This is a genomic window from Microbacterium meiriae, assembly GCF_025143875.1.
Classification (GTDB): Bacteria; Actinomycetota; Actinomycetes; order Actinomycetales; family Microbacteriaceae; genus Microbacterium; species Microbacterium meiriae.
The window spans coordinates 1-115,054 of record NZ_JAMBDU010000009.1; the positions used below are offsets into that span (position 1 = coordinate 1).

Here is a 115,054-nt window from a genome sequence, read left to right on the forward strand (position 1 = left end):
AAGGTCGGCGTGTACCCGTTCGACCACCCGATCATCGCCGCGCTCCCGCCGCAGGGCGAGTAGGCACGCTCCGTGAGCGTCCGCGACCTCGCCGACTACCCCTGGGACGCCGTGGTCCCCTACCGCGAGCGCGCCGCCCGGTACCCGGACGGTCTCGTCGACCTCTCCGTCGGCTCGCCGGTCGATCCCACGCCGGAGGTCGTCCGTCAGGCCCTCGCCGAGGCGACCGACGCCCACGCATATCCACAGACCGTCGGCACCCCCGCGCTCCGGGAGGCGATCGTCGACTGGTATGCCCGCCGCCGCGGCGTCCCGGACCTCCGGGTCGACAACGTGCTGCCGACGATCGGCTCCAAGGAGCTCGTCGCGCTCCTGCCCACGCTGCTGGGGCTCGGTGCCGGAGACATCGTCGTGCATCCCCGCGTCGCCTACCCGACGTACGAGGTCGGCGCGCGGGTGGCGGGGGCGACGCCCCTGGCGGCCGACGACCCGGCGGAGTGGCCGGAGGGCGCGAAGCTCATCTGGATCAACACCCCCGGCAACCCGGACGGCCGCACGTGGACCGTCGACGAGCTCGCCGTGGCCGTGCAGCGGGCGCGGGAGCTCGGCGCCGTGCTGGCGAGCGACGAGTGCTATGCCGAGCTCGGCTGGGACGGCCCCTGGGCGGACGAGCCCATCCCGTCCGTGCTCGACCCCCGGGTGACCGGCGGCACACGGGCGAACCTCCTCAGCGTCTATTCGTTGAGCAAGCAGTCCAACCTCGCGGGATACCGCGCGGCCTTCGTCGCCGGATGCGCCCGCGTGGTCGGCGAGCTCCTCACCGCGCGCAAGCATCTCGGCCTCATGCCGCCTGCGCCCGTCCAGCAGGCGATGGTCGTCGCCCTCGGTGACGAGGCGCACGTCGTGGCGCAGAAGGAGCTCTACCGTGAGCGGCGCGCCCTGCTGCTCCCCGCCGTCGAGGCGGCCGGCTTCCGCATCGACGGGTCGCAGGCCGGGCTCTATCTCTGGGCGACGGAGGGACGCGACGCCTGGGAGTCGATGGCGCGTCTCGCCGACCTCGGGATCCTCGCCGGACCAGGGCACTTCTACGGAGCGTCGTCCCCCGAGCATGTGCGGCTGTCGCTGACGGCGCCGACGGAACTCGTCGCCGAGGCGGCTCGGCGTCTGCGCGGAGCGGATCTGTAGGAACCCTCCCTGCTGTGCCGATCCCTTTGGCGGTTGTCACAGTAGGCCTGTGTGACGACTAGGCTGTAAAGGCGATTCGGTCGGCACCCGGCCAGGCGCTCAGCGCCCGAGAGATCGCCAGTTCCGGCTTGATCAAGAACTTGCTGACGCCCGCGACGCCGGGGCGATCAGACAGAAGGAGGAGGTCCGCGTGAGCGCTGCGGCAGACCAGACGGCGAAGCTGACGATCGGCGACACCACCGCCGAATTCCCCCTGGTCCGCGGCACCGCGGGCCACGACAGCATCGACTTCTCGACGCTGACCCGTCAGACCGGCCTCACGGGGCTCGACTACGGCTTCGTCAACACGGCCTCCACCAAGTCGGACATCACGTTCATCGACGGTGACAAGGGCATCCTGCGGTACCGCGGCTATCCGATCGAGCAGCTCGCCGGCAGCACCAGCTACCTCGAGGTCGCCTGGCTGCTCATCTACGGAGAGCTGCCGTCCGCCACGGAGCTGGCCGAGTTCGACGAGAAGATCCGTCGGCACACCCTGCTGCACGAAGACCTCAAGCGCTTCTTCTCCGCGCTGCCGCACACCGCGCACCCCATGTCGGTGCTGTCGTCCGCCGTCGCCGCTCTGTCGACGTACTACGAGGGCCAGACCGACCCGCACAACCCCGAGCACGTCGAGCTGAACACCATCCGCATGCTCGCCAAGCTCCCGGTGATCGCCGCCTACGCGCACAAGAAGAGCGTCGGCCAGGCGTTCCTCTACCCGGACAACTCGCTCGGCTTCGTGGAGAACTTCCTGAAGCTGAACTTCGGCGTGAACTCCGAGCCGTACGAGATCAACCCGACCATGGTGAAGGCCCTCGAACTGCTGCTCATCCTGCACGAGGACCACGAGCAGAACGCCTCGACCTCCACCGTCCGTCTCGTCGGCTCGACCGGTGCCAACCAGTTCGCCTCCGTCTCGGCCGGCATCCAGGCCCTGTCCGGACCCCTGCACGGCGGTGCGAACGAGGCCGTCCTCACCATGCTCGGGCAGATCCGCGACTCGGGTCAGAGCGTCTCCCGGTTCGTCGAGCGGGTGAAGAACAAGGAAGAGGGCGTGAAGCTGATGGGCTTCGGGCACCGGGTCTACAAGAACTACGACCCGCGCGCCAAGCTCGTCAAGGAGGCCGCAGACGAGGTGCTGAGCTCGCTCGGCGTCACGGATCCGCTGCTGGACCTCGCGAAGGAGCTCGAGGAGATCGCCCTCGCCGACGACTACTTCCGTGAGCGGCGCCTGTATCCGAACGTCGACTTCTACACCGGCGTGATCTACAAGGCGATGGGATTCCCCACGCGCATGTTCACCGTCCTCTTTGCGATCGGCCGTCTTCCCGGCTGGCTCGCCCAGTGGCGCGAGCTGCAGCTCGACCCGCAGACCAAGATCGGCCGCCCGCAGCAGCTCTACACCGGGTCGCCGGAGCGCGCCTTCCCGACGCGCTGAGCGCTGCGCCGCAGACGCTGAAGGCCCCCTCGCACCGGAGTGCGAGGGGGCCTTCGCTGTTGTCAGGCACGAGCCGGGATCAGCGTCCCTGGGCTCCACGCGTGCCCTGACGGCCCTGGCCGCCCTGACGCTGCGAGCCCGACGCGCCGCCCTGGCCCGCGGCGCGGGGACGACGACGGCGGCGGGACGGCGGGGTGGTCGCGGTGCTTCTCTCGCCACCCGCCGGCCGCTGCTTCGCGGAGCGCTGCTGCTGCGGCTGCGGGGGCGCGGGCCGCACGTGCGGTGCCCGCTCCGGGACGAGCTCGGTGACGGCGTCGGTGGTGAGGTTCTCCAGCGGTGCCGTGATCGCGGCCTTGCGCAGCAGATCCTTCACGTCGCGGCGCTGCTCGGGCAGGACGACGGTGACGACGGTGCCGGCCGCGCCGGCCCGAGCCGTGCGTCCGGAACGGTGCAGGTACGCCTTGTGCTCGACGGGCGGGTCGACATGGACGACGAGGTCGACGTTGTCGACGTGCACACCGCGGGCCGCGACGTCGGTCGCGACGAGGACGCGGACGCCGCCGTCCTCAGGAGCGGCGGAGAAGGCGCCGAGGTTGCGCTCGCGCGCGTTCTGGGACAGGTTGCCGTGCAGGTCGACGGCCGGGATGCCGGCGGCGGTGAGCTGCTTGGCGAGCTTCTTCGCCTGGTGCTTGGTGCGCGTGAAGAGGATGCGGCGGCCCGTGCCGGAGGCGAGGTCGCGCACCAGCACGGTCTTGTTCTCCGGGGAGTCGACGACGAGCACCCGGTGGGTCATCTCGCCGACGGGCACGCTCGCCTCGTCGACCTCGTGGCTGACGGCGTTCGTGAGGAACCGGCGGGCGAGGGTGTCGATGCCGCGGTCCAGCGTCGCGCTGAACAGCAGGCGCTGACCGTCGGCGGGGGTCGCCGAGAGGATGCGGGTGACGCCGGGGAGGAAGCCGAGGTCGGCCATGTGGTCGGCCTCGTCCAGCACGGTGACCTCGATCGCGCTGAGACGCACGATCTGCTGCTTCATGAGGTCTTCCAGACGGCCGGGGCAGGCGACGACGATGTCGACGCCGCCCTGCAGCGCCTGCTCCTGCGGACGCTGGCTGACACCGCCGAACACGGTGGTGACGCGCAGCCCGACGGCCTCGGCCAGGGGGGCGACGGTCGCGGCGATCTGGGTGGCCAGCTCGCGGGTGGGGGCGAGCACGAGGCCGCGCGGCAGGCCGGAGCGGCGCTTGTGGCCGGACGCAGCCAGGCGGGCGACGAGCGGGAGCGCGAAGGCGATGGTCTTGCCGCTGCCCGTGCGTCCGCGGCCGAGGAGGTCACGGCCGGCGAGCGAATCGGGCAGGGTGTCGCGCTGGATGGCGAACGCCTCGGTCTTTCCGGAGGCGGCGAGAACGGTGGCGAGCTCGGCGGGAACGCCGAGATCGAGGAAGGAAGACATGCAGAGAACTCCGTCAGCGCACGAGAACGGCGCGGGATAGTGGGGTGAGGTGGGCGAAGACGCAGCGAGTGCGCGTCCGTTCGCCGTGCGAATGGCCAGTTCGGGCTGGAGAGGGGAGCGCAGGCGCTCGCTTCGGTCCTCGGAGACCCCTAGACGACGACGATGCTGACCGGCCGGCGGCGCGGGCAACGACCCCAGTCTACCAGCGGCGACCGGTCGAAGGCTGCAGGTGCGCTGTCAGGCGTGGAGCGCTTCGTTGAGCGTCACGCCGACACCGGCCCGGCGGACGGCCTCGACGGCGCCCGTGAGGGAGTTGCGACGGAAGAGCAGGCCGTCCTCACCCGAGAGATCGGCGCCCTTGACGGTCTTCCGTCCGCCGTCGGCGGTCGCGGGGCCGTCGGCGAGGACGATCTTCGTGCCGGCGGTGACGTAGAGCCCGGCCTCCACGACGCAGTCGTCGCCGAGGGAGATGCCGATGCCGGCGTTCGCGCCGAGCAGCGTGCGGGCGCCGATCGACACACGGTGCGACCCGCCACCGGAGAGCGTGCCCATGATCGAAGCCCCGCCGCCGATGTCGCTGCCGTCGCCGACCACCACGCCCTGCGAGATACGACCCTCGACCATCGAGGCGCCGAGGGTTCCGGCGTTGAAGTTCACGAAGCCCTCGTGCATGACGGTGGTGCCCGGGGAGAGGTGGGCGCCCAGCCGCACGCGCGAGGCGTCGGCGATGCGCACCCCGGCGGGCTGCACGTAGTCGGTGAGGCGGGGGAACTTGTCCAGACCCTGAATCTGGATCCCGGCGCGCTGGAGCTGCGGGCGCAGGCGCGCCGCATCGGCGGGGAGCAGGGGGCCGGCATTGGTCCAGGCGACGTTCGGCAGATGACCGAAGATGCCGTCCAGGTTGAGGGCGTTCGGCCGCACGAGCAGGTGCGACAGGGCGTGCAGGCGCAGATAGGCGTCCGCCGTGGAGGCCGGAGCCGCGTCCAGATCGATCGTGAGCTCGACGACCGCGATGGTCACGTCACGCCGCTCGTCCTGGCCCGTCTGCGCGTCGAGCGCGGTGCGGGCGGTGGCGACCTCGTCCGCGGACGGCGCGGACGAGCGGACCTCCGGGTACCACGCGTCGAGGACCGTGCCGTCGCTCGCGGTGGTCGTCAGGCCCAGTCCCCAGACAGATCGTGCGTCGCTCATGCCTCCACGGTATCGCGCCGACGACGGTGTCCCGTCCCGCATGACGGGCATCAGTAGGCTGGGGGCATGGTGCTCGATCTGACCGCGTCCTCCGCCGACATCACCCGCGCGATCTGCGATGTCCCGAGCGTCTCCGGCGATGAGAAGACCCTGGCCGACCTGATCGAGGAGGCCGTGTCCGGTCTGCCGCACCTGGAGGTCATCCGCCACGGCAACACGGTGGTCGCCCGCACGGATCTCGGCCGAGCGCAGCGCGTGGCGATCGCCGGGCACATCGACACCGTGCCCCTCAACGACAACCTGCCCACGCGCGACGTCGAGATCGACGGCGTGCCGCATCTGTGGGGAAGGGGCACCGTCGACATGAAAGCCGGGGTTGCGGTGCAGCTCAAGCTCGCCGCCGAGCTCACCGACCCCGCGATCGACGTGACCTGGATGTGGTACGACAACGAGGAGGTCGCGGCCTCCCTGAACGGCCTCGGGCTTCTCGCCGCGGCACGGCCCGACCTGTTCCAGGCCGACTTCGCCATCCTCGGGGAGCCGTCGAACGGACAGGTCGAGGGTGGGTGCAACGGCACGCTGCGGGCGATCGTGCGGACCACGGGCGTCCGCGCGCACAGTGCCAGGGCCTGGATCGGCGAGAACGCGATCCATCGCGCGGCCCCCATCCTCACTCGGCTGTCCGAGTACCGGGCGCGCGAGGTGATGGTCGAGGGACTGCTCTACCGGGAGGGGCTCAGCGCGGTCCGCATCGCAGGCGGGGTCGCGGGCAACGTCATCCCGGACGCCTGCGAGATCGAGGTCAACTACCGCTTCGCGCCGAACAAGTCCGCGGCCGACGCCGAGGCCCACGTCCGGGCGGTCCTCGCCGGATTCGACGTCGAGATCACGGATGCCGCCGAGGGCGCGCGCCCCGGTCTGGACGCCGACATCGCGCGCCGCTTCGTCGCGGCCGTCGGCGCGGAGCCGCAGCCGAAGTACGGGTGGACCGACGTGGCCCGCTTCTCGGCCCTCGGCATCCCGGCCGTGAACTACGGACCCGGCGACCCGCATCTCGCCCATCACGACGAGGAGCGCGTGCCGCTCGCCCAGATCGACGCCGTCGAGCGGGGTCTGCGCGCATGGCTCACGTCGCACTGACGCTCACGCGGCGCTGGGCGCGGATGCCGCTCGCCCTGCGCATCGGCATCGTCTACGTCCTCGCACGGGTCGTGACGACCGGATTCCTCATCGCCGCGGCCTCCCTGTCCACGGTGTTCTCCCGCTTCGGCGACGACGCGGGACTCATCGACTTCGTCCTCGGATGGGATGCGCAGTGGTACTGGCAGGTGGCCGTGCACGGCTATCCCTCGGACCTCCCGCTGACGGACGACGGGCAGGTGGCCGAGAACGCCTGGGCGTTCATGCCGGTGTTCGCGTACGCCGCGAAGGCGTTGGGCTTCGTGCTCGGTTCCTGGGCGGCCGGCGCCCTCGTGCTCTCGCTCGGTGCCGGCTACCTGGCCTGTCTCGCCCTGCATCGGCTGCTCCGCGACCGCGTCGGGAACGCGGCCGCGTTGTGGGCCGTCGTCTTCTTCGCATCCGGTCCGCTCGCCGCCCTGTTCCAGGTCGGATACGCCGAGACGCTCTTCCTGCTGCTGCTGTTCCTCGCCCTGGACGCGACGATCCGGCGGAACTACGCCTGGCTGTACGTGCTGATCCCCGTTCTGGGGTTCACCCGTCCCGGCGTGCTCGCCTTCGCGCTGTACCTCGGCCTGCACGGGATCCTTCGCTGGAGGCACCGCCGCACCGATCCGCTGGGCGCCAGGGAAGTGGTGCACATCGTGGCCCTCGGCGCGCTGGCGACGGCCACCGGATTCGCCTGGCAGCTGATCGCGGGCGTCGTGACCGGCGACCCCGGCGCCTACCTCGCCACGGAGCTCGCGTGGCGTCGGCACTGGATCGTCGGCGGCGTGGAGGGCTTCGTGCCCTTCGAGGGATGGGTGCAGGCGTCGCACTTCTGGTTCGAGCTCTGGGGTCTGCCGTCGGGATGGGGGCCGGTCGCCCTCGTCGTGCTCGTGGTCGCCGCGGCCGCCGCGCTGCTGCTGTCCCCGCAGGTGCGCGCGCTCGGCCCCGACCTCCGTCTCTGGAGCGCGAGCTACCTGCTCTATCTGCTCGCGGTGTTCTTCCCCCAGTCGAGCACCTTCCGCCTCTTGCTGCCGCTCAGCCCGGCGTGGGGAGCGGTCGCGGTACCGCGCTCCCGTGCCTGGCGGCTGGGCGTGCTCGCGCTGTGCCTGCTGGGCCAGTGGGTCTGGATCTATCACGTGTATGCCCTCGGCAGTACGTTCTGGCAGGTGCCCTGACGACGCGGCGACGCGGATTGTGTCCGGTGACGTCCACGGCGCGGCCGCACCCGATAAACTCGTCCCATACCACCGGAGGAAAGGGAGCCACGATGGCAGCGATGAAGCCGAGGACCGGAGACGGACCCATGGAGGCCGTGAAAGAGGGACGACTCATCATCGTGCGTGTTCCGCTCGAAGGAGGAGGCCGCCTGGTCGTCTCCGTGAACGACGCCGAGGCCAAGGAGCTTCACGACGTGCTCGGTGCCGTCGTGGCCCCGGCCTGATCGAATCTGGTCCGCTGCGGCGGAACCGAGAGGGCGATGGATCCGCGGATCCCTCGCCCTCTTCGCGTGAGCGGCGTCCGATCAGGCGCGGTCGTCGAGGCGGATCAGCTGCAGCAGACCCTCGCCCGCGGGGGAGACGGTCGCCAGCACCGCCGACGACTCCTGGGTCTCCTGCACGAGCGACCGGTAGGCGGATGTGATGTCGTCGCGCTGGACGGGGTCGGCCACGCGGCCCCCGGCGAGGATGCGGGGCACGAGCACCAGGCCGCCCGTGCGGGCGAGGCGGAGGCCGTGCGAGACGTACTCGATGACGTTCTCGGGGTCGGCGTCCACGAAGACGATGTCGTACGACGCCTCGTTCATCCGGGGGAGCACGTCGATCGCGCGACCGGCGATGAACCGGGCACGAGTGGCGGGCACCTTCGCGTCCGCGAACGCCTGGCGGGCGGCGGCGAGGTGCTCGGGCTCGTTGTCGATCGAGGTCAGCACCGCGGTCGGCGCGCCGCGCAGCAGCCAGAGTCCGGAGACGCCGGCGCCGGTGCCGATCTCGACGATGGAGCGGGCGGTGCCTGCGGCGGCGAGCACGGCGATCTGCGAGCCGACGACCGCGCTGATCGGGGAAGCCCCCAGCTCCAGGGCGTGGGCGCGAGCGCGGGCGATGGTCTCCGGCTCGACGATGGACTCCCGAAGGAAGCGCGCGTTGGCGTCGTGCTCGCTCATGACCTGCCTCTCCTGCGTGCATGGCTGATGTGTCCAGGGTATTCGCTCACCGCGCGCAGAGCCTGCAGGCGCGGCGGTAGCCTGGTCACATGACGTTCGGCCTCACCTTCGAGAAGCTGCTGCTCATCGGCCTGATCGCCGTGCTGATCATCGGCCCCGAGCGTCTGCCGCGTGCCGCGGAGGGCTTCGCGCGCATCGTGCGCAAGGCCGGTGAATACCTCCGCGACACGAAGTCCCGCGTGCGCGAGGAGATGGGTCCGGAGCTCGACGACGTGGACTGGCGCAAGCTCGACCCGCGGCAGTACGACCCTCGGCGCATCATCCGCGACGCGCTCCTGGAGGAGCCGGAGCCCGCGACCCCCGCGCAGGCCACGGCGACGATCGCGGAGCCGGTGGCCCCGCGCACCGCGCCGCCGACCTTCAGCGCGGAGAACCATCCGCCGTTCGACACCGAGGCGACCTGAGCCGCCCGGGTCACGAGATCCGCGTCCGCAGCGTCGCCAACTCTTCGTCGCTGAAGAGGGAACGCGGAATGGCGGTGGCGACGGAGGCATCGCGGACTTTGAAGATCACCGCGTCCCGGCCGACGCGCAGGCTCTGGAACGTGCGGTAGGGGATCTCGGAACGGCGGCGATCGCTGCCCAGCCGCAGACGATCCTCGTCGAGCGCGACCCACACCACGCTCTCCACCGGCATTGCGGCGCGCACGGCCCGACGGGCGCTCGAGGTGGTGAGGATCACCGCATACGCTCCCAGAGCGATGGTCACCGCGGGCATCCAGGCGACGAGCGCGCTCACCTCCTCTCCGGCGGCGAGACGGTCGTTGAGGGTGAGGACGGAGAGCACGAGGCCCGCCGCCAGCGCGACCCACATCACGATCGCGACAGGCCTGGTCAGCGCGTAGACGGCCGCGTCTCTGGCCATCCTCCGCAGAAGCCCTTCATCCACGGTCACGGAGCGATGCGGCATCCGTCCATCCTCCCACGCGCGCTCACCCGATCGACATGGGCAGCGTTCGGCCGGCCAGGCCTCGCCCTCGACGCGCGAGCGCCTCCGCCAGCGCGCGGATCGCCCCCGCGGCGGCATCGTCCGGCGCGGAGGTGACGACCGGAACGCCCTCGTCCCCGCCCTGGCGGAGGGCCGGGCTGAGCGGGATGGAGGCCAGCAGCGGCACCGCAGCGTCGGGCACGGACAGGGCCTCCGCGACAGATGCGCCGCCGCCGGCACCGAACAGATCGACGACGGTGCCGTCGGGGAGGGTGTACGCGGCCATGTTCTCGACCACGCCGATCACGCGCTGTCCGGTCTGGCGTGCCACGAGCCCGCTGCGGATGGCCACGTCGGAGGCCGCCGCCTGGGGTGTGGTGACCACGAGCACCTCGGCGTGGGGGAGGAGCTGCCCGATCGAGATGGCGATGTCCCCGGTGCCAGGGGGCATGTCGATGAGCAGGACGTCGAGGTCGCCGAAGAAGACGTCGGTGAGGAACTGCGAGACCGTGCGGTGCAGCATCGGTCCGCGCCAGGCCACCACGGACCCCCCGTCGCGCAGGAACATCCCGATCGAGATGGTCTTCACCCCGTGGGCCACCGGTGGCAGCATGAGGTCGTCGATGCGCGTCGGCTGCGTGCCGGAGGGGATCCCGAGCAGTCCGGGGATCGAGAAGCCGTGCACGTCCGCATCCACCAGGCCGACGGCGAGGCCCTGGTCGGCGAGGGCGACCGCGAGGTTCGCGGTGACCGTCGACTTGCCGACGCCGCCCTTCCCGCTGGAGACGAGGATCACGCGGGTGAGCGAGTCGGGCCCGAACGGCATGTGCCGCGCCGGGCGGCCGGCGCGGAGCCGTTCGGTGAGGGCCTTGCGCTCGGCAGGCGTCATCACGCCCACCTCGACCGCGACGTCCGTGATGCCGGGGACCGCGGCGGCGGCGCCGCGCACGTCGCGCTCGATGCGGTCGGCGGCGGGGCATCCGACGATCGTCAGCACGATGCCCACATGCGCCACCCCGTCCTCGACCGAGATGTCGCGCACCATGTCGAGGTCGCCGATCGGTCGCCGCAGCTCCGGGTCGGTCACCGCCGCCACTGCGGCTCTGACGTTCTCGGCCGCGGTCATGAGGCGGTGCCGCCCGCGGACTTCTCCTCGGTGTCGCCCAGCTCAGCCAGCAGGGCACGGAGCTCCTGCCGCAGCACGTCGCGGGTGACCACCTGCGCGTTGCGCTCCTCCAGCGACATCCGCAGCGCGACGATCTCGCGGGCCAGGTACTCGGTGTCCGCGAGGTTCCGCTCGGCGCGCTGCCGGTCCTGCTCGATCTGCACGCGGTCGCGGTCGTCCTGGCGGTTCTGCGCGAGGAGGATGAGCGGCGCGGCGTACGACGCCTGCAGCGACAGCATGAGGGTGAGCGCGGTGAAGCCGAGCGCGGCGTCGTCGAAGCGGACCTCGCGCGGCATCAGCGTGTTCCAGCCGATCCAGAGGATGCAGAAGAGACTGAGGATGACGAGGAACGCGGGAGTTCCCATCGCGCGGGCGACCCACTCCGTGAAGCGGCCGAAGCGGTCGCGCGAGGTGGAACGGGGGCGGGTGCTCGTCCGTCCTGGCGCGTCGAGGCGGGCGGCCCGCTCCTTGCGCGCCATCAGTGCGCCTCCGTCACGGGCGGCGCCACGTCGTCGCTGTCGTGGGTGCGCCAGTCGTCCGGCAGCAGGTAGTCGAGGACGTCGTCGATGCTGATCGCGCCGACGAGGCGGTGCGCGGCGTCGATGACCGGCAGCGAGACGAGGTCGTAGCTGGCGAGCATGCGGGCGACCTCGGCCGCGGAGGCGGTGACCGGCACCGGCTCGAGGCTGTCGTCGAGGATGGCGCCGAGACGCTCGTGCGGCGGGTAGCGCAGCATCCGCTGGAAGTGCACGAGCCCGAGCAGGCGGCCGGTGGGGGTCTCGAACGGCGGGAGCGTGACGAACACGGCCGCGGCGAGGGCCGGATGCAGCTCGTGACGGCGGATGAGCGCCAGCGCCTCGGCGACCGTGGCGTCGGCGGAGAGGATGATCGGCTCCGGGGTCATCAGACCGCCCGCCGTGTCCGGGCCGTAGCGCAGGAGCATCCGCACGTCCTCCGCCCTCTCCGGCTCCATCCGCTGGAGCAGCTCCTCCAGCTGGGTGGGTGGGAGCTGGGCCAGCAGGTCGGCGGCGTCGTCCGGCTCCATCTGGTCGAGGATGTCGGCCGCGCGCTCCTCGCCGAGGCGGTCGAGGATGTGCACCTGCTCGTCCTCGGGCATCTCCTCGAGGGCGTCGGCGAGGCGGTCGTCGGAGAGCTCCTCCGCCACCTCGATCATCCGTTGCTGCGGGAGGTCGAGGAGCGTGTTGGCGAGGTCGGCGGCGTGCAGCTCGGAGTAGGAGGCGACGAGCTGCTCGGCGGACTGGGACTCGCCCGGCGCCTGTTCCTCGGTCACCTCGCTCCAGGCGGCGAACGTCGTCGGGCCCTTGGCGAACGGCGACGCGCCGGTCTTCGGGCGACGCAGGAAGAGCTGGCTGATCGCCCACTCGCCGAGGCGGTTGGGCTCGATCGCCACGTCCTCGATCACGGCCGTGCCGCTGCCGTCGGTGAGGCTCACCCGTCGGCCCAGCATCTCGGCGAGGACGCGCACCTCGCCGGCACGCGGGGAGAAGCGGCGGACGTTGATGAGGCCGGTGGTGATGACCTGCCCGGACCGGATGGACGTCACCCGGCCGATCGAGAGGAACACGTGCCGGCGGCCGGGGATCTCCACGACCAGCCCGATGACACGCGGGGCCGCGGTACTTCGATACACGACGACGACATCCCGGACCTTGCCGAGGCGGTCGCCGACGGGATCGAAGACGGCGCACCCTGCCAGGCGCGCGGCGAAAACCCGTTGTGTGCTCACTCGACCAGCGTAGCCCGCGGCGTGCCGGGGCGGCGGCTGCGGCGGTCGCTCGGCCGGCCGCGGGGCACGACGTGGAAGAATAGCCGGATGAGCATGCTGAATCGCCCCGCGAGCGGCACGGACACCGGTGAGATCGTCGCCTCCATGCGCGACTACGAGAGCGCGCAGAAGGCGGTGTCGAAGCTGATCGCCGGAGAGGTCCCCGCGCGCGACATCGCGATCGTCGGGCAGAGCGTGCGGACGGTCGAGCGGGTGACCGGACGGCTCGGCTACGCCGCCGCCGCGCGCTCGGGAGCGATCAACGGGGTGCTCATCGGACTCTTCCTGTCGGCGATCCTCGTCCTGGGCAACCCCGAGGTGCCGATCCAGCTGTTCGTCGGCTTCGTCCTCATCGGCGTCGCGGTGGGCATGCTGCTCAGCCTCATCACCTACGCCATCGTGCGCCGCCGCCGGGACTTCGCGAGCGTGACGCAGTTCGCCGCGGATCACTACGAGGTGACCGTGCAGCCCGGCTCGCTGGCGAAGGCGCGGCAGGTCCTCGGCGCGCAGCGGGTCGCCCCCGTGCGTCCTCCGGTGAACCTGGACGAGCCGCCGAAGTACGGCGAGCGGATCCCGCAGGGCGCTCCGGCTCCCGCTCCTGAGCCTGCTCCGGAGCCCGCTCCCGCTCCCGACCCGGCACCGGCTCCCGCTCCCGAGCCTGCCCCCGATCCTGAGCCGGCACCGTCTCCGGAGCCGGCACCGGCTCCCGAGCCGGGTCTTCCGCCGCGGCCGGCGGACCCGGAGACGGGCACCCCCGGGTCCGTGCGGTGACCACGGGGGCCACCGCCCTGCGCATCGAGGTCGCTCTGCCCGCCGGGGCGATCACGGTGTCCGCCGAGTGGACGCCGGGTACCCGTGACGACGTCGTCCTGATCGCGCACGGGGCGGGGGCCGCGAAGGACCATCCGTTCCTCGTCGGGTTCGACCGCGCACTCGCGGCGCTCGGGTACTCGACTCTGCGCTTCAACTTCCCGTACATCGAGCAGGGGCGTCGCATGCCCGGTTCTGCCGCCCACGCGGTCGCGGCCTGGGGGGCCGCGGTCGCCGAGGCCCGCGCGCGGGCGCCACGATCCGCCGTGTGGGCCACCGGGAAGTCCTACGGCGGCCGCATGGCGTCCATGGCCGTCGCCGAGGGCCTTGCCGTGGACGGCCTCGTCTACCTCGGCTATCCGCTGCATCCGCCGGGCCGCCCGGATAGGCCCCGCATCGCGCACCTGCCATCGATCACCGTCCCGCAGCTCTTCGTGGAGGGCACCGCGGACCCGTTCATCCAGCCGATCGCCCAGCTCGACGAGGCCGTCGCCGGCTGTCAGGACGCGCGGGTGCACTGGATCGAGGGCGGCGGGCACTCCTTCGAGGTGAAGGGGCGGAGGCGTCCGCCGGCGGAGGTCGCTGCGGACCTCGCACCGGTGGTCGACGCCTTCGTCACCGGGCAGCGGGACTGAGCGGGGCCGCCGCCCCGCTCCCGCCCGTCGTCAGCCCTGCAGACGCGCCATCCACGCCTCGACCTCGTCGGCCGTGCGGGGGATGCCCGCGGAGAGATTGACCGGGCCGTCCTCGGTCATCAGGATGTCGTCCTCGATCCGGACGCCGATCCCGCGCAGCTCGGCGGGAACCGTGAGGTCGTCGATCTGGAAGTACAGTCCCGGCTCGATCGTGAAGACCATGCCGGGCGTGAGGATGCCGTCGTAGTACATCTCGCGGCGCGCCTGCGCGCAGTCGTGCACGTCGATGCCGAGATGGTGCGACGTGCCGTGCACCATGTAGCGACGGTGCTGGCCGCCCTTGTCCGCGTCCAGGGCTTCCTCCGCGGTGACGGGGAGGAGGCCCCACTCCGCGGTGCGCTCAGCGATCACGGCCATGGCCGCCGCGTGCACGTCGCGGAAGCGGACGCCGACCTTCGCCGCCGCGAGAGCCGCGTCCGCGGCCTCGCGCACCGTCTCGTAGACCCGGCGCTGCACCTCGGTGAACGTCCCGGACACCGGGAGCGTGCGGGTGATGTCGGCGGTATAGAGGCTGTCGGCCTCCACACCCGCATCGACGAGGATGAGGTCTCCTGGCACGACGGCGCCGTCGTTGCGCGTCCAGTGCAGGTAGCAGGCGTGCGGTCCGGACGCGGCGATCGTGTCATAGCCTTCGCCGTTGCCGTCCTCGCGGGCGCGGCGGTGGAAGACGCCCTCGACGACGCGCTCGCCACGGGCATGTGCCACCGCGGCGGGGAGCTCGCGGATGAGGTCGTCGAAGCCCTGCGCCGTGATCTCCACGGCCCGGCGCATCTCGGCGATCTCGAAGTCGTCCTTGATGAGGCGCAGCTCCGAGACGACACGGGTGAGGGTCTCGTCCTCCTCGAGGACCAGCTCGCCCTCGACCGGGGCGAACTCGTGCAGGTGCGCCGTGGCCAGCTGCAGGTCGGCGGCGACACCGGCGAGCGACGGACGCGGCCCGATCCAGAATTCGCCGACCGTGGCGTCGGCGTAGAACTCCGTCGTGGTGCGGTCGGCGCGCTCGCGGAAGTACAGCGTGACGTCATGCCCGTCGTCGGTCGGCTCGAAGACGAGCACCGAGTCCGGTTCGGCGTCGGACGCCCAGCCGGTGAGGTGCGCGAAGGCGGAGTGCGCGCGGAAGACGTAGTCGGTGTCGTTGCTGCGCTGCTTGAGCGAACCGGCGGGGATCACGAGCCGCTTGCCGGGGAACGCGGCTGAGACGGCAGCGCGGCGGCGCTCGGCGTACGGAGCCTGGGCGCGCGGCGCGGGCAGCGTCTCCGGACGCTCGGCCCACCCGGTGGAGATGGTGTCGAGGAAGCCCTGCGGGAAGGGCTGCTTGCGATTGGTCGAGCTGTTCTCGACGGGGGTTTCGACGGTCTCGTCAGCGATCGTGTCGTTTTCTCCGGTGCTCATCCGTCCAGTCTCTCACCTGGAGGCCGCGCAGCGTGATCAGCCGGCCGGCTCGAGCTGCACGATGAGGGCGCGGTGGTCGCTCCCGCCGGCATCCTCGAGGACGGCAGAGCCGGTGGGGCGCCAGTTGGCGGACGCCATCACGTGATCGATGGGGGCACCGGCGAGGGCGGGGAACGAGCTCGGCCAAGTGCCGGACATCCCGTTGCCGGTCCGGGAGGCGACGTCCCGGCAGTAGCCGATGTCGCCGCCGTCGACGCCGAGGGAGGCCATGTGATCCACGGTGGCGTTGAAGTCTCCGGCGAGGATGAAGTCACCCGCAGGGCACTGGTCGGCGATCCACTGCAGATCGCTCTGCCATTGCTGCATCTCCTCCATGCGCGGCGCGACGGCGTGCACGGCGACGATCGTGGGGCCGTCCCCGTCGATCGGCATGAGCACGGCGCTCGGCACGGATCCGGTGTTGTTGCTTCCGTCCTTGGAGGACTCGATCACGGAGTACTCGCCGAGCTCGGGAGCCACCAGGACCGTGGTCTGCCACGACTGCGGGCCGTCCTCCACGTCCGGGCGGAACTGCACATGGTGCACCCACATCGGATGGCCCTGCTCGCGCAGCATGAGCGCGATCCGCTCGCCGACCTCTTCGGTGGTCTCCGGCAGCGCCACCACGTCGGCCTCCTGCTCGAGGATCTCCTGGGCGATCTGCTCGGCGGAGACGGCCTCACCCGCCGTGTTCCAGGTGAGCACCCGCAGACTCGTGTCCGTCCGCTCAGGCAGGGCCGCCACCCCGAAGCCGCGGGTCGCTCCGATCGCACCCGTCGCCGCAGCACCGAGGAGGGCGACGATCAGGACCGAGGCCGCGAACCCGCGCAGCGGTCGGGCGAGGAGGAGCAGCAGCGCCAGCACCGCGATGACCAGGAACCCGCCGAGCACGAGGCCGCGGGCGGCGACGAGCTGAGCGAATGGGTAGGTCTGCTCGAGGTGGAAGAACTGCGGCCACACCACGATCGCCGACGCGATCGCGAAGAGCACGGTGAGCAGGATCCCCAGGAGACGAAACATCCCCTCCAGCCTAGAAGCGCCGCCTGTGAAGTCCCTGCCTCGCATCGCCGGTCCGTCCACGCGATCCGGGTCCGGTTTCCGCGCCACGCGCGTCGACGCTCGGTACGCTCGGAGGATGCCCGTTCCGCCCGCTGGTCCTGCCGACCTGCACCTGCACTCCAACCACTCCGACGGCACCGAGTCGCCCGCCGAGGTCATGAGGCAGGCGCATCGGCACGGCGTACGGACCGCCGCGCTCACGGACCACGACCGCACCACGGGCTGGACGGAGGCCGGCGACGCCGCCGTCGCGCTCGGCATGACCTTCCTCCCCGGGATGGAGCTGTCAGCCAAACACGAGTGGCGCAGCGTGCACGTGCTCGGCTATCTCTTCGATCCGGAGGATGCGGCGCTGCGGGCGGAGACCGACCGGATCCGGAACGACCGGATCGGACGAGCGGAGCGCATCGTCCGCAACATCGGCCGCGATTACGACCTGCACTGGGATGACGTCCTCGCCCAGACGACGCTCGACGCGACGGTCGGCCGGCCCCACATCGCGGACGCGCTGGTGGCGCGCGGCATCGTACGGGATCGGGGCGAGGCCTTCGACGGCATCCTCCATCCGCGGGAGGGCTACTACGAGCCGCACTACGCCCCGGACCCGCTGACCGCCGTGAGGCTTCTCACCGAGGCGGGCGGCGTGGCGATCATCGCGCACCCTGTGACGGCGGGCCGTGATCGGATGATGCCGGTGCCGTACATCGAGCGTCTGATCGACGCGGGGCTGGCCGGATTCGAGGTGGACCACCGGGAGAACACCGCCGCCGGCAAGCGGCTGCTGCGCGAACTGGCAGCCCGGCACGACCTCATCGTCACCGGGTCCAGCGATTACCACGGCACCGGAAAACCGAACGTGCCGGGGGAGAACACCACCGCGGCGGACATGGTCGCCCGGATCATCGATCGCGCCTCCGGCTCCGGCCCGCGGCGTCCCTGACCCCGGCGGACTGTCGGCGGTCTCCCGGCATTCTGTCGAGGCGGACCGATACGGTCCGAGGCATGCAACGTGCCACCTCCCTGGAGCGCCGCGTCGACGCGATCGCTCGCCGACTCCTCCGTGCGGTGCCGACATCGGGCTTCCGCGCCGGGCTGGCCGAGTTCCTCGTCTTCGTGCTGAAGCAGGCCTGGGCCTGCGTGTTCGGTGCGGCGCTGCTGGTGATGATCGTCGCCGCCCGCCTCTGGTACCCCGACGACGTCGCGCTCGCCCGCAACGACGCGCTGACGATCGCGGCCGTGCTCATCCAGGTGGCCATGCTCGTGTTCCGCCTCGAGAGCGGGCGGGAGCTCTGGGTGATCGTGCTCTTCCACATCACCGGCACGGCGATGGAGCTGTTCAAGACCGACGTCGGTTCCTGGGCGTATGCCGCGGACGGCATCCTCCGCATCGGGGGAGTCCCGCTGTTCAGCGGGTTCATGTACGCGGCGGTCGGCTCCTACATGGTGCGCGTGTACCGGCTGTTCGACCTCGGGTTCACCCGCTACCCGCGCCGGTGGTTGACGGCCGTCCTGGCCGCCGCCATCTACGTCAACTTCTTCACCCACCACTGGTGGTGGGATGCCAGGTGGCTGCTCCTCGCCGGGGTGGTGGTGCTGTGGCTGCCCACCGTCATGCACGCCCGCGTATGGCGCCGCACCATCCGGCTGCCGCTCCTCGCGGTCTTCGCCGGGGTGGCGGTGTTCATCTACCTGGCCGAGAACATCGGCACGTGGGCAGGCGCGTGGGCGTATCCCGACCAGGCGGCGGGGTGGCAGCCCGTGTCCCTGAGCAAGCTCAGCTCCTGGTTCCTGCTGATGATCATCTCGGTGGTGCTCGTCGCCTGGGTCTACCCGCCGCAGGTTCCGGCCGACCTCCTGCACGACGAAGGGCGCCCCACGGCAGACCGTGCGGGCGCCCCTCGGACGACGATGACGCGGGTCAGGCGCCGGTGACGGGTGCCGCCCCGGTGCCGGAGCCGCCGCGACGACGGCGGCGACGGCGGGCGGGGGCGGGCTTGCCGTCGTGGTGCTCCTTGCCGGCGCCGTCGTGGGTGCCGGCACCCTCGGCGCCGCGGTCGGCGGTCTGCGCGGCGGAACCCTCGCCGGACGACCCTTCGGGCGTGCCCTCCGCGAACGTGGAGCCGACAGACGACGAGCCGGTGCGGCGGCGGCGACGGCGGCGCGTGCCGCCCTCTCCGGTGCCCTCTTCGGCGGCGTCCGCGGCGCGCTCCGGACGACGGGTGCGCTCCGTCTTGACCGCTTCCTTCTTCGGCGCGCTCACGAGCCGCCCCTTCGTCCCCTCGGGGATGTCGAGGTCGGTGTACAGGTGCGGGCTCGACGAGTAGGTCTCGACCGGTTCGGGCTGACCGAACTCGAGCGCGCGGTTGATGAGGGCCCACTTGTGCAGGTCCTCCCAGTCCACGAACGTCACCGCGATCCCGGTCTTGCCCGCGCGGCCCGTGCGTCCCGCGCGGTGGAGGTAGGTCTTCTCCTCGTCGGGGATGGTGTGGTTGATGACGTGGGTGACGTCGTCGACGTCGATACCGCGGGCCGCCACGTCCGTCGCCACGAGGACGTCCTTCTTGCCGGCCTTGAACGCGGCCATGGAGCGCTCACGCTGGTCCTGTCCCATGTCGCCGTGGACGCCGCCCACGTTGAAGCCGCGGTCGCTCAGCTCGTCCACCAGACGCTGCGCTGCGCGCTTCGTGCGCGTGAAGATGACCGTCTTCCCCCGGCCCTCGGCCTGCAGGATGCGAGCGATGACCTCGTCCTTGTCCAGCGAGTGGGCGCGGTAGACGAGGTGCTTGATGTTCGCCTGCGTCAGGCCCTCGTCCGGGTCGTTGGCGCGGATGTGGATCGGGTTGGTCATGAACCGCCGTGCCAGCGCGACGATCGGACCGGGCATGGTCGCGGAGAACAGCTGCGTGTGCCGCACCGCGGGGACCTTCTGGAAGATCTTCTCGATGTCGGCGAGGAAGCCGAGGTCGAGCATCTTGTCGGCCTCGTCGAGCACGACCTCGGTCGCGTTCGAGAGGTCGAGGAGGCGCTGGCCGGCGAGGTCGATGAGACGCCCCGGCGTGCCGACGACGATCTGCGCTCCGGCCTTGAGCTGGTCGATCTGCCCTTCGTACGCCTTGCCGCCGTAGATGGCGACGACGCTGGTGGAGCGGTTGCTCGTGAGCAGATCGATGTCCTCGTAGACCTGCACCGCGAGCTCGCGGGTCGGGACGACGATGAGGGCCTTGACCCCGTGCTCCGGATCCTTCCCGAGGCGCTGCACGACCGGGATGCCGAAGCCGAAGGTCTTGCCGGTACCGGTCTTCGCCTGTCCGATGATGTCCTGCCCCGGGAGCCCGAGGGGGATGGTCTGCTCCTGGATCGGGAAGGCATCGACGATGCCCTTCGCGGCCAGTGCGTCGACGATGTCCTGATCGATGCCGAGTTCGGCGAAAGTTGTCACTGTTGTTCAGATGCCTGTCCGGCGACCATGCGCGATCGCCTCGTAAACGGAGCCACGCCGTCTCGTGTGCCACAGGCGCGGGGCCCCGCTCCGACGGCGGGGACACGCCCAGCCTACCGGAGGGGCGGCTCCGGGCAGGGAGGACGTCTTCTGCCGAGTATTGTGAACGACGTGGCCGACTCGGGAGGAACACCTCGTGGTTAAGTGGTTCTGGCAGCGCGACGCCGCGCCGCGACGCACCCTGGCGCTGCGCAGCCGCGGCGAGCAGAGCGATGCGACGCGTGTCGACTTCGCGGAGCTGGCGCCGGAGCTCGACCGATTCCTCGGCCAGGCGGCCTACCTCCAGCTCGGCTACTTCGAGACGCTGACGCGGCTCATCCGCGCGACTCCCGAGCTGGCCGAGAAGGAGTCGCTGTCCCGGGCCGCCGGTGCGGCGCTCACCAAGCACCGGGGCATCGTCGACATCATCGCGGCGCGCGGTCAGGACCCGACGCAGCTCATGCTCCCGTTCCGCGAGCACCTGGACGCGTTCCGGCGCAAGACCATCGGGGCGCGCCCGCGCGAGACCCTGCTCGCGGTCTACATCACGGCGGGCATGCTCGACGACTTCTATCTCGCGCTCGCTTCGAGCTACGGCGAGACGGGGCGGCGGGTCGCGGAGATCCTGCGCGAGGACGACGCGCGCCACGAGATCGTCGCGATCATCCAGGAGACGATCGAGAGCGACGAGGAGTGGCGCTCGCTGCTGTCCATGTGGGCGCGGCGTCTCGTGGGCGACACGATCCTCGTCTGTCGCGCGGCTCTGCGTCCCGAACTCCTCGCCGTGGAGGAGGCCCGCATCGAGCCGGTGTACACCGAGCTGATGGGGGCGCACGCCCGGCGCATGGACGCGATGGGCCTCGCGTCCTAGCTCAGATCCCGAGCGCGGCTCTCCGCTGCTCGTCGCCGCGTCGACGCGCTGCGGTGAGAGCCGCGGCGGCGAGCGCCGCGACCGCGGCGGCTCCGAGGGTGCTCGCCAGCCACAGCCAGACGCTGTCCTCGCCCACGCCGGACCACTGCAGAGCCGTGTAGACGATCGCCGAGACGGCCGTCGCGATCGCCGGGGCGAGTGCGACGCCGCGCCGTTCGCGACCGCCGATCAGGAAGTGCGCGGCGATGCCGAGCACGCAGGCGCCGACGAGGGCGAGGAGGATGTACATGCGCGGGTCAGGCGACGAAGCCCACGCGACGCGACTCCTCGGTGCCCAGCTCGATGTAGGCGAGGTTCGCGGTCGGCACGATGTAGGAGTTGCCCTTCACGTCGGCGAAGCTCAGGTGCGAGGCGCTCTGCTCGAGCGCGGCGGAGACCTGGGTGCGGACCTCGTCCGCCGTGGCAGCGGTGTCGAAGCTCAGCTCGCGGCCGGTGTTGATGATGCCGATGCGGATTTCCACGGGTGCTCCTTGCAGGTCGTCGGACTCGGCCAACTCTATCGCGCACCGAGCGGGGGAGACCGGCGGCGTCGGTCGTTTCGCCCTGAGCGCACAACCCGCGAGGAGGTTCGCCCTCGACGCCGATGTCCGCGCCTCCCGATAGCGTGGAGGGATGATGTCGGATGCCGCGCAGCGAGCCGTGATCACGGCGCCGCCGACCGCGTCGGGCGTCGTGATCGGTGCCCCCGGCACCGGTAAGACGCGCACGCTCGTCGACCGTGTGGTGCAGCTCCTCGAAGTCGAAGGGCTGCGGCCGGAAGAGGTGCTGGCGCTCACGCCGAGCCGACAGGCGGCCACCGCGCTGCGCGACCGGATCGGCGTGCGCATCGGCCAGGCGACGCCGGGACCGCTGGCCCGGTCGCTCGGGTCGTTCGCGTTCCAGCTCGTCCGCGGCGCGATGGTGAGGGAGGGCGCGGAGCCGCCGGCTCTGCTCACCGGCGCCGATCAGGACCGCATCATCGCCGAACTGCTCGCCGGCGATGCCGAGGACGCCCGCATCGCCTGGCCTCCGGCGCTCAGCGAGCCCGTACGCGCCTCGAAGGGCTTCCGCTCCGAACTCCGCGCCTTCCTCGCGGAGTGCACGGAGCTGGGGGCGAGCCCGGCCGAACTGCGCGCCACCGGCGATGCGGTGTGGACGGCGGCGGCCGACTTCGTGGAGGAGTACCGCGCGGTGCTCGATGCCCTACGGGCCGCGCACCGCGACGCCGCCGATCTGCTCAGCGAGGCAGCGGGGATCCTCCGCACGGCTGACAGCGCGACCCTCGGGCCGCTGTCGCCCCTGCGGGTGGTGCTCATCGACGACGCCCAGGAACTGACGCGCGGAGGCATCGGCGTGGTGCAGGCGCTCCTCGACCGGGGCATCGCGGTCCACGCATTCGGCGACCCCGACATCTCCTCCGGTGCCTTCCGCGGAGCCAGCCCCGAGCTTTTCGCGCAACTCGCCGGCGCGCTCACCACCGTGCACGTGCTCGACGGCGCCCACCGTCAGCGCCCGCTGCTGACCGCGTTGACGCGCACGGTGACGCAGGCGATCGGCGTCTCGGGACGCGTCGAGCATCGGCGCGCCCCGGCGCCCACCGCGGGGGACGACAGCGCGGAGGTCTCGACCTTCCTCGCGCCGTCGCCCTACGAGGAGTTCGACCGCATCGCGGGAGTCATGCGCGACTGGCATCTGAGCGCCGGCATCCCGTGGGAGCGGATGGCGGTCATCGCCCACGACACCCGTCAGGTCACAGCCTTGGAGACCGAGCTGGCCGCGCGCGAGATCCCGACGAGGGCCGCCGGGGTGCAGCGCCCGCTCGGGAGCGAGGGGATCGTGCGCGACATCGTCGGCATCGTGCGGCTCGCGCTGACTCCGGACGAGGACCGCACCGTGCAGGCCTGGGAGGAGGCGCTGCGGACGCCGTTCGGCGGAATGGACGCGATCGCGCTCCGTCGGCTGCGCGCGCGGCTCCGCCACCTCGAACTCGGTCAGGGCGGGTCGACTCCCGCGCGCGAGCTGCTGCGCGCGGCGATGTCGGCGCCGGCCACCCTCACGCTCATCGATGCACCGGAGTCGCGGACCGCCGAGCGCTTCGCCGAGACGGTCGCCGGCGTCGCTCGTGCGGCGGCGGAAGGCGAGACGATCCACGACCTCCTGTGGCGCATCTGGGAGCAGGCCAGGGCCGTCGACGGGCGGCGGCTGCAGGTCGCGTGGCGGGAGATCTCGCTGCTGCCGACCGGAGCCGAGACGGCGCGATCGCTGGATGCTCTCGTGGCTCTGTTCGACGCGGCCAAGCGCTTCGTCGAGCGCACACCCGACGAGCGCCCCGAGGTCTTCGTGCGCGACATCCTCGACAGCGAGGTGCCGGAGGACACGCTGTCGTCGCCGGACCGGCCGGGGACGGTCACCCTGCTCACGCCGGCCACCGCGCTCGGCACGGAGTTCGACGCGGTGGTCGTCGCCGGTGTGCAGGACGGCGTCTGGCCCAACGTACGGCTGCGTGGCGGGCTGCTCCAGACCTGGCGGCTCGCCGACGCGCTGACCGCGGCGCGCTCCGGCCTCCCGGCGGAGGTCCCGGGCGTGCTCGACCGGCGTCGGGCGGCGCTCCATGACGAGTTGCGGCTGTTCGTGCGGGCACTCTCGCGGGCGCGCCATCGCCTCCTCATCACCGCGGTGGACGATGACGACCTGTCACCCAGCGCCTTCTTCGGATTCCTTCCCCCTCCGGAGCCGCCGGAGCGTCATGCCTCCGCGGAGCACCCGCTCACGCTGCGCGGGCTGGTCGCGCGGCACCGTCGGGTGCTCACCACGACACACGCCGAACCCGCGAGGCGCGAGGCGGCCGCCCAACTCGCCATCCTCGCCCGGGAGGGCGTGCCGGGAGCGCATCCGCACGACTGGTACGGCGTCACGGCGCCCTCGACGGCGGCGCCGCTGCGCGATCTCGCTGCGAGCGGAGCCCGGGTGTCGCCCTCGGCGGTGGAGTCGTACGAGGAATGCGGGCTCAACTGGGTCGTCTCGGCTCTCGGCGGCGACACCGTCATGCCGCCGACGGCGGGCATCGGCACGATCGTCCACGAGGCGATGGAGCGCGTGCCGGACGGCGACCTCGCGCGCATGCGGGAGATCGTCGAGGAGCATTGGCCGGAGCTCGACTTCGAGACGGCCTGGATCGGGCGCAAGGAGCGTCGTCGCGCCGACCTGTTCGTCGACCGGCTGCACAGCTACCTCGGTGAGGTGACGAGGGACGGCGGGCGCGTCCTCGGCAGCGAGGTGGAGTTCCGATTCGCCGTCGACGTGTCCGGCGAGACCGCCGAGCCGAGCGTCTACCCGGTGGGGGAGGACCGCGGTCACCGCGCCATCGTGCACGGCTACATCGACCGGGTCGAGGCGTATCCGCCCGGCGCGGGCGAACACGGACCGGCGCGCGGCCGCGGCTGGCAGTCGATGGCCGGTGGGCCGGAGGGGACCACGGTGGTCGTCGACCTCAAGACCGGGAAGACCGATCCGGAGGCGGACGGCGGCGTCGTCGACCATGCCCAGCTCGCGGCCTATCAGATCGCTGTGCAGGAGGGGCTCGTGCCCGGTGCCGCGCCCGGTTCGCTCGGGGGCGCGCGTCTGGTGATCGTCTCGAAGACCCTGGCGAAGAGCGACTACCGCGTCGCGCACCAGCACGCCTTGGACGCCGAGGCCCGGTCGCAGTTCCTGCACCGGGTCGCCGAGGTCGCCCGCGGCATGTCGGCGGCGAGCTTCACGGCTCAGGTGGAGGCCCACTGCGCCGACACGCAGCGCCGGGTCCATCCCTGCCGCATCCACACCGTGCCGGCGGTGAGCGCATGACCGCAGGAACCCCGGACGCCGTGCTCTCGGCGACCGACATCGCCGCCGCGCTCGGACTGCCGACCCCGACGGCTGCCCAGCAGCAGGTGATCGAGGCGCCGCTGGAGCCGGCGCTCGTCGTCGCCGGGGCGGGCAGCGGCAAGACGGAGACCATGTCGGCCCGGGTGGTCTGGCTCGTCGCGAACGGGCTCGTCCGCCGGGACGAGGTCCTCGGCCTCACGTTCACCCGCAAGGCGGCGGGGGAGCTCGCGGAGCGCATCGGCGCCCGCCTCGCCGTCGTCGACGAATACGGTCGGCGGGGCCTGCTCCCGCATCTCCCGGAGATCGTCGCCGGAGGGGCACTGCGTCGAGTGGCGGAGGCCGCGCCGGGGCGGCAGCGCGAACTCGTGCGCAGCCATGTTCTCGACGAGCTCGCCCAGCACTACGGCACGGCCGGGGAGCCCGGGGCGCTCCGCACCGCCGACGACCTCCTCATCCGTCCCCGCGTCTCGACCTACAACGCCTTCGCCGACGGCATCGTGCGCGAGCACGCCGCACGCATCGGCCGGGATCCCGATGTGGCGATGCTCAGCCAGGCGGCGTCCTGGATGCTGGCGCGGGAGGTCGTGCTCCGCAGCGATCTGCCGGAGCTGGAGGAGGTCGACTACGCCCTCGGAACAGTCATCGACGCCGTGCAGCGGCTCGCCGGCGCGGCGCTCGACCATCGCGTCGACCTCGCCGAGGCCGAGCGTCTCGCGGCAGCACAGGCCGCGGCGTTCGAGCCCTACCGCTCCCATGCCGATGTCGAGAAGGCGGCGGTCAACCTGCGCACCCTCCCGACTCTGACCAGCCTCGTGCGCGACTACATCGCCGAGAAGGACCGGCGCGGCGTGCTCGACTTCGCCGACCAGGTGTCCGGAGCGTACGACATCGTCGAGTCCGCGCCGGACGTCCGCGCCGAGCTCCGGGAGCAGCACCGGGTCGTGCTGCTCGACGAGTACCAGGACACCTCGGTGATCCAGACGCGCTTCCTCGCGGAGGTGTTCCGCGACACGGCCGTGATGGCCGTCGGCGATCCGCACCAGTCGATCTACGGGTGGCGCGGAGCCAGCGCCGACAACCTTTACGCATTCCCCCGATCCTTCTCGAGCACGGGGGATGTGCGCACCTACAGCCTCATGACGAGCTGGCGCAACGACCGCCGGATCCTCGACGTCGCCAACCGGGTGTTGGAGCCTCTGCAGCGCCCCGGACTCGACGTGCCGCCGCTGGAGCCGCGGCCGGGCGCGGGGGAGGGCACGGTCGCCGTGCGCTACCCGTTCACCGTCGACGACGAGGCCGCCGAGGTCGCGGCCTGGTTCGCCGAACGTCGCGCCGCCCACGAGGAGGCCTCGACCTCCCCGCACACCGGCGCCATCCTGTTCCGGTCCAAACGCCACATGCAGACCTTCGCCGGCGCGCTCGCCGCGCGAGGCATCCCGCACCGCATCCTCGGACTCGGGGGCCTGCTCGCCACGCCCGAGGTCGTCGACGTGGTCTCGACCCTGCGGGTGGTGCACGACCCGACGGCCGGTTCGGCGCTGATCCGGCTCCTGACGGGCCCGCGCTTCGGCGTCGGGGTGGCGGATATGGCGGCGCTGTACGAGCTGGGACGCGCGCTCGCGGAGCGCGACACCGCCCTCATGCCCCTGCCGGAAGAGGTGCGGGCGCGGCTGCGCTCCTCCCGCGGTGCCGACGAGGCCGTCTCCATCGTGGACGCGGTCGACATCGTGCGCGCGGTCCGCGACGACTATCGCCTGCTGGAGGGCATCACCCCGGAGGGCCGCTCCCGGATCCGCGCCGCGGGGGAGATGCTGGAGCGCCTGCGTCGCGCGTCGTCCCAGCCGATCCCGGAACTCATCCGGCTCATCGAGCTGGAGCTGCGATTGGATATCGAGCTCGCCGCCAACGAGACCCGGGGACCCGCGCGGGTCGCAGCCACCCAGCTGCGGGCGTTCGCCGACGAGGTGCGCGCGTTCCTCGCCGCCGACGAGCGCGGCACGATCGGCAGCCTGCTGGCCTGGCTCGACAAGGCGGAGAGCACCGACGAACTCATGCCCCGACCGGAGCCCCCGGAGCCCGGGGTCGTGCAACTGCTCACGATCCACGGGTCGAAGGGCCTGGAGTGGGACGCCGTCGCGGTCGTGCGCCTCGTCGTCGACGAGCTGCCGGGGCGGGTGTCCGACACCTCGGGATGGTTCGGGTTCGGCGTCGTGCCGTTCGCGCTGCGCGGAGACCGCGACGCGCTCCCGCGTTTCGTCTGGGACCCGGAGGAGGCGATGGAGGGCGAGGCCGACCCCGGCAAGCGGCAGAAGCTCGCGCAGGCGTCGCTGTCGGGCGGGGCGACGAAAGCGAACCCCCACGGTGGCGCGCTCAAGCGCTTCAAGGACGCCTACCGGGAGTATCAGCGCCAGGAGGAGCGTCGCCTCGCCTACGTGGCGATCACCCGCGCCAAGAGCGACCTGCTGCTGAGCGGCGCCCACTGGGCGGGTCAGAAGGCGCCGCGCACGCCGAGTCCGTACCTCCTGGAGGCCATCGACGTCCTCGGGCTCGACGCGATCCCTCCGGTCGACCCGGACGAGAACCCGTACGACGGTCCCGGCGCCACGCTGCACTGGCCGCTCGACCCGCTCGGCGGACGGCGCCCCGTGGTGAGCGCCGCGGCGGCGGTCGTCGAGGAGGCCCTCCAGGGCGACACCCTCGAGCCGACCGAGGAGTTGCGCCGGCTCCTCGACGAGCGCGCCGCCCGCCAGCGCGGGACGGACGCGGAGGCACCCACGCGAGTGCCCGCCTCCCGGTTCAAGGACTACGTCACGGACTACACCGGGACTCTGTCCTCGCTCGTGCGCCCGATGCCCGAGCGCCCGTACCGCCAGACCCGTCTGGGGACCCTGTTCCACGCGTGGGTCGAGCAGCGCTCGGAGCTCGTCGGTGTCGGAACCCGGGTGGACGAGGCGCTCTGGGAGGTCGACGAGGACGAGCCCGAGGACGACGGTGCACCGGGTGCTCCGGCATCCGGTGCCGCTGCGGACGCCGCCGACCTCGCCGCACTGCAGGAGACCTTCGAGCGGAGCGAGTGGGGGCCGTTGCAGCCGCTCGCCGTGGAGATCGAGATCGACTTCGCGCTGGGAGCCGGCCTCCCGGGAGTGCGCCCCGACGCGACGGAAGCCCACATCGTCATCTGCAAGCTCGACGCGGTGTACCGACGCGCCGACCGCGGCGGACGTATCGAGATCGTCGACTGGAAGACCGGGCGGGCGCCACGCACACCGCAGGAGCGCGAGGAGCGCATGCTGCAGCTGGCCCTCTACCGGCTCGCGTACCACCGGCGTTTCGGCGTCCCGCTCGAGGAGATCGACGTGGCGCTGTACTACGTGGCCGACGACCTCGTCATCCGCGGGGACCGCGTCTACTCCGAGGAGGAGCTCTTCCAGCGCTGGAGCGCCGCCCGCGCCGCGCGCTGAGCCTCTTCGGAATCGTCGTCGTCCGTCGTGGGGGAGGAGGGGAAGGAAGTATCGACCCGTCCGCTTCCGCGCGTCTCGGCGAACGCGTGCGCGACGCCGGAGAGGTCCTCGGTCTCGATGCTCGCCACGGCGGCACGATGTTCCGCGTCGGACTGCGACGGCGCGCCCGCGGGCTCGCCCGCCTCCGCCACCGACGACACGGTGCGCGCGGCGTCGAGATCCACGTCGTCCGCCTCCGCCGCCCAGAGCTCTTCCGGGTTGTAGGCATCGGTCTGCATCGAGGTGTCCACCTCGGGAGCGGCCGCCACCGGCACGCGGTCGAGCGCGTCCATCGCCGAGTCCACGTCCGAGCGGCGATCACTGGGCACGCCGAGATCGTCGTGGCGCAGGCCGTCGGCGAGAGCCTCCAGCAGCGCGGCCGCGTCCTCCACGATGTCCTCGCGTCGCAGCGCGTCCCCGTGGACGAGCCAGCGGGCGAACTCCAGCTCGGCGAGCAGCCGCGCACGGATCTCGAGACCGGCGTCGGGAGTTCGATCCATCGCACGGGCGTACGCGCCGTGCACGTCGGCCGCGGCGTCGGGCGCGGCCGACAGCCAGGACAGGTCGAGCGCCGGATCGCCGACCGCGAGACCGTGCCAGCCGATCACGCCGGTGACCTCGGGGCCGCGCTCGGGATGATCGTCGAAGAGGAACGACGTGGCCTGCGCGCCGCCGAGCACGACCGTCGACTCGAAGCGCCACAGGTCGTCGTCGGCGACGGCCTCCCGCCACCGCACCGTGAGGCGGGCGGGGACGCGTCCCGTGGCTGCGGCGGTGTCGACGAGCCGTTCCAGCTCGGCGCGGCTCTCCTCCGCACTGCGCATCACGAGTCCGGCACCGCGGACGACCGACGTCGGCAGCGCGTGCACGGCGGCGATCGCGGCCCCCATGGACTCCGCGGCGCCGCGTCCGGCGGGAACCATCGACGCCTCGATCTGGAAGCCGGGGAGCAGTTCGGTCACGAGCGCTCGGCCCTCGCCCACCCTCGTCTCGCCGACGTATCCGGGAGCGCGGAACGGGAGCATGGCGCGCGCGCCGTCGGTGAGGGCGCGGAGCGCGAGGGCTTCGGCCGCCAGCTCGCGCGCGGCGTCATCATCGTCCGCCACGCGGATCGCGAGCTCCCGGCCGTCGGCGAGGGAGGCGACGGCGGAGTCGAAGCGCCCGTCGCCGTTCGCGGTGAGCGCCCGGGTGCCCGTGACCTCCGCGCCGGGAAGTGCGGCCGTCACCGCCGCGGCTAGAGTGAATGGAGAGCGTCCCATGCCCCCAGGGTAGGTCGGCTCAGGGGCGGTCCCGCCTCCGCCACGCCCGTGAGAGAGGGAGTCGATGAGCATTCCGCGCCCGTTCTTCGACCGCGCCGCCGAACTCCGCGAGGAGGAGGGCGTGATCGAGCGTCTCCGCGGCCTCGCGGCCTCGCGCGTCATCGTCGTCCGGGAGGGGCGTGTGCGCGTCGCGGCCTCGGCGCTGCTGCGCGTCTCGGCGGACGACGTCACGGACGGGACATGGGCGCTGCTCGGTCGGGAAGCCGACGGCTCCGCGCTCCTGCTCGCCGCGCTGCCGCCGGAGACCGATGCTCTCGACACGGCGCCGGACGAGATCTGGCTCGGCCTCCGCGACCTCGGCGGGCGCCTGGACGCCGGGGAGTCCGAGGTGCTCGTCGCCGCGGTCGCGCTGGCCGGCTGGCTCCGCGACGCCCCGTTCTGCCCCACCTGCGGCGGAGGGACGGAGCTGCGCAACGCGGGCTGGTCGCGGCGGTGCCTGGTCTGCGGCCGCGAGCACTTCCCGCGGACCGACCCCGCGGTTATCGTCGCCGTCGAGAGCGCGGACGGCGAGCGGTTGCTGCTCGGTGCCAATGCGAACTGGGGCGGTCGCATGTACTCCTGCTTCGCCGGTTTCACAGAGGCGGGCGAATCCCTCGAGGCCACCGTGCACCGGGAGATCGAGGAGGAGTCCGGCGTGCGCCTCTCGACGCTGCGCTACATCTCCTCGCAGGCGTGGCCCTTCCCCCGCTCGCTCATGGTCGGGTTCCGCGCCGCGGTCGAAGACGAAGCCGCGGCCAGACCCGACGGCGAGGAGATCATCGACGTGCGCTGGTTCACGCGGGAGGAGATCGGTTCCGCGCTCGCCGGGGACGGTCCCGTCGGGTTGCCGGGACCCGCCTCGATCGCGCGCGCTCTCATCGTCGACTGGTTCGAGGAGCGCCCGTGAGCGCACTCGATGCCCTCGACGAGCGGCAGCGAGCGGCGGCTTCGGTCCTGCGGGGGCCGGTGGCGGTGCTCGCGGGGGCCGGAACCGGGAAGACCAGGGTCATCACGCACCGCATCGCGCACGGGGTGGACACCGGTGCCTACTCGCCGTCCCGGGTGATGGCGGTGACGTTCACCGCGAAGGCCGCCGGTGAGCTCCGCGGACGCCTCCGTGCGCTGGGCGTCGAAGGCGTCGCCGCCCGCACCTTCCACGCGGCCGCGCTCGCCCAGCTCAACTTCTTCTGGCCCACGCTGGCGGGGGCCCCCGCGCCGTCGATCATCGACAACAAGGTGCGCATGCTCGGTCAGGCCGCCGATGCCCTCCGCCTGCGTCCCCGCACGGCGACCCTGCGCGACATCGCCTCGGAGATCGAGTGGCGGAAGGTGTCGATGATCTCGATCGACCGGTACGCCGAGCTGGGCCGTCCGATCACCGGGATCGACCCCACCCAGCTCGTGGAGCTGATGCGCGGCTACGAGGCGCTGAAGGACGAGCGTCATCAGCTCGACTTCGAGGACGTGCTGCTCGCCTGTGCGGGGATGCTGGAGACCGAGCCACGGGTCGCAGCCGCCGTTCACGAGCAGTACCGGCACTTCACCGTGGACGAGTTCCAGGACGTGTCGCCGCTCCAGAACCGGCTCCTGGAGCTGTGGCTGGGCGATCGGCACGACATCTGCGTGGTGGGCGACGCCAGCCAGACGATCTACTCGTTCGCGGGGGCGGAGCAGCGGTTCCTCCTCGAGTTCGAGCGGCGGCACCCCGACGCGACGGTCATCCGGCTGGAGACGAACTACCGGTCCCAGGCCCCCATCCTGACGGCGGCGAACGCGCTGATGCACGGTCGCCCCGGGGCGCTGGAGCTGGTCCCCGCGCGGGAGCACTTCACCGCCGAGCCGCCGACGGTCACGGCGTACGACTCGGAGTCGGAGGAGGCCGCGGGGATCGCGGCCGGTGTCGCGGCCCGTATCGCCGACGGCGCCTCCCCGTCCGAGATCGCCGTGCTGTATCGGGCCCATGCGCAGTCCGCGGTGCTCCAGCAGGCGCTCGCCGCCGAGGGGATCGCCACCTCGGTGCTCGGCGGCACGCGATTCTTCGCCATGCCGGAGGTACGCCAGGCGATCCTCGCGCTCCGTGCGGCGGCGGTCGCGCCGACCGAGCACGGATTCCTGCCAGGGGTGCGGCGGGTGCTTCGCGAGCTGGGACTCACCGAGGAGCCGCCGGCCGCCGGGGGAGCTCAGCGCGACGGCTGGGAGGCCCGACGGGCCATCCTGCGGCTCGCGGAGGATGCCGGACCGGAAGCGACCCTGCGATCGTTCAGCGACGAGCTCATGGCCCGCGCGAAGGATCAGCACGAGCCGACGATGCGGACGGTGACGCTGTCGACGCTGCATGCGGCCAAGGGCCTCGAATGGCCGCACGTCTACCTCGCGGGGTGGGCGGAGGGGTCGCTGCCCATCTCGTATGCCACGACGTTCGAGGCCGTGGACGAGGAGCGTCGCCTCGCCTACGTGGGGGTCACGCGGGCTGCGCGCACGCTGGAGCTGTCCTGGGCGCGATCGGCGGGGCGCGGCGAACGGGCGCCCTCGCGGTTCCTGGCGGAGATGGGGACGACGGGTCGCGGCACAGGCATTCTGCGCGAAACCGCACCGAACGCCACCCGATCGCGCCGTCCGCGCTGATCCGGGCGATGCGGGCGGCCTCGGGGTCGGCGAGGAGACGCGCAGCGACCGCTCCGGCCGCAGCCACCCTGGCGAGTGTGATGCGTCCGGGGTCGCAGCCGACGAGCTGACCGTGGAGCAGCGGCCAGGCAGGGTCCCGAGCGGTGTCCTCGGCATCCCGGCAGGTCAGACACGGCGTGAGCCCCGGCACGACCAGCGGTCCCACGGTGATGCGCGCCGGCTCGACGGCGATCGGCAGGTGCGGGGAGTCCGTGCGCAGGAACGGCGCGAACTGCACGGCGGCCGCCGCACCGGGAACGAGGACGACGGCGACCACCGTCGATGACGGCGCCGAGGTCGTCGCGAGCGACACGCCTTCGTCGGCGAGCGCCTCGCACAGCCGCCCTTCGGCGCGGGTGTCGGTGAGCCCGAGCGTGGACACCCGGGCGGCGAGCGGGCGGGCGGGCTCGTCCTGCAGTGCCGGGTCGACGATGGCCAGCAGCCGTCTGGCCTCCTCCCGCGGCGCTCCCGCGCGGTGCGCGATGACATCGAAGGCGCTGCGTCGGAACCCTCGGCGCATGCGGCTGAGGAGCCGTTCGACCCAGGGCGCGGACGCCGGGACCCGGATGGCGGGATCGTCGCCGACCTGGAGGGTCATCCCGTCGCGCCAGAGCAGCGGGAATGCGGGGTCGAGACGGGTCAGGGTCGTCGGGGTGAGCGGCACCCCTCGATTCTGCGGAGCATAGTGGAGCCGCAGGCCGATTCGGGGGATCGGTGGAGAAGTCGGCGGTCCGTCCGTGGTCGGGGAGGGAGAGTGATCGTCCGTCCCCGACCCGGATGGCCGGACTCAGACCGGGCGCTCGCCCTCCGGAGTGTCGTCGTCGCCGTCGGTGCGCGGATCCGTCTCGCCGTCCTCGGCGGGCGCCTCCGCGGAGAAGTCGTCGCCGTCCAGCAGGCGGGCGAGCGCCTCATCGAATTCGTCGGCCTCGGGCTGCTCCCCGCGCTCGGCGGCCTGCAGACGCGCGATCAGGGCCGTCGGGTCGTCGATGTCCTCGGCGGTGGGCATGAGGTCCGGGTAGTCCCAGAGGGAGTCCCGGGCGGCGACGCCGACCGCGTCCGTGACCGCCCGCCACATGGCCGAGGCCTCGCGGATGCGTCGCGGTCGGAGCTTGAGCCCGACCAGCGCACCCAGAGCGTCCTCCGCGGGGCCGCCGACGGCACGGCGACGACGGGCCGCCTCGGCGATCCGGCCGCCGTCCGGCAGTCGGGAGGTGGCCTCCGCCGTGACGACGTCGACCCACCCGTCGATCGTCGCGATGAGGTTCTCCAGGCGGGCGAGGGCCTCGCGCTGCGCCTCGGTCTGGGTCGGGAGCAAGGCTCCGCCCTCGATCGCCGCGCGCAGCTCCTCGGGGTTCGAGGGGTCGAGGCGGCTCGCCACGTCCTCCAGGGCATCGACGTCCACCGTCACGCCGCGGGCGAAGTCGGTGATCTGCGCCATCACGTGCAGGTGCAGCCACTTGGCGTGCCGATACAGGCGGGCGTAGGCGAGCTCGCGCGTCGCGACGTAGAGGGCGATCTGGTCTGCCGGGATCTCGAGCCCCTCGCCGAACGCGGTGAGGTTCTGCGGGATCACGGCGGCCGTACCCGCGGGGAGCACCGGGATGCCCACGTCGCCTCCGGAGACGACCTCGAGGGACAGGTTGCCGAGGACCTGACCGAACTGGGCGGCGAACACCGATCCGCCGAGGCCCCGCATCAAGCGTCCCGCGCCCTGCACCACGCCGCGCATCTCCTCGGGCACCTGGGTGTCAAGGGCGGACGTCAGCGCGTCGGCGATGCTCGTCGAGACGGGGCCGGCGATCTCCTTCCACACCGGAAGGGTCCTCTCGACCCACTCGCCGCGGGTCATCGCCACCGGCGGCTCTGCGAGCTCGGAGATGGTGGTCGCCTCGCTCAGCCAGAGACCTGCGAGTGCGAACGAGTCGGCGAGGGAGGAGCGGGAGCCGTCGCCGATGCCCTGACCCTCGCGGTTGGCGATGTGCAGGGCCTGCCGGAGCGAGTTCTCCCAGGGATCACCGCCGAAGGCGCCCTGGAGCTGCGACATGATCGTCTGCATCATCGCCGGGTCGAAGGCGAAGCCGTCCATCCCCTGGAAGGCGCCGCGCAGCGCCTCGGGGTCGATGTCTCCACCGCCCTGGTTCGAGAGCATCCGTCGCAGGAACTCCTGGAAGTCCTCCGGGTTCGGTTCGTTGTCTGCCATGTCGCTCGCCCTCTCAGCACGTCTGAAGCCGTGGCATCTACGCTAGTCACAGGTTTCAGTGCGCGTCCCCGAAGCGGGCAGATCGCTGTACGCCGCTCGCGAACGACGGAGGATTGCTGTGGAACGACCGCGTGCAGGGAAGCTCGGACTCGGGGTCTGGGCGCTGGTGGTCGCGCTCGCCGCGCTCGCCGTCCTCACCTTCCTGCCCTCGCCGTACGTGATCCAGCGTCCGGGCCCCGTGTACGACACCCTCGGTACCGCGAAGAACGCCGACGGCGAGCAGGTCCCGCTCATCAGCGTCGAAGGGACCGAGACGTACGAGACGGGCGGCACGCTCGACCTGACGACCGTCCAGGTCGTCGGCAACAGGGAGCGCACGCCGAGCTGGTTCGAGCTCGCGCTCGCCTGGATGGACGCCTCGCGCGCCGTCGTGCCGCTGGACGCGGTGTTCCCCGAGGGCGTCACGACCGAGCAGCGCGACGAGCGGAACGCGATGCTCATGGTCGACTCACAGCACGAGGCGACGGCCGCTGCGCTGAACGAGCTCGGCTACGACACCGGAGCCGAGGTCGTGGTGGTCGACGCGGTCGAGGGCTCTCCTGCCGACGGCCTGCTCGAGGCGGACGACGTGATCACGGCGATCGACGGCACGCCCGTGACCTCGGCGACCGCGCTGCGCGAGGCCATCCAGGAGGCGGGCGGGGATCCGGTCGCGCTCACGGTGCGCCGCGACGGCGCGGAGCAGACGGTCGAGATCACGCCGGAGGAGCAGACCCAGGACGGCACGACGACGTGGCTGATCGGCATCACGCTGCGCACCGATTACGACTTCGAGGTCGACGTCACGATCCAGCTCGACAACGTCGGCGGCCCCAGCGCGGGCATGATGTTCGCCCTCGGGATCATCGACACCCTGACCCCGGGCGAGCTGAACGGCGGCAAGGAGGTCGCGGGCACCGGGACGATCGACGCCGAGGGGACCGTCGGACCGATCGGCGGCATCCGCCAGAAGCTCTACGGCGCCCGTGACGCCGGCGCGGACTACTTCCTCGCACCGGAGGCGAACTGCGACGAGGTCGTGGGGCATGTGCCGGACGGCCTGCAGGTCATCCGCACCGCGACCCTCGACGAATCCCTCGCGGCGCTCGAGGTCATCGCGGAGGACGGCGACGTCGACGCGCTGCCGACCTGCGACGTTCCCGCCACCTGAGCCCGCGCGGTCGTGACCCCGCCGTGACCGGTGTGACAGCCCGCCCACAGCGAGCGGTGCCTAGGATGGAGGGGTGACCTCGACCCCAGCCCAGCCCCCGGCCACGCCTCGAACCTCCCGACGCATCCTCGGCATCTCCCTGGTGATCATCGCCGCGCTCATCGCGGCGTTCTTCGTCTTCGCGTCGCTCTACACCGAATTCCTCTGGTTCGACCAGGTCGGGTTCACCGGCGTGCTCACCACGCAGTGGATCGCGACGGCGGTGATGTTCGTCATCGGCTTCCTCGGCATGGCGGTTCCGCTGTTCGTCGTCATCCAGCTCGCCTACCGGCTCCGTCCGGTCTACGTGCGGCTGAGCTCCCAGCTCGACCGCTACCAGGAGGTCATCGAGCCGCTGCGCCGCCTCGCGATGTGGGGCATGCCGATCTTCTTCGGCCTCTTCGCCGGATTCGCGGCGGCCGGCAACTGGAAGACCGTGTGGCTGTGGGCCAACGGCGTCGCCACCGGTGAGGTCGACCCGCAGTTCGGCGTCGACACCGGTTTCTACATGTTCGCGATGCCGTTCTACTCGATCCTCCTCGCGTTCGTCTCGGCGGTCCTGCTGCTGAGCCTTCTCGTCACCGCGCTCGTGTCCTACCTCTACGGCTCCGTGCGCATCGGCCAGGGCGAGCTGCGCATCTCGAAGCCGGCCCGCATCCAGCTCGCGGTCATCGCAGGGCTGTACCTGCTCGTGCAGGCGGCGAGCCTGTGGCTGGACCGCTACAAGACCCTCGTCGAACCGGACGACCGGATCACCGGTGCCGCCTACACGGGCGCCAACGCGACCATCCCCGGCCTCGGCATCCTCGCGATCATCGCCGCCGTCGTCGCCATCCTGTTCTTCATCACGGCCGTCATCGGCCGCTGGCGCTTCCCCCTCGCGGCGACCGCGCTGCTGATCGTGGCCTCGCTGGTCATCGGCATCGGCTACCCGTGGGTGGTCACGACCTTCCAGGTGAAGCCGAACCAGAACGCCTATCAGGCCGAGTACTACCAGCGGAACATCGACGGCACGAAGGAGGCCTACGGCGTCGCCGACCTGGAGACCACGGCCTTCGAGGCTGAGACGGACGCCGAGGCCGGTCAGCTCCGCGCCGACGCGGAGACCACGGCGTCGATCCGCATCATGGACCCGAAGGTCATCCCGCCGACGGTCCGCCAGCTCGAGCAGTACCGCGGCTACTACCAGTTCCAGACGACCATGGACGTCGACCGCTACGAGATCGACGGCGTGAAGCAGGACACGGTCGTCTCCGTCCGTGACCTCGACATGTCGGGTCTGGGCGACGGTGACAACTGGAACAACCGCGTCGCGGTCTACACGCACGGCTATGGTCTCGTCGCCGCGGCCGGAAACCAGCGCACGACGGACGGCGAGCCCGTCTTCCTCGAGCGCGGCATCCCGACCTCGGGCTTCCTGTCCGAGCAGGGCGACTTCGAGCCGCGGGTCTACTTCGGCGAGAATTCCCCGGAGTACTCCATCGTGGGCGCCCCCGAGGGGGCCGACCCGGTCGAGATCGACTACCCGCGGGGCAAGGACGGTTCGAGCGAGACGAAGACCACGTTCTCCGGGAACGGCGGACCGAAGATCGGCGACAGCTTCACCAAGCTGCTCTACGCGCTGAAGTTCCAGTCGGAGCAGATCCTCTTCTCCAACCTCGTCAACGACGACTCGCAGATCCTCTACGACCGCGACCCGAAGACCCGCGTGCAGAAGGTCGCGCCGTACCTCGAGCTCGACAGCGACCCGTACCCGAGCGTCGTGGACGGCCGCATCGTCTGGATCGTGGACGGGTACACGACCAGCTCGACGTACCCGTACTCGACGAGCGTGAGCCTGTCCGACGCGATCGCCGACTCGAACGTGCCGACGCCGTCGCTCGCGATCGACGACATCAACTACATCCGCAACTCGGTCAAGGCCACGGTCGATGCCTACGACGGCTCGGTCACGCTGTACGCCTGGGACGAGGAGGACCCGGTCCTGAAGACCTGGCAGAAGGTCTACCCGTCGACCCTCAAGCCGATCAGCGAGATGTCCGGGGAGCTCATGAGCCACGTCCGGTACCCGACCGACCTGTTCAAGGTGCAGCGCGACATCCTCGGCATCTACCACGTCGACAAGGCCGGCTCGTTCGCCCAGCAGGACAACCGCTGGCAGACGCCGAACGACCCGCGCAGCGACGCGATGCTGCAGCCGCCGTACTACCTGACCATGCAGATGCCAGGGCAGGAGGAACCGCGGTTCTCGATGTTCTCGACGTTCATCCCCGCCTCCCAGGGCGCGGGCGGCAGCCGCGACGTGTTGATGGGCTACCTGGCCGTCGACTCGGATGCGGGCGCCGAGAAGGGCGTCAAGGCCGAAGGTTACGGGCAGCTGCGCATGCTGGAGATCGACACCGACACCACGGTGCCCGGTCCCGGCCAGGTGCAGAACACCTACAACTCGGATACGGCCGTGGTGCCGCAGCTCAACCTGCTCCAGCAGGGGGAGTCCGAGGTCATCTACGGCAACCTGCTGACTCTGCCCGTCGGTGGCGGTCTGCTCTACGTCCAGCCGGTCTACGTGCAGTCGTCCGAGGGGACGCAGTTGCCGCGTCTGCAGAAGGTGCTCGTCGCCTTCGGTGACCGGGTGGCCTTCGAGAACACCCTCACCGAGGCGCTGGACACGCTGTTCGGCGGCGACTCCGGCGCGACCGGTGGCGATGACGAGGTCGAACCCACCGACCCGGAGGCGACCGATCCCGACACGGGGGAGACGCCGACCACGCCGACGCCGACGGATGAGCAGGCCGACGCCCTGGCGAAGGCGCAGCAGGCGCTCCTCGACCGCCAGGCGGCCCTCACCGAGGGTGACCTGGAGAAGTTCGGCGAGGCGGACAAGCGGCTCACCGCGGCCGTCGAGAAGCTCCTGGAGCTGGAGGCCGCTGCAGAGTAATCTCGCCACGCACACGAAAGGGCACCCCCACGGGGTGCCCTTTCGCATTCCCCGTCGCTCCCGCGTCTCTGACGCGCGTCCGCCGCATCAGGCGCTCGCGCCGTTTCAGGCGACATCCTGCAGGCGTGCCTGCTGTCGCGCGGGTGCCTGCGTGCGCGCGTGGCGCGCCGGGACAGGCGTTCTCGCGGCAGCAGGCGGGCGCGCGAGGTCAGGCGCCCTCCTGATAGGAAGCCTGATCTGGCGCGAGTGCCTGAGCGGCGGAGGGTTTTGTCCGGGACGAACCGTCGCGCGAGGAGGGGATGGCATGGGAGGGTGGAGGCGAACAGGGAGGTCGCCGTGGCTGAGCGCATCGTTGTAGGAGTGGTGGACACATCGGCGGGACGACGAGCACTGGAGTGGGCCGCGCATCGCGCACGGTCGCGGAAGGCCACTCTGCTCCTCGCGAGCGTCGTCGGGGGAGCGGTCGGTGCCGTCGGGGAGGGCCCTGTGGTGGACGCGGCGATCGCGGCCGCGCGGAGTCTGCTGGAGGAGCACGCGGAGACGCTGAAGGCCCAGGGCCTGGACGTCGACATCGTCGTGCTCCGCGGCGACCCGGTCCGCCAGCTCGTCTCGACCACCGCGGGCGCGAACCTCCTGGTGATCGGAAGCGACTTCCGACCCGATGACGCGGACAGCCCGCGGCGCGGGGCGCACGGGCTGCGCATCGTCGCCGACTCGTCCTGCCCCGTCGTGGTGATCCCGGATATCGAGGCGGGAGACCGCCGCGGTGTCGTCGTCGGAGTGGACGGGTCGCCGATCTCGGAAGCCGCCGTCGCCTTCGCCGCTGCCGAAGCCGACCGCCTCGGCGAGCCCCTCATCGCGGTGACGGTATGGACGCCCGTGCCCCTTCCGCGCGGAGCGAGGTCGTACCCCGAGCAGTACCTCTCCTCCATGCAGGAGCTGGCCGAAGAGACTCTCGCCGTCGCTCTCGCCGGGCTGCGCCAGACGTATCCGGATCTCGAGCTGCAGCCCCGGGTCGAGCGCGGGTACCCGTCCGAGGTCATCAACCGGGCGGCCGCCGCCGCGAGCCTCGCCGTGGTGGGCTCACACGGGCGGGGGGCCGTCGCCCGGTTCCTGCTCGGGTCGATCAGCCACGAGGTCCTCGCGGCGCTCGTCGCGCCCACCGCCGTCGTCCGCTGACCGGCGGGACGGCATCCGCGGCCTAGAGCGGGCTGGTCAGCACCTCGTGAAGCACGCGTCGGCTGTCGTCTCCGCCCGGTCCTGACCCGCCCGAGAGGGTCACCAGCGCTTTCCAGAGCGCCCAGCCGCGAGCCCGTCGCCACGTCGCGTCGTCGAGTCCGACAGCGTCGCGGAACGCGTCACGCGCGTCCCCCTCGAAGTACGTCCACGCCATGACGAGGTCGCAGGCAGGATCGCCGACGCCGCAGGTGCCGAAATCGATGATCGCCGACAGGCTGCCGTCGCTGATGAGGAGGTTCCCGACGGCGACATCGCCGTGGAACCAGACGGGCGAGGACTCCCAGACGCTGCTCGTCGCCACGAGCCAGACGCTCCGGCAGTTCTCCGTGTCCACGGTGTCGTCCAGCCGCTGCAGCGCGGCGTGGACGTCATCGCTGTAGACGCTCGGATGCGAACCGCGCAAGAACGAGTGCCGGCCGGCGGCCTGCCCCGCGTGCACGGGAAGAGACCTCAGGACGCGGAGGAGGCCCCCGAGATCGACGGCGAGGCGGACACGATCGAGCCCCGCGACGCGGTCGACCGTGTCGCCGTCGAGCCACCGGCGGATGGACCACGGAAACGGATAGCCGCGGCCGGGTTCGCCGAGCGCAACGACGGAGGGAACGGCGACCGGGAGCCGTCCGGCGAGGAACTCGAGCGCTCTGCTCTCCTTCTGCACGGCCGTCGCGTAGGACTCGGCAACGGGAAGGCGAACCGACAGATCCTCACCCAGGCGGAAAGTCCTGTTGTCCCACCCCTGACGCGCCACGGCGCGGACGGGCAGGTGCGCCCAGCGGGGGAACTGCTCTTCGACGAGCTCAGCTACCACGGCTGCATCGATGTCGACTGGTCGGCTCACCCCTCGATACTCCCAGAGGTCGGCTCCCGCAACATGCGAAAGGCCCTCTGGCCTGGGATTTCTCCCGGCCAGAGGGCCTTCCATTTGTTGCGGGGACAGGATTTGAACCTGCGACCTCCGGGTTATGAGCCCGGCGAGCTACCGAACTGCTCCACCCCGCGGCACAAGAGATAACTTATCACGGATCCGGGGAGGCGTCGAATCGAGCGCGGCGCCGGCGCGTGCGAGAGGATGGCGTCATGCCTGAGAACGCCGCCGTCCCCGTCGCCGTGTGCCAGTTCGCTCCCACCGATTCGCGCGAGGCCAACAGGGAGCGGATCGCCGAGCTCGCGACGGACGCCGCCCGACTGGGGGCGAAGCTCATCGTGTTCCCGGAGTACTCGAGCTTCTTCGTCGATCCGATGGACGAACGCCTCGCGGCGAATGCGGAGGGTCTCGACGGTGAGTTCGTGACCGGACTGATCGGCCTGGCCTCGGAGCTCGCCGTCGTCATCGTCGCGGGCGTCACGGAGAAGGCCTCGGACGAGGGGCGCGTGCGCAACACGATCGTCGCCGTGCGCGGCGACGGCATCCTCGCGGTCTACCGCAAGCAGCACCTGTACGACGCGTTCGGGCAGAGCGAGTCGGACTGGGTGGAGCCGGGGGAGATCGGCGAGCCCGCGGTCTTCGAGCTCGGAGGTCTGCGCTTCGGGCTGATGACCTGTTACGACCTGCGGTTCCCCGAGCTGTCGCGGCGCCTCGCGGTCGCCGGTGCCGACGCGCTCGTGGTGCCGGCGGAATGGGTGCGCGGGCCGCTCAAGGAGCACCACTGGACCACGCTGCTCGCCGCGCGGGCCATCGAGAACACGGTGTTCGTCATCGCCGCCGACCACCCGGCGCCGATCGGTGTGGGGCACTCGCGCATCGTGGACCCGCAGGGGGTCGTCCGCGCGGGGATCGGGCCCGAGCCGGGGCTGGCCATCGGAGTGGTCGACGGAGCGGCCGTCACCAGGGTCCGGGAGACGAACCCCTCGCTGCGTGCACGACGTTACGCCGTGGTCCCGCGCTGACCGACCTGACTCAGGCGCGCAGACCGGAGAGACGGGCGGCCGCCTCCTCCAGGACATCGACGCGTTTGCACGCCGCGAAGCGGACGAGGCCCGCGTACGCCGGGCGTCGCGCGGGGGACACGAAGGCGGTGAGGGGGATCGCCACGACCCCGGCCCGTTCCGGAAGCGCGCGGCAGAAGGCCGCCGCATCGGCGCCGCCGAGAGCCGTCGCGTCGGCCACCGTGAAGTAGCCGCCCTGTGGGGCATGGACGGTGAAGCCGGCCGCGCGCAGACCGTCGCCGAGGATCGCGTGCTTGCGGGCGAGCAGGGAGGCGGCATCGGCGAAGAACGCATCGTCGAGGCGCAGGCCGACGGCCACGGCGGGCTGGAAAGGCGCGCCGTTGACGTAGGTGAGGTACTGCTTCACCGTCAGCACGGCCGTGATGAGCGCGGCGGGGCCGTGCACCCAGCCGATCTTCCACCCCGTGGTCGAGAAGGTCTTCCCGGCCGAGGAGATGGTCAGCGTCCGCTCCGCAGCGCCGGGCAGCGTGGCGATGGGCACGTGCGGGCCGCGGAAGGTGAGGTGCTCGTAGACCTCGTCGGTGACGATCACGGCATCGTGCTTCTCGGCCAGACGCACGACCTCCCGGCGGACCTCCTCGTCGAAGACCGCTCCCGTGGGGTTGTGCGGGTCGTTGACGAGGACGATCCGCGTCCGATCCGTGACCGCTTCCGCGAGCTGCTGCAGGTCGGGCTGGAAGTCCGGCGCCCGCAGCGGCACGGTCCGGAGCCGAGCGCCCGCGAGCGCGACCGCCGCGGCGTACGAGTCGTAGTAGGGCTCGAAGACGACGACCTCGTCCTCCGGCCCGTCGATGAGCGCGAGCAGGGTGGCCGTCAGCGCCTCGGTCGCCCCGGCCGTCACGATGACCTCGGTGCCCGGGTCGACGGCGAGCCCGTAGAACCGCTGCTGATGCTCGGCGATCGCCTGCAGGAGATCGGGGAAGCCGCGCCCCGGCGGGTACTGGTTGACGCCCTCGGCGATCGCGGCGCGTGCGGCGGCGAGGACCACCTCCGGGCCGTCCTCGTCCGGGAAGCCCTGCCCCAGATTGATGGAGCCGGTTCTGACCGCCGCGGCGGACATCTCTGCGAAGATGGTGGGCGCGACGGTACCGTCCGCGTCGAGCAGGCCGGCACCGGCCGCCGTGCGACGCCATGCGCCGGGGATGACACTCATGAAGAACAGGCTAAGGCCATAGCTGAAACTCAAGCTCGGCATAAGGAACGCACAGGGATGCGGGGCATCCTGGAGGAGCGTTGAAGGAGCACACCATGAACCAGGACAACCCGCAGGACCGCCCGGCACCGGCGTCGGACGACGCCGTGTCGGCCGGACACACCCCCCAGACCCCTCAGACCCCCGAGGCCGCGCCGAGCGCGCCGTCTCCGGCCGCCGACGGCACCCTCACGGGCACCCCGGCCGCTTCCGCCCCGGTCGCCCCGCAGGGCCACCACATGCCGCCGACGTTCGCGTCGCACGCCGCCGGCGCCCCGACCGTGGCACCCGTGCCGCACGGGCTGGCCGCGCCCGGTCCCGCCGCGGCGGGCGTCCCCGGCGCCGCATTCGGCGTCCCGGCGCACGACACCCGGCCGCTCGACGGCACGGTGCCGCCGGCCGAGGGCACCCCGACCGCGACGAAGGAGAAGTCGCGCGGCGGCACCCGCGTCGCGGCGTTCATCGTCGCAGCCGCCCTCGTCGGCGGCGTCGCCGGCTTCGGCGGAGGCGCGTTGCTCACCGGGCTGCAGGACTCCCCGTCCTCCGGCACGGCGCAGGGACCGCAGACCGTCACGGTCAACAACCCCGGCTCGGTCAACGAGACCACCGCGGTCGCGACCGAGGCGCTTCCCTCCGTCGTCACCATCGAGGTGGCCGGGTCGCAGGAGGCCGGCAGCGGCTCCGGCGTCATCATCAGCAAGGACGGCTACGTCCTCACCAACACCCACGTCGTGACCCTCGGCGGCGCGGCGGCTGATCCGACGATCCGCGTCACGACCTCCGACGGCCGCATCTACGAGGCGACCGTGGTCGGCACCGACCCGATCTACGACCTCGCGGTGATCAAGCTCACGGACGCCGAGGGCCTGACTCCGATCGAGTTCGCCGACTCGTCGAAGCTCAACGTCGGCGATACCGCCGTGGCGCTCGGCGCCCCGCTGGGCCTGGCCAACTCGGTCACCACCGGCATCGTGAGCGCGCTGAACCGCAGCATCCAGATCGCCTCCTCCGCGCTGCCCGACTCCTCTTCCGAGGACGCCCCGCAGGAGCAGGCACCGGAGGACGGCCAGGGCGAGGGGCCCTTCCAGTTCGATCTGCCCGGCAACAGCGGGCAGCAGGCCACCGAGTCGATCTCGATCGCCGTGATCCAGACCGACGCGGCGATCAACCACGGCAACTCCGGCGGTGCCCTCGTCAACAGCAAGGGCGAGCTGATCGGCATCAACGTCGCGATCGCGAGCTCGGGCAACTCGGAGGAGTCGGGTTCGATCGGTATCGGCTTCGCCATCCCGTCCAACATCGCCCAGCGCGTCGCCGATGAGATCATCGCCGATGGCGCGGCCACGCACGGCCTCCTGGGTGCCTCGGTCCGCGATGCCTCCGGCGTCGAGGGCGCGACGGTGGCCGGCGCCTACATCGCCGAGGTCACCGACGGGGGCGCCGCCGAGGCCGCCGGTCTCCAGGCCGGTGACGTCGTGACGCGTTTCAACGGCGTCCCGATCACGAGCGCGACCGACCTGACGGCGCAGGTGCGCGCAGCGGCCGCCGACAGCAAGGCCGACGTGACCTACGTCCGCGACGGCAAGGAGAGCGACATCGAGGTGACGCTCGGCACGCTCGCCGGCTGATCCCCACGTCAGAGAAGGACGCCACCTGCGCGATAGGCTCGCCGGGTGGCGTCCTTCTCTTTCGGCACCGGCAACGCGGCCAAGCTGCTCCGGATCCCGCTGTACGCCCTCGGCCGTCTCGGCACCCTTCTCGTGCCGCGCGGTCCGCGCTGGGTCTTCGGGTGCGGTGCCGGCGTCGGGGACGGCGCCCTCGCCCTGCAGCGGTACGCAGCGGAGGCGGGCCATGACACCCTGTGGCTGGCCGGGTCCCCGCGCGAAGCGGCGGACGCCGCGGCCCTCGGTCTGCGGAGCGTGCCACGGGGCGGTCTGCGCGGCTGGTGGGCGACCGCGCGCGCCGGGGTGCTGATCGTGACCCACGGCCTCGGTGACGTGAACCGCTACGGCAACGGCGGTGCGTTCGTGGTGCAGCTCTGGCATGGCATCCCGCTCAAACGCATCGGCCTCGACTCTCCCGCCACGACCCAGGTGCCGGCCGTGCCCGGTGCGCCGGTCCTGCGTCGGCTCGTCGGCTGGATGTACCGGGGTGCCGCGCAGCGCATCCGGGTGCTCCCTGCCGCCTCGCACCGCGCCAGAGCACGCCTCGAGGCCGCGTTCGGGCTGGGCGATGATCGCGTGGTGGTGACCGGGGAGCCGCGCGTCGACGTGCTCTCGAGCGGTTCGCCCGAGGAACGCCGCGCCCATGCACGGGGGCTGCTCGCCGAGGCCGTGGGCGCGATCGGCGACACCGACCGGATCGTCCTCTACGCGCCGACCTGGCGCGACGGCGCTCCCGACCCCTCCGTCCCGACGGCCGAGGAATGGGTGCGGATCATCCGGGTGCTCGAAGACCACGACGCCGTTCTCCTCGTGCGCTCCCACCCCCTCGGCGACGGCAGCTACGCGCCGCCGGTGCCGACGACGCGGGTGCGGGCGCTGCCCAGCACGGTCGTCAGCGATGTGACGCCGGTGCTGCCCGCCGTCGACATCCTCATCACGGACTACTCGTCGCTCGCGTACGACGTGGGGCTCCTCGCCCTGCCGGTCGTCTTCCTCGCACCGGATGTCGCCGAGTACGCCCGCACCCGCGGCTTCTACGGCCGCTTCGAGGAGGTCGCCGCGTCCGGCGTCGCCACGGGCTGGGAAGACGCCCTCGTCCGGCTGGCGTCGCTGCTCGGCGATGCGGCCGCGTTCGACGAGGCCGCCGAGCGTTCCGCTACGCTCAGCGCGGAGATGCACGCGTTCCGTGACGGTCAGAACACTCGTCGGGTATACCGGGCGATCCGTGCGCGGGGGGTCCCCGCGCCGAAGGGAGCAGCATGACGACGGCCCGCATCGATGACACGGCACAGGCGCTGGTCATCGCAGGGACCGGGCAGCGTCCGGAGAGCGCCGAGCTCACCGGACCGCGGGCGCGGGTGAAGGCCCGCCTCACCGGTGGGGGGAAGACCTGGAAGGCGACGTTCGCGCTCCGCGCGTCGCGATGGGGCGGTCCGGAGCTGCCTCTGCCGTCCGGGGAGTACGACCTGCGGATCGACGGCGTCGATCCGGCCGAGCTGCGTCTCGCGCCGGTGCTCCTCCCGGGGGTGCGGATCGCCGTCGACGGTGCCGTCGTCCACGTCGCGGCGCCCGTGGACCCCGTGTACGACACCGCCGAGGGGCGTTCCACGCTCGAGGAGCGCTACGTGGCGCAGGCAGGCGGCACCGAGAACGCCGTGTTCTTCGAGAGCTTCTACGGCCGGAGCGTCGGCTGCAACCCGCGCGCCATCGATCGGGAGCTCGCACGGCGCGCGCCGGGAGTGCGCCGGTATTGGAGCGTCGCCGACCTGTCGGTCGAGGTGCCGGACGGAGCGATCGCCGTGATCGAGGGCAGCCCGGAATGGTGGCACGCCCGCGGGGCCGCGCGCCTGCTCGTCGTGAACGACTGGCTGCGACGGCGCTTCGCGCGGAAGCCCGGGCAGAAGGTGGTGCAGACCTGGCACGGCACGCCCCTCAAGCGCCTGGCGCTGCACCGCCCCGGGTTCGATCCCCGGCGGATGGCGGCGGTGGTCAAGGAGTCCCGGCGGTGGGACGTGCTGCTCGCGCAGAACACGTACGCCGCGCGGATCCTGCGCAAGGCTTATGCGTTCTTCGGGCGGCCGATCTGGGTCGACGGCTATCCGCGCAACGATGCGCTGCGTACCGGGGACCCGGTCGCCGTTCGCGCGGCGCTCGGCATCGGGGCCGACGAGCGCGTCCTCCTCTACGCCCCGACCTGGCGCGACGACCGGGCGGAGATGGTCGACTTCGTCGATCCCGAACTCCTCGCGCGGCAGACGAACGCCGTCGTGCTGGTGCGCGGCCACTCGCGCACGCTGGGCGAGGGCAGGGATCGCGCCGGCGCCCGGGTGATCGATGTGACGGGCTACCCCGAGACGTCGCAGCTCCTGCTCGCCGCCGACGCCCTCGTCACGGACTACTCCTCCGTCATGTTCGACTTCTCGGTGACCGGCAAGCCGATGTACTTCCTCGTGCCCGACCTCGACCACTACCGCGGTCAGCTCCGCGGCTTCTACTTCGATCTGGCGGAGCGGGCGCCGGGGCCCTTGCTCCGTACGCAGGACGAACTCGTGGCCGCGCTGGAGGATGCGGGGCACCGGGAGAGGTACGCCGAGCGCTATGCCGCCTGGCAGCGGCAGTTCAACACCCTCGACGACGGTCGGGCCGCGCAGCGGGTGGTCGACCGGATCCTCGACCTCGGATTCGTCACGCCGTAGTCGTCGGACGTCAGGGCAGGGGGGTGTTCCGCGTGCCGAGCCGGGACGCGTCCACCGTGTCGCCGGCTCCGCGCAGCACGCCGCCGAGGAAGCCGAGACCCCACGAGAGGTGCATCGTGGGCAGCACGAGGAGCGTCCACAGGCGTTGCCGCACGCCGCCCCCGCCGGGAGCGAGGGCCACGCCGACCACGAGCAGCACGTAGAGCGCGAGCGGGACGTAGACCAGGCACGAGGCGATGAGGGAGGCGGTTCCCGACACCGCACCGGACAGCTGCAAGGCCCCGAGGACCACGGCGAGTGCGACGAACAGCAGCAGGACCGGCGGCGCGAAGTAGCGAAGACCGTTGCGACGACCGAAGCGCCGCACCAGCTCCCCTCGCCAGGCGCCGGTCGCGCGGAACTGCCTGGCCAGGCGCGGCCAGCTCTCGCGGGGCCAGTAGGTCACCGACAGCTCGGGGTCGAACCACACGCGGTGCCCGGCCTGGCGGATGCGCAGGTTCAGCTCCCAGTCCTCGCCGCGGCGGATCGTCTCGTCGAACAGACCGACCTCGTCGAGGACGTCCCGACGGATCACGCCGAGGTAGGCGGACTCCGCCTCTCCTTCGACGCGGCCGCCGTGATACGCCCCGCCGCCGAGGCCGACGGGGGAGTTGTACAGCCGGGCGACGGCCTTCTGGAAGGGCGTCCGGCCCTCGGCGTGCATGACGCCGCCGACGTTGGCGGCCCCCGTGTGCTGCAGGGTCTGCAGGGCCCTGGCCGCGTAGCCGGGAGCGAGCTCGGAGTGGGCATCGACCCGGATGACCGTGGGGTAGCGGCTGGCCCGGATCGCGGCGTTGAGGCCGACCGGGATGTGCGCGGCCGGGTTGTCCACGAGACGGATCCGGTCGTCGGCCGCGGCCAGTCGGCGGGCGAGGGCGGTGGTGCCGTCCGATGACGGTCCCAGCGCGAGGATGAGCTCGGCGGGGACGCCGACCTCCTGGGCGAGCACCGACGCGACGGCGTGCTCCAGGTAGGCGCGTTCGTTGAGCACCGGCATCACGAAGGACACCCCGGTGACGGGGGTGGGGGATCCGTTGGCTGGCACACGTCGATCATGTCACGCCGCTCCTGCCGCTCTCTCTCAGGCGGCGTCCGCCTGTCCGGGCCGCCGCGGATGCCGGGACAGGACGAACTATCCTGGAGGGATGGGTGCACTGTCTGACGCGAAGAAGGCCTACCGTCTCCTGCAGCGGGCGCTCGCTTCGCGCTCGGCGGTGCAGCGCGTCCGCCGCCGGCTGGCGGATCAGGTGCCGTACCCGGCCGAGCACTTCCAGGTCGCGGTGTACTTCGCGGACGGCGCCGTGAACATGTACCAGATGCGGCAGTGGTACCGCCCGCTGGCCGCGCTCGCCGAGCGGTGGCCCGTCGTGGTGCTGGCACGCCAGGCGACCGGCGCGGAGAAGCTCCTCGAGGAGGACGGCCCGCCCGTCGCCTTCGTGCCGAAGGTGCGCGATCTCGAGCGCTTCCTGGCCACGCAGGACATCCGCGTGGTGCTGTACGTGAACCAGAACACCCGCAACTTCCAGATGTTCCGGTACGGCCGCCGGTGGCACGTGTTCATCAACCACGGCGAGTCCGACAAGATGTACATGACCACGAATCAGTACAAGGCCTACGACTACGCCTTCGTCGCCGGTCAGGCGGCGAGGGACCGGCTGTCGCGGACGCTGTGGGACTACGACGTGGAGAGCCGGACGATCGAGATCGGACGCCCCCAGGCGGACCATTACTCCGGCTCGCTCCCGTACACACCGGACGACCGTCTCGTCGTGCTGTACGCGCCGACCTGGGAGGGAGACCGGCCCAGCGCGCACTACGGCTCCATCGCCTCGCACGGCGAGCGCCTCGTGGCGCGACTCCTCGCGACGGGGGAGCACCGCGTCATCTACCGTCCGCACCCGCGAAGCGGTGTCGTCGACGAGGCCTACGGGGCGGCGCACCGGCGCATCATCGCGGCCATCGCCGCCGCGAACGCGGCCGATCCGACCGCCCAGCACGTGTACGACGACGGTCCGGAGCTCGGATGGCAGCTGGCCGCCGCCGACGTCGCCGTCGTGGACATCTCGGCCATGGTGTACGACCGCCTCGCGGCGGGAAAGCCGCTCATGATCACGCGACCGGTCGACGAGGAGGCCGCCGTCGACACCACCGGCTACCTCTCGGACTGCGAGTGGCTGTCCGCAGAGGCGGCGGACGACATCGTCGCCGAGGTGGAGCGCGTGCGGCAGGACGAGGCGGCCGTCGCGCGGCTGCAGATGTGGGTGCGCCACTACTTCGGCGACACCACCCCCGGTGTCGCGACGCAGAAGTTCCACGCGGCCGTCGACCGTCTCATGGGGGAGTGGGAGCGGTGGCGCGATCGCGAGATCGGCGCCGTCCGCGGTGACGCGGACGATGACGACGACGAAGCCGACGACGAGGACGTATGAGCGGCGACCTCCCGCGCTCCGCCGCGCTCGCACCGCGTCTCGAGGTGGTCGACGCGGCGGGGTCGACGAACGCCGACCTCCGTGGGCATGCGGACGACGCCCACGGCTGGCCGCACCTCTCGGTCCTCCTGACCCGGCACCAGACCGCCGGACGGGGGCGACTGGATCGCCGGTGGGTGGCCCCGGCGGGGTCGGCGCTCGCGGTGAGCGTCCTCCTCCGCGATCTGCCCGCCGAACCCGCGGCGCGAGGCTGGATCCCGCTCGCCGCCGGAGCGGCCATGACCGAGGCCGTCGCCGCGCAGCTGCCCGCCGCCACCGTCGCCCTCAAGTGGCCGAACGACGTCCTCGTCGACGGCCGCAAGATCTGCGGCATCCTCGCCGAGGCGACCCCGCACGCTGTCATCGTCGGCGCGGGGGTCAACACGTCCATGACCCCGACGCAGCTTCCGGTGCCCACGGCCACCTCGTTCGCGGTGCACGGCGTGGTCGTCGACGAGGACGAGCTGCTCCGCTCCTACCTCTCGGCGCTCGACGGTCACCTGACCGCGCTCACCGCGGCGGACGACGCGATCGCGAGCGGTCTCCATGCGGCGGTCGCCGCACGGTGCGCGACGGTGGGACAGGCCGTGCGGGTCTCGCTCCCCGGCGGCTCCCTGCTCGACGGCACGGCCGTCGGCATCGACGCCGAGGGACGCCTGCGCGTCGAGGCGGAGGGCACCGTGCACGCGGTCTCGGCCGGCGACGTCGTGCACGTCCGCCCCGCGTGAGGCGGGGACACGCCGCCGCACGGACGGTGTTGTCGGCGATCCCGGGCACAATGGGGGTGTGACCCAGCCCGTGACGCTCGGCGGACGCCCGCTGATGCCGCCGCCCGGCACTCCCGCCGAGGAGTTGCTGATCGCGCGCTTCCGTGGCCACGCGCGTCGGCTCTTCTGGTCGGCGCTCGTGCTCATCGCCGTCTTCGGGGCCACCGCCTACTTCTACGGCAACCTGCCGGCCGGCTTCGAGGACTGGATGCTGCTCGCGGCTGCCGGGACCGTCGTCCTCGTCGCCGTCGTGATCCCCTTCATCGTCTGGTACTCCCGGACGACGACGATCACGACCCGTCGCGTCATCGCCGCCCAGGGCCTGGGCGCGCGCAACCGCCGCGAGATGTCGCACGCACGCGGTTACACGATCGGCGTCCGTCGCGGCCCGCTGCAGCGGATGTGGGGCTGCGGGACCATCACGCTCTCGAACGGCGTGGACGCGCCTCTGCGTCTGGTGAACGTGCCGAACGTCACCCTCGTGCACGAGACCCTCGCCGACCAGATCGAGGTCGGTCAGATCCTGGCCCACCGCGACGCCCAGGCGAGCGGCGACGACTTCGCCTGAGCTCGGCCGACGTGCCCGGTCCGTCCGGGGCGTACCTGCGTTCCCCGGGCGCTCGCGCGTGCGGAAGAATGGGCATGACGAATGGAGGCGGCACATGGCGCTGCGCGTGGGCGTGATCGGCGGAGGACAGCTGGCACGGATGATGATCGCTCCGGCGGTCGAGCTCGGTCTCGATCTGCGGGTGCTCGCCGAAGAGGAGGGTATGGCCGCGGGCCTCGCCGCCACAGCGGTGGGTGACTACCGGGACCTCGAGACCGTGCGTGCCTTCGCCGCCGACGTCGACGTCATCACGTTCGACCACGAGCATGTGCCGCAGGACGTGCTCCGCGCTCTCGTCGCCGAGGGCGTCGCCGTGCACCCCGGCCCGGATGCGCTCCAGTTCGCCCAGGACAAGCTCGTCATGCGCTCCCGGCTGGCGGAGCTCGGCGTGCCGCAGCCCGAGTGGGCTCCGGTCCGCTCCGCTGACGACCTGCAGCGCTTCCTCGACGAGCACGACGGTGCCGCGGTGGTCAAGACGCCGCGGGGCGGGTACGACGGCAAGGGTGTGCGGGTGGTGCGCTCGGGCGCCGAAGCGCAGGACTGGCTCGATGCGCTGCAGGGCTCTGACGCCCTGCTCGTCGAGGAGCTCGTCCCCTTCGTCCGCGAGCTCGCCCAGCAGGTCGCACGCCGACCCGGGGGAGAGATGATCCCGTATCCGGTCGTCGAGACGGTGCAGCGCGACGGCGTCTGCGCCGAGGTGATCGCCCCGGCGCCCGCGGCGACCGAGCGTCTCGCCGAGGTCGCTGAGGACATCGGCCGTCGTATCGCGGAGGGCCTGGGCGTGACCGGGATGCTCGCGGTCGAGCTCTTCGAGACGGACGACGAGCGCATCCTCGTGAACGAGCTCGCCATGCGACCGCACAACAGCGGACATTGGAGCCAGGACGGAGCCGTCACCGGACAGTTCGAGCAGCATCTGCGTGCCGTGGCGGATCTGCCACTGGGGAACACCCAGCCCCGCGCGGCCTGGTCGGTCATGGTGAACATCCTCGGCGGCCCGACGGACGGCACTCTCGGAGACCGTTTCGAGGCGGCGATGACCGCGCACCCCGATGCCAAGATCCACACGTACGGCAAGGCGCCGCGGCCCGGCCGCAAGGTGGGGCACGTGAACGTCGCCGGGGACGACCTCGACGACGCGGTGTACGAGGCCAGGGCCGCCGCAGCGGCCTTCGCCTGAGGATTCCCGCGGCGGCACACGGAAAAGACGTGTGCCGCTCGGGGGTTCTCCCAGCGCGAGACCGTAGCCTGATCTGGTGACCGAGCCACTGCACTCCTCCGCCGCTCCTCTGGTCGGCGTCGTCATGGGATCCGACTCCGACTGGCGCGTCATGAGCGACGCGTCCCAAGCGCTCACCGACTTCGGGGTCCCTCACGAGGTCGAGGTGGTCTCTGCCCACCGTACGCCGGACAAGCTCATGTCGTACGCGCGTGAGGCGCGGTCTCGTGGCCTGCGCGTCATCATCGCGGGCGCCGGCGGTGCCGCCCACCTGCCCGGCATGCTCGCGTCGATGACGGCGCTCCCGGTCATCGGCGTCCCCGTGCCGCTCGCGTACCTGGACGGCATGGACTCCCTGCTGTCGATCGTGCAGATGCCCGCGGGTATCCCGGTCGCGACGGTGTCGATCGGCGGCGCGCGCAACGCCGGCCTGCTCGCGGCCCGGATCCTCGCTGCCGCGGACGACGATCTGGCGGACCGCGTCGAGGCCTACGCCGCCGACCTCGAGGCGCAGGTCGAGGAGAAGAACGATCGGCTGAAGGGCTCGCTGTGACCCTTGCGCCCCCGCGCGCGACACGACGTCCGCTCATCGAGACGCGGCCGCTGCGACACCCGGACCCGGCCGATCCGGGCCTCATGTCGAAGCGCGCCTGGTGGCTCGTCGGGCTCAACCTCCTCATCCCGGGCTCCGCGCAGGTGCTCGCGGGCAATCGCCGCCTGGGCAGGTTCGGACTCGGCGTCACGCTGACGACGTGGGTCCTGGCCGTCGTCGCCCTCGCCCTCGCCCTGTTCGCGCGCCCCGTCTTCCTCTGGCTCACGATCGGCGGTGGCTTCGTGTCGGCGGTGCTGCTCACCCTCGTGCAGGTGCTGCTCGTGGGTGTCGTGGTGCTCTGGATCGTCCTCACCTTCGACACGCTCCGGCTCGTCCGTCTGGTCAAGGTCCCCGCGCCGTCGCGCTTCGTCCTCCCGGTCGTCGCCCTCCTCCTGTTGGGGCTGGTCGGCGGCATGACCGGGTACGCGGCCACGGCGGTGGGCTCGGTGCGGGGCAGCGTCGGGGCCATCTTCGGGCAGAGCGGGCCGAGCCTGCCGCCCAGCGACGGCTACTACAACATCCTGCTGCTCGGCGCGGACAGTGGGGACGGTCGCGACTCGATGCGGTTCGACAGCATCTCCGTCGTCTCCGTCAATGCCGAGACCGGCGCGGTCACCATCACCGGCATCCCCCGTGAGCTCCCGCATGCGCCGTTCAGCGACGGCAGCCCGATGCAGGAGCTGTATCCCGACGGCTTCCAGGGACAGGGCTCGTCCACCTGCGGCTGGAACGGCTGGATGAACCATGTGCGCAACGCCGCGGAGGTGTGCCGCGAGGACAAGGGGACCGGGCTCTATCCGGACGCGGAGGCCACGGGCTCGGCACCGGGCATCGAGGCGACCAAGGACGCCGCGGAGGGCGTGCTCGGCATCGAGATCCCGTACTACGTGTTCGTCGACATGCACGGCTTCGCCGACCTCGTGGACGCCCTCGGCGGCGTGGACATCACCGTCACCGAGCGCCTCCCCAAGGGCGGTCCGCCCGAGGGGTGGTCCGGGACCGACGTGAACGAGTGGGCGATCGGGTGGATCGAGCCCGGGCAGCAGCACATGGATGGCGACACCGCGCAGTGGTACGCCCGCTCGCGGTACACGACCAGCGACTGGGACCGCATGAAGCGGCAGCGCGAGCTGCAGGAGGCGATCCTCGCCCAGTTCACGCCGCAGACCGTGCTCACGCGTTTCAACGAGGTGGCTGCCGCGGGCACGGCGCTCATCGACACGGATCTTCCGCAGGGCAAGCTGCCGGAGTTCTTCGATCTCATGCTCAAGGCCAAGGAGCAGCCGGTCCAGACGGTCGAACTGACGCCGGAGAACGGTGTCGACGAGTTCGACCCGAACTACGACTTCATCCACGAGCTCATGCAGCAGAAACTGCATCCGCCGACGGAGACCCCTACCCCCGCCCCGTGAGTCCGCGGGGGACGACGCAGCCCACGGGCGATGTTCCCGGGAACATCGCCCGTGGGCCGTCCGGTGCATGACCGGATTCGCCAGACGACGGTGATCGGAGGGGGAGGGATCACCGTCGTCCAGCCGGCCACCGCACAAGGCGGCGACCTGGCTCAGGCGCGCGTGCGGCGCGCGACTCAGGCGCGCTTGCGGCGCGCGGCTCCGACGGCGACGAGGCCACCACCGGCGACCAGAGCGACTGCGGCGCCGCCGACGATCCACGGCGACACCGATCCGCCGGTGAGGGCGAGCTCCGTGCCGCCTGTGAGCGGCAGCTCGGTCCCGGCGGGAGCAGCGGTGCCGGGGTCGTGGTCGCAGCTGGAAGCGGCGGCGTTCCCGTGCGAGACCGTCACCGTGGCGGTGTATGCCCGAGAACCGGCGAAGTCGAGGGCGTAGGCCCCCTGCCCGTCGGAGGGCGGGCGGAACGTGACCCTCAGGCTGCCGTCGGACGCGGCGGTGTTGCCCGAGATGGCGGCGGCGCCGGCGTTCTGCCCCGAGACAGACACTCCGACGGTCTCCGAGGGCTCGAAGTACCCGGCGCCGAAGGCGACGGTCGAGACCTCACAGGTGTCGATGATCGCGTCGCCCACCTTCGCGCCCGGAGGCGAGGGGTAGGAGTCGCTCGGTGCCGCAGAGGCGACGGTCGGCGCGGCCAAGATGAGCGCGCCAGCGGTAAGGCTGATGGCAGCCAGTTTCTTCAGCATGATTTCTCCCCAGAATTTCACGCGGAATCGCCTCCGGACACACCCCTGCGTCCGACTGCGCGAGATCCTCTGCCCCCACGGCAGGTTCACGGACCCCGGTTATTCCCCAGTGAGATGACAGTACCTCATCCGTCGGCGATTGTCACGAGCCGCACTGCAGGGTGTCGCGGGTCAGCTTCGGACCCACGATCAGCGGGGTGTGCTCGACCTCGGTGAGACGTGCTCCGGCGCCGTCGCCCTGGAACTCCACGGTGATCGTCGTGGAGGCGCCGGGGGCGAGGAGCACCTCGTGCTGCACGACGGAGCGATCGCCGATGGTCGTCGTCTGCACGCCCTCTTCCGAGCCGTCCCGGTCGATGTGCGACGGCAGGGCGCCTTCCGGACCGTAGACGGCGATCAGAGTGCGCACGCTGCCGGCCGGCACGCCGTACACGCCGTCGCCGGTGACGTACGGGGGCAGGGAGGTGGCGGCGTCGGCGGGGGCCGTGTTCGACCACGTGACGCGCACCTGGGTCGTCGGCACCCCTCCGCAGGTGCCCACCGCCGTCGCGATGGACGCGCGGGTGTAATAGTCCATCTTCCCGCCGGTGCCGTCGTTCATCAGGACGCCGACCACCGCGGCGTCCTCGTCATCCTGCGGCATGGCGCCGCCGAGCGCGCTGGCGGCGAGGAGCGACTCCTCCGCCTCATGCGCGCTCCAGATCCGGATGCGGCCTTCGCCGGCGGCGTCGGCGAGCGCGCGGACGAGGGCCTGCGGCTCGGCATGGGACAGCGCAGCCGAGAACAGTCCGCCGGCGGCCTGAGCGAAGATCGCGTCCTGAGCCGCGGGATCGGGGATCGCTGCGTAGATCTCGGAGAGGAGCAGGTCAGTCACGGTCTCCGCGGTCGCCGTGAACGGCCCGAAGGACAGGTCTCCGGTGGCCCGCATGAGGTGCGCGGCCACCACGGCGTCCACCGCGATCACCCCGTCGACCTTTCCCCCGTACCGCCCTTCCCACCGGGCGGCGATGGTCTGCCCGGCCTCCCGGAAATCGGGGATGCTGGTGATGTTCTGCAGATAGCGGCCGGGGCGGTCCTCGAAGAGCGCGACGGTGCTGTCGCTGAGCGGGAGCGCCGTGTCCAGTGGGGGGAAGTCGCGCGTCGACGCCTGCCGCTGCAGCGTGACCTTGCCGTTCTCCGCGCGCAGGAGCGCGATCGATCCGATGATGCCGCCCGACGACCGCAGCTCGGCGTTGTTCTGCATCGCGAGCACGTAGGTGCGCGGGCCCTCACCGCCGAGCATGGTCGGCAGCAGGACCGAGGCGCCGTGCAGCGCCCCGACCGCCGTCGCGGCCTGGGTGACGGCCCCGCGCATCTCCCGGACGGCGTCGGCCAGAGGGGGGAGGGTGGCGTCGGCATCGATGCGCCGCGCCCGCTCCTCCGCGGCAGCCAAGGCCGAGCTCGCGGTGCCGAGTGGCTTCTCGACGGTCGCGAAAGGGGCGAGGTCGATCGCCCCGCCCGAGAAGCCGAGGCTCGTGATGTCGACGTCGGCGGCGACGTCGAGCAGCGGACCGAGCGCGTCCGTGGAGACGTCGTCGGCGATCTCGGCGACATCGCTCACCGCGCGGAAGTTGGGCCCGATCCAGGGCAGCACCCCGAAGGCCTGCCAGACCGGGTCCCCGGTCAGCGACCGGGCCGACTCCGCGTTGCGGGAGATGCGGTCGGCGATCGGGGCCGCCCCGTCGAGATCTCCGTCGGCGATGGACTGCTTGAGCTGACTGGTCGCCTTCGCGATCTGCTGCAGGTTGTCGACCGCGCCGATGCCGCGCACCGTGACCCAGCCCAGTGCGAGGACGAGGAGCACGAGGACGAGGCCGACGGTCCACCCGACCCATCGGCGGCGGACGGGAAGGCGACCATCGCTCACCCTGGCATTCAAGCACGGCGAAGCTGCCGGGCGCGCTCCCGATGCTGTGGGAACGCTGAGTAGCGGTGCGGACAGGTGATGCGCTCCCGGGGTCGTCGGCATCCCGCGGCTAGCCTGATCGCATGGGTGCTCGACTGCGTGTTGTTCTGGATCAGCTCGTGCACGTCGTCGACCCCGATCAGGCGGCGGCATCGCGAGATCTCGCCGCCGGGCTCGTCCAGACGGCGCCGCCGAACTGCACGGTCGATGCGATCGTGCCCTCGGGGGCAGAGGTGCCGCTCCGCGGGATCGGAGAAGTGCGCACGCTCGCGGTCGGACGGCGCGAGCTCGCCGCGTCCTGGCAACTCGGCATCGCCCCTGGCGTCGGCGGCGGCCTCATCCACGCGCCGACGCTGCTCGCCCCACTGGTCCGCCACGACCGGGTGCACGACAACGATCAGACCACCGTCACGCTGTGGGACCTGCGGGCCTGGGAGGCGCCGTCTCAGCTGTCGCGCGGCGCCGTCGCCTGGCAACGAGGCATGCTCCGACGTGCCGTGAAACACGCAGATGCCGTGGTCGTTCCGTCCCACTCCATGGCGGAGCGCCTGTCCGGTCTCGCGAAGCTCGGTGACCGCATCCGCGTGATCGCCGGCGCGCCACCTCAGGACCTCCGGCGTCCCGCGGACGTCGCCTCGCGTCGGGACGACCTCGGTGTCCCCGCGGACTACCTCGTCCTCTCCGGGCCGGAGGACGCGCTGGCCGCCGGTTTCCGCGGCGCCGTCGCGGCGAACCTCGACGCCGTGGTGATCGGAGCGGCCGAGGGGGCGGAACCGCGAATCGCCGAGATCGCCGCCGCCGCCGGGCTGCCCGAGCGGCGCGCGCACATCCGGGGGACGCTCGAGGTCTCGGATCGCGCCGCCGTCGTCGCCGGGGCGCGCGTCTTCGTGTCGACCGATGCCGTCTCCGGATGGCCGTGGCGTGCCGTGGAGGCGATGTCGCTCGGCGTCCCCGTGGTCGCCGTGGAGTCCGGGTGTCATCACGACGTCCTCGCCGACGGGGGAGCGGTGGTCAGCGAGAGTGCTCTGCCGGAGGCCGTGGAGGACGCGGCGACGACAGGGAGGGAGCGCCTGCGCGTGCTCGCCGCCGACCGGTCGCGGGCGTTCTCCTGGGCGAGTTCGGCGGAGCGCGTGTGGAGTCTGCACGCGGACCTCTGATCACCTGAACGCCAGCTTCGCATCGGCGCGACACGCCGAGAGCTGATCGCATTTCTGTGGCAACAGTGGCATCATCCCGCAACTTCCGTCACACTGGTCACATGTCTCGACGTGCCCCACGCTCTCGAAACACCACGAAGGTCACCCGCCTTCTCACCTGTTTCCTCGCTGCCTCCGCCCTGGTGATCGGCACGGTGGTCCCCGCCACCGCCGCCTCCGCCGCGACCTCCGTCGCACCGACCGTCGCGCGTACCGCCGCCGATCCCGCGCAGACCGGGCTGGCCAAGACCACTCTGGTCGGGTTCACGCCGGGCAACATCATCAGCGACGCCGTGTTCACCAACAAGAGCACGATGACCGAAGCGCAGATCCAGACCTTCTTCAACAGCAAGGTCTCCCGCTGCCTCGGCGGACGGGACGAGAACAACGAGCCGATCGTCTGTCTCAAGGACTTCCGCATGAACACGGTCACCCGTCCGGGGGACCAGTACTGCAGCGGATACTCCGGTGCTGCGAACGAGTCCGCTGCGCGCATCATCTACCGCGTGGCCCAGGCCTGCAATATCAATCCGCAGGTGCTCATCGTCATGCTCCAGAAGGAGCAGGGGCTCGTGACCCACACCTGGCCGAGCGCCTGGCGGTACCGGATCGCGCTCGGGCAGGGCTGCCCGGACACCGCGCCGTGCGACCCGAACTACATCGGCTTCTTCCACCAGATCTACGGCGCCGCGCGCCAGATGCAGATCTACATGGAGGGCAAGTGGTTCCAGTGGTACGCGCCGGGGCGCACCTGGAACATCCTCTACAACCCGAACAGCTCCTGCGGATCCTCGCCGGTCTACGTCGCGAACAAGGCGACGTCCGCGCTGTACTACTACACGCCGTACCAGCCGAACGCCGCAGCGCTGCGGGCCGGCTACGGAAAGGGTGACGGGTGCTCCGCGTACGGCAACCGGAACTTCTACAACTACTTCACGGACTGGTTCGGCTCGACCCAGAAGCCGGTGGTGGACCCGCTCGGCGACATCCGTCGCCTGCACACCTCGCTCGGCGGGGCGACCGGCGTTCTCGGCGCCGCGAAGACGACTCCGGCCTGTACGGCAACGACCGCGCGGTGCACCGTGACGTACGTCAACGGCATCATCACCTGGACGAAGGCGCTCGGCGCGCGACAGGTCTACGGTGAGGTGTATAAGGAGTACACGGCTCAGGGCGGTCTCGGGGGAAAGCTCGGATACCCGAAGACCACGCCCACGGCCGTCACGGACCCGAACGGCAACGGGACCGCGCAGCAGTTCGACGCCGGGTGGGTTCATTCGTCGGTGGCGGGGACGTTCGCGTCGTCGAACACGATCATGACCGCGTACAGCAAGGCGGGATGGCTGCGTGGAAAGCTCGGGTGGCCGGCGGGTGTGGAGACGTGCTCGGCGACGTCGTGTGTGCAGGCGTTCCAGGGCGGCTCGATCGGTTATCAGAAGGGGAAGGCGGCGGTTCCGCTGGTGGGCGTCGAGGCGGACGCGATCGATGTGGTGTTCGCGGCGCAGGGCGGCAGCTCGGGGGCGCTGGGTGCGCCGGTCGGGCAGTTGACGGTGGTGTCGGATCCGCAGGGCAATGGTCTCGTCCGTCAGTTCGCGAACGGGTGGATTCACGCGTCGGCGGCCGGGGCGTTCGTGACGTCGAACGCGTCGATGAAGGAGTACAGCGCGTCGGGGTGGCTGCGGGGGAAGCTGGGATGGCCCACGAGTGCGGAGTCCAAGGTGACGGATCCGAACGGCGACGGGGTCGCGCAGAGCTTCCGGGGTGGGTGGATCCACTCTTCTGCAAAGGGTGCGTTCGCGACCTCGACGCGGATGATGTCGGGGTACAGCAAGGCCGGTTGGGTGAGGGGTTCGCTCGGATGGCCGGTGAGCGCTGAGGTGTGCACGGGCGCTTCGTGTACCCAGGCGTTCGCCGGGGGTGTCCTCTCGTTCACGGGCACCGCTGAGCCGACGAGTGCGGTGGGTGTCTCGGCCGCGGCCATCGCGAAGGTTCGCGCTGATCCGGCCAGCAGTCCGGTCGCGCTCGGCGGAGCTGTCGATCCCGTACCTTCGCTCGTGGCGGACCCGAACGGTGGCGGTATGGCGCAGAAGTTCTCCGGTGGGTGGGTTCATTCGTCGGTGGCGGGGACGTTCGCGTCGTCGAATACGATCATGACCGCGTACAGCAAGGCGGGATGGTTGCGTGGAAAGCTCGGGTGGCCGGCGGGTGTGGAGACGTGCTCGGCGACCTCGTGTGTGCAGGCGTTCCAGGGCGGCTCGATCGGTTATCAGAAGGGGAAGGCGGCGGTTCCGCTGGTGGGCGTCGAGGCGGACGCGATCGATGTGGTGTTCGCGGCGCAGGGCGGCAGCTCGGGGGCGCTGGGTGCGCCGGTCGGGCAGTTGACGGTGGTGTCGGATCCGCAGGGCAATGGTCTCGTCCGTCAGTTCGCGAACGGGTGGATTCACGCGTCGGCGGCCGGGGCGTTCGTGACGTCGAACGCGTCGATGAAGGAGTACAGCGCGTCGGGGTGGCTGCGGGGGAAGCTGGGATGGCCCACGAGTGCGGAGTCCAAGGTGACGGATCCGAACGGCGACGGGGTCGCGCAGAGCTTCCGGGGTGGGTGGATCCACTCTTCTGCAAAGGGTGCGTTCGCGACCTCGACGCGGATGATGTCGGGGTACAGCAAGGCCGGTTGGGTGAGGGGTTCGCTCGGATGGCCGGTGAGCGCTGAGGTGTGCACGGGCGCTTCGTGTACCCAGGCGTTCGCCGGGGGTGTCCTCTCGTTCACGGGCACCGCTGAGCCGACGAGTGCGGTGGGTGTCTCGGCCGCGGCCATCGCGAAGGTTCGCGCTGATCCGGCCAGCAGTCCGGTCGCGCTCGGCGGAGCTGTCGATCCCGTACCTTCGCTCGTGGCGGACCCGAACGGTGGCGGTATGGCGCAGAAGTTCTCCGGTGGGTGGGTCCATTCGTCGGTGGCGGGGACGTTCGCGTCGTCGAACACGATCATGACCGCGTACAGCAAGGCGGGATGGTTGCGTGGAAAGCTCGGGTGGCCGGCGGGTGTGGAGACGTGCTCGGCGACGTCGTGTGTGCAGGCGTTCCAGGGCGGCTCGATCAGCTATGTGAAAGGCAAGGCGGCGACGGTCGCCTATCGCTGAGGCGCGGCCGTCGCCTCGGGCAGTTCGCGGGGATCGGATAGACTCGAACGCATGAAGGTACTGCTCACAGGAGCTGACGGATTCATCGGATCGCACCTCGCGGAGCAGCTCGTCAGAGATGGTCACGACGTCCGAGCCCTGGTGCTGTACAACTCGTTCGACTCGCGCGGTTGGCTCGATGGCATCGCGGACGAGGTCGCCCAAGAGATCGAGTTCCTGCCTGGTGACGTCCGTGATCCTGCGCTGATGATGTCGGCGGTGAGTGACCGTGATGCGGTCCTGCACCTCGCCGCGCTCATCGCCATCCCCTACTCGTACGCGGCTCCTGACCTGTATGTGCAGACGAACATCCAGGGCACGCTCAACCTGCTCAATGCAGCGCGTGCCGCCGACGTGAGCCGCTTCATCCACACGTCGACCAGCGAGGTCTACGGCACCGCCCGGTACGTGCCGATGGATGAGGGGCACCCGCTGCAGGGGCAGTCGCCGTACTCCGCATCCAAAATCGCGGCGGACCAGATGGTGAACGCGTACCACTCGTCGTTCGGGCTCCCCGCGGTGACGATCCGCCCGTTCAACACCTTCGGGCCGCGGCAGTCCGCCCGCGCCGTGATCCCCACGATCATCAGCCAGCTCGCCGCCGGCAAGCGGGAGGTCCAGCTCGGGGCACTCACTCCGACCCGCGACTTCACCTATGTCCCGGACACGGTCGCCGGATTCACGACGGCGCTGACCAGCACCGCCGGCGTCGGAGAGGTGATCAACCTCGGTGTCGGCTTCGAGGTATCCATCGGGCAGACGTTCGATCTCATCGCCGAGGTGATGGGCGTCGATGCTGTGGCCACCGAGGATCCCGCGCGGCTGCGCCCGGCGAACTCGGAGGTGGAGCGGCTTTTCTCCGACAACGCGAAGGCGCGCGAGATCCTGGGGTGGGCGCCCCGGTACGACGGTGTGGACGGCTTCCGCGAGGGCCTGCGCGCCACCGCCGAGTGGTTCACCGACCCGGGCAACCTGGCGCGCTACCGCACCGACGCGTACGTCGTATGATCACCCCCGCAGATTTCGTCCGCACGATCCGCCGCGTGGTGGGCGATGAGCCTTTCGTCGGCCTGCACGTCCCCGACATCACCGAGGTCGAGAAGGTACGGGTGCAGGAATGCCTCGACTCGACCTTCGTCTCGAGTGTCGGCGCTTTCGTGACCGAGTTCGAGCGGGGCATCGCCGAGTTCACCGGTGCCCGTCACGCGATCGCGGTGTCCAACGGAACGTCGGCCTTGCAGGTCGCGCTCGAACTGGTCGGAGTCGGCGCGGGCGACGACGTGATCGTCCCGACCCTGTCCTTCGTGGCCACCGCGAACGCGGTCTCGCATGCGGGCGCCCAGCCGTACTTCGTCGACAGCGATGAGATGTCCGCTGGGTTGTCTGTCGATGCCGTCTCGGACGTGCTCCGCTCCGCGCGATCCACGTCCGAGGGCCTGGTGAACGCCGTCACCGGACGACGCATCGCCGCCATCGTGCCGATGCACACGCTCGGCCACCCGATGCGCATCGTCGAGCTCGTCGCGCTCGCGACCGAGTACGGCGTTCCCGTGGTCGAGGATGCCGCCGAGTCGCTCGGCAGCCGGGTCGACGGCGTCCACACAGGCAGGTTCGGCCGGATGGGCATTCTCAGTTTCAACGGGAACAAGATCCTCACGACCGGTGGCGGCGGGATGATCCTCACCGACGACGACGAGCTCGCCCACAGGGCGCGCCACCTCACCACGACGGCGAAGCTGCCGCACCGCTGGGAGTTCGAGCACGACGAGGTCGCGTACAACTACCGGATGCCCAACCTCAACGCCGCCCTCGGCGTCGCGCAGCTCGAACGCCTGCCTCGCTTCCTCGCCGACAAACGCCGGCTGGCGGCTCGCTACCGCTCCGCCTTCGCCGACGTCGATGGCATCGAGTTCCTCGACGAGCCGGAGGGGACCGTGAGCAACTACTGGCTGTGCGCGGTTCGCGTGGACGGCGACATCGCGCGCCGCGATGAGTTCCTCGAGGCGACCAACGACGCCGGCCTGCAGTGCCGGCCGTTCTGGAATCTGCTGCACGCCCAGGCGCCCTATCGTCAGCTGCCCCACGCCCGGGTGCCCGTGGCTGAAGCCCTGCACGCGTCCGTCGTGTGCATTCCGAGTTCGCCGGCGCTGGCAGCGGCATGAGGACGATCGCCGTCGTCACCGGCACCCGTGCGGACTACGGGCTGCTGCGCGGATTGCTCCGGGCGATCGATGACGACCCGCAGCTCGACCTGCGGATCATCGTCACGGGCACTCATCTCACGGATTCCTTCGGGAGGACGGTGTCCGAGATCGAGCGGGACGGGTTCACCGTCGCCGCGGCGGTTCCGATCTGGTCGGGCGACGATAGCGCTCTCGCCGCCGCCGCGGACGTCGGCCGCGCCCTGCCCGAGTATGCGCGGGCGCTGGCGGATATCGGCCCCGACGTGGTCGTGGTGCTGGGGGATCGTCTGGAGGCCTACGCCGTCGCGACGGCCGCGACGATCCTCTCGGTTCCGGTCGCGCACATCCATGGCGGGGAGCTCACCGAGGGGGCGATGGACGACGCACTCCGCCACTCGATCACCAAGATGTCGTACCTGCACTTCACCTCGACACCTGAGCACCGCACGCGGGTCATCCAGCTGGGGGAGGACCCGCGACGGGTCTTCTTCTTCGGCGCGCCGATCGTCGACATCCTGGAGACCTTCGAGCCGATGCCGCGCCGTGACGTCGAGGAACGGTTCGGCATCCGGCTGCCCGAGCCGACGGCGCTCGTCACCTTCCATCCGGCGATCATGGACGTGGCACCGGCCGAGCACCTCGTCGAGGAGCTCCTCGACGGATTGCTCGCGGTGGACGAGCTCCACATCGTCATCACGGGGTCAAACTCGGACATCGGCACGGATGCGGTCCGGGAACGGATCGCGCGCTTCGTGTCCGAACACCCCGAGCGCGTCGACTATGTCGAATCGTTCGGACAGCGCGGCTATCTCAGCGCCATGAGGGCGGCTGCCGTCGTCGCGGGGAACTCGTCCAGCACCGTCTTGGAGGCGCCGGTCCTCGGGACCCCCTCTGTGCTGATCGGCGATCGCCAGAAGGGCCGACCGATCGCCGCGAGCGTGGAGGTGCCAGAGCCCACCGCCGCGGCGATCGCCGCCGCCATCCGCCGGCAGCTCGCCGCCCCGCCTCTCGCCGATCCGGAGAGTCCGTTCGGTCGGCCGGGCTTCGCCGCCCGCACGGCGGCGACGTTGCGAGACGCGGAGATCCCCCGCCCGCCGAAGAAGTCCTTCCACGATCTCGAACAGGGAGATGACCATGGCCGCTGATGTGTTCGTGATCGCAGAGGCGGGGGTGAACCACAACGGTTCGCTCGACGTCGCCAAGGAGCTCGTGGACCTCGCCGCCGACGCGGGGGCGGACGCGGTGAAGTTCCAGACCTTCTCCGCCGATGCGCTCGCGCTCGAGACGGCAGAGCTCGCGGACTATCAGCGGGTGTCCGACCAAGACGCGCGCAGCCAGCATGACCTCCTCCGCGGGCTGGAGCTGAGCCGTGAGGAGTTCCGAGCCCTGCGGACGCACTGTGACGAGCGCGGAATCCGGTTCCTGTCCACGGCCTTCGATCTCGACGGTCTCGACTTCCTCATCGACGAGCTCGGCATCCCTCTCGTGAAGATCGCGTCGGGTGATCTCACCTTCGCCCCGCTCCTGGTCAAAGCGGGCCGAAGCGGGCTGCCGGTGATCCTGTCCACGGGGATGGCCGATCTGGAGGAGATCGCCAGGGCGCTGCGCTTCCTCGCCGCGGGACTGGGGCAGCGTCACGGTGTGCTTGAGCCCTCGGAGCGCCTCACCGAGAGCGCGCTCGCCAGGGCGTGGGAGGCACGGAACGAGCGCATCCGGTTCGACGAGCACGTGACGATCCTGCACTGCACGACTGAGTACCCGGCAGCGGACGAGCACCTGAACCTGAGAGCGATGCCGACGATCGCGAGCACGTTCGGGCACAGGGTCGGCTACTCCGATCATTCGCTCGGCTCGCTGGCCTCCGTGCTCGCCGTCGGGCTCGGCGCGACCGTCCTCGAGAAGCACTTCACATTCGACGTCGCCGCGGAGGGACCTGATCACGCGGCCTCGCTGGATCCCGACGGCCTGCGCGACTACGTCGCGGCGGTCCGCCGCGTGCCGGCGATGCTCGGATCGCCGGAGAAGCGGGCGCAGAGCGTCGAGGAGGGGAACCGCGCGGTCGTGCGGCGCAGTCTGGTGGCCGCGCGGGACATCCCCTCCGGCGCCGTGATCAGGGAGCAGGACCTCGCGTGCTTCCGCCCCGCGACGGGTCGCACCTCCTTCGACTTCTGGGAAGTCGTCGGCGGCTTGGCGTCCCGGGCATATCGACGCGGTGAGCTCATCGATGAGTGAGCTGGTCCTGCTGGGCGGCGGGGGACACGCGAAGTCCGTGCTGGCGGCCGCACGCGCTCTGGGGCTCGGAGTGCGCGGGTATCTCGCGCCGGAGGCCGGAGATCTGGGCGAGGACTGTCCGTACCTCGGCGACGACGACCTGCTCTCGTCGCTCCGCGCGGATGACGTGCTCTTCGTCAACGGGCTGGGCTCGACAGCGTCGACGCGGGCCCGGCGCGCTCTGTATGAGCGGGCCGTCGCATACGGTTTGCGGGCGGCGCAGATCGTCCATCCTCGAGGTTTCGTCGACCCGGGGGCCCGCCTGGCGGCGGGGGTTCAGGTGCTCGCCGCGGCGCTCGTGAACAGCGGGGCCGTCATCGGGGAGAACGTGCTGATCAATTCCGGGGCGATCATCGAGCACGACGTCCTGGTGGACGCCCACGCGCACGTCTCTCCCGGTGCGGTGATCGCCGGCGGTGTCCGGATCGGCGAGGGTGCCCACGTCGGTCTCGGTGCCCGTGTCAGCCAGGGACTCACGCTGGGACCCGGGAGCGTCATCGGTGCCGGCGCCGTCGTGATCAGGGACGTCCCGGCGGGGGCTGTGGTCGCGGGCGTGCCGGCCAGGGTCATCGAATCCGAGAGAAGGGAACCGGCATGAGCTCGAACGCCGACCTGTCCGTGCACCCGGAGACGAGCATCCGCGACGCGCTCTCCCAACTCGACCGGAGCCGACGCCAGGTCGTCTTCGTCGAAGATGACGGAGGGCGACTGGTCGGAGCGGTGAGCGACGGCGACATCCGTCGTGGCCTCCTCGCCGGAGCATCGCTCGAGGACCGTGTCGACCGGGTGATGAACGCGAGCCCGGCCACGGTGCCTCCGACGGCGACTCAGGACGCCGTCGACGAGCTGAAGGCGAGACGCGGCATCCGCGTCGTCGCGGTGGTCGACGACGGGCGCATCGTCGACGTCGTCGGCGAGGGCGAGCGCATCGCCACGCCGCTTCCGACGTCCGTGGTACTCATGGCCGGCGGCCGGGGGCAGCGGCTCTACCCGATCACGAAGGACATCCCGAAGCCTCTCGTCCCCCTGGGCGACAGTCCGATGATCGACATCATCCTCGGCAGGCTCCGCAGTCAGGGGTTCCGCCGCGTGCACGTGTCCGTCAACCACCTCGGGCATCTCATCGAGGAGCATCTCGGCGACGGCAGCGCGCACGGGTTGGACGTCACGTACCTGCACGAGCCGATGCCGCTCGGCACAGCCGGCGCGATCGCCCAGCTGCGCGGCGAGATCACCTCGCCCTTCGTGGTGATGAACTCGGACCTGCTCACCGACGTCGATCTCCGGCGCATGCTCGGCTTCCATCGCGATGCGCGGGCGACCGCCACGATCGGAGCGCGCGAGTACGGCTTCGAGATCCCGTACGGCGTCATCCGTCGTGACGGCCACCGTGTCACCGGGCTCGCCGAGAAGCCGTATCACAGCGAGCTCGTCAGCGCCGGGATCTATGTTCTCGATCCGGACGCCCTGCAACTGCTCGAACAGGACGAGTACTGCGACATGCCGACGCTGTTGTCGCGCCTCATGGAGGTCGATCGTTCGGTCGCCGCCTATGAGATCCGCGAAGAGTGGATCGATGTGGGCAGACCGGAAGATCTCGAACGCGCCAGGGTGGCGTGGGAACGGAGAACCAGATGAGGATCTGCACGATCACCGTGCGCGCCGGTTCGAAGGGAGTCCCGGGGAAGAACCTCCGCATGGTCGCGGGGCGGCCGATGTTCGCTCATTCGGTGGCGCAAGCTGCGGCGACAGGACTCTTCGACGAGGTCGTCGTCTCCAGCGACTCGGAGGAGATCCTTGCTCTCGCCCCGCAGTACGGCGCGACGGGCGTCGTGCGCCGACCCCCGGAGATGGCTACCGACACGGCGGGCAAGGTCCCCGCCATCGCCCACGCCGTGCGCACCACGGAGCAGCGCACCGGTAGGACCTACGACGTGTGCGTGGACCTCGACGCGACCAGTCCGCTCCGCACCTTGGACGACATCCGCGCGGCCGTGCGGATGTTCGAGGAATCGGAGGCCGCGTCACTGATCACGGGTGCGGAAGCGCGGCGCAATCCGTACTTCAACCTCGTCGAGGAGCAGCCGGACGGCACCGTCGCCGTGAGCAAGCAGCCCGACGACGCGGTGCTCCGGCGGCAGGACGCGCCGCGGTGCTTCGACATGAACGGCTCCATCTACGTGTGGAAGCGGGAGGCGCTGGTGGAGGACCAGGTCGTCTTCCTGCCGTCGACCATCCTGTACGAGATGCCCGCTGAACGTTCCGTCGACGTGGACAGCGAGTTCGACTTCCGCATCGTCGAGTGGCTGATGGAGCAACGGGAGGATCTGTGACCGCCGATTCGCGCAGCCTCGACGCGCGGACGTCCGATGCGGTACGCCGGTTGCTCGACCTCGAGGACGATGCCCCCGACGTAGTGCGGGAGACGCTGCCCGGAGCATCGGTGCCCTTCTGGGCCCAGGTCCGCATGCGGGTGGCCTGGGCGCTCTCCGCACAGCAGACCGGCAGTGTCGATGTGACACCCGGTACGTGGAACCGATGGAAGCAGGCCCGGCGCATCGCGAGGGCCCAGCTTCCGGACCGCTGGGATGCGCCGCGGCGCGCTCGACGCCACGATGTCTGCTTCTACGTCGGAGGCGGCACGCTGGCCGCCTCGGACGGCACAGCGCTGAACTGGCTCGTCGACGATTTCGCCGGGGCGGCCGGGGATGCGGTGGTGGTGCAGCAGCAACCTCTGCCGTCCCCTCTGGGACGGCCGTCGTTCCGTCCGACGCTGACCATGGATGCCGCGAACGCGCGGGTGACCATGCGGGTGCGCGGCGCGCATCCGTCCGATGCGGTAGGGCGGTCGATAGAGTCGCTGCTCGCCGATTTCGCCCGACGGCTGGGGCAAGAGCCCGGTGCGTTCGCGAAGATCGCGCAACGCGCGGTCCGGGATGAGAACTATCGCCGACCGCAGCTCGACGAACTTCGCCGCCTGATCGACAGGGTCCGTCCGCGCGTCGTCCTCTTCGACAACGGCTCGTACACGTATCACGGCGAATCGGTGGGATTGTTCAAAGACGCGGGCGCGTACGTCGCCGAGCCGCAACACGGCTGGATCGGCCCGTCCCACGCCGCATACAACTACGGGCGGTTGTTCCGGGAGCCTGCGCTCCGCCGAGCGCTGCCGGACGAGGTGCTGACGTTCGGCGATTTCTGGTCCGACTCGATCCGTCATCCCGGGCGGGTGACGGCGATCGGAAAGCCGCATCTCGAGCGGCAGGCCGCATCCGCGCCGGCGTCCCGACGCCCGCAGGTCCTCGTGGTCTCCTCTCGCACTGACCCTGAGCGGACCGATGCGCTCGTCATCGAGCTGCGGGGGCTGCTCGATGACAGCTGGTCGGTCGTCTTCCGTCCGCACCCGGGCGAGCGCTACGAGACCGGGGGGAGGTACCCGCGGCTCTCTGCGCACCCGGGAGTGACGGTTGACGAGCAACCGGACGTCTACGAATCGTTGAAGCAGACGACGGTGGTGGTCGGTGAGGCGAGCACGGTGCTGTTCGAGGCCCGGGCCTTCGGGTGCGAGGTGATCCCGCGGGACAGTGCGTTCGCGGCCGCAGTAATCGGCGATGCGTTCGGGGATCGGGTGCAGGACGCGCGACAGATCGCAGATCGCATCCGCAGCATTGCGGGGCATCGGATGGCGGCGAAGGTCGACGACAGCATCTGGGCAACGCACGCAGTCCAGAACTTCCGAGACTGGCTGGCCGCAAGGCTCGACTCGGAGGACAGTCCGCGTGCAGGAAGCTCCGAACCCGCCTGATCTAGAATGATGGAGTCGCGGCACAGGCCGCCGTGCGTCGAATGAGTGGACTGTGACTGAAACCCGAGATCTCTTCGCTGCCATCCCACGCACCGAGTTCGACACCCCCGGCACGAGCCACGGGCTGATCGATGTGGTGCGCTGGCGGTATCTGCTGAGCCTCCTCGTCCGTACCGGCGTGACGACCCGGTACCGCAACTCCGTGCTGGGCTGGGTGTGGTCGTATGTCCGCCCAGCGGCGCAGTTCCTGGTCTTCTGGGTCGTCCTCGGGATATTCATGAACCTGGACCGTGTCCCGAACTACGCCGTGTACCTCTTCTCCGGCATCGTCGTCATCAACCTCTTCTCCGAGGGGTTCAAGAACGCGACGGGGTCGATCGTCGGGAATGCGGCGCTGGTGCGGAAGGTGTTCCTGCCGAGGCAGCTCTTCGCGGTCTCGGCGGTGCTGGTGTCTTTCGTGCACTTTCTCCCTCAGGTCGGGCTCCTCCTGCTGGTATGCGCGCTCATGGGCGGATTCGCGCACATGACGGTGCTCGGCGTGCTCGCGGCGATCGCCGGAATGCTCATCGTGATGGTCTTCGCGCTCGGCACCGGTCTCTTCTTCGGAGCAGTGAACGTGAGGTTCCGTGACGCGGAGAACATCGTCGAACTGCTTCTCCTGCTGGCGACGTGGGCGTCGCCAGTGCTCTATGCCTGGACCATGGTGTACGAAGCGGTGGTCGACAAGCTGGGCTGGCCGTCCTGGCTCGTCGAGGCCTACATGCTCAATCCGATCACCCAGGGCGTGGAACTCTTCCACTACGCGTTCTGGCGCCCCGCGAGTCAAGACCTCGTCCAGTCCGCCGGGTACGCCGGTGAGGCGCTGACCCCGATCCCGCCCGACCTCGGCATGAATACGCTGTGGACCGCGCTCATCGCCGTCGGCGCGCTGCTGCTCGGGCAGCTCGTGTTCCGACGCCTGGAAGGAAAGTTCGCACAGGACCTATGAGTGATACCGCGCTCCGTCCGAGCATCATCGTCGAGGGTGTTCGCAAGACGTTCACGTTGAACCATGCGTTCTCGCTGAAGGACACCGTGGTGTCCTGGATCCGGCGCCGGAAGCTGACGTCGACGTTCGAGGCTCTCCAGGGTGTCGACCTCGTTATCCAGGAAGGTGAGTCGGTCGCCATCCTCGGGATGAACGGCTCGGGGAAGTCGACACTGCTCAAGATGATTTCCGGCGTCATGGACCCGGACGCCGGTGAGGTGCTCACCCGAGGGCGCGTGGCGGGGCTCATCGAGGTCGGGGCGGGCTTCCATCCCGAGCTCTCCGGCCGAGAGAACGTGTTCTTGAACGCTGCGATCCTCGGGATGAAGAAGCACCAGATAGAGGAGCGCTACGACGAGATCGTGGCGTTCAGCGAGATCGAGGAGTTCATCGATCAGGAGGTCAAGCATTATTCGTCAGGGATGTTCCTCCGCCTGGCGTTCGCCGTGGCGATCCACGTGGAATTGGACGTGCTCCTGATGGATGAGATCCTCTCGGTCGGCGATGTGCCGTTCCGGGAGAAGTGCCGACAGAAGTTCGAAGAGCTTGTGGCTGCAGGCAAGACCCTCGTCGTGGTGAGTCACGACATGGAGATGGTCCGCCAGCTGTGCACGCGGGGCGTGGTCATCAGCAAGGGCAGGGTCGTCTACGACGGCGAGCTCGAGGGCGCCATCGCGCTGGTGGACGCGTGAGCGCCGACTGGCTCGGGCAGATCCCGGCCTTTCTCGTCGCATGCGCGCTGCTGACCCTCCCCGGTCTTCCCTCCGCGTTGCTGCTTCGTCTCCGAGGCGTGACGGCTCTCGGAGGCGCGATCGTCCTGTCGTTGGCGAGCGTCGGTGCGGCCACGCTGTTGGCACCCGTCCTCGGTCTGCGCTGGTCGCTTTTGCCCGTGCTCATCGCGGCGGCAGCAATCATGGTGGTGGCCGCTGCGCTCTGGTTCGTCCGGCGATCGGCCGTCCAGCCGTTGGGTGGGGGTGCCGGCCGGAGTGTATGGCTGGGGGTCGGCGTCGGCGCGCTCGGCTGGATACTGATCTTGATCGTGGGCATGTCGGGTGCGGGACATCCGAGTCAGCTCTTCGACGGCCTGTTCCATCTCAACGCCGTCGAGTTCGTCATGGAGAACGGCGATGCATCGCCGTTCCACATGACCATGGTGATGCCGGGCGTCGCGAGCACGTTCTACCCGACCCTGTGGCATGCGCTGGTCTCTCTGGTCGTACCCTTCAGCTCTGGCATCGTCCCCGCGACGAACGTCATGACGATCGCCGCGATCGCCGTCGTGTGGCCGGTCGCCCTCGCCACGCTGACGAACGTTCTCTTCGCGCGCTATCGCGCCGCGGCGGCGTGGGCACCGCTGGTCGCATTCGGCTTCAGCGTCTTCCCCCTCGGTTTCCTGAACTGGGGGGTGCTGTATCCCAACCTGATCGGGACGCTTCAGATCCCTCTGTTGCTCGCGTTCGTCGTCCTGGCCTGCCGTCCCGGCCTGACGTGGGGCCAGCGCACCGGTCTCGTCCTGACCGCCATCGCCGCGATGGGCGCGACCGCCCTCGGCCACCCTTCCGCGCTGCTCGGGGCGATCGCTCTGCTGGTGCCGTTCGCCGTATGGGGCGCTTGGAGGGTGGCGAAGGCGGGGAGCACCCGTACGAGGGTGCTCGTCGCCTTCGCGGTCGCTGTCGCAACGGTGGCACTGGTTGCCGTGTGGAGACTCGCCAACGTGACGACTCACGAATGGCTCCCGGGCTCGACCCTCGGCGCGGCCCTCGGCGAGGTTGCCTTCCTCAGCCCCGTCGGTCGGGCGACCGGTCTGCTCGTGGGACCGCTGGCATTCGTCGGGATCTGGACCGTCGCGAAGAGCCGTCGATGGTGGATCCTGGGGAGTTATGGGGTCGCGATCATCCTGTTCCTCGTGTCGACCTCGCTCTCGATTCTCGGGCTCCGAAGCGCGTTGGTGGGAATCTGGTACGACGACACGACTCGCGTGGCAGCGCTTCTCGGAGTGCTGGGCGTGCCGCTGGCAGCACTCGGGGCAGCCGTGGTCTGGAACTGGGTCCGGACACAGTGGAAGCAGAGGCGCAGCGTGCGCGCTGTTGCGGTGGTCGTCCTGGGTGTGCTGCTCGCCGCCACACACCTGAGCGCGCTGGTCAACGATCTGCGGTACATGCGCAATGTGAGTTTCCGCTTCGACGCTCATTCGCAGGGGCTCTCCGCGGACGAGGCCGAGCTCTTCGCCGAAGCATCCTCTCTGCTCGGACCGGACGCTCTCGTGCTCGGTGATCCGCTCACCGGCGCGGCACTGCTCTATGCATACACAGGCCACGACGTCGTGTTCCCGCACGTCACCGGGCGATACGACGCCGACGCGTTGCTGCTGGCTCGATCGTTGAACACCGCCTCGACCGAGGTCTGTTCATCGATCGACCGCCTGGGGGTCACGCACGTGCTCGACTTCGGGGACAGGCAGCTCTATGAGAACCACTACGTCACGTACAACGGTCTGCACGACCTCGCCGGGTCCCCGATCCTGACCGAGGTCGCCAGCGTCGGCGACAGTGCTGCGCTCTATCAGGTCACCGGCTGCCCGTAGACCTCAGGGGCGATCGCCCTCGACCGGGTGCTCTCGTGACTCGTGTTCCTCGGCCTCCAGCAGAGCGATCTTGCGCGAGAGTCGTGTTAGCTGACGCTGCTGTTGGGCGTTTCGCCGATACTGCGTGTATACGAATGCGAGGAACATCACGATGAGTCCGTACAGCACGAGATCGGTGCCGCGTCCGACGCCGACGAGCTGAGCGAGCCACGAGAGCCACTGGGGGAAGAGTACCGAGAGCACCGCGACGACAACGAACAGGCCCATCAGGATGCGGCGGATGGCCAGATGGCTGTCGGCGCCGGTGCGCCGCATCATGAAGGCGGCGAGCACGACGATCGCCGCGATGAGAAGGAACTGGATCCACATGGGTCACCTCACCACCAGATCGACGAGGATGTTGACCGAGTTCAGCACACTCTGTCCTTTGGCTTTCGAGTAGTCGGTGTAGAGCAGCTCGACCGGATACTCCCGCCAGGGCAGGCCGGTGCGGCCGAGCTCGAGCACGATCTCTGTGGCGTGCGCCATGCGGTCTTGCTTCAGATCGATCTGCTCGGCGGCGTCGCGGCGGATCACCCGGAGGCCGTTGTGCGCGTCGGTGAGCTTCAGACTGGTGGTGAGGTTCGTCACCCACACTGCGGTCTTCAACATGACCTTCTTGATCCAGCCGGGGTTGGTCCGGTCGTCGAGGAAGCGCGAGCCGAAGACGATCGCGAGGTCCTCCGCACGCGCTAGCTCGAGCATCCCGAGGGCATCTTCGATACGGTGCTGGCCATCGGCGTCGAAGGTGACGATGTACTCGCACTCCGAGTGGCTGAGCGCGTAGGTGATGCCGGTCTGCAGTGCGGCACCCTGACCCAGGTTGACGGGGTGCTGGACGAGCATCGCTCCCGCCTCCGTGGCGATCCGTGCGGAAGCGTCGCTGGAGCCGTCGTCGACGCAGATGACGTGGGCGAACTCCTGACGCAACTGGGTGATCACACTGCCGATGACGCTGGCTTCGTTGTACAGGGGGATGACGATCCAGGCTCGCCGATCGGGCGTTCGAGGTGAGGGGACGCTCGGGGACATGATTCCATTGTGTCAGGTGTCTTTCCGGTCACCGTGAACCCCGAGCCCGTTGGACGAGATGACGAAACGAAACAGAGTGATCGTCGCGACCCGGCTGTACACCCCGGAGGTGACCGCCGCGAGCTTCCGGATGGAGGCGCTCGTGCAGGCCATGACGACGAGCGCGGACGTGACCGTGCTCACCACCCGGCCGCCAGCCGGCAGCGTCGCGCGCGCTGAGGACACCGCAGCCAGGATCAAACGGATGCCCGTGCTGCGCGACCGCTCCGGCGCGATCCGCGGGTACGTGCAGTACCTGTCGTTCGATATCCCTCTGTTCTTCCGTCTGCTCGTGAACCGTGCCGACGTTATCGTCGCGGAGGCGCCACCTACCACGGGGTTGGTGGCTGCCGTCGCCGGCATGCTCACCAGGCGACCGGTTGTGTACTACCCGGGGGACGTGTGGTCGGATGCCGTGGCCTCGACGGAGGCGCCAGGACTGGTGGTGCGACTGATGACAGCGGTCGAGCGCTTCGTGCTCCGGCGTTCCGCGCGGTCGATCGCCGTGTCGGCGGAGGTCGCCGAACGTCTGGTCGCGGTCGGTGCGCTGCCCGAGCGCGTCGTCGAGGTGGGCAACGGCATCGACACGGATGTGTTCCGCCCCGATGTGTCACCCGCCGCCGCCGAGCGTCCGTACTTCGTGTACACGGGAACGATGTCGGAGTGGCAGCAGCCCGACGTGTTCGTGCGCGCATTGGCCGAGCTGGACGACGTCGACGTCGATATCCGGTTCTTCGGCCAGGGATCCGTGGAGGCGGAACTGAAGGCGCTGGCGGACACGCTGGTGCCCGGCCGCGTGCACTTCGGTGGGCTCGTGCCGCCTGCAGGCTCGGCGTCCTGGATCAGGGGAGCGGTGGGTGCGCTCGTGAGCATCGTGCCCGGGATCGGCTACGATTTCGCACGACCGACGAAGACGTACGCTGCGGCCGCCGTCGGCACCCCCGTGCTCTTCGCGGGGGCGCAGACGGGCGCCGAGGTCGTTCGGGCCGCGGGTCTCGGTGAGGCCAGCGACTTCACGGTCTCCGAGGTCGCGCAGGCGATGCGACGACTCGTCGCCCAGGCACAGGACGGGACGACGGAGCGCGAGCGTCCGCGTCGAGCGCAATGGGCCGTCGACACGGTGTCCTGGAGCACGGTCGGTGGGAAGGCCGCCGATGTCGTGCGGAGCGTGCTTGACGGTCTGCGCGGCCGACGCCGGTAGAATCGCCTGTGGTGCCGCCACGTCCTGGCATCATGCAAGGAGCGCTGTGACCGAATCATCCCGCGTGCGGATCGTCGAATCCGCTGATGTCTCCTCGGATGCCTCCATCGGCGACGGCTCCTCGATCTGGCATCTCGCACAGGTGCGGGAGCAGGCGCAGCTCGGCGAGAACTGCATCATCGGGCGGGGGGCCTACGTCGGCACCGGCGTCGTCATGGGCGACAACTGCAAGGTGCAGAACTACGCGCTCGTCTACGAGCCGGCGCGGCTCGGCGACGGTGTCTTCATCGGGCCGGCCGTGGTCCTCACCAATGACACGTATCCGCGGGCCATCAACCCGGACGGCTCGATCAAGAGCGCGCACGACTGGGAGCCCGTCGGCGTCACGATCGAGACGGGCGCGGCGATCGGTGCCCGGGCGACGTGCGTCGCCCCGGTCACCATCGGCGCGTGGGCGACGGTCGCCGCGGGAGCGGTGGTCGTCAAGGACGTCCCGGCGTATGCACTCGTGGCGGGTGTGCCCGCCAAGCGGATCGGCTGGGTCGGCGAGTCCGGCGTACCGTTGACCGCCGGCGCCGAGGCCGGTGTATGGATTTGCCCGCAGAGCGGCGAACGCTATGCGGAGAACGATGGAACCCTGACCAAGGAGGCAGTGTGAGCGAGTTCATCCCCCCGGCGAAGCCGATCATCGGCGACGAGGAGCGCGAGGCCGTCGACCGGGTGCTCCGCAGCGGCATGGTCGCCCAGGGGCCGGAGGTCGCTGCCTTCGAGGCGGAGTTCGCCGATCACTTCGTGCAGGGGCGTCCGTCCGTCGCCGTCAACAGCGGCACCGCCGGCCTGCACCTCGGGCTGCTGGCTGCGGGCGTCGGTGCGGGCGATGAGGTCATCGTTCCGTCGTTCACATTTGCCGCGACCGGCAACTCCGTCGCACTCACCGGCGGCACGCCGGTCTTCGTCGACATCGAGCCGGAGACCTTCTCCCTCGATCCGGCCGCCGTCGCCGCCGCCATCACCCCGAACACCAAGGGCATCCTGCCCGTGCATCTTTACGGGCACCCGGCCCGCATGCGCGAGCTCGAGGCGCTGGCCGCTGACCGCGGTGTCGCGCTGTATGAAGACGCCGCGCAGGCGCACGGCGCTTCGCTGGACGGCCGCCCTGTCGGCACGTTCGGACAGTTCGCCATGTTCAGCCTCTACCCGACGAAGAACATGACCAGTGGTGAAGGTGGCATGGTCACGGCGGAGAACGCCGGGATCGCCCGGATGCTGAAACTGCTCCGCAACCAGGGCATGGAGCGTCAGTACGAGAACGAGATCGTCGGCTTCAACGCCCGTATGACCGACATCCACGCCGCCATCGGGCGTGTGCAGCTGACGAAGGTCGACGCGTGGACGGCTCAGCGCCAGGCGAACGCCGCGTTCCTGGATGCCGAGCTGCGAGGCGTCATGACGCCTCCGGTCGCCGAGGGCGCCGTGCACGTCTACCACCAGTACACGATCCGCGTCCCCGAGGACCGTGACGGCTTCGTCGCGGCTCTCAAGGCGGAGCACAATGTGGGCTCGGGCGTCTACTATCCGATACCGAATCACCGCCTGCCGTCGCTCGCACCCTACGCACCGGATCTGGACCTGCCCGAGACCGAGCGCGCCGCCCGCGAGGTGGTGTCGCTGCCGGTGCACCCGTCGCTGTCGCAGGACGACCTCGATCGCATCGTCACCGCAGTGAACACCCTCGCGGGAGCGGGCGCCTGATGGTGTTGCGGGCGGGTCTGCTCGGCGTTGGGATGATGGGACGCCATCACGCGCGCGTCCTGCGTGAGGTGGACGGCGTCGACCTGGTCGCTATCGCCGACCCCGGAGGAGACCCGCACGGTGTCGCCGGCGACCTCAGCATCCTGCCCGACATCGAAGCCCTCATCGATGCGGGCATCGACCTCGCCGTCGTCGCCGTGCCGACGCGTTTCCACGAGGACGCGGCGCTCAAACTGGCCGCCGCCGGAGTGCACACGCTGGTGGAGAAGCCCATCGCGCACAGCATCGAGGCCGGACAGCGCATGGTGGACGCGTTCGAGAGCGCGGGCCTGGTCGGCGCGGTCGGTCACATCGAGCGCTTCAACCCCGCGCTGCAGGAGCTGCGCCGTCGGATCGAGGCCGGTGAGCTCGGTGCGGTCTACCAGGTGGCGACGCGCCGGCAGGGGCCGTTCCCGTCCCGCATCGCCGACGTCGGAGTGGCGAAGGACCTCGCCTCGCACGACGTCGACCTCACGGCCTGGGTCGTGCAGTCCGACTACGAACGCGTGTTCGCGCAGACGGCGTTCAAGAGCGGCAGAGAGCATGAGGACATGATCACGATCACCGGGCGCACCATGTCGGGTGTCATCGTGAATAACATCGTCAATTGGCTCTCGCCCATGAAGGAGCGGTTGACCGTGGTCACAGGCGAGAAGGGCGCGTTCGTCGCCGACACCTCGACCGGCGATCTCACGTTCTACGCGAATGGCACCATTCCGCTGGAGTGGGAGTCCGTGTCGACGTTCCGTGGCGTGTCCGAGGGCGACGTCACCCGCTACGCCTTCGCGAAGCGGGAACCCCTGCGCGTCGAGCACGAGGCGTTCCGCGACGCGGTCCTGGGAGCCGACAGCGACGTGGTGACGATGGCCCAGGGCTTGCGCACGCTCGCAGTCGTCGGGGCCGCGCTGGAGTCCGCGCGCACGGGCAGCTCGATCACGATCTGAGGCCCGAGGGGTCCGGAGGGATGACTCCGCACGAGCTCCTTCCGGATCTCGGGCTCAGACGATCGCTTCCAGAGCGTCCAGGAACACCCGGCTCTGGGCGTCACGCGTGAACTGCGTGCCCTCGGCGAGCGATGGGGCCTGTACGCGTCCGGTGCGCGACTTCTCCTCGGCCATCGCGTATAGAGCGTCCGCGATCGCCGCGGGGTCATTGCTGACGACGCCGAGCCCGTTGTCGCGTATCAGGTCGCCGGCGGCGCTGTCCTCGAGCCCGGTCATGATGATCGGGCGCGCAGCTCCGATGTACTCGAAGACCTTGCCGCTCAGCACGCCCTTCTCGCCGGGGTCGTTCCACAGCAGAAGCAGCAGCGCGTCGGAGTCGGCTTGGATCTGCAGCGACTCCGCGTGGCTCACCTTCCCGTGCTGGCGGACGGCGGCATCGAGCCCCAGCGACTCGATGGCGGCAGCGACCTCGGCCGAATGCGGACCGTAGAAGTCGACGGAAATGCGGGTGTCCGGGTGCGCACGCAGCAGCTCCGCAACGCCGCTGAGGAACGGCAGGGGATCGCGTCTTTTAGGGATCACCCAGCCGCAGTAGGCGATGCGCAGTTCGGAAGAGGACGGGTGGTACTCGAGATGCGCGAAGTCCTGGGGGTCGTAGCCATTGGTGACCACGACCGTGGGGACCCCATACGCAGCTTCGAGTTCGTCCGCGAGGGGGGCGCTGACCGTGGTGAGCAAGGCAGCGTCCGACACGTGCCGACGCTCGACAGACGAGTCCAGGCGACGTCGGAGCGCGCCGTACGGGTAGTAGGTGCTGTTGGAGAGCAGGTCACGGTAGTCGACGGCGAGCTTGGCCTCGAAGTGCTTCGCCAGTCTGGAACCGAGCATCAGGGCGCTGAACGGGCCGACGCTGGTCACGACCACGTCAGGGCGCCAGTCCCATGCGGCGGCGTGGCGCCCTGCGGCTTTCGCCCACCGGCCGTAGATGTCCGGCCAGACGAACTTCATCGCGATGGCGTAAGCGACCGACGCGGCACGGTGCCACGGCCGCGGCTTCTTCGGTTTGAGGCTCTGCACGCCGGAGACGGCCTTCATCATCGGGTCCGCCACGCGGTGGATGGTCAGCCCGGCGTGCTCGGGGACGATGAGACCCTCGTCCGCGCCGTCGCGGGTGAGCACACGCACCTCGTGCCCCGCGGAGGCCCAGAACGAGGCGAGCTTCGAGATCCGCACGGCGGCGATCTTGTTCTCGGGCGGGAAGAACGGGCAGATGAGCAGGATTCGCATGTTCCGGGTCTCCTGGGAAGGGCGGGCGGGGGAGGGAGCGGACGAAGCTACGGCACAAGTCCGGCGAGCGACGCTTGGAACCGGAAGTCGGGTACCTGCGCGACGACTTCGTCGAAGGTGCCGAAGCCCAGGACGCGACCCTGATCGAGGTAGCAGACCTGGTCGTAGTGCCGGATGGTGGCGAGACGGTGCGCCACGGTGATGAAGGTCACCTTGCCGTGCAGCTCGTTCATCGATTCGACGACTCGGTTCTCGGTGGCCGTGTCGAGCGAGCTCGTTGCTTCGTCCATGACCATCACCAAGGGATCGGTGTAAAGCGCCCTGGCGATCCCGAGTCGCTGTTGCTGCCCTCCGGATACCGAGGAGCCGCGTTCGCCGAGACGCTCCTCGAGTCCGCCGGGACGCTCGGCAATCTCGCTGATGTGCGCTCGTCGAAGAGCCTGGACGACACGGTCGGGATCGTAGTCCTGCTCCCACGTCAGCGCGACGTTCTGCGCCACGGAGCCGTCGAACAGTGCCACCCGCTGCGGCACATACCCCACGCGCTGACGCCACTGATGCAGGACACGGTCCACGGGGTGCCCGTCGATCTCGAGAGTTCCCGACGTCGGTACGCTGAGGCCGAGGATGATATCGATCAGCGTGGACTTCCCGGCGCCCGAAGGACCGACGATAGCGAGGCTGGATCCGAACGGGACGCTCAGATCGAGGTCCTTCAAGACCGGTCCGCGGTCACCGTCGTAGCTGAAGGAGACGTTCCGCAACCGCAGCTCGCGGGGGTGCAGGGGCAGGCTCTCGGAGTCGCTCGGCTCGGTCTGCACGGCCGTGTTCGTCTGCGTGAGCTGTCGGATCACGTCCCTCGCGTAGACCTCGTTCGAGGATGCGGCTGTGAGGCTGGCCTGCACAGCGTTCATCGAGGGGATCATCCGGAATCCGGACGCGGCGAACAGCGATATGGCCACGACAGCCTCCGCGGCGCCGCCGGTCAGGAATGCCGAGGCGCCGATGAGGACGAATCCGCCGATCAGGGCGGCCTCGAAGGCGTAGCGCGGGACGATGGTCATGAAGGCGAGGTTCGCCCGCGATCGGGTCGCAACCGCTCGGTTCTTCGAGATGACGCGCCCGGCCTCGTCAAGCTTGCCCCGCAACGTGACCTCTTTCAGCGCCTCCACCATCTCCGTCATCACAGTCGCGACCCGATAGGAGTAGTCACGACTGCGTTGGCCTTCGGATTTCGAACGACGGGAGAGCGTGAGCGAGATGGTTCCGGACACGATCGAGAGGTAGACGAAGGCGATCAGTGCCGTCAGCGGCTGAGCGATCACGAGGATGAGCAGTGCCGCGAGGAACGTGAACAGGTTGCCGGGCACTTGGGAGAGCGCGAGAAGGAATCCGCGGTTCGCGCTGCCCACCGAGGAATCGACCACGCGCGTGAGCTCCGCAGTGCTGATCCGCGAACGGTCCTCCCAGCTTGAGTGGGTGTACGCGGCGAACAACCTGTCGCCGAGGTCCAGCTCGTACCTGGCGAAGCGGCGCGTGGCGCGCCAGTGCAGCGTCGCCGCGAGCACTCCCTTGAGGATGAACAGCGCGGCGACGGCGACCACGACCCAGGCCGTGGCCGACTCGGGGAGCGGGCCGAAGAACGGGATCTCGATCGGTTTGTCGGTGACGAAGGTGTTCACCGCGAGGACAATCAGAGCCAGCGCCGCGGTGTCGAGGATCGCGAGCAGGCCTGTGGCGATCGAATACCAGAGATAGAACGGGCGGGCATCGCGCGGAAGCACGCGGAACAGATCGAGCAGTGTCCGCCAGATGCTTCTCATCGGGGTGAGTCTCCTTGCTGTTTCACAGGGCTACGCCGACGCGGGAAACCCTCATGGATCCTACCCGTTGGCATTCGGGCGGATCTGTGGGCGTGCGCAGAGACGCGGAGGCGTCGCTCTTCACCCGTGTGCGAGGATGGACGGCAGCTGAACCGACGGGAGACCGATGCGCCACGCCGCCGCCAGAGAGCAGGCTTCGGAGACCTGCCTGATCCTCCTCACGAACTGCTTCCCGTTCGCCCCCGGCGAGGAGTTCCTCGAATCGGAGATCGGCCACCTCGCGGCGGCATTCGATCGTGTGCTCCTCATCCCGGTCGTCCGCAGCGTCGGACAGACACGGAGACGGGCGACTCCGGAGAACGTCGAGGTGATCCTCCCCGAAGCCGTCAGCACGGCGAAGGCTGGCATCCGGAGAGCTCTTCGCTATGTGGTCCGGCACCCCGTCAGAGCCGCGGCGGCTTTCGGGCGCGCATTGCGATCCTTCCCCCATCCGCGGCGGATCTTCGTAGACCTCCGTCTCGATCTGCTCGCCTGCACGGTCGCCGACGAGGTGGCAGCACCGGTCCGCGCGCGGCTCGCTCCGGGAACGCGCGCCGTGTTGTACAGCTACTGGATGATGGTGCCGGCGCGGACGGCGGTGCGACTGGCTGACCGGTTGGGCAGTCGGACGGTGCCGGTGATCAGCCGCGCACACGGCTACGACGTGTTCTCCGAGCGTAGCCCTGGCGACTTCCTGCCTCAGCGCGAGCTGCTCCTCTCCCGCGTCTCGGAGGTCTTCACCGCTTCAGAGCACGGGGCGGACTACCTCCGGACGAAGTACCCGGACTACGCCGACCGCATCAAGACTGGCCATCTCGGTGTCGCACCGGCGAGGTCGGCAGGCAACGTGGTGCAACACCCGCTGAAGGTGTACACCTGCGCCTACCTGGTGCCGGTGAAGCGCATCCCGCTGCTCATACAGGCGCTTGCCGTCGCGCAGCGTCGGGGGCTGAAGGTCACCTGGACCCACATCGGCTCAGGGGGCGGGGAGTATGCCGCTGCTGTCGAGAGACAGGCGGGCGAACACCTGGAGTCCGGAACCTTCGAGTTCCTCGGCGACCTCACCAACGACGAAGTCCGCGCGCAGTACACAGCACAGCCGGGCGGTGTGTTCGTCAACGTTTCCGAATCGGAGGGGGTTCCCGTGTCGATCATGGAGGCACTCGCACAGGGGTTTCCCGTGATCGCCACGGACGTCGGGGGCAACAGCGAACTGATCGACGTCGATGGCGGGATGTTCGACGGACTGCTCCCGGCTACGCCGACCGCCGAGGAGATCGCCGACCGACTCGAGCTGCTGACCGCTGCGGAGACGGATGACTACCGACGGTACGTGGAGGCGAGCATCGCGCACTGGCAGCGAGCATGGTCGAGCGATGCGAACTACTCCGCGTTCAGCGCACACCTGCTCGGCGCGGCGCGCGCAATCTGACAGCCTGTCCGCGCGCATCGCCCCGCAGCGGCTTGCCTAGGATGGGTGTCGTGAAGATCATGAGTGTCGTGGGCGCGCGCCCGCAGTTCGTCAAGCTCGCCCCCATCGCCCACGCCATGCAGGCTGCCGGCCACGAGCACGTCATCGTGCACACCGGCCAGCACTACGACCCGATGCTTTCGGACGTTTTCTTCCGCGACCTCGGCATCCCCGAGCCGGACGCGCACCTGGGTGTCGGTTCCGCTTCACACGGTGTTCAGACGGGCGCGATGCTCGCCCAGATGGATGAGGTGCTTGCGCGTTTCGAGCCGGACAGTGTCCTCGTTTACGGCGACACGAATTCCACGCTCGCGGCGGCCATCAGCGCGGTGAAGCTGCACTACCCCGTGGCGCATCTGGAGGCAGGGTTGCGGTCCTTCAACAGGGCGATGCCCGAGGAACACAACCGCGTACTCACCGACCATTCCGCCGATCTCTGCCTCGCACCCACTGAAGTGGCGATGGGCCACCTCGCAGAGGAGGGACTCTCCGCGCGGTCGGTCTTGGTTGGCGACGTCATGACCGACGTGCTGTACCAGGTTCGTGATGCTGTGATCCGCGAGGGCTCGACCGCCGCTGCAGGCATCAGTGGTCCGGGGGAGTACTACGTGGCCACCATTCACCGCGCCGAGAACACGGATAGCCCTGAGCGGCTGCGCGAAGTCGTTGCGGCCTTGGCTGCCGCGGACAAGCCGGTGATCCTGCTGGCGCATCCGCGCGTGCGCGCCAAAGCGGCCGAGCACGGCATCGCGCTCGACGCGGGCGCGTTGCGAACGCGGGATCCACTCGCGTACCCGGAGCTGATCGCCGCGGTTCTCTCGAGCGCCGGCGTCGTGACTGATTCCGGAGGCCTGCAGAAGGAGGCCTTCCTGCTGAGGGTGCCGTGCACCACAGTCCGGCGTGAGACCGAGTGGGTGGAGACGGTCGATCTCGGATGGAATGTGCTGGCGAACTCCGCGGAGGAGATCACCGCCGCACTGACGAGGCCGGCGCCCGAAGCGACCGAGGCGGCCCCGTACGGCGACGGGCATGCCGCGACACGCGCGGTGAACGCGATCGTCGCGGCTTTCGGCGGCTGAGCACTCGGCGCAGGGCGCCAGCGTGGCCATGTGGTTCTGCGATACGATTCGGCCGTGCTTCTGACTATCGGGATCCCCACCTACAACCGCGCCGAGGACGTCAGGAAGACCGTGACGGAGATTCTGGCGCACGAGGATTCTGAACTGGTCGACATCGTCGTCATCGACGACGGGGGAACCGACGACGCCGCTGAGCGCCTGCGCGCAGATCCGGCGGTCGTCGACAGGGTCCGCGTGCTGCGGAACCCGGAGAATCTGGGTTACGCAGGCACCTTTGCGAGGTTGTTCCGCGAGTGCGAGACCGAGTACCTCATGCTCACGGCCGATGACGACCGTGTCCTGATGGAGAACATCCGAGCCCTTGTGGAATACCTGAGCGACCACGCCCCCGTTTTCGTCTCTCCCCAGTTCCTCAGAGATGGGCGAGTTTCCCGGGGACGCTCGTTCACCGGGGCGATCGCCCCCAGGGACTTCCTCGCGGCATCCGCGCACGCGCCGGGCCTGGTGTATCGCGTGGAGGACTGCCTGCCCGCGCTGGGGGAGCTCGCGGAGCGAGCGGAGGCCGAGGAGGTCGACGCCCTCGTATACCCGCAGGTGCACATCGCCATGCGCCTGATGCTGGCTGGCGAACGCTGCACCTGGCTCGCGCTGCCCACCGTCGCCGAAGGTGCGTACCGGCCATCGGGTATCCGGGATGCGGCAGGGGGCCAGTACTGGTCGGTCGAGTCGCGTTGGAAACAGCTGCAGGCATACGACGCTCTTCTCTCCCGGTGGACCGCCGACGATGCGAGCGGGCGGGCGCAGGAGATGCTCACAGCGCAGCGGGACCGCGCCTTCCATGCGATCGCGAGCGCTATCCGCATGGAGCACCCTGACCTCGGCGCCGCGTTCGACGAGGGCGCTCGTCGGCGTTATCAGAGAACCCTGCGAAGCCGCATCCTTGCCGTGCCGATCGTCGGGTGGGTGGTGCGCCAGCGCCGGTCTTTCGCACGCCGATCATGACGGTGCTCCCCCTTCCGAGGGGTCTGTCGCGCGCGGGCATCATCCGCCGAATAGCCCCATAGACTGGACCCCATGCGTATCGCCGTCGTGGCCCTCGGAAAGATCGGGCTTCCCCTCGCCGTCCAGTTCGCCTCCTCCGGTCACGATGTGATCGGTGTCGATGTCAACCAGAAGGCGGTCGACATCATCAACGCCGGGCAGGAGCCGTTCCCCGGTGAGGCCCACCTGGCGGAGAAGCTGCAGGAGCTCGTCCCCTCCGGCCGTCTGCGCGCCACGACCGATTACGCCGAGGCGATCCCGGGAGCCGACGCCGTCGTGCTCGTCGCACCCGTGTTCGTGAACGACGAGACATGGGAGCCGGACTTCCAGTACATGGACTCGGCGACGCGATCGCTCGCCGAGCACCTCACGCCCGGCACCCTGGTGTCGTACGAGACGACGCTGCCCGTGGGGACGACGCGGAACCGGTGGAAGCCCATGATCGAAGAGGGCTCCGGCCTGACGGAGGGCACGGACTTCTTCCTCGCTTACTCGCCGGAGCGCGTGCTCACCGGGCGGGTCTTCGCTGACCTGCGCAAGTACCCGAAGCTCATCGGCGCGCTGTCCGACGAGGGAAACCGTCGCGCCCGCGAGTTCTACGAGTCCGTCCTGCAGTTCGACGAGCGTCCCGACCTCCCTCGCCCCAACGGTGTGTGGGACCTGGGAACGACGGAGGCCTCGGAGATGGCGAAGCTCGCCGAGACGACGTACCGCGACGTGAACATCGGTCTGGCCAACCAGTTCGGTCTGTTCGCCGCTGCACACGGCATCGACGTCTACAAGGTGATCGAGGCCTGCAACTCGCAGCCGTACAGCCACATCCACCGCCCCGGCATCGCCGTCGGCGGACACTGCATCCCGGTCTACCCCCGCCTGTACCTGTCCACCGACCCCGACGCCGACATCGTGCGCGTCGCGCGCCAGCTCAACGCCTCCATGCCGGAGCGCCTGGTGGCGCAGGCGGAAGGCATCCTCGGCGACCTGAGCGGTCTGCGAGCGGTCGTGCTCGGGGCCGCCTATCGCGGCGGCGTCAAGGAGACGGCGTTCTCCGGCGTGTTCCCGACGGTGAAGGCTCTCCAGGACCGCGGCGCGCAGGTCGTGGTGCACGATCCGCTGTACAGCGACGAGGAACTCGGACGCCTCGGCTTCGACGCGTACGAGTTCGGCGGCGAGGCGGACCTCGTGATCCTGCAGACGGATCACGCCGACTACCGCGAAGTGTCGCCGGCGGACCTGCCGGGGGTCCGGCTGCTCGTCGACGGGCGCAACGCCACGGATGCGGCTCGCTGGGCGGGGACCCCGCGGATCGTGGTGGGCGCTGCGGCCTGATCGGCCCGGTGACCCGACCTCCCAGGCGCGCCCCGATACGATGGGGAACATGGATCTTCTCGTCGTCGGGTCGGGTTTCTTCGGCCTCACCATCGCCGAGCGCGCCGCGGAAGCGGGCCGCACGGTGACCGTCATCGACCGCCGCTCGCACATCGGCGGCAACGCCTACAGCGAGGCGGAGCCCGAGACCGGGATCGAGGTGCATCGCTACGGTGCGCACCTGTTCCACACGTCGAACGCGACGGTGTGGGAGTACGTCAACCGCTTCACGTCGTTCACGAACTACGTGCACCGCGTCTACACGACCCACAAGGGCGTCGTCTTCCCGATGCCGGTGAACCTGGGGACGATCAACCAGTTCTTCCAGGCCGCGTACACGCCGGACCAGGCTCGCGCTCTCGTCAAGGAGCAGGCGGGCGAGTTCGATGCGAAGTCCGCGACGAACTTCGAGGAGAAGGGCATCGCCCTCGTCGGCCGCCCGCTGTTCGAGGCGTTCTTCCGCGACTACACCGCGAAGCAGTGGCAGACGGACCCGCAGAAGCTCTCCGGCGACATCATCAGCCGGCTCCCGGTGCGCTACACCTACGACAACCGGTACTTCAACGACACCTGGGAGGGCCTGCCCACGGACGGCTACACGGCGTGGCTCGAGCGGATGGCCGACCACCCCCGCATCGAGGTGAAGCTGGACGTCGACTACTTCGACGAGTCCCAGCCGCTGAACAAGAAGGCGACCGTCGGTCAGGTCCCGGTGGTCTACACCGGTCCCGTCGACCGCTACTTCGACTACGCCGAGGGGGCGCTGAGCTGGCGCACGCTCGACTTCGAGCAGGAGGTGCTGGACGTCCGCGACTTCCAGGGCACCAGCGTCATGAACTACCCGGACATGGACGTGCCGTACACGCGCATCCACGAGTTCAAGCACTTCCATCCGGAGCGCAAGGACGTCTACGAGTCCGAGAAGACCGTGATCATGCGGGAGTTCTCCCGGTTCGCCGAGCGCGCCGACGAGCCGTACTACCCGGTGAACACCCCGGCCGACCGCGAGGGCCTGCTGGCGTACCGCGAGCTCGCGAAGGGGGAGAAGGACGTCCACTTCGGCGGTCGCCTCGGCACGTACCAGTACCTCGACATGCATATGGCCATCGGGTCGGCGCTGTCGCTCTGGAACAACACTCTCTCCTAGACTCGGAATCGTGAGTCACGCTGCTGTCGGGGCGCCCGGGACGCCCCGGCGCTATCTGCATTCGCTGTGGCTGCTGTCCGCGCGCGACCTCAAGGTCCGGTATGCGACCAGCTTCCTCGGTTACGTGTGGTCGGTTCTCGACCCGCTGGTGATGAGCGCCATCTACTGGTTCGTGTTCACGCAGGTGTTCAGCCGCGACGTCGGCGAGCAGCCGTACATCATCTTCCTCATCAGTGCGCTGCTGCCGTGGGTGTGGTTCAACAGCTCGGTGTCGGACTTCACCCGGGCGTTCAAGAAGGACGCGCGCCTCGTCCGCTCGACGTCGATCCCTCGTTCCATCTGGGTGAACCGCATCGTCCTCAGCAAGGGCATGGAGTTCCTGTTCTCCCTGCCGGTGCTGGTGCTGTTCATCGTCATCAACCTCCTGTTCGAGAGTCATGCCGACCAGGTCGTGCAGATCGGCTGGGGCGTGCTATGGGTGCCGGTGGCCATCCTCATGCAGACCGTGCTGCTCGTCGGGCTCGGCCTGCTCGTCGCTCCGCTGTGCGTGCTCTACACCGACCTCGAGCGCACCACCGCCCTCATCCTGCGTGCGATGTTCTACGCGACACCGATCATCTACAACGTCACGGATCTGCCCGGCATCTTCCAGACCCTCGGCGCCTTCAATCCGCTCGCGGGGATCTTCATGCTGTACCGCATGCCGTTCTTCCCCGATCAGTGGAACCCGTTCACGCTCACCGTCAGTGCCGTGATGTGCCTGCTCATCCTCGCGCTCGGCGTCTGGGCGTTCCGACGTCTCGAGCGCCCCGTCCTGAAGGAGCTGTGATGGACGCCGCTATCGTCGTGCAGAACCTCGGCGTCCGCTTCCGCCGCAACCGTCGCGGGCAGCGGAACTTCAAGGACCTCTTCGCAGGAGCGTCCCGGCGCTCGCGTCCCGGCGAGTTCTGGGCGCTGCGCGACGTCTCCTTCACCGTGCAGCCGGGTGAGTCGATCGGCGTGGTCGGTCGGAACGGGCAGGGCAAGTCGACGCTGCTCCGCCTCGTGGCCGGCGTCCTCCTGCCCGATGAGGGCACGGTGAGCGTGAACGGCGGCGTCGCCCCGCTCATCGAGATCACCGGCGGATTCGTCGGCGACCTCACGGTCCGGGAGAACGTCCGCCTGACCGCCGGACTGCACGGCATGTCGAAGGACGAGGTCGCCCGTCGGTACGACGACATCATCGCCTTCGCCGAACTCGCCGGATTCGAGGAGACGCCCTACAAGCACCTCTCGAACGGCATGAAGGTGCGCCTCGCGTTCTCCGTCGTCTCCCAGCTCGACGAACCCATCCTGCTCGTCGACGAGGTGCTCGCGGTCGGCGACAAGGCCTTCAGGGAGAAGTGCTACAAGCGCATCGACGAGCTGCTCTCGGACGGCCGCACGCTGTTCTTCGTCAGCCACAACGAGCGCGACCTGCGCCGCTTCTGCACCAGGGGGCTGTACCTGGATCGCGGCACGCTCGCCATGGACGCCCCGATCAAGGACGTCCTGGACCGCTACAACGCGGACTACTCCGTCTGAGACGACGCACCGACCCGGAGTGTCAGAGGCCGACGAGGCCGCGCAGATCTGCCGCGGCGGAGCGTGCATCGGCGATCGCCCCTGACACTCCGGAGCCGCTCTCGATCGCCGCTCGCAGTGCTGCGAGGCGCTGCGCGTAGGTCTCCACGCCGGAGCGCCAGGGGTCCTGGATGGACGACGGCGGCAGTGCGTCGCCCAGGCGCTGCGCGTCCTGCTGGAGCGAATCCACGACAGGAAGCGCGTCCTGGCCGCTCGCTCCCGCGATGATGTCGAGTCCCCGGTCAGCGGAGTTCAGCCACCCGGACACCTTGTCGCGGAAGACCTCGACCGTCGGGTCGCCGACCGGGGGCGCGGTCGTGATCGGAGTCGGGTCCGGGGTCGCGGACGGGGCCGACGTGGCGGTCGGCGTGGGAGCGGACGTCTCGGACGGGCTTGCCGTCGGAGACGGACTCGCGCTGCCGGCGGGCTCGGGGCCACCATCGCGCGGCAACAGGAAGAACAGCAGGACCCCGACGATCGCGAGCGCCGCAACGCTCAGCCCGACGATCAGCCACACCCGGCCGGTGCGCTTCGGCGCGGGGGGAAGCGGGGCCCACCGTACCTCGGGCTGCGGCTCGTCCATGTCAGGCCTCCAGGGGGCTCATCGGCTCCCAGGTGCGATCGCGACCGATGCGGCCGCCGTCCCTGAGCCCGCGGAACAGGTTGCTCGTGCCGCGGACGGTGCGCTCCACGAAGACGAGCCGGATCAGCTCCTTGAAGAACGTCGCCGTCGTCCCGAGACCGAACAGCACGGGGTTGTAGACGCCGTGCACCCGGTAGTACTGCTTGATGAAGGCCCGGTTGCGCATGATGTAGTAACGGTAGGCGTTGCTCGAGGCGTTCATGTGCCGGATGCCCATGTCCCATTGGCGGATCTCGCGCGTGCGGCGCAGCACGAACTCGTCGACGATGACCGCGGTGGTCAGGCGCGAGGCCAGCCACCCGTACATCTGGTCGTCCCAGTAGATGAAGAAGCGGGGGTCGGGGAGGCCGATCTGCTTCACGATCGAGCGGTGGATGAACATCCCCTCGAAGCAGCCGCTGTTCATCTCCTTGTAGCCGGAGGAATCGAAGCCTGCAGGGGCGAAGGGGATCGGGATGCCCATGCGCTCCGCGATGCGGTACTGCCAGTAGAACTCGCTGCCGTCGTAGTCGTAGCGCCGTCCCTGGATGCTCTTGAAGCGCGGTGCCCAGGCGCCCATTCGGGCGAGACCGTCCGGGAGCACCTCGACGTCGTCGTCCATCATCCAGATCCACTGCGCGCCGAGGTCGTACGCCGTGCGCATGCCCTCGCTGAATCCGCCGGACCCGCCGGTGTTGACGTCGAGACGGCGATACACGAGGTCGGTGCCGATGTCGTCTCGGAAGGACTCGACCACGTCGGTCGTATCGTCCGAGGAGGCGTTGTCGATCACGATCACGTGGCCCGGCTTCGGATCCATCGCGGTGATGCTCGTGAGCAGGCCGGTCAGCAGATGCGAGCGGTTGTACGTGACGATGACGATCGCGGCGGAAGAGGGATCGAAGGCAGGAGCCTCGGTGGTCATGCCTTCTCCTCGAAGACCTGCTGCCAGGATTCGGGCGAGACGAGCTCCGGCAGTGCTTCCCGGTACTGACGCTGCAGTTCGGGCCATCGACGTCGCAGCTGAGCGTGCAGACGCACGGTGTCTCGGAGCATGCGGCGGTACTTGGCGCGGTCGCGCGTGTAGATGTTCTTCCCGGACCCGTCGGCGGCGCTCACGAGCGCGCTGTCGTACAGCGGGACGCGCCACCAGTGTGCGTCACCCTTCCCGAACTCCACCTCCGGCCGAGCGATGTTCGCCGGGTCGGGGCGGTGCACCCAGTGCGAGAGTAGCGTCTTCAGCGTGAAGATCCGCAGTCGCAGGCCGGTCGGACTGTCGAACTCGTTCTTCGGCAGCCGCTTGTAGACCTGTCGTCCGCGGCGCGAGTGCAGCACGCGCGCAGGATCGCGATGGACCACCGTCTCCGGGTATTCCGCGGCCAGGGCGCGTGCGGCCGGCATCGCCGTGGCCAGGTTGCGGCGCATGTGGTCGGGTCCGGAGAGCACGTCGCGGAGGGCGCGATTGCGCAGCGCCACCGGGTAGTACTGCATCATCATGAGGTGCTTCAGATCGACGCGCCGGCTGTGCACGATGAGGCGGCCGCCTCGGGGTGCTCCGGAGTGCAGGAGCCCGGCGACGATCCGGTTGCGGGCGTGGAAATAGGCCTGCCAGTCGATCGAGTCGTCCTTGTTCACCCAGGAGACGTGCCAGAGCGCGACGCCGGGCATCGACACGGTCGGGAAGCCCGCCTCGCCGGCACGCAGGCAGAACTCGGCGTCGTCCCACTTGATGAAGGCGGGAAGGGACAGCCCGACCTTGCGCACGGCGTCGAGCGGGATGAGGCACATCCACCAGCCGTTGTAGTCGGCGTCCATCCGCATGTGCAGCAGCGGCGACTGGCGCAGGTTGGCGACGCCGAAGTCGTGCGGCATCTTCTCCTGGTAGAGGTTGCGCCACATGAATGGCCCCTCGTCGACGACCTCCGCCCAGCCGTGCAGCTTCGGGCGGTCGAGGAGGTCGAACATGTGTCCGCCGACGAGCACGGGCGTCGTCGCGAACTGACCGAAGACGATGGAGCGCCGCAGGGACTCCGGCTCGATGCGGACGTCGTCGTCCAGCAACTGCACGAAGTCGCTCTCCGGGCGCTGCAGGGACTCGTGCATCGCTCGGGCGAAGCCGCCCGATCCGCCGAGGTTGCCCTGGCGGATGACCTGCAGCGTCTCGCCCAGGCGCTCGGCGACCTCGGCGTAGCCGTCCTGGTCCGCGACGAGCTGCGTGCCCTGGTCGACGAGGAAGATGCGGTCGACGAACTCCAGCGCATCGGGGGAGGAGGCGAGCGCCCTCAGGGTCTCCACGCAGTAGTCGGGCTTGTTGTACGTCGTGATGCCGAGGGAGGCCTTCCCGGTGCGGGCAGGCTCCTGCTCGGTGGTCCACTCCGCGCCCTCGAGCACGGCGGGCTTCTCGTCGGCGACGATGTCGAACCAGATCCAGCCGCCGTCGCTGTACTGGGTGAGGTCGAGGTCGAACGAGGTCGTCGCCTCGCCGGTGACCTCGCGAGTGGCCACGCGCTGGCGGACTCCGCCGCCGTTGGAGCGGTAGACGAGGATGGTCGCCGGCCCCGTGGTCCGTACCGTGAGCTGCACCTCGCGGACGCTCGTCCAGTGCTGCCAGTACGACGCGGGGAAGGCGTTGAAGTAGGTGCCGAGGGAGACGCGCCGACCGGCCACGATCCGGGCGCGGTGCCGTCCCAGGATGTTGCCCAGGTGCGCGCGGCTGGAGACCCGGACCGGTTCCTCCTCGATCACCGACCACGTTTCCGGATCCGCGTACAGCGGGAGAAGATCGGGGTCGCGATCGAGCGGGAAGACGACGTTCTGAAGGACGTGGGCCACAGGGAGGTTCTCCGTTGTTGGTGCCGCGGTTGCTGCCGGAGGGGCAGCACGCGACTCGACGAGCAGTGAGTAGCCTACCGGTGGTCGCCTTCGGATCTGCGGAGAGCCGACCCCCTGCGCTCGGCGCGTCTGGCTAGACTGGCCGCGATGAAGGTACTGATCACCGGCGGGGCCGGCTACATCGGATCGACCGTGGCGACGGCGTGCATCGAGGCCGGGATCGAGGTCGTGGTGCTCGACGATCTGTCCACCGGGCTGGCGGCCTTCGGGGAGGGACGCCACCTCTACGTCGGCGACATCGCCGACGCCGCCGTCCTCGACCGGCTGCTGAGCGAGCACCCCGACATCGACGCGGTCGTGCACTGCGCCGCGCGCATCGTCGTGCCGGAGTCCGTGGCCGATCCGCTCGGCTACTACGACAGCAACGTCGGCAAGACGATCACGCTCCTCCGGCGCCTCCGCGATGCGGGCATCCCGCGCATCGTGTTCAGCTCCTCCGCCTCGATCTACGCGGGGGAGACGGGCGACGGGGTCGACGAGAGCGGGCGTCTCGCTCCCTCGAGCCCCTATGCGACCACGAAGGCCATGGTCGAGCAGATCCTCTCCGATGCCGCCGCCGCCGGGGACTTCCGGGCCATCGCGCTCCGCTACTTCAACCCGATCGGTGCCGACCCGAAGCTCCGGACCGGATTGCAGAACCCCACGCCGTCGCACGCGCTCGGCAAGATCATGCAGGCGCGCGCGGCCGGTGAGCCTTTCACGATCACCGGCACGGACTGGGCCACCCGTGACGGGTCGGGCCTGCGGGACTACATCCACGTCTGGGATCTCGCGCTCGCACACGTCGCGGCGGTGACCCGTTTCGACGACGTCGCGACGCCGGAGCAGCCGTATCAGGTGATCAACCTCGGCACCGGAGACGGTGTCACGGTCCGGGAACTCGTGCAGGCGTTCGAGCGCGTGACCGGGGCACCGCTGCCTGTGGTCGAGACCGATCGCCGGCCCGGCGACCAGGCCGGGGCCTTCGCGATCGTGGATCGGGCGCGCGAGGTGCTGGGGTGGCGTGCGGAGCGCTCCGTAGACGACGGCGTGCGCGACGCGCTCGCCTGGGCGGAGAAGCTCCCCACCGTCCGCTGACCGCCCGCCGAGCTCACTCCTGTGGGCGCAGGGTGGGAATGGTTCCCGTGTGCGCCGCGTCGATGTTCTCGCGCCACGACCGGGACTGACCGGCGCGCAGGGCGCACAGCGCGAGCATGAACCACCCGGCGCCGACGAGGGTGAAGCTCTCGAACATCGAGTCCACCGCGAGGGTCACGAGCGTGATCGGGGTCCAGGCGTAGACGACCGAGCGGCGGACGCTCGCGACCAGCCAGGAGCGGATCAACGCGATCCCACCGAGCAGCAGGAACAGCACCAGCCCCGCCGCGCCGAGCTGCAGCAGCACGTCGAAGAAGGCGTTCAGCGCGCTCTGGTGCCGGTCGTCGAGCTGGAAGTTGATGAACGTGAAGGGGTACTCGCCTCGAGCCCAGTCGCCGAACCACCCCCACCCGGTGATGGGCTTCACGGCGACGAAGTCGAGGATCATGTTCCACAGCTCGGCCCGCATGGAGAAGTCGGAGCCGGCGTCGAGCAGCGCGATGATCTGGTGACGCAGGGCGAACGCGACGGTGAGGGCGAGAGCGACCAGGACCCCCAGCGCCCATTGCACCAGGTTCCGACGCGCCGGAGCGGTGTGGCGGACGATGGTGAGCGCGACGGTCACGATCCCCACGGCGACCGCCAGCACGAGCACCGTCGGTGAGGACGACAGGAAGGCCAGGCCGCCGGCCAGGGCGACGGAGACCACGGCGAGCGGGGGGTCGACGGACTGGGTGCGCCACTCGATGACGAACGTGATCAGGGCGAGCACCGCGATGAAGCCGAGCATGTTGCGGCTGCCGAACAGCCCCTGGACCGGACCGCCGGCGGCGAGGTTGCCCTGGATGTCCAGGAACGCGAACGGGAGGTCGAGGAGCACCCCGGAGAGGATCTCCACGCCGAGGGAGACGCCGAGGAGCACGCGCAGGGTGTCGCCGAGTGCGCGGACGGTCTGGAGCGTGTCGCGGATGTGCCCGATGGTGATGGCCAGGAACGCGTACCCGAAGAGCGACAGCCAGCCCAGCACGGTGTCGGAGCGGTCGGTCGTCCACACCAGGCTCACGAGCGCCCACGCGAGGAACGCCAGCAGGGAGGAGGGCGCGATGCGCAGCGGGGACAGCTCCTCCCTGCGCACCCAGAGGATCGCGGCTCCCAGGAGGCACAGGGCGGTGATGACGGTGGCGAGGGTGACCGGCGACGTCATCCGTCCGATGGCGAACGAGCCGAACACGGCGGTCAGTGCCGCGAGCGTGAAGGCCCTGGCCATCTCGGCCGAGCCGAGGAGACGGGCGAGCGGATGCACCGTCACGGCACCCGCCGCGTCGCCGTGCCGCGCTCGAAGACGAGGTCGCGCTCGCCGACGCCCACCAGCGGCACCGACTTGAGCTTGAACGACAGCAGCACCAGGAGCAGCCAGCCCCACAGCATGATCGGCGTGGACTCGGTGAGCCCCTGCACCAGGAGGACGACGGTGTACAGGCTCGGCAGCAGGGTCAGCGGGGAGTACGGGCGGTGGGCATCCAGGTCCCACCGCGGGCGATCGACGGCGAAGAACCAGGATCGCCACAGCAGGCTGCCGTACGCCACGGCCATCAGCACGAGTCCGAGGACGCCGAGCTGCAGCAGCACGTCCAGCCACATGTTGTGGGCGTGGAACACGGTGATCCCGTGGTCGACGATCCAGCCGTCGAAGGCAGGGTCCGTGGGGACCCACGGGCTGGAGAAGCCGTTGCCGATGACCGGGTGCTCCCCGACGCGTTCCAGGACCGCCGCCCAGATCTTGTTCGAGCGGCCGGTGAGATCGGCGCTGCGGCCGAGGAGACCGAGGAGGGGCTCGCGCAGCAGCCACACGGCGAGGGCGAGGACGGCGGTGGACCCGATCGCGACGACGTAGATCCGGGTGCGGGCGGTCGGCGACGCTGCACGGCGCATCAGCAGGGCGACGACGAGGACCACGGCGGCTGCACCGGCGCACGCGAGCGCGGTCGCGGACGCGGTGCGGAAGAGGAAGTACGCCGCGAGGATCATCCACAGCGCGAGTGTCGTCCGCCAGCGGGCCCTCGCCGCGAACAGCACGCCGAACGTGATCAGCGCGAACAGCGAGACGATGCCGAGCAGATTCGCGTTGCCGAGGATGCCCTGGATGCGTCCCCCGTCGAACAGGTTGTCGCGGACCCAGTACCACTGGGGATCGATCTTCCCGGCGGGGATGTCCGCGAAGTTCGGCAGGAGAGGGCCGTGCAGGACCAACGACACCCACAGCTCGAGTGCGAGGGAGAGCCCGAGGACCCACTTGAAGGCGGACGACAGGGCGCGCACGATCTCGTGCCAGGTGAGCACGTGCGCGATGAACAGGCCGTTCACCGTGACGGCGGCCAGGAGCATGCCCGTGGCGACGGTGGGAACCCGCCACTGGGACCAGGCGACGGAGAGGAGGGCGAGCGCGGTGTAGCCGACGGCCGCCCAGGGGAGCCGGCGCCAGCGGAAGGGTTGCGGGCGGTTCCTCGCGAGCATCGGGACGCCGATCGCGAGGGTGGCCGCGCTGAAGAGCGCGAGCACGATCGCGGCGCCGATCTCGCCGAGCAGGTTGTACACCGCCGAGTGCGCGAACGCCACGAAGAGGACGGCGATGACGTATCCGCGCAGCAGGAGGTGCCCCGTGGACTCGCGCTCGGGCGCGGTGGGCAGGGCTGCCACCGGGTGCTTGGTGTACTGGGCCATCGCGACTCAGGCTACCGCGACGTGCCCGGATCCGACCTGTCCGTCGCACCGGGCTCTACGCTGGGGGCATGCTGCGCAGCCTCACCAACGTGCCCCGCGACTATGCCTGGGGATCGCCGTCCCTCCTCGCCGAGCTCGAAGGCCGCACCCCGACGGGTGCGCCGGAGGCCGAGGTCTGGTTCGGCGACCACCCGGGAGATCCCGCCGACCTCGCGGACGGGGGGACGTTGGACACGGTGACGGGCGGCACGCTGCCGTACCTGCTCAAGCTCCTCGCCGCCGCGCGGCCGTTGTCGATCCAGGTGCACCCGACCAGGGAACAGGCCCAGGACGGCTGGGCCAGGGAGAGCGCGCTGCCGCTGGACGACCCGCGGCGGAACTACCGCGACGCCAACCACAAGCCGGAGCTCATCGTCGCCCTGAGCGACCGCTTCGAGTCGCTCAGCGGCCTGCGTCCGATCGCCGACACGCTGCGCCTGCTCGAGGCCCTCGAGGACGGTCCGGGGGTGCGGTCCCTGCGGGAACGGCTCTCGGGTGAGGGCGATCCGCTCGGCGACGCGATCGGGTGGCTGCTCGGTGGAGGAGCGCAGGAGGAGGTCGCGGAGATCATCGGCGCCGTCGTCGTCGCCGCCGCCGGCGCCGCAGGGGAGGAGTTCCCGGCCCTGCGTGCGGTGGCCGCGATCGCCGAGAGCTCGCCGGGTGATCCCGGGGTCGTCGTCGCCCTGCTCATGAACCACCTCGTGCTGCGCCGCGGCGAGGGCGTCTTCCTTCGGGCGGGGCTGCTGCACGCCTATCTCTCCGGCCTCGGTGTCGAGATCATGGCCGCGAGCGACAACGTGCTCCGGGGCGGTCTGACCCCCAAGCGCATCGATGTGCCCGAACTGCTCGCCGTGCTGGACACCACGCCCGGCGAGGTCCCGGTCCTGCGGCCCGCGGGCGACGAAGCCGTGACGACGTACCCGGTGCCCGTGCCCGACTTCGCCCTCCGACGGGTCAGGATCGACGACACGGCGGTCACCCTGGACGTGTCCGGCCCGACCATGGTGCTGGCGACAGCCGGCTCCGTCCGGGTGACGGCGGAGTCGGGAGCGGAAGTCTCCGTCCCGATCGGCACGGTGGCGTTCGCCGACGCCGACGAGCGCTCCCTCACGCTGTCCGGGGCGGGCGAGGTCTTCGTCGCGACCCCCGGCCGCTGAGGGGTCGAGCGCAGGCGCGCGACACGCCGGTGGAAGCTCATGAACCTTCAAGAAACGCTTGAGGGTTTACGATCCGCGACTTGACCCGAGCGAATGACACGGGTGTAATTAGGTGAGCACGGCCCGCCAGGGGGGCGGTTTCTGAAGGGTTGGAGGTCGAGATGACGGGTTACCGTTCCGATGTGCCGGAGAACTGGTTCGTCGATCCGGTCAACCTCGGTGTTCCCGGGGTCCGCCGGTCCGACCCGGACGACGACAACGCCCTTGCCTGGCAGAGCGACGCGCTCTGCTCCCAGACCGACCCCGAGGCCTTCTTCCCGGAGAAGGGCGGCTCCACGCGGGATGCCAAGCGCATCTGCACGGCGTGCGACGTGCGTGGCGAGTGCCTCGAATACGCGCTGGCCAACGATGAGCGCTTCGGCATCTGGGGCGGGCTCTCCGAGCGCGAGCGGCGCAAGCTCAAGCGCCGCGCCAGCTGACGCCTCCACGGCGCGGCTTCGTGGGCGCGCCGGGAGCGGTGCGCTTCCTGGACTGACGCCCCGCATAGGCTGACCACGTCATGCCAGCCCGAGTTCATGCCCTCATCGTCGCGCGCCCCGGCCCCTCCGCCCGCGCCCAGCTCCTCCGCACGCTCGACGCCGTCCGTTCCCAGACGCTCCCGCCCGCGGCCGTCACGCTGATCATCTGCGGCGACGCCACCACAGCACGGGAGAGCGACGCCGTCGCCGCCACCGTCGAGGGCATCATCGAGGCGCGGTCGTCGACCTCGTTCGCCGAGGCCCTCGAGCTGGCGCGTCCACGCGTCCTCGACGGATCGGCGATCTGGATCCTCGCGCAGGACACCGCGCCGCACCCGCGGGCGCTGGAACGGCTCACGGGCATGTTGGAGCGTTCCCCGTCCGCGGCGATCGTCGCTCCGAAGCTCGTGGCCACCGACAACGAGCGCGAGATCGTCTCCCTCGGCGTGAGCATGACCACCTTCGGCCGCTCGGTCGAGCTGGCCGCCGGGGAGCTGGACCAGGGACAGCACGACCGGATGGACGACGCCCTCGGGGCGGACATCCGCGGCCTGCTCATCCGCGGCGAGGTGCGCGACGCGCTGCGGCCGGACCCCGCCCTCGGCGGTGCCGACGAGGGCCTCGACCTCGGCGTCCGCGCGCGGCTCGGAGGCGGGCGTGTGGTCCTCGCCCCGGCTGCGAGGGTCTCCGCGGCCCCGGATGGTCCGGCGGCGCTACCGGCAGGACGAGCCCGGAGGGCATTCGTCACCCGTCTCGCCCAGCTCCATCGGCGCCTCGCCTATGCGCCCGCGGCCGCCGTGCCGCTGCACTGGCTGACCTTCCTGCCGCTCGCGCTGTGGCGTTCCCTCACCCATCTCATCGGCAAGCGGCCCGAGGCGGTGTTCCCGGAGTGGGGCGCGGCTCTCCTCGCGATGATCCGCTTCGGCGCCGTGGCGCGATCGCGCGCCCGTATCCGCTCGTTCCGATCCTCCACCTGGGCGAGCATCGCCCCGTTGCGGGTCACCCCCGCGCAGCTGCGGCGCCGGCTCGACGACGGTCATGGCAGCGAACACGGTGCCGTCAGCGAGCTCCGCTTCTTCTCCGGGGGTGGGGCCTGGGCGGTGCTGGCCGCGCTCGTCGTGAGCATCGCCTCCTTCACCAGCCTCCTCGCCTGGCCGGCGCTGGGGGGCGGGGGCCTCCTGCCCCTGCGCGAGACCGTCGCCGCGCTGTGGCAGGACGCGGCGTGGGGGATGCGCGGGCTCGGCATCGACCTCGTCGGCCCTGCGGACCCGTTCGCCGCGATCGTCGCGGTGCTGGGCTCGCTGTGGCCCGGGGCGCCGTCCTTCGCGATGGTGCTGCTGTGGATCCTCGCACTGCCGCTCGCCGTCCTCGGGGGATGGTTCGCCGCGACCCGCGTCACCGACCGAGCCGGCCTGCGCATCTTCGCCGGCATCGCGTGGGCGCTCGCGCCGACGTTCCTCACCGCACTCGTGGACGGTCGGCCTTCCGCCGTGCTCGTCCACCTGCTGCTCCCGTGGCTGTTCCACTCGGCGGTGGTCGCCCACCGTTCCTGGGGCGCGGCCGGAAGCGCGTCCCTGCTCCTGGCGGCGGTCGTCGCCTGCGCGCCGGTCCTCGCTCCGGCGCTCGCGGTGCTGTGGGTCGTGGCTCTGGGGATCGTGCTGGGAACGGCGCAGTTCCGCGGGGCCGGCCGCCTGCTCTGGCTCCCGCTGCCGACCGCGGCGCTGTTCGCTCCTCTGATCTTCTGGCAGCTCGCCCACGGCACGGCCCTCGGTCTGCTCGCCGATCCCGGACGGACGTGGCTCGGGCCGCAGGCGGCCGCCGACGCCGCCGGTCGCCTGGCGATCGCCGGTGGCTTCCCCACGAGCGATCTGGCAGGGTGGGCGACCGTCCTTCCCGGCACCTGGGCGGCGCTGCTGTGCGCGCCGCTCGCGCTGCTCGCACTGGGATCCGCCGTCTCGCCCCGGTGGCGTGCGGGGATCACCCTGCTGGTCGTCGCGCTCAGCGGACTCGCCACGGCGTTCCTCGCCGTCGGTGTCAGCGTCGCCTCCGCAGGAGCGACCGCTGTCCCGCTCTGGCCGGGCACCGGTCTGAGCCTCGCCTGGATCGGCGTCGTCGGCGCGGCGACGATCACGCTGGACACGGCGCTCACGCTTCCCCGACTGCGCGTGGCCGCCACGGGACTGGCCGCCCTCGCGCTGGTGGTGTGCGCGGTCCCCGCCCTCACCGCGTTCCACGGCGACCGTTCCGCGCTGACCAACGGCCCCGAATCCACGCTGCCCGCCTACGTGCGTGCGCAGGCGGCCGGGGACCGTCCGATCTCCACTCTCATCCTCACGCCGCAGAACGACGGCGGTCTCGCCGTCGAGGTGGTGCGCGGCGCGAGCGAGACCCTGGGAGCGCAGACGACGATGCTCTCCACGGCGGTCGAACCCCAGGGGACGGACCTCGCCGTCCTCGCCGTCGATCTCATCTCCGCCCGCGACTTCGACGCGCCGGCGCAGCTCCTGGCGCAGGGGATCAGCTACGTCCTCCTCGCCGAGGTGCCGGGCGAAGGCGATCGCGCACGCACCCTGCGCACGGCCTCCGTCGCCGCGATCGACCAGCGGGCGGGCCTCGTGCAGGCCGGTTCGACGGACCGCGGGGTCCTCTGGCGCCTCGAGGGCGAGCCGGCGGAGCCGGCAGCGCTGAGCGCGACGCAGGAGGGGACCGCCAGGGTCGTCGTGACGCTGCAGCTCCTCGTCGTGCTCGCCGCGCTGCTCCTGTCCATCCCGACGCGCGCGTCGCGTCGGGCCGCCAGAGCGCAGTCGAGGATCGTCGGCAGGGCGCCGGAGGAACCTCTGGTCCTGCCACGCCACGCGGAGGACTCGGTGCCGGACGCGGCCGTCGTGCCGCCGGTCGGTACCGTCGAGGACCCGCAGGACGAACCCGCCCTCGCCGACGAGGCACTCGCCCCGATCGCCGACGCCGAACCCGCTGACGACGGTGCAGACCCCCGCCCGACGGCGGACGGCGAGGAGGACCGGCCGGATGTCTCGTCCGCCGACCACCAGGGAAGCACCAGCTCCGAGGAGGACCACCGATGACGGGCACTCGCGCGTTCCGCGTCGCTGCGACCAGCGCACGGGTCGTCACCGGCGTCGTGGTCGCCGCCGCCTGTGTGCTGGGCGTCGCGACCGCCGTGCACGCCCCCTGGCCGACCGTCACGCACGAGCCGGCGCAGGAGCGGGTGACCCCGCTCCCCGGAGACAGCGTCCTGGTGTGCGCCGGCGACTTCCGCGCGCTCGGTCGCAACACGGCCGCGCCGTCGGAGATGCGCCGGGCGGCGACTCCCGAGCTCACAGCGGGAGGCACGAACGGCGTCCCGTCGCAGACGGGGCTCGCGGTGCCTGACCTCGTGGACGGGCAGGAGGTGCCGGTGCTCACCGGAGCCGTCGAGGGGCGGTCAGCACCGCTCATCGCCGGCGCCGAGTCGTCGACTCTCGCCGCGGAGGACCTCGCCGGCTTCGCCGCCTCTCCCTGCGGAGTGCCTCGGCTCGAGTCGTGGCTCGTCGGCGGGTCCGTGGGCACCGGAGCCGAGGACGTCGTCCTCCTCGCGAACACAGCCGACGTCCCCGCGACCGTGACGCTCGCGGTCTACGGAACGGCCCGCGGCGGACGGACGGTCATCGTCCCGCCGCGCACGCAGACGGCACTGCCGCTGACGTCCATCGCCGCGGGCAACGACGTCCCCGTCGTCAAGGTGAGTGCGGTCGGAGCGCCCGTCCGCGCCGTTCTGCAGTCGGCGCTGATGCAGGTGCTCGACCCGGTCGGGGCCGACCAGCAGGAAGCGGTGTCGGGCCCGCAGCAGCACGTCGTGCTCCCCGGCGTGCAGGCCTTCGCGGCAGCAGGGGACCAGGGCGACATGACGGTGCTGCGTCTGCTCGCGCCCGGAGCGGACGCGCTCGCCGAGGTCCGTGTGACCGCCGAGGGGGGTGGTGCCGGTCTGGACGCGTTCACGGTGCCGCTCACCGCCGACGAGCCCGCGCAGGTCTCGCTCAGCGGTCTCGAGCCGGGGACCTACACCGTGGAGATCGAGGCCGATGCCCCCGTCGTCGCCGGGGTGCGGCAGCAGGACGGCTTCGGAGCGGACTCCGATTTCGCGTGGGTCACCCCCGCACCGGAGATCGACGCGGAGGTCGCCTTCGCCGTGCCGTCCGGTCCGTCCCCGCGGCTGCAGCTGGCCAACACGTCCGATGAGGAGACCACCGTCTCCCTCTCGACCATCGACGGGGGCTCGCCGCAGGAGATCGTCATCCCGGCGGGGGAGACCCGTGGCCTCGACGTCGCAGCGGACACGACCTACGTGCTCCGTCCGGAGGGAGAGGTGCACGCCGCCGTCGCGATGACGGCGCCCGGCGCCCTCGCCGTGCTTCCGGTCCCGCCGTCGCCGGGGGTCGAGGCGTCGATCACCGTCTACCCCTGACGGGCGGGGTCAGCGGTCGTGGCCGAGATCCCACGGCTCCCGGCCGACGTACTCCGCCGCCGCACGGAAGACGGCACTCTCGATCGCCATCCGTCGATGCGCGGCGTCGTCGTGTCCCGGCGGGAGCAGCCGCTCGATCGGGATCCGGAAGAGGACGATCCTCCGCTGATCGCGGTCGAGGTGCCAACGCGGCACCTCGCCGTCGGCGTCGTACGTCGGCAGCGCACCGATCTCGAATCGGACGTCCTGGAGTTCCGGCCACGTCCCGCGCAGGAACTCGACCGCTGTGCCCACGGTGAGGTCGAAGCGATCGATGCGGCCGTCCAGCGGGGCAAGCGGCGGCTTCACGACTTCGCTGCGTCCGAGACGACCGTGCCGGCCGTGCCTGGCACCGCGGCGAGCGGCGGCGGCGGGGACGGAACGGCGACGGGGCATGCCGAAAAGTCTAGGCGCTGTGGCGGCTCCCGGCGCGGCAGCCCCGCCGCCGCCGGGGGGCGCCGTACGCTGACGGAGATGGACGGACGACTGTGCTCGAAGGTCGGCTGCGCGCGCGAGGCCGTGGCCACCCTCACGTATGACTATGGCGATCAGATGGCCGCGCTCGGGCCGCTCGGTGCGGCGAACGATCCGCAGGCGCACGACCTCTGTGCGCCGCATGCGGACCGCCTCTCCGTCCCTGCGGGATGGCTGGTCGTCCGCCACGAGGCCCTGCGCGCCTGACCGACGCGACCGGCGAGGTGGTCAGGCGCCCAGACGGCGACCCGTCAGTCGCTCCGCACGTCGATCCGCGTTGTCCAGCGCGCGGCGTTCGCGCTCGCGCCGGAGGACGGTGACACCGACCAGCACGAGCTCGGGCGGCGCCGCCGGTACGGGGGAGAGGAAGGGTGCGGCCTCGGCGAGCAGGTCGCGGGCCACGCGTTCCCGAGCAGCCGGGAGCATGCGCGGGGCGCTCACGAGGAATTGGGAGATGCGGCGGGCGAGCCGATCAGGAAGCCGCGCCACGTCGGCGACCTGCGCCCATGCCGTCAGCGCCGGAGGCAGCGTCGGCGCGAGCGTGACCAGCTGCGGGGTGCGCACCCGCTGGCTGTACGTGCCGGCGACCAGGTCGCCGAGGCGCTGGGAACGCGCCGTGAAGGCCCCGACCAGGACGGCGAGGCCGCCGAAGGTGAGATAGATCTCGAGGACGCCGAGCAGGGCGCGGATGAACGCGTGGCGGAACCCGGCCGCTCCGCCGTCCATCCGTACGATCCTGCCGCCGACGGCGAGCTTTCCGAGGCTGCGTCCCTTCAGCGCCACCTCCATCGTGATCGGCAGGATCACGAAGCTGATGACGAGGGAGGCCACGAGGGCGATGCGGTCGGTTGCGGTGTCGAGCACGCCGATGTCGAGAAGCCAGATGCGCAGGAAGATCGACCCGACGAAGACGGCGTAGCCCAGCAGCATGTCGATGACGGCCCCGGCCGCCCGGAGGAGGAACCCCACCGGCTGGACGTCGATCGCGACCGCCTCGCCGGAGAGCACCTCGTCGGAGACGTCGATCTGCGCGGACATGAGTACAGTAAATCAGGTGGATGCCGATGCCCTCACCGATGCGCGCCGGTCCGAATGGGAACGGCTGGACACCCTCAGCCGTGCCCGCCTGGACGGTGCCGGTGTCGACGAGCTCATCGTGCGCTACCGTGCCGCATCGGCCGACCTCGCGGAACTGAAGACGTCGGTCGGGGAGTCCCCGCAGGGCGCCTACCTCTCCACGATCCTCGTGCGTGCGCGGCTCCGGCTCACGGGGGCCGCGGACAGCATCCTCACCCAGACGTCGCGGTTCTTCCGCCTCCAGCTCCCCGCGGCGCTCTACCGCCTGCGTCGGACGACCCTGGTCATCGCGCTCGCCTTCGTGGCGGTCGCCGTCGGCACGGCCGCGTGGATCGCCGGTGACCCGGCGCTCGTCGCCACGCTCGGTCCACCGGACGCCTTGGAGCAGTACGCCGACGAGAGCTTCACCGGCTACTACACCGAGAACCCCGCAGCGGTGTTCATGGGGATGGTCTGGACGAACAATGCCTGGATAGCGATGCAGTGCGTGCTGTTCGGGGTGACCGGCATCTGGCCCGTCTACATGCTCGTGCAGAACGCCATGGGGCTGGGCACGTCGGGGGCGGTCATGGCGATCCACGACAAGGCCGACCTCATGGTCCTGTACATCCTTCCCCACGGCATGCTGGAGATGACGTGCATCTTCGTCGCCGCGGCCGCCGGCCTGCACATGTTCTGGGCCTGGGTCGCGCCGGGCCACCGCACCCGCGGCGAGGCGCTCGCGGAGGAGGGCAGGGCGCTGGCCACCGTCGCCCTCGGGCTCGTGTTCGCGCTCTTCCTCTCCGGGCTGGTCGAGGGGTTCGTCACCGGATGGGCACTGCCCTGGCCGGTCAAGATCGGCATCGGTGCCGCGGCCCTCGCGGTCTTCCTCATCTACATGCTCGTGATCGGCAGGCGCGCCTATCGCCGCGGCGAGACCGGTGACCTCGTCGAGTACGAGTCCGGCACGCCGCGGCTCGTGGCGGGCTGAGGCACGGCGACCGCCGTCAGAGCCGCCCCGCCGCCTTGAGCTCGAGGTAGCGGTCGGCGATCCGCGGCGGGAGGTCCTCGGGGTCCGCCGCGATGGCTTCGCCACCGGCGCGGCGGATCGCGTCCGCGACGTTCTCGGCGTCCCGGAGCGTGCGCTCGGCGGCGGCGGCGAGATAGACGTCCTCCCGGGACTCCCGCGCGCGGGTGAGGGCGGCGATGCCGTCGTCCGTCACCGATCCGACCAACACCGTCATGGCCCGTGAGGCGTCGGGGAAGGCACCGAGGAAGCCCCGTGCCGACTCGGCGGCGTCCTGCGCCGTGAGCACGACGAGAAGAGAGGGACGCGTGGTCAGCGTCCGCACCGCCGCGAAGGCCCCATGCCAATCGGTGTCGACGAGGCGGGCGTGCACCGGAGCCATGGCGTCGGTGAGAGCCGGCAGGAGCGCCGCGCCGTCCACCCCGGTCACCCGTGCCCTGGTCACCCTGTCGTGCATGAGCAGGTGCACGTGGTCGCCTGCCCGTGCCGCGAGCGCGGAGAGCAGGAGCGCGGCCTCCAGCGCCGCATCGAGTCGTGTGCCGTCGCCCACCCGGGCTGCGGCCGTGCGCCCGGTGTCGACGATGAGGACCACATGCCGGTCGCGCTCGGGGCGCCAGGTGCGCAGCATCGTCGTCCCCGCTCGTGCCGTCGCCCGCCAGTCGATGGAGCGGACGTCGTCCCCTCGCACATACTCGCGCAGGGAGTCGAACTCGGTGCCCTGTCCCCGGACCTGGATGCTGGTGTTCCCATCGAGCTCCCGCAGCCGCGCCAGCCGCGAAGGCAGATGCTTGCGCGAGGAGAAGGCGGGCAGCACACGGATCGCGCCACGGACGGGGTGCAGTGCCTGTCGGCCGGCGAGCCCCAGGGGACCCCGGGAACGAAGCACGACGAAGGCGCTGACGAGCTCGCCACGGCGTCTCGGGCGGAGGGGGATGTCCACGCGCCGCCGTTCCCCGGGCGGAATGCGCAGGTGCTGCCGTTCCGACGGCGCTCCCGCGGTGGGCTGCCACGCGTCGCGGAGCAGGACGTCGAGCGTCCGCGTCCCCCGGTTCTGCACCGCCACGCTGACCGGCACCTGCTCGCCGAGCCGGGCGCGCGACGGGACGCGACGGGTGACGGTCGCCGCGCGCGGGTCGCCGGCCAGGAGGACGTCGACGGCCACGAGGAGGAGGCACAGCCCGATCCACCCGCCCAGCACCGCATACGGCGGAAACCCCGCCAGCCCGGTGAGGACCAGCGGCACGATGCCGACGGCGAGGGCGACGGCGAGACGGCCCGAGACGAACACCTAGATCGGCACCCGGGTCTGCTGGACCACCGATGTCAGCACGGCGTCCGCGGACACGCCCTCCATCTGCGCGTCAGGACGGAGCTGGAGACGATGCCGCCAGACCGGGACGAGCATCGTCTGCACGTGGTCCGGCGTCACGGCGGTGGAGGCGTTGAGCCAGGCCCAGGCCTTGGCCGCGGCGAGCAGTCCCGTCGAGGCGCGGGGGCTCGCCCCGAGCTCGACGGAGGGGGAGTGGCGGGTCGCGCGGGCCAGGTCGACCACGTAGCCGAGCACGTCGTCGGTCACCTCGACCCGGGCGGCGGCCCGCTGGGCGGCGCGGATCTCGTCGGCGCCGATCACGGCCTCCACACCCGTGAGCTCGCGCGGCGAGAAGCCCTGGGCATGGCGCCGGAGCACGGACACCTCGGCGTCGCGTTCCGGCATGCCGACGACGAGCTTCATCAGGAAGCGGTCGAGTTGGGCTTCGGGCAGAGAGTAGGTCCCCTCGTGCTCGACGGGGTTCTGCGTCGCGGCGACGAGGAACGGGTCGGGCAGCGCGCGGCTCACGCCGTCCGCGGAGACCTGACGCTCCTCCATCGCCTCCAGGAGCGCCGCCTGGGTCTTCGGGGGCGTGCGGTTGATCTCGTCCGCAAGCAGGATGTGCGTGAACACGGGGCCCGCGCGGAAGTCGAACTCCCCGGTCCTGGCGTCGTAGACGAGGGACCCCGTGACGTCGCCGGGCATCAGGTCGGGCGTGAACTGGACGCGTTTGGTGTCGAGCCCGAGAGCCCGGGCGAACGACCGCACGACCAGGGTCTTCGCCACGCCGGGAACACCCTCCAGCAGCACATGGCCGCGCGCCAGGAGCGACACGAGCAGGCCGGTGACCGTGCCGGCCTGGCCGACCACCGCCTTGTCGACCTCGGTGCGGACGCGGTGCATGGCCTGGCGCAGCGCGGCGTCGTCGGCGGGACTGTTCTCGTCGGTCACGGGGTCTCCTCGGCTTCGGTCGGAAAAGGGGTGTGGGGCGGACGGATGGTCATGTGCCGCTCCGCGGGGACTGCGCGCTCGTCTCCACGGCGGTCTCGAGCTCGTCGAGGCGACGGGCGAGCGCGACGAGGGCGGCGTCGTCGGTGGGTGGAGGTCCCGACAGCAGGCTCTGCAGCGTGCCGCGCGGGATCCGGAGACGGTCGGCGGCGGCGTCGGCGATCTCGTCCGCGTCCGCGTGCACAGCCAACCCGAGTCGTCGGGCCAGTCGCCTCCGGGTGCCCTCCCGCAGTGCGTCCGCGGCGTGTGGGGCGTCCGCGGCCCTGGCCGTCAGCCGCGCGCGTCCGTGCATCGTCTCCGACGCGCGGACGGTCACCGGAAGGGTCTCCGCCACGAGCGGGCCGAAACGTCGGCCGCGGGCGAGGGCGACGGCCAGGCCCGCGGCGAGGAGCAGCAGGATCGCCGGGGTGACCCAGTCCGGGGTGAGGCTCCCGAGCGTGTCGGGGGTGGTGCCCTCGATGTCGGTGTCCTCGAACGACGGGACGTACCAGACGACCCGGTCGGTCTGCCCGAGCAGGGCGAGTCCGAGCGCGGCGTTGCCGTCCTCGGCGAGGGCCGCGTTGCTGAACAGCTTCACGCCCTCGACCACCGCGCGGTATCCGTCCCTCTCGTCGACGAGCACGGCCGCGGCATCGTCCTCGCCGAAGCACCCGGTCACGTCGTCCGCGGGGGAGAAGAGCCGATCAGGGCGGATGGCGCCGACTTCGGCGAACTCGGGGACTGCGCAGGTGGCTGTTCTCGGCGCGGCCGAACCCGACGCGTTCTCGCCGATCGCGAGTTCGGCCAGCAGATGCGTGCCTGTGGAGAGGAAGACGACGCGGTCGGCCGGCGCGAGGAGATCCGCCAGCGCGTCGTCGGAGAGCGTGTAGGGGTTGGTCAGGGCCAGCGTGGTGTCCTCGTCGAGGGCGGCGGCTGCCGCGGCCCGCGAGCGGACGACCTCGACCTCGACTCCCTGGTCCCGCAGCAGCTCGGCCAGGGCCAGGGCGCCGGTGCCGGACCGGCTCTCCGGATCGAGGGTGCCCCGCGCGCCGGGGCCGCTCGCCGCGAGTTGGGAGGCTGCGAGGGCGACCGCGACCACGAGCGCCGCGACGAGGAGCCACCCGAGGAGAGAGGCGGTCCGACGCCGCGGGCGCTCGGCGGTGGTGTCGACGGCGATCTCGTCCGATGCGATCGTCGTCACGCGGGCACCCCCTCGGGGCGGTGGGCGCGGAGGCGCTCGTCCGTCGCGGCGAGGTGCCGGTAGTCGTCCTCCGTGGCGGGATGCCGTAGGTAGCGCACGTCGTCGAAGGACGCGGCGGCCCGCCGCAGGGCGTCCGCCTCGTCGGTGAAGACCGCGCTCGCGGAGCGGGCGAGGGACTGCGCCGTCGCTCCGGGCGCCGGATCGATGAGGTCACGCTCGAGCAGGCTGCGGGCGATCGCGCGGTAGCGGAGCACGACCGCGGCGTCCCAATCGCTCTGGCGTGCGCTGCGCTCGGCGTCGGCGCGGAGCTGTGCCGCGCTGCGGTCGTCGGCGGCGCCGAGGAGGTCGCCGTGCGCGCGCCGGATCGCTCTCGAGCGTCGGGGGCGTCCCCACACGATCAGCGCGGTGACCAGAGCCGCGGCGATGAGCACCGTGACCACGATGAGTGCGGTCGGGCCGACGCTCGCCCCGTTCTCCCCGCTGAAGAGATCGGTGAGGAAGCGCATCACGTCGCGGGCGAGAAGGTCGAACCACGTGGGCTTCGCGTCCGCGTACCGCGGATTGGACAGCTCCTCCTCGGCCCAGCGTCGCGCTTCGTCCCCGTCCGGGACGAAGACGTCGTCGAACCGTCGCATCATGACGGCGGGGTGCTGCCCGGCGCCGTCCATCCGGCTGCGTCCTCGGCGGACGGCGGGGCGGGAGGGGCCGGTGCGGGCGGCGGCGGAGGGGCGAACGCGGTCGGCGCGGGAGAGGTCGGAAGAGGACCCGCCGCCCCCGGGAACGGCATCGGCGCCACGGGGGGCCCGCCATACGCCGGAGAGCCGTAGCCCTGGGACATCATCACGTGCTCCGGCACCTGCCGGGGCGGGGGAGCGCTGGTGACGGCACGGGCGGGATCGATCGCGAACGGGTCGCCGAGCTGGTCTTCCGGCACACCGAGGTCGCGGCGCTCCACGTGGGAGAGGAGCGTCTGGTCGAGTCCCTCGTAGCGCATCCGGCAGTCGAGGTAGACGAGCACGCCGCCGGTGCTCTGCACGACGATGGTGATCGCCTGCAGGATCAGCAGCAGCATCTGCGGGGCGAGGAGGGCGAAGACATACGCGATGACGGCGCTCGGCTCGCTGGACCCGGTCGGGGCGATGACCGTCCCGAGGAACGAGGAGAACATGGCGGTCGGGATGCTGACCACCTGCATCGCCAGGCCCATGATGAGGCTGATGAGGAAGGTCACGCCGAACGCGACCCAGAACCGGCCGCGGGTCAGGCGCCACGACCGCACGAACGCCTCCCGGAAGCGGGCCCGCTCCAGCACGAGGATCGACGGGACGAGCAGCAGCTTGGTCGACAGCCAGACCGTGAGCGGGATCGCCGCCAGGGCCAGGAGCACCACGACGAGCACGACGATGCCGATCATCTCCGGGGTGCCCCCGAGACCGCCGGCGATGAGAGCGGCGATGACGGCCGCGACGATCGCGAGGCCGCCGAAGAGCGCGAGCACGGAGAGGGAGGCGAAGCCGGCGAGCCGCCAGAAGGCCGGGGCCATGCGGCGCCACAGCATCCGCAGCGTGGCCTTGACGCCGACCGTCGCGTAGCCGACCTCGGCGGCCACCACCCCCTGCATGATCGCGGTGAACGCGACGGAGGCGAGCCCGACGACGAGGCCGGCGATGAGGTTGATGGCGATCGTGCCGGCGAACACGGCCTCGAAGTCGGGGGAGGAGGGGGAGACCGTCTCCAGCCGGGAGAACGTCGAGAACAGGACGAGCCCCATCACCCCGGCGGTGGCGACGACGACGATGAGCTGGATGACGACGGCGAACCCGAACAGGACCTTCGGGTTGTGCCGCAGCGCCGCGAAGGCCTTGCCCAGCAGCATGCCGAACGTCAGCGGATGAAGGGGGATGATGCCCTTCCGGGGAGCTGGGGTCCACGTCTGGCCGCTCACGGGCCTCCCTCCGTCGTGCGCTCCCATCGTGTCATATCCGGGCACTGAGGCGCAGACCTGCGGAGGGCGGGACTCGGTGCCATAAGGTAACAGTTATGACCTCACGCATCCTTGTGGTCGACGACGACACCGCGCTCGCCGAGATGATCGGCATCGTGCTGCGCACCGAGGGATTCGAGCCGGTGTTCTGCGCGGACGGTGCGCGCGCGGTCGACGAGTGGCGCGCGCAGCGCCCCGACCTGGTGCTCCTGGACCTGATGCTCCCCGGAATGGACGGCATCGAGATCTGCACGCGCATCCGCGCCGAGTCGGGCGTGCCGATCATCATGCTGACGGCGCGCAGCGACACGGCGGACGTCGTCCGCGGCCTCGAGGTCGGCGCCGACGACTACATGGTCAAGCCGTTCAACCCGAAGGAGCTCGTGGCCCGCATCCGCACCCGGCTGCGCCCGACGCCGCAGGCCTCCAGCGAGCAGCTGCGGATCGGCGACCTCACCGTCGACGTGGACGCGCACGAGGTGCGCCGCGGGACGACCCCGATCGCCCTCACACCGCTCGAGTTCCAGCTTCTCGTGGCCCTCGCTTCCAAGCCGCAGCAGGTGTTCTCCCGCGAGATGCTCCTCGAACAGGTCTGGGGCTACCACTACAAGGCGGACACCCGGCTCGTGAACGTGCACGTGCAGCGGCTGCGGGCGAAGGTCGAGCTCGACCCGGACAACCCCAAGATCGTCATGACGGTCCGCGGCGTCGGCTACCGCGCCGGCAGCGTCACCTAGGGACCCCATGGCCGCGACGACTGCGACCACGGCCGTCGCCGTCCTCCGCGACTGGCGCGGCTGGCCGGACGTGCTGGCGGCGCTGTGGCGGCGCTCACTCCGGTTCCGCACCCTCGCGATCACCCTCGTCGCCACGTCGCTGGCGATCCTCATCACGTGCGTCACGATGGCGCTGGTCATCCAGAACGACCTCTTCGTGTCGCGGAAGAATGTGGCCCTGGAGGACGCACGCCGAGCGGTGGACCAGGCGCAGTCCCTGCTGGACGTGGCGGAGGTGGGCGATGACCCCGCCGCGCTCACCGATCTGTGGAACGGCATCCCCGACACCCTCTCGCGCACGTCGAGCGCCGACCTGCTCGCCGGCTTCAAGATCCAGGACGGCTCGGGGACGGTCCGGCTCAACGGCTTCACCGCCGGGCTCACGCCGGATCTGCTGAGCCCCGAGCTGCAGGCCAGGGTCCGCGAGTTCGACGACCGGCAGGCCTGGCAGTCCGTCGCCCTGCCCACGGAGGACGGCGGCGTCGTGCCGAGCATCGTCGTGGGGCAGCAGCTCCAGGTGCCGCAGGCCGGGACCTTCGAGATCTACTTCGCCTACGACCTCGCCGACGCCGACCAGACCCTCGTGTTCGTGCAGCGCACCCTCTGGATCGCCGGCATCGGGCTGGTGGCCATCGTCGCGGCCATCTCCTGGATCGTGCTGCGGACCGTGTCCACCCCGATCGTCCAGGCGGCCGAGACGAGTGCGCGGCTCGCGGCGGGCGATCTCGGCGTGCGGCTGGAGGTGCACGGCGAGGACGAGCTCGCGACGCTGGGGCGCTCCTTCAATGCCATGGCCGACAGCATCGAGGCGCAGATCAAGGAGCTCGGCGAGCTCTCCATGGTGCAGCAGCGCTTCGTGTCCGACGTCTCGCACGAGCTCAGGACCCCGCTGACGACGATCCGCCTCGCCGCCGACATGCTCAACGACCAGCGCGACGAGTTCGACCCCACGACCGCCCGCACCGCCGAGCTCCTGCACGCGCAGGTGCAGCGGTTCGACACGCTGCTGGCCGACCTGTTGGAGATCAGTCGGTACGACGCGGGGTCCGTGCAGCTCGAGCTGGAGGCGACGAGTCTCGCCCAACTCGCAGAGGACATCATCGAGCAGATGCGACCTCTTGCGGAAGGGCATGGCACGGAGATCCGCTTGGTGGCGCCCGGCGGCTACTCGCCGGTGGATATGGACCCGCGTCGTGTGCGGCGCGTGCTGCGGAACCTGATCGGCAACGCGATCGAGCATGGAGAAGGGCGTCCGGTCGTCGTCACGGTCGACAGCAACCAGCACGCGGTGGCCGCGGGCGTGCGCGACTTCGGGCTCGGGATGGACCCCGGAGACGCGGAACGCGTGTTCGATCGCTTCTGGCGCGCCGACCCGTCGCGGCAGCGCACCATCGGGGGTACGGGGCTCGGCCTGTCGATCGCCCTCGGCGACGCCACCCTGCACGGCGGCACCCTCGCCGTGTGGTCGGAGCTGGGGGTGGGCTCGCACTTCGTGCTGACCATTCCCCGCCACGACCGGGTGCTGGACGGCCCGAGCCCGATCTCGGTGGAGCCGCAGGAGCCCCTCACAGAACTCGGCGACGCGACGCAGCCGATCTCGATCGCCGAGACCTATTCCGATCTGCTCGACGGGAAGGACCAGTCATGAGCCCGCGCGCGAGGAGCCGATTCGTCCGTGGCGCCGCACTGGCGCTGGTCGCGCTGCTGCTTCCCGCGTGCGCCGGCCTGCCGACGAGCGGCGACGTCGCGGTCGGTCTCCAGCTGGGGGAGTCCCCGGACGACGTCGACGTGCTCCCCGTGGCTTCCGGTCCCGTCGCGGGGGCGGGCCCCGAGGAGATCGTCGAGGGGTTCCTCGAAGCCGGCATCACGACATCGGACAACTGGGCGACGGCTCGGGAGTTCCTGGCGCCTTCTCTGCAGCGCAGCTGGCGACCATCGGCGGGGGTCTCCATCGACGCTGGTCCCGAGGCCCGCACCCTCAGCTCGAACGTCCCCGACGACCAGGTGGAGGACGCTGAGGAGGCCGAGGTGCAGGTCCTCCTCGAGCTGGTCGCCAGCGTGGACGACTCCGGGGCGTACAGCGGTGCCCCCGGCGACTCGAGCGTGCCGTTCGCGCTCGCGAGGGGGGAGGACGGCGAGTGGCGGATCACCGAGGCGCCCGACGGCGTGGTGATCGACCAGAGCCGGTTCCCGAATGTGTTCGAGGGGTACTCGCTGCAGTGGTTCGACGCGCGCTGGTCCCGACTCGTCCCGGATATGCGGTGGTTCCCGCGACGCCAGAGCCCGGCGACGACCGTGACGCAGGCCCTCGTCAGCGGTACTCCGGCGGAGTGGCTCGATCCGGCCGTGCAGACGGCGTTCCCCGCCGACGTCCAACTGGCACAGGACGCGGTGCTCATCACGGGGCAGGCGGCCGAGGTGGCGCTGACCCGACCCGCGGCGAGCCTGGACGAGACCACGCTGGCCCGGATGCGCACCCAGCTGCAGGCCACGCTGAAGGCCGCGGGCGTGAACGTCACGCAGGTGCGTTTCAGCGTCGACGGCCGCGCGCTCGACGCGGGGGTCGTCGATGTCATCAGCACCCCGTCGGAGCCGGGGACGCTCGTGCTGAAGGACGGCAGGTTCGGTCGCATCGTCGGTGACGAGATCGCGTCGATCCCCGGGATCAGCGCGCAGATCCAGGCGGTCACGCAGCCGATCGAGGCGATCGACGTGGCCGCGGACGACGCGACCGCAGCGCTGCAGCTCGACGACGGCCACGTGTACCTCGCGACCGAGAACGGACGCAACGAGCTGGATGCCCGGTCCGGCCTCGTGCAGCCGTCCCTCGACCCCTACGGCTACGTGTGGTCGGTGCCCGCGTCAGCCCCGCAGGCGGTGCTCGCCGTCGGCCCCGATGTGGTCGGACACGAGGTCGCCGGCGCGTGGCCGAACGCCTCGTCCATCTCCGATCTGCGGGTCGCCGCCGACGGCGCCAGGCTCGCGGCTGTCGTCCGGGTCGGCGGCCAGCTCTGGGTGGTCGTCGCGGCGGTCGTCCGGGACGGCGCCGGTGTGCCCACAGAGCTCGGTGAGGTGCGACAGCTGCTCCAGCTCACCGAGCCGTCGACGGGGCTCGTCTGGCTGGGGCCCGATCGGCTGGCCGTGCTCACAGACTCCACGACGCCCCGTCTGATCGTGCAGCCGGTCGGCGGACCGGGCTCGGCCGAGAGTGCACCCAGCAATGCGGCGTCGATCGCCGGTGCCCGCACTCCGGCGGGTGTGCGCATCCTGGACACCTCGGGGCAGCTGTTCGCGCACGCGGGATCGGCGTGGCGGGAGGTGACGGAAGGCGTCTCCGTCCTGGCCACACGAACCGGCGAATGACCTCTCCTGC

General features: G+C 70.6%; 97 protein-coding genes and 1 tRNA gene. 62 read left to right on the forward strand and 36 right to left on the reverse strand.

Annotation, left to right across the window (positions count from 1 at the left end; translation table 11 throughout):
• Positions 1-72 precede the first annotated feature (72 nt).
• Positions 73-1,185 (forward strand): succinyldiaminopimelate transaminase, encoded by a 1,113-nt coding sequence (dapC, locus tag M4D53_RS07435; protein WP_259953086.1) that lies wholly within the window; start codon positions 73-75, stop codon positions 1,183-1,185.
• A gap of 190 nt (positions 1,186-1,375) precedes the next feature.
• Positions 1,376-2,665: a citrate synthase gene (locus M4D53_RS07440; protein ID WP_259953090.1), complete on the forward strand. Its 1,290-nt coding sequence runs from the start codon at positions 1,376-1,378 to the stop codon at positions 2,663-2,665.
• Positions 2,666-2,744: 79 nt separating this feature from the next.
• On the opposite strand, the gene M4D53_RS07445 is transcribed toward M4D53_RS07440, so the two are convergent.
• Both M4D53_RS07445 and dapD read right to left on the reverse strand, forming a co-directional pair.
• Positions 2,745-4,115: a DEAD/DEAH box helicase gene (locus tag M4D53_RS07445; protein ID WP_311198660.1), complete on the reverse strand. Its 1,371-nt coding sequence runs from the start codon at positions 4,113-4,115 to the stop codon at positions 2,745-2,747.
• 237 nt (positions 4,116-4,352) lie between these two features.
• Positions 4,353-5,306 (reverse strand): 2,3,4,5-tetrahydropyridine-2,6-dicarboxylate N-succinyltransferase, encoded by a 954-nt coding sequence (gene dapD, locus M4D53_RS07450; protein ID WP_187663653.1) that lies wholly within the window; start codon positions 5,304-5,306, stop codon positions 4,353-4,355.
• A 66-nt stretch (positions 5,307-5,372) separates the two neighbouring features.
• On the opposite strand from dapD, the gene dapE reads away from it, so the two are divergent.
• From dapE to M4D53_RS07465, 3 genes are all read left to right on the forward strand, one after another.
• Positions 5,373-6,446, forward strand: coding sequence for a succinyl-diaminopimelate desuccinylase (gene dapE / locus M4D53_RS07455; protein WP_259953092.1), 1,074 nt, complete (start codon positions 5,373-5,375; stop codon positions 6,444-6,446).
• Complete coding sequence (locus M4D53_RS07460; protein ID WP_259953093.1) at positions 6,428-7,645, forward strand: hypothetical protein; 1,218 nt, start codon at positions 6,428-6,430, stop codon at positions 7,643-7,645. Before dapE ends, M4D53_RS07460 begins: the two co-directional genes overlap by 19 nt.
• Positions 7,646-7,737: 92 nt before the next feature.
• The gene (locus M4D53_RS07465; protein ID WP_071328210.1) at positions 7,738-7,911 is read left to right on the forward strand and encodes a DUF3117 domain-containing protein; all 174 of its coding nucleotides are present in this window, start codon (positions 7,738-7,740) and stop codon (positions 7,909-7,911) included.
• Positions 7,912-7,992: 81 nt separating this feature from the next.
• Here the strand turns inward: M4D53_RS07465 and M4D53_RS07470 are convergent, their stop codons facing one another.
• Positions 7,993-8,631, reverse strand: coding sequence for an O-methyltransferase (locus tag M4D53_RS07470; protein WP_259953098.1), 639 nt, complete (start codon positions 8,629-8,631; stop codon positions 7,993-7,995).
• A gap of 89 nt (positions 8,632-8,720) precedes the next feature.
• On the opposite strand from M4D53_RS07470, the gene M4D53_RS07475 reads away from it, so the two are divergent.
• Positions 8,721-9,095, forward strand: a complete 375-nt coding sequence (locus M4D53_RS07475; RefSeq protein WP_187663657.1) for a twin-arginine translocase TatA/TatE family subunit — start codon at positions 8,721-8,723, stop codon at positions 9,093-9,095.
• A 10-nt stretch (positions 9,096-9,105) separates the two neighbouring features.
• Here M4D53_RS07475 and M4D53_RS07480 read toward each other — a convergent pair whose 3' ends face one another.
• From M4D53_RS07480 to M4D53_RS07495, 4 genes are read right to left on the reverse strand one after another with little or no spacing between them, the layout of a single operon-like run.
• Entirely contained in the window at positions 9,106-9,600 is a 495-nt protein-coding gene (locus tag M4D53_RS07480; RefSeq protein ID WP_259953099.1) for a YcxB family protein, read from the reverse strand.
• A 22-nt stretch (positions 9,601-9,622) separates the two neighbouring features.
• Positions 9,623-10,744 carry an Mrp/NBP35 family ATP-binding protein gene (locus tag M4D53_RS07485; RefSeq protein ID WP_259953100.1) on the reverse strand — a complete coding sequence of 374 codons (1,122 nt, stop codon included), beginning with the start codon at positions 10,742-10,744 and terminating at the stop codon, positions 9,623-9,625.
• Positions 10,741-11,262, reverse strand: coding sequence for a DUF1003 domain-containing protein (locus M4D53_RS07490; RefSeq protein WP_259953101.1), 522 nt, complete (start codon positions 11,260-11,262; stop codon positions 10,741-10,743). The genes M4D53_RS07485 and M4D53_RS07490 overlap by 4 nt, the downstream gene beginning before the upstream one ends.
• On the reverse strand, positions 11,262-12,530 hold the full coding sequence (locus tag M4D53_RS07495; RefSeq protein WP_259953103.1) for a magnesium transporter MgtE N-terminal domain-containing protein: 1,269 nt from the start codon (positions 12,528-12,530) through the stop codon (positions 11,262-11,264). The genes M4D53_RS07490 and M4D53_RS07495 overlap by 1 nt, the downstream gene beginning before the upstream one ends.
• Before the next feature lie 87 nt (positions 12,531-12,617).
• On the opposite strand from M4D53_RS07495, the gene M4D53_RS07500 reads away from it, so the two are divergent.
• Together M4D53_RS07500 and M4D53_RS07505 are read left to right on the forward strand one after the other, a co-directional pair.
• Positions 12,618-13,340, forward strand: coding sequence for a YflT domain-containing protein (locus tag M4D53_RS07500; protein ID WP_259953105.1), 723 nt, complete (start codon positions 12,618-12,620; stop codon positions 13,338-13,340).
• Positions 13,337-14,014, forward strand: coding sequence for an alpha/beta hydrolase family protein (locus tag M4D53_RS07505; protein WP_259953107.1), 678 nt, complete (start codon positions 13,337-13,339; stop codon positions 14,012-14,014). Before M4D53_RS07500 ends, M4D53_RS07505 begins: the two co-directional genes overlap by 4 nt.
• 30 nt (positions 14,015-14,044) lie before the next feature.
• Here M4D53_RS07505 and M4D53_RS07510 read toward each other — a convergent pair whose 3' ends face one another.
• Entirely contained in the window at positions 14,045-15,466 is a 1,422-nt protein-coding gene (locus tag M4D53_RS07510) for an aminopeptidase P family protein (protein ID WP_259953112.1), read from the reverse strand.
• Positions 15,467-15,502: 36 nt separating this feature from the next.
• Entirely contained in the window at positions 15,503-16,525 is a 1,023-nt protein-coding gene (locus M4D53_RS07515) for an endonuclease/exonuclease/phosphatase family protein (protein ID WP_259953114.1), read from the reverse strand.
• Positions 16,526-16,640: 115 nt separating this feature from the next.
• On the opposite strand from M4D53_RS07515, the gene M4D53_RS07520 reads away from it, so the two are divergent.
• Both M4D53_RS07520 and M4D53_RS07525 read left to right on the forward strand, forming a co-directional pair.
• Positions 16,641-17,504, forward strand: coding sequence for a PHP domain-containing protein (locus M4D53_RS07520; RefSeq protein ID WP_259953115.1), 864 nt, complete (start codon positions 16,641-16,643; stop codon positions 17,502-17,504).
• A 62-nt stretch (positions 17,505-17,566) separates the two neighbouring features.
• Positions 17,567-18,496: a DUF817 domain-containing protein gene (locus M4D53_RS07525; protein WP_259953116.1), complete on the forward strand. Its 930-nt coding sequence runs from the start codon at positions 17,567-17,569 to the stop codon at positions 18,494-18,496.
• On the opposite strand, the gene M4D53_RS07530 is transcribed toward M4D53_RS07525, so the two are convergent.
• Positions 18,483-20,003 (reverse strand): DEAD/DEAH box helicase, encoded by a 1,521-nt coding sequence (locus M4D53_RS07530; RefSeq protein ID WP_259953118.1) that lies wholly within the window; start codon positions 20,001-20,003, stop codon positions 18,483-18,485. The two genes, M4D53_RS07525 and M4D53_RS07530, sit on opposite strands and share 14 nt — an antisense overlap.
• 196 nt (positions 20,004-20,199) lie before the next feature.
• On the opposite strand from M4D53_RS07530, the gene M4D53_RS07535 reads away from it, so the two are divergent.
• A complete protein-coding gene (locus tag M4D53_RS07535; protein WP_060923156.1) occupies positions 20,200-20,913 on the forward strand; it encodes a ferritin-like fold-containing protein in 714 nt (237 codons plus the stop codon).
• Position 20,914: 1 nt separating this feature from the next.
• Here the strand turns inward: M4D53_RS07535 and M4D53_RS07540 are convergent, their stop codons facing one another.
• Both M4D53_RS07540 and M4D53_RS07545 read right to left on the reverse strand, forming a co-directional pair.
• Positions 20,915-21,202, reverse strand: coding sequence for a hypothetical protein (locus tag M4D53_RS07540; protein WP_187663666.1), 288 nt, complete (start codon positions 21,200-21,202; stop codon positions 20,915-20,917).
• 7 nt (positions 21,203-21,209) lie between these two features.
• Positions 21,210-21,434, reverse strand: a complete 225-nt coding sequence (locus tag M4D53_RS07545) for a DUF3107 domain-containing protein (RefSeq protein ID WP_025102974.1) — start codon at positions 21,432-21,434, stop codon at positions 21,210-21,212.
• A 151-nt stretch (positions 21,435-21,585) separates the two neighbouring features.
• Between M4D53_RS07545 and M4D53_RS07550 the strand changes: the two genes are divergently transcribed.
• Both M4D53_RS07550 and M4D53_RS07555 read left to right on the forward strand, forming a co-directional pair.
• Positions 21,586-24,795, forward strand: a complete 3,210-nt coding sequence (locus M4D53_RS07550; protein ID WP_187663667.1) for an ATP-dependent helicase — start codon at positions 21,586-21,588, stop codon at positions 24,793-24,795.
• On the forward strand, positions 24,792-28,277 hold the full coding sequence (locus M4D53_RS07555; protein WP_259953129.1) for an ATP-dependent DNA helicase: 3,486 nt from the start codon (positions 24,792-24,794) through the stop codon (positions 28,275-28,277). The genes M4D53_RS07550 and M4D53_RS07555 overlap by 4 nt, the downstream gene beginning before the upstream one ends.
• On the opposite strand, the gene M4D53_RS07560 is transcribed toward M4D53_RS07555, so the two are convergent.
• Positions 28,223-29,575, reverse strand: coding sequence for a protein kinase family protein (locus M4D53_RS07560; RefSeq protein ID WP_259953130.1), 1,353 nt, complete (start codon positions 29,573-29,575; stop codon positions 28,223-28,225). The genes M4D53_RS07555 and M4D53_RS07560 overlap by 55 nt on opposite strands.
• 64 nt (positions 29,576-29,639) lie before the next feature.
• Between M4D53_RS07560 and nudC the strand changes: the two genes are divergently transcribed.
• Both nudC and M4D53_RS07570 read left to right on the forward strand, forming a co-directional pair.
• On the forward strand, positions 29,640-30,521 hold the full coding sequence (gene nudC, locus M4D53_RS07565; protein ID WP_259953135.1) for an NAD(+) diphosphatase: 882 nt from the start codon (positions 29,640-29,642) through the stop codon (positions 30,519-30,521).
• Positions 30,518-32,239 carry an ATP-dependent helicase gene (locus tag M4D53_RS07570; RefSeq protein WP_259953137.1) on the forward strand — a complete coding sequence of 574 codons (1,722 nt, stop codon included), beginning with the start codon at positions 30,518-30,520 and terminating at the stop codon, positions 32,237-32,239. The genes nudC and M4D53_RS07570 overlap by 4 nt, the downstream gene beginning before the upstream one ends.
• Before the next feature lie 826 nt (positions 32,240-33,065).
• On the opposite strand, the gene M4D53_RS07575 is transcribed toward M4D53_RS07570, so the two are convergent.
• Entirely contained in the window at positions 33,066-34,478 is a 1,413-nt protein-coding gene (locus M4D53_RS07575; RefSeq protein WP_259953138.1) for a zinc-dependent metalloprotease, read from the reverse strand.
• Between the two features lie 118 nt (positions 34,479-34,596).
• Here M4D53_RS07575 and M4D53_RS07580 point away from each other — a divergent pair, with 118 nt between their 5' ends.
• The 3 genes from M4D53_RS07580 (at position 34,597) to M4D53_RS07590 (ending at position 39,844) form a co-directional block, all read left to right on the forward strand.
• Positions 34,597-35,688, forward strand: a complete 1,092-nt coding sequence (locus M4D53_RS07580) for a YlbL family protein (protein WP_259953140.1) — start codon at positions 34,597-34,599, stop codon at positions 35,686-35,688.
• 73 nt (positions 35,689-35,761) lie between these two features.
• Complete coding sequence (locus tag M4D53_RS07585) at positions 35,762-38,665, forward strand: UPF0182 family membrane protein (RefSeq protein WP_187663674.1); 2,904 nt, start codon at positions 35,762-35,764, stop codon at positions 38,663-38,665.
• Positions 38,666-39,001: 336 nt separating this feature from the next.
• Positions 39,002-39,844: a universal stress protein gene (locus M4D53_RS07590; RefSeq protein ID WP_259953142.1), complete on the forward strand. Its 843-nt coding sequence runs from the start codon at positions 39,002-39,004 to the stop codon at positions 39,842-39,844.
• A 22-nt stretch (positions 39,845-39,866) separates the two neighbouring features.
• On the opposite strand, the gene M4D53_RS07595 is transcribed toward M4D53_RS07590, so the two are convergent.
• Together M4D53_RS07595 and M4D53_RS07600 are read right to left on the reverse strand one after the other, a co-directional pair.
• Complete coding sequence (locus M4D53_RS07595; RefSeq protein WP_259953151.1) at positions 39,867-40,742, reverse strand: aminoglycoside phosphotransferase family protein; 876 nt, start codon at positions 40,740-40,742, stop codon at positions 39,867-39,869.
• 87 nt (positions 40,743-40,829) lie between these two features.
• Positions 40,830-40,903, reverse strand: a tRNA-Met gene (locus M4D53_RS07600).
• 78 nt (positions 40,904-40,981) lie between these two features.
• Between M4D53_RS07600 and M4D53_RS07605 the strand changes: the two genes are divergently transcribed.
• Positions 40,982-41,791: a carbon-nitrogen hydrolase family protein gene (locus M4D53_RS07605; protein ID WP_259953153.1), complete on the forward strand. Its 810-nt coding sequence runs from the start codon at positions 40,982-40,984 to the stop codon at positions 41,789-41,791.
• 10 nt (positions 41,792-41,801) lie between these two features.
• On the opposite strand, the gene M4D53_RS07610 is transcribed toward M4D53_RS07605, so the two are convergent.
• Positions 41,802-43,004 (reverse strand): aminotransferase class I/II-fold pyridoxal phosphate-dependent enzyme, encoded by a 1,203-nt coding sequence (locus M4D53_RS07610; protein ID WP_259953154.1) that lies wholly within the window; start codon positions 43,002-43,004, stop codon positions 41,802-41,804.
• Positions 43,005-43,099: 95 nt separating this feature from the next.
• Between M4D53_RS07610 and M4D53_RS07615 the strand changes: the two genes are divergently transcribed.
• The 3 genes from M4D53_RS07615 to M4D53_RS07625 are packed head-to-tail and all read left to right on the forward strand — an operon-like array spanning position 43,100 to position 47,403.
• A complete protein-coding gene (locus M4D53_RS07615) occupies positions 43,100-44,671 on the forward strand; it encodes a S1C family serine protease (RefSeq protein ID WP_259953155.1) in 1,572 nt (523 codons plus the stop codon).
• Between the two features lie 45 nt (positions 44,672-44,716).
• Positions 44,717-45,970 carry a CDP-glycerol glycerophosphotransferase family protein gene (locus tag M4D53_RS07620; protein ID WP_259953156.1) on the forward strand — a complete coding sequence of 418 codons (1,254 nt, stop codon included), beginning with the start codon at positions 44,717-44,719 and terminating at the stop codon, positions 45,968-45,970.
• Positions 45,967-47,403 (forward strand): CDP-glycerol glycerophosphotransferase family protein, encoded by a 1,437-nt coding sequence (locus M4D53_RS07625; protein ID WP_259953157.1) that lies wholly within the window; start codon positions 45,967-45,969, stop codon positions 47,401-47,403. The genes M4D53_RS07620 and M4D53_RS07625 overlap by 4 nt, the downstream gene beginning before the upstream one ends.
• A gap of 10 nt (positions 47,404-47,413) precedes the next feature.
• Here the strand turns inward: M4D53_RS07625 and M4D53_RS07630 are convergent, their stop codons facing one another.
• Complete coding sequence (locus M4D53_RS07630) at positions 47,414-48,439, reverse strand: glycosyltransferase (protein WP_259953267.1); 1,026 nt, start codon at positions 48,437-48,439, stop codon at positions 47,414-47,416.
• Between the two features lie 148 nt (positions 48,440-48,587).
• On the opposite strand from M4D53_RS07630, the gene M4D53_RS07635 reads away from it, so the two are divergent.
• The 6 genes from M4D53_RS07635 to M4D53_RS07660 all read left to right on the forward strand — a co-directional run bounded on the left by M4D53_RS07635 (position 48,588) and on the right by M4D53_RS07660 (position 54,507).
• Positions 48,588-49,871: a CDP-glycerol glycerophosphotransferase family protein gene (locus tag M4D53_RS07635; RefSeq protein ID WP_187663681.1), complete on the forward strand. Its 1,284-nt coding sequence runs from the start codon at positions 48,588-48,590 to the stop codon at positions 49,869-49,871.
• A complete protein-coding gene (locus tag M4D53_RS07640) occupies positions 49,868-50,638 on the forward strand; it encodes a biotin--[acetyl-CoA-carboxylase] ligase (RefSeq protein WP_259953160.1) in 771 nt (256 codons plus the stop codon). The genes M4D53_RS07635 and M4D53_RS07640 overlap by 4 nt, the downstream gene beginning before the upstream one ends.
• Positions 50,639-50,732: 94 nt before the next feature.
• Positions 50,733-51,245 (forward strand): PH domain-containing protein, encoded by a 513-nt coding sequence (locus tag M4D53_RS07645; protein ID WP_259953269.1) that lies wholly within the window; start codon positions 50,733-50,735, stop codon positions 51,243-51,245.
• Between the two features lie 94 nt (positions 51,246-51,339).
• Positions 51,340-52,464: a 5-(carboxyamino)imidazole ribonucleotide synthase gene (locus tag M4D53_RS07650; RefSeq protein WP_259953161.1), complete on the forward strand. Its 1,125-nt coding sequence runs from the start codon at positions 51,340-51,342 to the stop codon at positions 52,462-52,464.
• Between the two features lie 124 nt (positions 52,465-52,588).
• Complete coding sequence (purE, locus tag M4D53_RS07655; protein ID WP_259953271.1) at positions 52,589-53,056, forward strand: 5-(carboxyamino)imidazole ribonucleotide mutase; 468 nt, start codon at positions 52,589-52,591, stop codon at positions 53,054-53,056.
• Complete coding sequence (locus tag M4D53_RS07660) at positions 53,053-54,507, forward strand: LCP family protein (protein WP_259953162.1); 1,455 nt, start codon at positions 53,053-53,055, stop codon at positions 54,505-54,507. The genes purE and M4D53_RS07660 overlap by 4 nt, the downstream gene beginning before the upstream one ends.
• A 176-nt stretch (positions 54,508-54,683) precedes the next feature.
• On the opposite strand, the gene M4D53_RS07665 is transcribed toward M4D53_RS07660, so the two are convergent.
• Both M4D53_RS07665 and M4D53_RS07670 read right to left on the reverse strand, forming a co-directional pair.
• Positions 54,684-55,250 (reverse strand): LAVTG motif-containing sortase-dependent surface protein, encoded by a 567-nt coding sequence (locus M4D53_RS07665; RefSeq protein WP_187663685.1) that lies wholly within the window; start codon positions 55,248-55,250, stop codon positions 54,684-54,686.
• Between the two features lie 142 nt (positions 55,251-55,392).
• Entirely contained in the window at positions 55,393-57,156 is a 1,764-nt protein-coding gene (locus tag M4D53_RS07670) for a DUF4012 domain-containing protein (protein ID WP_259953163.1), read from the reverse strand.
• Positions 57,157-57,278: 122 nt separating this feature from the next.
• Between M4D53_RS07670 and M4D53_RS07675 the strand changes: the two genes are divergently transcribed.
• The 13 genes from M4D53_RS07675 (at position 57,279) to M4D53_RS07735 (ending at position 73,437) form a co-directional block, all read left to right on the forward strand.
• Positions 57,279-58,352, forward strand: coding sequence for a glycosyltransferase (locus M4D53_RS07675; RefSeq protein ID WP_259953164.1), 1,074 nt, complete (start codon positions 57,279-57,281; stop codon positions 58,350-58,352).
• Between the two features lie 101 nt (positions 58,353-58,453).
• On the forward strand, positions 58,454-61,528 hold the full coding sequence (locus tag M4D53_RS07680) for a hypothetical protein (protein WP_259953167.1): 3,075 nt from the start codon (positions 58,454-58,456) through the stop codon (positions 61,526-61,528).
• A 51-nt stretch (positions 61,529-61,579) separates the two neighbouring features.
• Positions 61,580-62,575: a GDP-mannose 4,6-dehydratase gene (locus tag M4D53_RS07685; protein ID WP_187663690.1), complete on the forward strand. Its 996-nt coding sequence runs from the start codon at positions 61,580-61,582 to the stop codon at positions 62,573-62,575.
• Positions 62,572-63,729, forward strand: coding sequence for a LegC family aminotransferase (locus M4D53_RS07690; protein WP_187663691.1), 1,158 nt, complete (start codon positions 62,572-62,574; stop codon positions 63,727-63,729). Before M4D53_RS07685 ends, M4D53_RS07690 begins: the two co-directional genes overlap by 4 nt.
• Complete coding sequence (gene neuC / locus M4D53_RS07695; RefSeq protein WP_187663692.1) at positions 63,726-64,895, forward strand: UDP-N-acetylglucosamine 2-epimerase; 1,170 nt, start codon at positions 63,726-63,728, stop codon at positions 64,893-64,895. Before M4D53_RS07690 ends, neuC begins: the two co-directional genes overlap by 4 nt.
• Positions 64,885-65,982 carry an N-acetylneuraminate synthase gene (gene neuB / locus M4D53_RS07700; protein ID WP_187663693.1) on the forward strand — a complete coding sequence of 366 codons (1,098 nt, stop codon included), beginning with the start codon at positions 64,885-64,887 and terminating at the stop codon, positions 65,980-65,982. The genes neuC and neuB overlap by 11 nt, the downstream gene beginning before the upstream one ends.
• Positions 65,975-66,619: an acetyltransferase gene (locus M4D53_RS07705; protein ID WP_187663694.1), complete on the forward strand. Its 645-nt coding sequence runs from the start codon at positions 65,975-65,977 to the stop codon at positions 66,617-66,619. The genes neuB and M4D53_RS07705 overlap by 8 nt, the downstream gene beginning before the upstream one ends.
• Positions 66,616-67,659 carry a nucleotidyltransferase family protein gene (locus tag M4D53_RS07710; protein ID WP_259953168.1) on the forward strand — a complete coding sequence of 348 codons (1,044 nt, stop codon included), beginning with the start codon at positions 66,616-66,618 and terminating at the stop codon, positions 67,657-67,659. The genes M4D53_RS07705 and M4D53_RS07710 overlap by 4 nt, the downstream gene beginning before the upstream one ends.
• Positions 67,656-68,354, forward strand: a complete 699-nt coding sequence (locus M4D53_RS07715; RefSeq protein ID WP_259953169.1) for an acylneuraminate cytidylyltransferase family protein — start codon at positions 67,656-67,658, stop codon at positions 68,352-68,354. Before M4D53_RS07710 ends, M4D53_RS07715 begins: the two co-directional genes overlap by 4 nt.
• Positions 68,351-69,826 (forward strand): hypothetical protein, encoded by a 1,476-nt coding sequence (locus M4D53_RS07720; protein ID WP_259953172.1) that lies wholly within the window; start codon positions 68,351-68,353, stop codon positions 69,824-69,826. Before M4D53_RS07715 ends, M4D53_RS07720 begins: the two co-directional genes overlap by 4 nt.
• A gap of 52 nt (positions 69,827-69,878) precedes the next feature.
• On the forward strand, positions 69,879-70,814 hold the full coding sequence (locus M4D53_RS07725) for an ABC transporter permease (RefSeq protein ID WP_232089212.1): 936 nt from the start codon (positions 69,879-69,881) through the stop codon (positions 70,812-70,814).
• Positions 70,811-71,545 carry an ABC transporter ATP-binding protein gene (locus tag M4D53_RS07730; RefSeq protein ID WP_187663698.1) on the forward strand — a complete coding sequence of 245 codons (735 nt, stop codon included), beginning with the start codon at positions 70,811-70,813 and terminating at the stop codon, positions 71,543-71,545. Before M4D53_RS07725 ends, M4D53_RS07730 begins: the two co-directional genes overlap by 4 nt.
• A complete protein-coding gene (locus M4D53_RS07735) occupies positions 71,542-73,437 on the forward strand; it encodes a DUF6541 family protein (protein ID WP_259953175.1) in 1,896 nt (631 codons plus the stop codon). Before M4D53_RS07730 ends, M4D53_RS07735 begins: the two co-directional genes overlap by 4 nt.
• Positions 73,438-73,440: 3 nt before the next feature.
• Here the strand turns inward: M4D53_RS07735 and M4D53_RS07740 are convergent, their stop codons facing one another.
• Both M4D53_RS07740 and M4D53_RS07745 read right to left on the reverse strand, forming a co-directional pair.
• Positions 73,441-73,806 (reverse strand): DUF2304 domain-containing protein, encoded by a 366-nt coding sequence (locus M4D53_RS07740; RefSeq protein ID WP_187663700.1) that lies wholly within the window; start codon positions 73,804-73,806, stop codon positions 73,441-73,443.
• A 3-nt stretch (positions 73,807-73,809) separates the two neighbouring features.
• Positions 73,810-74,508 carry a glycosyltransferase family 2 protein gene (locus tag M4D53_RS07745; RefSeq protein WP_187663701.1) on the reverse strand — a complete coding sequence of 233 codons (699 nt, stop codon included), beginning with the start codon at positions 74,506-74,508 and terminating at the stop codon, positions 73,810-73,812.
• A gap of 76 nt (positions 74,509-74,584) precedes the next feature.
• Between M4D53_RS07745 and M4D53_RS07750 the strand changes: the two genes are divergently transcribed.
• Genes M4D53_RS07750 through M4D53_RS07765 form a run of 4 tightly spaced genes read left to right on the forward strand, consistent with a single transcriptional unit; the run spans position 74,585 to position 78,483 of the window.
• Positions 74,585-75,748, forward strand: a complete 1,164-nt coding sequence (locus M4D53_RS07750; RefSeq protein WP_187663702.1) for a glycosyltransferase — start codon at positions 74,585-74,587, stop codon at positions 75,746-75,748.
• Between the two features lie 46 nt (positions 75,749-75,794).
• On the forward strand, positions 75,795-76,406 hold the full coding sequence (locus M4D53_RS07755; protein WP_232089213.1) for an acyltransferase: 612 nt from the start codon (positions 75,795-75,797) through the stop codon (positions 76,404-76,406).
• Positions 76,403-77,500: a DegT/DnrJ/EryC1/StrS family aminotransferase gene (locus M4D53_RS07760; RefSeq protein ID WP_187663704.1), complete on the forward strand. Its 1,098-nt coding sequence runs from the start codon at positions 76,403-76,405 to the stop codon at positions 77,498-77,500. Before M4D53_RS07755 ends, M4D53_RS07760 begins: the two co-directional genes overlap by 4 nt.
• The gene (locus M4D53_RS07765; protein WP_259953273.1) at positions 77,497-78,483 is read left to right on the forward strand and encodes a Gfo/Idh/MocA family protein; all 987 of its coding nucleotides are present in this window, start codon (positions 77,497-77,499) and stop codon (positions 78,481-78,483) included. The genes M4D53_RS07760 and M4D53_RS07765 overlap by 4 nt, the downstream gene beginning before the upstream one ends.
• A 54-nt stretch (positions 78,484-78,537) precedes the next feature.
• Here the strand turns inward: M4D53_RS07765 and M4D53_RS07770 are convergent, their stop codons facing one another.
• Positions 78,538-79,770 carry a glycosyltransferase gene (locus tag M4D53_RS07770; RefSeq protein ID WP_259953178.1) on the reverse strand — a complete coding sequence of 411 codons (1,233 nt, stop codon included), beginning with the start codon at positions 79,768-79,770 and terminating at the stop codon, positions 78,538-78,540.
• Positions 79,771-79,817: 47 nt separating this feature from the next.
• Positions 79,818-81,593 (reverse strand): ABC transporter ATP-binding protein, encoded by a 1,776-nt coding sequence (locus tag M4D53_RS07775; RefSeq protein WP_187663706.1) that lies wholly within the window; start codon positions 81,591-81,593, stop codon positions 79,818-79,820.
• A 166-nt stretch (positions 81,594-81,759) separates the two neighbouring features.
• On the opposite strand from M4D53_RS07775, the gene M4D53_RS07780 reads away from it, so the two are divergent.
• The 7 genes from M4D53_RS07780 (at position 81,760) to M4D53_RS07810 (ending at position 89,301) form a co-directional block, all read left to right on the forward strand.
• Positions 81,760-83,064 carry a glycosyltransferase gene (locus M4D53_RS07780; protein WP_259953181.1) on the forward strand — a complete coding sequence of 435 codons (1,305 nt, stop codon included), beginning with the start codon at positions 81,760-81,762 and terminating at the stop codon, positions 83,062-83,064.
• A 50-nt stretch (positions 83,065-83,114) separates the two neighbouring features.
• Positions 83,115-84,182 carry a non-hydrolyzing UDP-N-acetylglucosamine 2-epimerase gene (gene wecB / locus M4D53_RS07785; RefSeq protein ID WP_259953192.1) on the forward strand — a complete coding sequence of 356 codons (1,068 nt, stop codon included), beginning with the start codon at positions 83,115-83,117 and terminating at the stop codon, positions 84,180-84,182.
• A 54-nt stretch (positions 84,183-84,236) separates the two neighbouring features.
• Positions 84,237-85,184, forward strand: a complete 948-nt coding sequence (locus tag M4D53_RS07790) for a glycosyltransferase family 2 protein (protein WP_187663709.1) — start codon at positions 84,237-84,239, stop codon at positions 85,182-85,184.
• Between the two features lie 72 nt (positions 85,185-85,256).
• Positions 85,257-86,552 carry a nucleotide sugar dehydrogenase gene (locus tag M4D53_RS07795; RefSeq protein ID WP_259953199.1) on the forward strand — a complete coding sequence of 432 codons (1,296 nt, stop codon included), beginning with the start codon at positions 85,257-85,259 and terminating at the stop codon, positions 86,550-86,552.
• Between the two features lie 49 nt (positions 86,553-86,601).
• Positions 86,602-87,738 carry a UDP-galactopyranose mutase gene (glf, locus tag M4D53_RS07800; protein WP_187663711.1) on the forward strand — a complete coding sequence of 379 codons (1,137 nt, stop codon included), beginning with the start codon at positions 86,602-86,604 and terminating at the stop codon, positions 87,736-87,738.
• A 10-nt stretch (positions 87,739-87,748) separates the two neighbouring features.
• Positions 87,749-88,567, forward strand: a complete 819-nt coding sequence (locus M4D53_RS07805; RefSeq protein ID WP_259953200.1) for an ABC transporter permease — start codon at positions 87,749-87,751, stop codon at positions 88,565-88,567.
• The gene (locus M4D53_RS07810) at positions 88,567-89,301 is read left to right on the forward strand and encodes an ABC transporter ATP-binding protein (RefSeq protein WP_187663713.1); all 735 of its coding nucleotides are present in this window, start codon (positions 88,567-88,569) and stop codon (positions 89,299-89,301) included. Before M4D53_RS07805 ends, M4D53_RS07810 begins: the two co-directional genes overlap by 1 nt.
• Before the next feature lie 22 nt (positions 89,302-89,323).
• Here M4D53_RS07810 and M4D53_RS07815 read toward each other — a convergent pair whose 3' ends face one another.
• The 3 genes from M4D53_RS07815 to M4D53_RS07825 are packed head-to-tail and all read right to left on the reverse strand — an operon-like array spanning position 89,324 to position 92,794.
• Complete coding sequence (locus tag M4D53_RS07815; RefSeq protein ID WP_259953201.1) at positions 89,324-89,923, reverse strand: hypothetical protein; 600 nt, start codon at positions 89,921-89,923, stop codon at positions 89,324-89,326.
• A 1-nt stretch (position 89,924) separates the two neighbouring features.
• Positions 89,925-90,887 carry a glycosyltransferase family 2 protein gene (locus M4D53_RS07820; RefSeq protein WP_187663715.1) on the reverse strand — a complete coding sequence of 321 codons (963 nt, stop codon included), beginning with the start codon at positions 90,885-90,887 and terminating at the stop codon, positions 89,925-89,927.
• Positions 90,884-92,794, reverse strand: a complete 1,911-nt coding sequence (locus M4D53_RS07825; protein WP_187663716.1) for a glycosyltransferase — start codon at positions 92,792-92,794, stop codon at positions 90,884-90,886. The genes M4D53_RS07820 and M4D53_RS07825 overlap by 4 nt, the downstream gene beginning before the upstream one ends.
• A gap of 147 nt (positions 92,795-92,941) precedes the next feature.
• Here M4D53_RS07825 and galE point away from each other — a divergent pair, with 147 nt between their 5' ends.
• A complete protein-coding gene (galE, locus tag M4D53_RS07830) occupies positions 92,942-93,931 on the forward strand; it encodes a UDP-glucose 4-epimerase GalE (protein ID WP_187663717.1) in 990 nt (329 codons plus the stop codon).
• Between the two features lie 13 nt (positions 93,932-93,944).
• Here the strand turns inward: galE and M4D53_RS07835 are convergent, their stop codons facing one another.
• Both M4D53_RS07835 and M4D53_RS07840 read right to left on the reverse strand, forming a co-directional pair.
• Positions 93,945-95,240, reverse strand: a complete 1,296-nt coding sequence (locus M4D53_RS07835) for an O-antigen ligase family protein (RefSeq protein ID WP_259953211.1) — start codon at positions 95,238-95,240, stop codon at positions 93,945-93,947.
• Entirely contained in the window at positions 95,237-96,652 is a 1,416-nt protein-coding gene (locus tag M4D53_RS07840) for an O-antigen ligase family protein (protein ID WP_259953212.1), read from the reverse strand. The genes M4D53_RS07835 and M4D53_RS07840 overlap by 4 nt, the downstream gene beginning before the upstream one ends.
• 68 nt (positions 96,653-96,720) lie before the next feature.
• Between M4D53_RS07840 and manA the strand changes: the two genes are divergently transcribed.
• From manA to M4D53_RS07860, 4 genes are all read left to right on the forward strand, one after another.
• Positions 96,721-97,848 carry a mannose-6-phosphate isomerase, class I gene (gene manA, locus M4D53_RS07845; protein WP_259953216.1) on the forward strand — a complete coding sequence of 376 codons (1,128 nt, stop codon included), beginning with the start codon at positions 96,721-96,723 and terminating at the stop codon, positions 97,846-97,848.
• 161 nt (positions 97,849-98,009) lie between these two features.
• The gene (locus M4D53_RS07850) at positions 98,010-98,327 is read left to right on the forward strand and encodes a WhiB family transcriptional regulator (RefSeq protein ID WP_149084934.1); all 318 of its coding nucleotides are present in this window, start codon (positions 98,010-98,012) and stop codon (positions 98,325-98,327) included.
• An 80-nt stretch (positions 98,328-98,407) separates the two neighbouring features.
• Positions 98,408-101,449 (forward strand): glycosyltransferase, encoded by a 3,042-nt coding sequence (locus tag M4D53_RS07855; RefSeq protein ID WP_259953222.1) that lies wholly within the window; start codon positions 98,408-98,410, stop codon positions 101,447-101,449.
• Complete coding sequence (locus tag M4D53_RS07860; RefSeq protein ID WP_259953224.1) at positions 101,446-102,828, forward strand: DUF5719 family protein; 1,383 nt, start codon at positions 101,446-101,448, stop codon at positions 102,826-102,828. Before M4D53_RS07855 ends, M4D53_RS07860 begins: the two co-directional genes overlap by 4 nt.
• A gap of 9 nt (positions 102,829-102,837) precedes the next feature.
• Here M4D53_RS07860 and M4D53_RS07865 read toward each other — a convergent pair whose 3' ends face one another.
• A complete protein-coding gene (locus tag M4D53_RS07865; RefSeq protein WP_259953229.1) occupies positions 102,838-103,263 on the reverse strand; it encodes a hypothetical protein in 426 nt (141 codons plus the stop codon).
• Between the two features lie 78 nt (positions 103,264-103,341).
• Here M4D53_RS07865 and M4D53_RS07870 point away from each other — a divergent pair, with 78 nt between their 5' ends.
• Positions 103,342-103,548: a DUF3499 family protein gene (locus M4D53_RS07870; RefSeq protein ID WP_025103036.1), complete on the forward strand. Its 207-nt coding sequence runs from the start codon at positions 103,342-103,344 to the stop codon at positions 103,546-103,548.
• Positions 103,549-103,569: 21 nt separating this feature from the next.
• Here M4D53_RS07870 and M4D53_RS07875 read toward each other — a convergent pair whose 3' ends face one another.
• Positions 103,570-104,379, reverse strand: coding sequence for an RDD family protein (locus tag M4D53_RS07875; RefSeq protein ID WP_259953233.1), 810 nt, complete (start codon positions 104,377-104,379; stop codon positions 103,570-103,572).
• 16 nt (positions 104,380-104,395) lie between these two features.
• Between M4D53_RS07875 and M4D53_RS07880 the strand changes: the two genes are divergently transcribed.
• Positions 104,396-105,388, forward strand: coding sequence for a stage II sporulation protein M (locus tag M4D53_RS07880; protein ID WP_259953234.1), 993 nt, complete (start codon positions 104,396-104,398; stop codon positions 105,386-105,388).
• 16 nt (positions 105,389-105,404) lie between these two features.
• Here M4D53_RS07880 and M4D53_RS07885 read toward each other — a convergent pair whose 3' ends face one another.
• The 5 genes from M4D53_RS07885 to M4D53_RS07905 form a co-directional block, all read right to left on the reverse strand.
• Positions 105,405-106,712 carry a DUF58 domain-containing protein gene (locus tag M4D53_RS07885; RefSeq protein WP_259953235.1) on the reverse strand — a complete coding sequence of 436 codons (1,308 nt, stop codon included), beginning with the start codon at positions 106,710-106,712 and terminating at the stop codon, positions 105,405-105,407.
• The gene (locus tag M4D53_RS07890; RefSeq protein WP_259953275.1) at positions 106,713-107,636 is read right to left on the reverse strand and encodes an AAA family ATPase; all 924 of its coding nucleotides are present in this window, start codon (positions 107,634-107,636) and stop codon (positions 106,713-106,715) included. It lies immediately after the preceding gene.
• Between the two features lie 97 nt (positions 107,637-107,733).
• Positions 107,734-108,921, reverse strand: a complete 1,188-nt coding sequence (locus M4D53_RS07895; protein WP_259953236.1) for a DUF4350 domain-containing protein — start codon at positions 108,919-108,921, stop codon at positions 107,734-107,736.
• The gene (locus tag M4D53_RS07900; protein ID WP_259953237.1) at positions 108,918-109,559 is read right to left on the reverse strand and encodes a DUF4129 domain-containing protein; all 642 of its coding nucleotides are present in this window, start codon (positions 109,557-109,559) and stop codon (positions 108,918-108,920) included. The genes M4D53_RS07895 and M4D53_RS07900 overlap by 4 nt, the downstream gene beginning before the upstream one ends.
• A complete protein-coding gene (locus tag M4D53_RS07905) occupies positions 109,556-110,866 on the reverse strand; it encodes a glycerophosphoryl diester phosphodiesterase membrane domain-containing protein (protein WP_259953239.1) in 1,311 nt (436 codons plus the stop codon). Before M4D53_RS07905 ends, M4D53_RS07900 begins: the two co-directional genes overlap by 4 nt.
• Before the next feature lie 95 nt (positions 110,867-110,961).
• Here M4D53_RS07905 and mtrA point away from each other — a divergent pair, with 95 nt between their 5' ends.
• Genes mtrA through M4D53_RS07920 form a run of 3 tightly spaced genes read left to right on the forward strand, consistent with a single transcriptional unit; the run spans position 110,962 to position 115,044 of the window.
• Entirely contained in the window at positions 110,962-111,642 is a 681-nt protein-coding gene (gene mtrA / locus M4D53_RS07910) for an MtrAB system response regulator MtrA (RefSeq protein WP_025103044.1), read from the forward strand.
• Between the two features lie 7 nt (positions 111,643-111,649).
• On the forward strand, positions 111,650-113,329 hold the full coding sequence (gene mtrB, locus M4D53_RS07915) for an MtrAB system histidine kinase MtrB (RefSeq protein WP_259953256.1): 1,680 nt from the start codon (positions 111,650-111,652) through the stop codon (positions 113,327-113,329).
• Complete coding sequence (locus M4D53_RS07920) at positions 113,326-115,044, forward strand: LpqB family beta-propeller domain-containing protein (RefSeq protein ID WP_187663728.1); 1,719 nt, start codon at positions 113,326-113,328, stop codon at positions 115,042-115,044. Before mtrB ends, M4D53_RS07920 begins: the two co-directional genes overlap by 4 nt.
• Positions 115,045-115,054 lie beyond the last annotated feature (10 nt).

Excerpts from the sequence above, each read along its gene's own strand:
- M4D53_RS07890 (WP_259953275.1), bottom strand. The coding sequence starts at position 107,636 with ATGCACCGCGTCCGCACCGAGGTCGACAAGGCGGTGGTCGGCCAGGCC.
- M4D53_RS07690 (WP_187663691.1), top strand. The coding sequence starts at position 62,572 with ATGATCACCCCCGCAGATTTCGTCCGCACGATCCGCCGCGTGGTGGGC.
- M4D53_RS07730 (WP_187663698.1), top strand. The coding sequence starts at position 70,811 with ATGAGTGATACCGCGCTCCGTCCGAGCATCATCGTCGAGGGTGTTCGC.
- M4D53_RS07710 (WP_259953168.1), top strand. The coding sequence starts at position 66,616 with ATGAGCTCGAACGCCGACCTGTCCGTGCACCCGGAGACGAGCATCCGC.
- M4D53_RS07605 (WP_259953153.1), top strand. The coding sequence starts at position 40,982 with ATGCCTGAGAACGCCGCCGTCCCCGTCGCCGTGTGCCAGTTCGCTCCC.
- M4D53_RS07550 (WP_187663667.1), top strand. The coding sequence starts at position 21,586 with ATGATGTCGGATGCCGCGCAGCGAGCCGTGATCACGGCGCCGCCGACC.
- M4D53_RS07640 (WP_259953160.1), top strand. The coding sequence starts at position 49,868 with ATGAGCGGCGACCTCCCGCGCTCCGCCGCGCTCGCACCGCGTCTCGAG.
- M4D53_RS07610 (WP_259953154.1), bottom strand. The coding sequence starts at position 43,004 with ATGAGTGTCATCCCCGGCGCATGGCGTCGCACGGCGGCCGGTGCCGGC.
- M4D53_RS07665 (WP_187663685.1), bottom strand. The coding sequence starts at position 55,250 with ATGCTGAAGAAACTGGCTGCCATCAGCCTTACCGCTGGCGCGCTCATC.
- mtrB (WP_259953256.1), top strand. The coding sequence starts at position 111,650 with ATGGCCGCGACGACTGCGACCACGGCCGTCGCCGTCCTCCGCGACTGG.
- M4D53_RS07475 (WP_187663657.1), top strand. The coding sequence starts at position 8,721 with ATGACGTTCGGCCTCACCTTCGAGAAGCTGCTGCTCATCGGCCTGATC.
- M4D53_RS07685 (WP_187663690.1), top strand. The coding sequence starts at position 61,580 with ATGAAGGTACTGCTCACAGGAGCTGACGGATTCATCGGATCGCACCTC.
- M4D53_RS07445 (WP_311198660.1), bottom strand. The coding sequence starts at position 4,115 with ATGTCTTCCTTCCTCGATCTCGGCGTTCCCGCCGAGCTCGCCACCGTT.
- mtrA (WP_025103044.1), top strand. The coding sequence starts at position 110,962 with ATGACCTCACGCATCCTTGTGGTCGACGACGACACCGCGCTCGCCGAG.
- M4D53_RS07795 (WP_259953199.1), top strand. The coding sequence starts at position 85,257 with ATGCGTATCGCCGTCGTGGCCCTCGGAAAGATCGGGCTTCCCCTCGCC.
- neuB (WP_187663693.1), top strand. The coding sequence starts at position 64,885 with ATGGCCGCTGATGTGTTCGTGATCGCAGAGGCGGGGGTGAACCACAAC.
- M4D53_RS07645 (WP_259953269.1), top strand. The coding sequence starts at position 50,733 with ATGCCGCCGCCCGGCACTCCCGCCGAGGAGTTGCTGATCGCGCGCTTC.
- M4D53_RS07740 (WP_187663700.1), bottom strand. The coding sequence starts at position 73,806 with ATGTGGATCCAGTTCCTTCTCATCGCGGCGATCGTCGTGCTCGCCGCC.
- M4D53_RS07560 (WP_259953130.1), bottom strand. The coding sequence starts at position 29,575 with ATGGGACGCTCTCCATTCACTCTAGCCGCGGCGGTGACGGCCGCACTT.
- M4D53_RS07515 (WP_259953114.1), bottom strand. The coding sequence starts at position 16,525 with ATGTTTCGTCTCCTGGGGATCCTGCTCACCGTGCTCTTCGCGATCGCG.
- neuC (WP_187663692.1), top strand. The coding sequence starts at position 63,726 with ATGAGGACGATCGCCGTCGTCACCGGCACCCGTGCGGACTACGGGCTG.
- M4D53_RS07865 (WP_259953229.1), bottom strand. The coding sequence starts at position 103,263 with ATGCCCCGTCGCCGTTCCGTCCCCGCCGCCGCCGCTCGCCGCGGTGCC.
- M4D53_RS07680 (WP_259953167.1), top strand. The coding sequence starts at position 58,454 with ATGTCTCGACGTGCCCCACGCTCTCGAAACACCACGAAGGTCACCCGC.
- M4D53_RS07920 (WP_187663728.1), top strand. The coding sequence starts at position 113,326 with ATGAGCCCGCGCGCGAGGAGCCGATTCGTCCGTGGCGCCGCACTGGCG.
- dapE (WP_259953092.1), top strand. The coding sequence starts at position 5,373 with ATGGTGCTCGATCTGACCGCGTCCTCCGCCGACATCACCCGCGCGATC.
- M4D53_RS07855 (WP_259953222.1), top strand. The coding sequence starts at position 98,408 with ATGCCAGCCCGAGTTCATGCCCTCATCGTCGCGCGCCCCGGCCCCTCC.
- M4D53_RS07630 (WP_259953267.1), bottom strand. The coding sequence starts at position 48,439 with ATGCCGGTGCTCAACGAACGCGCCTACCTGGAGCACGCCGTCGCGTCG.
- M4D53_RS07485 (WP_259953100.1), bottom strand. The coding sequence starts at position 10,744 with ATGACCGCGGCCGAGAACGTCAGAGCCGCAGTGGCGGCGGTGACCGAC.
- M4D53_RS07465 (WP_071328210.1), top strand. The coding sequence starts at position 7,738 with ATGGCAGCGATGAAGCCGAGGACCGGAGACGGACCCATGGAGGCCGTG.
- M4D53_RS07490 (WP_259953101.1), bottom strand. The coding sequence starts at position 11,262 with ATGGCGCGCAAGGAGCGGGCCGCCCGCCTCGACGCGCCAGGACGGACG.
- M4D53_RS07840 (WP_259953212.1), bottom strand. The coding sequence starts at position 96,652 with ATGGCCCAGTACACCAAGCACCCGGTGGCAGCCCTGCCCACCGCGCCC.
- M4D53_RS07635 (WP_187663681.1), top strand. The coding sequence starts at position 48,588 with ATGGGTGCACTGTCTGACGCGAAGAAGGCCTACCGTCTCCTGCAGCGG.
- M4D53_RS07675 (WP_259953164.1), top strand. The coding sequence starts at position 57,279 with ATGGGTGCTCGACTGCGTGTTGTTCTGGATCAGCTCGTGCACGTCGTC.
- M4D53_RS07850 (WP_149084934.1), top strand. The coding sequence starts at position 98,010 with ATGACGGGTTACCGTTCCGATGTGCCGGAGAACTGGTTCGTCGATCCG.
- M4D53_RS07555 (WP_259953129.1), top strand. The coding sequence starts at position 24,792 with ATGACCGCAGGAACCCCGGACGCCGTGCTCTCGGCGACCGACATCGCC.
- M4D53_RS07705 (WP_187663694.1), top strand. The coding sequence starts at position 65,975 with ATGAGTGAGCTGGTCCTGCTGGGCGGCGGGGGACACGCGAAGTCCGTG.
- dapD (WP_187663653.1), bottom strand. The coding sequence starts at position 5,306 with ATGAGCGACGCACGATCTGTCTGGGGACTGGGCCTGACGACCACCGCG.
- M4D53_RS07870 (WP_025103036.1), top strand. The coding sequence starts at position 103,342 with ATGGACGGACGACTGTGCTCGAAGGTCGGCTGCGCGCGCGAGGCCGTG.
- M4D53_RS07625 (WP_259953157.1), top strand. The coding sequence starts at position 45,967 with ATGACGACGGCCCGCATCGATGACACGGCACAGGCGCTGGTCATCGCA.
- glf (WP_187663711.1), top strand. The coding sequence starts at position 86,602 with ATGGATCTTCTCGTCGTCGGGTCGGGTTTCTTCGGCCTCACCATCGCC.
- M4D53_RS07500 (WP_259953105.1), top strand. The coding sequence starts at position 12,618 with ATGAGCATGCTGAATCGCCCCGCGAGCGGCACGGACACCGGTGAGATC.
- M4D53_RS07875 (WP_259953233.1), bottom strand. The coding sequence starts at position 104,379 with ATGTCCGCGCAGATCGACGTCTCCGACGAGGTGCTCTCCGGCGAGGCG.
- purE (WP_259953271.1), top strand. The coding sequence starts at position 52,589 with ATGGGATCCGACTCCGACTGGCGCGTCATGAGCGACGCGTCCCAAGCG.
- M4D53_RS07900 (WP_259953237.1), bottom strand. The coding sequence starts at position 109,559 with ATGATGCGACGGTTCGACGACGTCTTCGTCCCGGACGGGGACGAAGCG.
- M4D53_RS07540 (WP_187663666.1), bottom strand. The coding sequence starts at position 21,202 with ATGTACATCCTCCTCGCCCTCGTCGGCGCCTGCGTGCTCGGCATCGCC.
- M4D53_RS07650 (WP_259953161.1), top strand. The coding sequence starts at position 51,340 with ATGGCGCTGCGCGTGGGCGTGATCGGCGGAGGACAGCTGGCACGGATG.
- M4D53_RS07715 (WP_259953169.1), top strand. The coding sequence starts at position 67,656 with ATGAGGATCTGCACGATCACCGTGCGCGCCGGTTCGAAGGGAGTCCCG.
- M4D53_RS07815 (WP_259953201.1), bottom strand. The coding sequence starts at position 89,923 with ATGGACGAGCCGCAGCCCGAGGTACGGTGGGCCCCGCTTCCCCCCGCG.
- M4D53_RS07470 (WP_259953098.1), bottom strand. The coding sequence starts at position 8,631 with ATGAGCGAGCACGACGCCAACGCGCGCTTCCTTCGGGAGTCCATCGTC.
- manA (WP_259953216.1), top strand. The coding sequence starts at position 96,721 with ATGCTGCGCAGCCTCACCAACGTGCCCCGCGACTATGCCTGGGGATCG.
- M4D53_RS07770 (WP_259953178.1), bottom strand. The coding sequence starts at position 79,770 with ATGCGAATCCTGCTCATCTGCCCGTTCTTCCCGCCCGAGAACAAGATC.
- M4D53_RS07810 (WP_187663713.1), top strand. The coding sequence starts at position 88,567 with ATGGACGCCGCTATCGTCGTGCAGAACCTCGGCGTCCGCTTCCGCCGC.
- M4D53_RS07860 (WP_259953224.1), top strand. The coding sequence starts at position 101,446 with ATGACGGGCACTCGCGCGTTCCGCGTCGCTGCGACCAGCGCACGGGTC.
- galE (WP_187663717.1), top strand. The coding sequence starts at position 92,942 with ATGAAGGTACTGATCACCGGCGGGGCCGGCTACATCGGATCGACCGTG.
- M4D53_RS07775 (WP_187663706.1), bottom strand. The coding sequence starts at position 81,593 with ATGAGAAGCATCTGGCGGACACTGCTCGATCTGTTCCGCGTGCTTCCG.
- M4D53_RS07525 (WP_259953116.1), top strand. The coding sequence starts at position 17,567 with ATGCAACGTGCCACCTCCCTGGAGCGCCGCGTCGACGCGATCGCTCGC.
- M4D53_RS07820 (WP_187663715.1), bottom strand. The coding sequence starts at position 90,887 with ATGACCACCGAGGCTCCTGCCTTCGATCCCTCTTCCGCCGCGATCGTC.
- M4D53_RS07615 (WP_259953155.1), top strand. The coding sequence starts at position 43,100 with ATGAACCAGGACAACCCGCAGGACCGCCCGGCACCGGCGTCGGACGAC.
- M4D53_RS07460 (WP_259953093.1), top strand. The coding sequence starts at position 6,428 with ATGGCTCACGTCGCACTGACGCTCACGCGGCGCTGGGCGCGGATGCCG.
- M4D53_RS07575 (WP_259953138.1), bottom strand. The coding sequence starts at position 34,478 with ATGGCAGACAACGAACCGAACCCGGAGGACTTCCAGGAGTTCCTGCGA.
- M4D53_RS07520 (WP_259953115.1), top strand. The coding sequence starts at position 16,641 with ATGCCCGTTCCGCCCGCTGGTCCTGCCGACCTGCACCTGCACTCCAAC.
- M4D53_RS07745 (WP_187663701.1), bottom strand. The coding sequence starts at position 74,508 with ATGTCCCCGAGCGTCCCCTCACCTCGAACGCCCGATCGGCGAGCCTGG.
- M4D53_RS07510 (WP_259953112.1), bottom strand. The coding sequence starts at position 15,466 with ATGAGCACCGGAGAAAACGACACGATCGCTGACGAGACCGTCGAAACC.
- nudC (WP_259953135.1), top strand. The coding sequence starts at position 29,640 with ATGAGCATTCCGCGCCCGTTCTTCGACCGCGCCGCCGAACTCCGCGAG.
- M4D53_RS07480 (WP_259953099.1), bottom strand. The coding sequence starts at position 9,600 with ATGCCGCATCGCTCCGTGACCGTGGATGAAGGGCTTCTGCGGAGGATG.
- M4D53_RS07780 (WP_259953181.1), top strand. The coding sequence starts at position 81,760 with ATGCGCCACGCCGCCGCCAGAGAGCAGGCTTCGGAGACCTGCCTGATC.